Annotated in this window: 100 protein-coding genes and 2 tRNA genes (1 of these 102 cut by a window edge); 49 read left to right on the plus strand and 53 right to left on the minus strand. The window is 68.0% G+C overall.

Annotation, left to right across the window (positions count from 1 at the left end):
- Nucleotides 1–203, minus strand: the 5' portion of a protein-coding gene (locus D6860_RS19425; protein WP_076623024.1) for a hypothetical protein. The gene continues 1,207 nt to the left of window position 1, outside the view; the window shows 203 of its 1,410 coding nt (coding positions 1–203); the start codon lies at nt 201–203; its stop codon lies beyond the left edge, outside the window.
- Between the two features lie 240 nt (nt 204–443).
- On the opposite strand from D6860_RS19425, the gene D6860_RS19430 reads away from it, so the two are divergent.
- The 6 genes from D6860_RS19430 (at nt 444) to D6860_RS19455 (ending at nt 7,833) form a co-directional block, all read left to right on the plus strand.
- Entirely contained in the window at nt 444–1,628 is a 1,185-nt protein-coding gene (locus D6860_RS19430; RefSeq protein WP_076623025.1) for a glycosyltransferase family 4 protein, read from the plus strand.
- A gap of 112 nt (nt 1,629–1,740) precedes the next feature.
- On the plus strand, nt 1,741–4,539 hold the full coding sequence (locus tag D6860_RS19435; RefSeq protein WP_076623026.1) for a molybdopterin oxidoreductase family protein: 2,799 nt from the start codon (nt 1,741–1,743) through the stop codon (nt 4,537–4,539).
- A 102-nt stretch (nt 4,540–4,641) separates the two neighbouring features.
- Nucleotides 4,642–5,238 (plus strand): DUF6882 domain-containing protein, encoded by a 597-nt coding sequence (locus tag D6860_RS19440; RefSeq protein WP_017468944.1) that lies wholly within the window; start codon nt 4,642–4,644, stop codon nt 5,236–5,238.
- A 19-nt stretch (nt 5,239–5,257) separates the two neighbouring features.
- Nucleotides 5,258–6,007: a 4Fe-4S dicluster domain-containing protein gene (locus D6860_RS19445; protein ID WP_076623027.1), complete on the plus strand. Its 750-nt coding sequence runs from the start codon at nt 5,258–5,260 to the stop codon at nt 6,005–6,007.
- A gap of 2 nt (nt 6,008–6,009) precedes the next feature.
- A complete protein-coding gene (locus D6860_RS19450; RefSeq protein ID WP_017469340.1) occupies nt 6,010–6,879 on the plus strand; it encodes a dimethyl sulfoxide reductase anchor subunit family protein in 870 nt (289 codons plus the stop codon).
- Nucleotides 6,880–7,833, plus strand: coding sequence for a nuclear transport factor 2 family protein (locus D6860_RS19455; RefSeq protein ID WP_076623028.1), 954 nt, complete (start codon nt 6,880–6,882; stop codon nt 7,831–7,833).
- A gap of 3 nt (nt 7,834–7,836) precedes the next feature.
- On the opposite strand, the gene D6860_RS19460 is transcribed toward D6860_RS19455, so the two are convergent.
- Nucleotides 7,837–8,454 carry a DUF1523 family protein gene (locus tag D6860_RS19460; protein ID WP_076623029.1) on the minus strand — a complete coding sequence of 206 codons (618 nt, stop codon included), beginning with the start codon at nt 8,452–8,454 and terminating at the stop codon, nt 7,837–7,839.
- A gap of 9 nt (nt 8,455–8,463) precedes the next feature.
- The gene (locus D6860_RS19465) at nt 8,464–8,730 is read right to left on the minus strand and encodes a hypothetical protein (RefSeq protein ID WP_076623030.1); all 267 of its coding nucleotides are present in this window, start codon (nt 8,728–8,730) and stop codon (nt 8,464–8,466) included.
- A gap of 158 nt (nt 8,731–8,888) precedes the next feature.
- On the opposite strand from D6860_RS19465, the gene D6860_RS19470 reads away from it, so the two are divergent.
- Nucleotides 8,889–9,449: a hypothetical protein gene (locus tag D6860_RS19470; RefSeq protein ID WP_076623031.1), complete on the plus strand. Its 561-nt coding sequence runs from the start codon at nt 8,889–8,891 to the stop codon at nt 9,447–9,449.
- Between the two features lie 165 nt (nt 9,450–9,614).
- On the opposite strand, the gene D6860_RS19475 is transcribed toward D6860_RS19470, so the two are convergent.
- The 3 genes from D6860_RS19475 to D6860_RS19485 all read right to left on the minus strand — a co-directional run bounded on the left by D6860_RS19475 (nt 9,615) and on the right by D6860_RS19485 (nt 12,918).
- Nucleotides 9,615–10,817 (minus strand): aminopeptidase P family protein, encoded by a 1,203-nt coding sequence (locus tag D6860_RS19475; protein WP_076623032.1) that lies wholly within the window; start codon nt 10,815–10,817, stop codon nt 9,615–9,617.
- A 266-nt stretch (nt 10,818–11,083) separates the two neighbouring features.
- Complete coding sequence (locus tag D6860_RS19480) at nt 11,084–11,434, minus strand: hypothetical protein (RefSeq protein WP_076623033.1); 351 nt, start codon at nt 11,432–11,434, stop codon at nt 11,084–11,086.
- Nucleotides 11,435–11,436: 2 nt separating this feature from the next.
- On the minus strand, nt 11,437–12,918 hold the full coding sequence (locus D6860_RS19485) for an NAD-dependent succinate-semialdehyde dehydrogenase (protein ID WP_076623034.1): 1,482 nt from the start codon (nt 12,916–12,918) through the stop codon (nt 11,437–11,439).
- A gap of 83 nt (nt 12,919–13,001) precedes the next feature.
- Here D6860_RS19485 and D6860_RS19490 point away from each other — a divergent pair, with 83 nt between their 5' ends.
- Entirely contained in the window at nt 13,002–13,790 is a 789-nt protein-coding gene (locus D6860_RS19490) for an alpha/beta hydrolase (protein WP_076623035.1), read from the plus strand.
- A gap of 111 nt (nt 13,791–13,901) precedes the next feature.
- Nucleotides 13,902–16,061: an esterase-like activity of phytase family protein gene (locus tag D6860_RS19495; RefSeq protein WP_076623036.1), complete on the plus strand. Its 2,160-nt coding sequence runs from the start codon at nt 13,902–13,904 to the stop codon at nt 16,059–16,061.
- A 180-nt stretch (nt 16,062–16,241) separates the two neighbouring features.
- On the opposite strand, the gene D6860_RS19500 is transcribed toward D6860_RS19495, so the two are convergent.
- The 7 genes from D6860_RS19500 to D6860_RS19530 form a co-directional block, all read right to left on the minus strand.
- Nucleotides 16,242–16,718 (minus strand): Hsp20 family protein, encoded by a 477-nt coding sequence (locus D6860_RS19500; RefSeq protein ID WP_017470074.1) that lies wholly within the window; start codon nt 16,716–16,718, stop codon nt 16,242–16,244.
- 152 nt (nt 16,719–16,870) lie between these two features.
- Nucleotides 16,871–17,623 (minus strand): trypsin-like serine peptidase, encoded by a 753-nt coding sequence (locus D6860_RS19505; RefSeq protein WP_076623037.1) that lies wholly within the window; start codon nt 17,621–17,623, stop codon nt 16,871–16,873.
- Nucleotides 17,624–17,691: 68 nt separating this feature from the next.
- Nucleotides 17,692–18,471 carry a trypsin-like serine peptidase gene (locus tag D6860_RS19510; protein ID WP_017468576.1) on the minus strand — a complete coding sequence of 260 codons (780 nt, stop codon included), beginning with the start codon at nt 18,469–18,471 and terminating at the stop codon, nt 17,692–17,694.
- A gap of 83 nt (nt 18,472–18,554) precedes the next feature.
- A complete protein-coding gene (gene glcF / locus D6860_RS19515) occupies nt 18,555–19,916 on the minus strand; it encodes a glycolate oxidase subunit GlcF (RefSeq protein ID WP_076623039.1) in 1,362 nt (453 codons plus the stop codon).
- A 9-nt stretch (nt 19,917–19,925) separates the two neighbouring features.
- Nucleotides 19,926–20,270, minus strand: a complete 345-nt coding sequence (locus D6860_RS19520) for a hypothetical protein (RefSeq protein WP_076623040.1) — start codon at nt 20,268–20,270, stop codon at nt 19,926–19,928.
- Nucleotides 20,267–21,379: an FAD-binding protein gene (locus D6860_RS19525; RefSeq protein ID WP_076623041.1), complete on the minus strand. Its 1,113-nt coding sequence runs from the start codon at nt 21,377–21,379 to the stop codon at nt 20,267–20,269. The genes D6860_RS19520 and D6860_RS19525 overlap by 4 nt, the downstream gene beginning before the upstream one ends.
- Nucleotides 21,380–21,446: 67 nt before the next feature.
- Nucleotides 21,447–22,889, minus strand: a complete 1,443-nt coding sequence (locus D6860_RS19530) for an FAD-linked oxidase C-terminal domain-containing protein (protein WP_076623042.1) — start codon at nt 22,887–22,889, stop codon at nt 21,447–21,449.
- Between the two features lie 122 nt (nt 22,890–23,011).
- On the opposite strand from D6860_RS19530, the gene D6860_RS19535 reads away from it, so the two are divergent.
- The 3 genes from D6860_RS19535 (at nt 23,012) to speB (ending at nt 25,176) form a co-directional block, all read left to right on the plus strand.
- On the plus strand, nt 23,012–23,422 hold the full coding sequence (locus tag D6860_RS19535; protein ID WP_076623043.1) for a CopD family protein: 411 nt from the start codon (nt 23,012–23,014) through the stop codon (nt 23,420–23,422).
- Between the two features lie 5 nt (nt 23,423–23,427).
- Nucleotides 23,428–24,129, plus strand: a complete 702-nt coding sequence (locus tag D6860_RS19540; RefSeq protein ID WP_076623044.1) for a DUF599 domain-containing protein — start codon at nt 23,428–23,430, stop codon at nt 24,127–24,129.
- A gap of 75 nt (nt 24,130–24,204) precedes the next feature.
- Complete coding sequence (speB, locus tag D6860_RS19545; protein WP_076623045.1) at nt 24,205–25,176, plus strand: agmatinase; 972 nt, start codon at nt 24,205–24,207, stop codon at nt 25,174–25,176.
- A gap of 22 nt (nt 25,177–25,198) precedes the next feature.
- Here the strand turns inward: speB and D6860_RS19550 are convergent, their stop codons facing one another.
- Nucleotides 25,199–25,540, minus strand: a complete 342-nt coding sequence (locus D6860_RS19550; protein WP_076623046.1) for a DUF2794 domain-containing protein — start codon at nt 25,538–25,540, stop codon at nt 25,199–25,201.
- Nucleotides 25,541–25,992: 452 nt separating this feature from the next.
- Nucleotides 25,993–26,076, minus strand: a tRNA-Leu gene (locus D6860_RS19555).
- 196 nt (nt 26,077–26,272) lie between these two features.
- On the opposite strand from D6860_RS19555, the gene D6860_RS19560 reads away from it, so the two are divergent.
- On the plus strand, nt 26,273–26,719 hold the full coding sequence (locus D6860_RS19560; RefSeq protein ID WP_254681427.1) for a Hint domain-containing protein: 447 nt from the start codon (nt 26,273–26,275) through the stop codon (nt 26,717–26,719).
- Nucleotides 26,720–26,729: 10 nt separating this feature from the next.
- On the opposite strand, the gene D6860_RS19565 is transcribed toward D6860_RS19560, so the two are convergent.
- The 4 genes from D6860_RS19565 to D6860_RS19580 all read right to left on the minus strand — a co-directional run bounded on the left by D6860_RS19565 (nt 26,730) and on the right by D6860_RS19580 (nt 29,586).
- On the minus strand, nt 26,730–27,644 hold the full coding sequence (locus D6860_RS19565; RefSeq protein WP_017468725.1) for a DMT family transporter: 915 nt from the start codon (nt 27,642–27,644) through the stop codon (nt 26,730–26,732).
- A 102-nt stretch (nt 27,645–27,746) separates the two neighbouring features.
- Nucleotides 27,747–28,124, minus strand: a complete 378-nt coding sequence (locus D6860_RS19570) for a hypothetical protein (RefSeq protein WP_017468726.1) — start codon at nt 28,122–28,124, stop codon at nt 27,747–27,749.
- A 12-nt stretch (nt 28,125–28,136) separates the two neighbouring features.
- On the minus strand, nt 28,137–28,910 hold the full coding sequence (locus tag D6860_RS19575) for a DUF6478 family protein (protein ID WP_083697778.1): 774 nt from the start codon (nt 28,908–28,910) through the stop codon (nt 28,137–28,139).
- Between the two features lie 115 nt (nt 28,911–29,025).
- Complete coding sequence (locus D6860_RS19580) at nt 29,026–29,586, minus strand: dihydroxy-acid dehydratase (RefSeq protein ID WP_229743267.1); 561 nt, start codon at nt 29,584–29,586, stop codon at nt 29,026–29,028.
- A gap of 191 nt (nt 29,587–29,777) precedes the next feature.
- On the opposite strand from D6860_RS19580, the gene D6860_RS19585 reads away from it, so the two are divergent.
- The 3 genes from D6860_RS19585 to D6860_RS19595 all read left to right on the plus strand — a co-directional run bounded on the left by D6860_RS19585 (nt 29,778) and on the right by D6860_RS19595 (nt 32,951).
- Nucleotides 29,778–30,665, plus strand: coding sequence for a CPBP family intramembrane glutamic endopeptidase (locus D6860_RS19585; protein ID WP_076623048.1), 888 nt, complete (start codon nt 29,778–29,780; stop codon nt 30,663–30,665).
- A 94-nt stretch (nt 30,666–30,759) separates the two neighbouring features.
- A complete protein-coding gene (gene accD / locus D6860_RS19590) occupies nt 30,760–31,680 on the plus strand; it encodes an acetyl-CoA carboxylase, carboxyltransferase subunit beta (RefSeq protein ID WP_076623049.1) in 921 nt (306 codons plus the stop codon).
- Nucleotides 31,677–32,951, plus strand: coding sequence for a bifunctional folylpolyglutamate synthase/dihydrofolate synthase (locus D6860_RS19595; protein ID WP_076623050.1), 1,275 nt, complete (start codon nt 31,677–31,679; stop codon nt 32,949–32,951). Before accD ends, D6860_RS19595 begins: the two co-directional genes overlap by 4 nt.
- A 460-nt stretch (nt 32,952–33,411) precedes the next feature.
- On the opposite strand, the gene zapE is transcribed toward D6860_RS19595, so the two are convergent.
- Nucleotides 33,412–34,488, minus strand: a complete 1,077-nt coding sequence (zapE, locus tag D6860_RS19600) for a cell division protein ZapE (protein WP_017468750.1) — start codon at nt 34,486–34,488, stop codon at nt 33,412–33,414.
- Between the two features lie 134 nt (nt 34,489–34,622).
- Here zapE and D6860_RS19605 point away from each other — a divergent pair, with 134 nt between their 5' ends.
- Nucleotides 34,623–35,873, plus strand: a complete 1,251-nt coding sequence (locus D6860_RS19605; protein WP_076623051.1) for an MFS transporter — start codon at nt 34,623–34,625, stop codon at nt 35,871–35,873.
- Between the two features lie 42 nt (nt 35,874–35,915).
- On the opposite strand, the gene D6860_RS19610 is transcribed toward D6860_RS19605, so the two are convergent.
- From D6860_RS19610 to D6860_RS19625, 4 genes are read right to left on the minus strand one after another with little or no spacing between them, the layout of a single operon-like run.
- Complete coding sequence (locus tag D6860_RS19610) at nt 35,916–36,542, minus strand: HAD family hydrolase (RefSeq protein ID WP_076623052.1); 627 nt, start codon at nt 36,540–36,542, stop codon at nt 35,916–35,918.
- Entirely contained in the window at nt 36,532–36,999 is a 468-nt protein-coding gene (locus tag D6860_RS19615) for a YaiI/YqxD family protein (protein ID WP_017469461.1), read from the minus strand. The genes D6860_RS19610 and D6860_RS19615 overlap by 11 nt, the downstream gene beginning before the upstream one ends.
- The gene (locus D6860_RS19620) at nt 36,996–37,922 is read right to left on the minus strand and encodes an AEC family transporter (RefSeq protein ID WP_076623053.1); all 927 of its coding nucleotides are present in this window, start codon (nt 37,920–37,922) and stop codon (nt 36,996–36,998) included. The genes D6860_RS19615 and D6860_RS19620 overlap by 4 nt, the downstream gene beginning before the upstream one ends.
- A gap of 54 nt (nt 37,923–37,976) precedes the next feature.
- On the minus strand, nt 37,977–38,156 hold the full coding sequence (locus D6860_RS19625; RefSeq protein ID WP_076623054.1) for a zinc-finger domain-containing protein: 180 nt from the start codon (nt 38,154–38,156) through the stop codon (nt 37,977–37,979).
- A gap of 75 nt (nt 38,157–38,231) precedes the next feature.
- Here D6860_RS19625 and D6860_RS19630 point away from each other — a divergent pair, with 75 nt between their 5' ends.
- Nucleotides 38,232–39,158 carry an ABC transporter ATP-binding protein gene (locus D6860_RS19630; RefSeq protein WP_076623055.1) on the plus strand — a complete coding sequence of 309 codons (927 nt, stop codon included), beginning with the start codon at nt 38,232–38,234 and terminating at the stop codon, nt 39,156–39,158.
- Between the two features lie 261 nt (nt 39,159–39,419).
- Here the strand turns inward: D6860_RS19630 and D6860_RS19635 are convergent, their stop codons facing one another.
- Together D6860_RS19635 and D6860_RS19640 are read right to left on the minus strand one after the other, a co-directional pair.
- Entirely contained in the window at nt 39,420–39,788 is a 369-nt protein-coding gene (locus tag D6860_RS19635) for a histidine triad nucleotide-binding protein (protein WP_017468120.1), read from the minus strand.
- A gap of 7 nt (nt 39,789–39,795) precedes the next feature.
- Nucleotides 39,796–41,373, minus strand: a complete 1,578-nt coding sequence (locus D6860_RS19640) for a DUF5928 domain-containing protein (protein ID WP_017468121.1) — start codon at nt 41,371–41,373, stop codon at nt 39,796–39,798.
- 142 nt (nt 41,374–41,515) lie between these two features.
- Between D6860_RS19640 and D6860_RS19645 the strand changes: the two genes are divergently transcribed.
- Nucleotides 41,516–42,334: a sulfotransferase family protein gene (locus tag D6860_RS19645; protein ID WP_076623056.1), complete on the plus strand. Its 819-nt coding sequence runs from the start codon at nt 41,516–41,518 to the stop codon at nt 42,332–42,334.
- Nucleotides 42,335–42,341: 7 nt separating this feature from the next.
- Here D6860_RS19645 and D6860_RS19650 read toward each other — a convergent pair whose 3' ends face one another.
- Nucleotides 42,342–42,947 carry a hypothetical protein gene (locus tag D6860_RS19650; RefSeq protein WP_076623057.1) on the minus strand — a complete coding sequence of 202 codons (606 nt, stop codon included), beginning with the start codon at nt 42,945–42,947 and terminating at the stop codon, nt 42,342–42,344.
- A gap of 89 nt (nt 42,948–43,036) precedes the next feature.
- Entirely contained in the window at nt 43,037–43,624 is a 588-nt protein-coding gene (locus tag D6860_RS19655) for a DUF1285 domain-containing protein (RefSeq protein WP_083697779.1), read from the minus strand.
- A gap of 69 nt (nt 43,625–43,693) precedes the next feature.
- On the opposite strand from D6860_RS19655, the gene D6860_RS19660 reads away from it, so the two are divergent.
- Genes D6860_RS19660 through D6860_RS19675 form a run of 4 tightly spaced genes read left to right on the plus strand, consistent with a single transcriptional unit; the run spans nt 43,694 to nt 50,446 of the window.
- The gene (locus tag D6860_RS19660; protein WP_076623059.1) at nt 43,694–44,695 is read left to right on the plus strand and encodes an AAA family ATPase; all 1,002 of its coding nucleotides are present in this window, start codon (nt 43,694–43,696) and stop codon (nt 44,693–44,695) included.
- Entirely contained in the window at nt 44,692–45,570 is an 879-nt protein-coding gene (locus tag D6860_RS19665; RefSeq protein WP_076623060.1) for a DUF58 domain-containing protein, read from the plus strand. The genes D6860_RS19660 and D6860_RS19665 overlap by 4 nt, the downstream gene beginning before the upstream one ends.
- A complete protein-coding gene (locus tag D6860_RS19670; protein ID WP_076623061.1) occupies nt 45,567–48,410 on the plus strand; it encodes a DUF4159 domain-containing protein in 2,844 nt (947 codons plus the stop codon). Before D6860_RS19665 ends, D6860_RS19670 begins: the two co-directional genes overlap by 4 nt.
- The gene (locus D6860_RS19675) at nt 48,407–50,446 is read left to right on the plus strand and encodes a glutamine amidotransferase (RefSeq protein WP_076623062.1); all 2,040 of its coding nucleotides are present in this window, start codon (nt 48,407–48,409) and stop codon (nt 50,444–50,446) included. The genes D6860_RS19670 and D6860_RS19675 overlap by 4 nt, the downstream gene beginning before the upstream one ends.
- Before the next feature lie 16 nt (nt 50,447–50,462).
- Here the strand turns inward: D6860_RS19675 and D6860_RS19680 are convergent, their stop codons facing one another.
- The 3 genes from D6860_RS19680 to D6860_RS19690 form a co-directional block, all read right to left on the minus strand.
- A complete protein-coding gene (locus D6860_RS19680; protein ID WP_017469166.1) occupies nt 50,463–51,293 on the minus strand; it encodes a C40 family peptidase in 831 nt (276 codons plus the stop codon).
- Entirely contained in the window at nt 51,290–52,672 is a 1,383-nt protein-coding gene (locus tag D6860_RS19685; protein ID WP_076623063.1) for a leucyl aminopeptidase family protein, read from the minus strand. The genes D6860_RS19680 and D6860_RS19685 overlap by 4 nt, the downstream gene beginning before the upstream one ends.
- A gap of 79 nt (nt 52,673–52,751) precedes the next feature.
- Entirely contained in the window at nt 52,752–53,132 is a 381-nt protein-coding gene (locus D6860_RS19690; RefSeq protein ID WP_017469189.1) for a hypothetical protein, read from the minus strand.
- A 153-nt stretch (nt 53,133–53,285) separates the two neighbouring features.
- On the opposite strand from D6860_RS19690, the gene D6860_RS19695 reads away from it, so the two are divergent.
- The gene (locus D6860_RS19695) at nt 53,286–53,933 is read left to right on the plus strand and encodes a carbonic anhydrase (protein WP_076623065.1); all 648 of its coding nucleotides are present in this window, start codon (nt 53,286–53,288) and stop codon (nt 53,931–53,933) included.
- 3 nt (nt 53,934–53,936) lie between these two features.
- On the opposite strand, the gene D6860_RS19700 is transcribed toward D6860_RS19695, so the two are convergent.
- The 3 genes from D6860_RS19700 to D6860_RS19705 form a co-directional block, all read right to left on the minus strand.
- Nucleotides 53,937–54,275: a hypothetical protein gene (locus tag D6860_RS19700; protein ID WP_017470126.1), complete on the minus strand. Its 339-nt coding sequence runs from the start codon at nt 54,273–54,275 to the stop codon at nt 53,937–53,939.
- A 256-nt stretch (nt 54,276–54,531) separates the two neighbouring features.
- Nucleotides 54,532–54,672 carry a hypothetical protein gene (locus D6860_RS25365; protein ID WP_157895870.1) on the minus strand — a complete coding sequence of 47 codons (141 nt, stop codon included), beginning with the start codon at nt 54,670–54,672 and terminating at the stop codon, nt 54,532–54,534.
- A 257-nt stretch (nt 54,673–54,929) separates the two neighbouring features.
- Nucleotides 54,930–55,952: an aspartate-semialdehyde dehydrogenase gene (locus D6860_RS19705; protein ID WP_017467673.1), complete on the minus strand. Its 1,023-nt coding sequence runs from the start codon at nt 55,950–55,952 to the stop codon at nt 54,930–54,932.
- Nucleotides 55,953–56,377: 425 nt separating this feature from the next.
- Between D6860_RS19705 and D6860_RS19710 the strand changes: the two genes are divergently transcribed.
- Nucleotides 56,378–58,261, plus strand: coding sequence for a polysaccharide biosynthesis protein (locus D6860_RS19710; RefSeq protein ID WP_076623066.1), 1,884 nt, complete (start codon nt 56,378–56,380; stop codon nt 58,259–58,261).
- A 113-nt stretch (nt 58,262–58,374) separates the two neighbouring features.
- Here D6860_RS19710 and D6860_RS19715 read toward each other — a convergent pair whose 3' ends face one another.
- From D6860_RS19715 to cobU, 4 genes are all read right to left on the minus strand, one after another.
- Nucleotides 58,375–59,217 carry an LOG family protein gene (locus D6860_RS19715; protein ID WP_017469325.1) on the minus strand — a complete coding sequence of 281 codons (843 nt, stop codon included), beginning with the start codon at nt 59,215–59,217 and terminating at the stop codon, nt 58,375–58,377.
- A gap of 114 nt (nt 59,218–59,331) precedes the next feature.
- Nucleotides 59,332–60,087, minus strand: coding sequence for an adenosylcobinamide-GDP ribazoletransferase (cobS, locus tag D6860_RS19720; RefSeq protein WP_229743265.1), 756 nt, complete (start codon nt 60,085–60,087; stop codon nt 59,332–59,334).
- Nucleotides 60,084–61,094 carry a nicotinate-nucleotide--dimethylbenzimidazole phosphoribosyltransferase gene (cobT, locus tag D6860_RS19725; protein ID WP_076623067.1) on the minus strand — a complete coding sequence of 337 codons (1,011 nt, stop codon included), beginning with the start codon at nt 61,092–61,094 and terminating at the stop codon, nt 60,084–60,086. Before cobT ends, cobS begins: the two co-directional genes overlap by 4 nt.
- A gap of 1 nt (nt 61,095) precedes the next feature.
- Complete coding sequence (cobU, locus tag D6860_RS19730) at nt 61,096–61,605, minus strand: bifunctional adenosylcobinamide kinase/adenosylcobinamide-phosphate guanylyltransferase (RefSeq protein WP_076623068.1); 510 nt, start codon at nt 61,603–61,605, stop codon at nt 61,096–61,098.
- A 43-nt stretch (nt 61,606–61,648) separates the two neighbouring features.
- Here cobU and D6860_RS19735 point away from each other — a divergent pair, with 43 nt between their 5' ends.
- The 4 genes from D6860_RS19735 (at nt 61,649) to D6860_RS19750 (ending at nt 65,913) form a co-directional block, all read left to right on the plus strand.
- The gene (locus tag D6860_RS19735; protein WP_076623069.1) at nt 61,649–62,251 is read left to right on the plus strand and encodes a histidine phosphatase family protein; all 603 of its coding nucleotides are present in this window, start codon (nt 61,649–61,651) and stop codon (nt 62,249–62,251) included.
- Nucleotides 62,248–63,162, plus strand: a complete 915-nt coding sequence (gene cbiB, locus D6860_RS19740) for an adenosylcobinamide-phosphate synthase CbiB (RefSeq protein WP_083697929.1) — start codon at nt 62,248–62,250, stop codon at nt 63,160–63,162. The genes D6860_RS19735 and cbiB overlap by 4 nt, the downstream gene beginning before the upstream one ends.
- Before the next feature lie 120 nt (nt 63,163–63,282).
- Nucleotides 63,283–64,674, plus strand: coding sequence for a DUF1800 domain-containing protein (locus D6860_RS19745; RefSeq protein ID WP_076623071.1), 1,392 nt, complete (start codon nt 63,283–63,285; stop codon nt 64,672–64,674).
- Nucleotides 64,675–64,677: 3 nt separating this feature from the next.
- Nucleotides 64,678–65,913, plus strand: a complete 1,236-nt coding sequence (locus D6860_RS19750) for a DUF1501 domain-containing protein (protein ID WP_076623072.1) — start codon at nt 64,678–64,680, stop codon at nt 65,911–65,913.
- An 11-nt stretch (nt 65,914–65,924) separates the two neighbouring features.
- Here the strand turns inward: D6860_RS19750 and D6860_RS19755 are convergent, their stop codons facing one another.
- Complete coding sequence (locus tag D6860_RS19755) at nt 65,925–66,641, minus strand: response regulator (RefSeq protein WP_076623073.1); 717 nt, start codon at nt 66,639–66,641, stop codon at nt 65,925–65,927.
- Nucleotides 66,642–66,772: 131 nt separating this feature from the next.
- Between D6860_RS19755 and mce the strand changes: the two genes are divergently transcribed.
- Both mce and D6860_RS19765 read left to right on the plus strand, forming a co-directional pair.
- Nucleotides 66,773–67,177, plus strand: coding sequence for a methylmalonyl-CoA epimerase (mce, locus tag D6860_RS19760; RefSeq protein ID WP_076623074.1), 405 nt, complete (start codon nt 66,773–66,775; stop codon nt 67,175–67,177).
- Nucleotides 67,178–67,207: 30 nt separating this feature from the next.
- Nucleotides 67,208–67,495, plus strand: coding sequence for a DUF1467 family protein (locus D6860_RS19765; RefSeq protein WP_017468947.1), 288 nt, complete (start codon nt 67,208–67,210; stop codon nt 67,493–67,495).
- 94 nt (nt 67,496–67,589) lie between these two features.
- Here D6860_RS19765 and D6860_RS19770 read toward each other — a convergent pair whose 3' ends face one another.
- Together D6860_RS19770 and D6860_RS19775 are read right to left on the minus strand one after the other, a co-directional pair.
- A complete protein-coding gene (locus D6860_RS19770; protein WP_017468946.1) occupies nt 67,590–68,291 on the minus strand; it encodes an EI24 domain-containing protein in 702 nt (233 codons plus the stop codon).
- A complete protein-coding gene (locus tag D6860_RS19775) occupies nt 68,288–68,866 on the minus strand; it encodes a nitroreductase family protein (protein ID WP_076623075.1) in 579 nt (192 codons plus the stop codon). Before D6860_RS19775 ends, D6860_RS19770 begins: the two co-directional genes overlap by 4 nt.
- A gap of 118 nt (nt 68,867–68,984) precedes the next feature.
- On the opposite strand from D6860_RS19775, the gene D6860_RS19780 reads away from it, so the two are divergent.
- Complete coding sequence (locus tag D6860_RS19780) at nt 68,985–69,242, plus strand: DUF167 domain-containing protein (RefSeq protein ID WP_076623076.1); 258 nt, start codon at nt 68,985–68,987, stop codon at nt 69,240–69,242.
- 3 nt (nt 69,243–69,245) lie between these two features.
- On the opposite strand, the gene D6860_RS19785 is transcribed toward D6860_RS19780, so the two are convergent.
- Entirely contained in the window at nt 69,246–69,479 is a 234-nt protein-coding gene (locus D6860_RS19785) for a hypothetical protein (RefSeq protein WP_076623077.1), read from the minus strand.
- Between the two features lie 151 nt (nt 69,480–69,630).
- Between D6860_RS19785 and D6860_RS19790 the strand changes: the two genes are divergently transcribed.
- From D6860_RS19790 to D6860_RS19805, 4 genes are all read left to right on the plus strand, one after another.
- Complete coding sequence (locus tag D6860_RS19790; RefSeq protein ID WP_076623078.1) at nt 69,631–70,344, plus strand: M48 family metallopeptidase; 714 nt, start codon at nt 69,631–69,633, stop codon at nt 70,342–70,344.
- Nucleotides 70,345–70,443: 99 nt separating this feature from the next.
- Nucleotides 70,444–70,704: a DUF6455 family protein gene (locus tag D6860_RS19795; protein WP_076623079.1), complete on the plus strand. Its 261-nt coding sequence runs from the start codon at nt 70,444–70,446 to the stop codon at nt 70,702–70,704.
- Nucleotides 70,705–70,710: 6 nt separating this feature from the next.
- Nucleotides 70,711–71,013, plus strand: coding sequence for a DUF6455 family protein (locus D6860_RS19800; protein ID WP_229743264.1), 303 nt, complete (start codon nt 70,711–70,713; stop codon nt 71,011–71,013).
- A gap of 5 nt (nt 71,014–71,018) precedes the next feature.
- On the plus strand, nt 71,019–71,282 hold the full coding sequence (locus D6860_RS19805; RefSeq protein WP_076623081.1) for a DUF6455 family protein: 264 nt from the start codon (nt 71,019–71,021) through the stop codon (nt 71,280–71,282).
- A 101-nt stretch (nt 71,283–71,383) separates the two neighbouring features.
- On the opposite strand, the gene D6860_RS19810 is transcribed toward D6860_RS19805, so the two are convergent.
- Nucleotides 71,384–72,367, minus strand: a complete 984-nt coding sequence (locus D6860_RS19810; RefSeq protein WP_076623082.1) for a complex I NDUFA9 subunit family protein — start codon at nt 72,365–72,367, stop codon at nt 71,384–71,386.
- A gap of 150 nt (nt 72,368–72,517) precedes the next feature.
- Between D6860_RS19810 and D6860_RS19815 the strand changes: the two genes are divergently transcribed.
- Nucleotides 72,518–72,604, plus strand: a tRNA-Leu gene (locus tag D6860_RS19815).
- A gap of 118 nt (nt 72,605–72,722) precedes the next feature.
- Here D6860_RS19815 and D6860_RS19820 read toward each other — a convergent pair.
- The 5 genes from D6860_RS19820 to D6860_RS19840 form a co-directional block, all read right to left on the minus strand.
- On the minus strand, nt 72,723–74,042 hold the full coding sequence (locus tag D6860_RS19820; RefSeq protein ID WP_076623083.1) for an NAD(P)/FAD-dependent oxidoreductase: 1,320 nt from the start codon (nt 74,040–74,042) through the stop codon (nt 72,723–72,725).
- Nucleotides 74,039–74,857, minus strand: a complete 819-nt coding sequence (locus D6860_RS19825; protein WP_076623084.1) for an ABC transporter permease — start codon at nt 74,855–74,857, stop codon at nt 74,039–74,041. Before D6860_RS19825 ends, D6860_RS19820 begins: the two co-directional genes overlap by 4 nt.
- A 58-nt stretch (nt 74,858–74,915) precedes the next feature.
- Nucleotides 74,916–75,806 (minus strand): ABC transporter permease subunit, encoded by an 891-nt coding sequence (locus tag D6860_RS19830; protein ID WP_076623085.1) that lies wholly within the window; start codon nt 75,804–75,806, stop codon nt 74,916–74,918.
- Nucleotides 75,807–75,810: 4 nt separating this feature from the next.
- Entirely contained in the window at nt 75,811–77,232 is a 1,422-nt protein-coding gene (locus tag D6860_RS19835; RefSeq protein WP_076623086.1) for an ABC transporter ATP-binding protein, read from the minus strand.
- Nucleotides 77,233–77,299: 67 nt separating this feature from the next.
- Nucleotides 77,300–78,385 (minus strand): polyamine ABC transporter substrate-binding protein, encoded by a 1,086-nt coding sequence (locus D6860_RS19840; protein ID WP_076623087.1) that lies wholly within the window; start codon nt 78,383–78,385, stop codon nt 77,300–77,302.
- Between the two features lie 150 nt (nt 78,386–78,535).
- Between D6860_RS19840 and D6860_RS19845 the strand changes: the two genes are divergently transcribed.
- Nucleotides 78,536–79,192: a GntR family transcriptional regulator gene (locus D6860_RS19845; protein ID WP_076623088.1), complete on the plus strand. Its 657-nt coding sequence runs from the start codon at nt 78,536–78,538 to the stop codon at nt 79,190–79,192.
- 67 nt (nt 79,193–79,259) lie between these two features.
- Nucleotides 79,260–80,660, plus strand: coding sequence for an aspartate aminotransferase family protein (locus tag D6860_RS19850; RefSeq protein WP_076623089.1), 1,401 nt, complete (start codon nt 79,260–79,262; stop codon nt 80,658–80,660).
- Between the two features lie 181 nt (nt 80,661–80,841).
- On the opposite strand, the gene D6860_RS19855 is transcribed toward D6860_RS19850, so the two are convergent.
- On the minus strand, nt 80,842–81,216 hold the full coding sequence (locus D6860_RS19855) for a rhodanese-like domain-containing protein (RefSeq protein ID WP_076623090.1): 375 nt from the start codon (nt 81,214–81,216) through the stop codon (nt 80,842–80,844).
- Between the two features lie 269 nt (nt 81,217–81,485).
- Between D6860_RS19855 and D6860_RS19860 the strand changes: the two genes are divergently transcribed.
- The 3 genes from D6860_RS19860 to D6860_RS19870 all read left to right on the plus strand — a co-directional run bounded on the left by D6860_RS19860 (nt 81,486) and on the right by D6860_RS19870 (nt 85,369).
- A complete protein-coding gene (locus tag D6860_RS19860) occupies nt 81,486–82,712 on the plus strand; it encodes a urate hydroxylase PuuD (protein WP_076623091.1) in 1,227 nt (408 codons plus the stop codon).
- Between the two features lie 289 nt (nt 82,713–83,001).
- Nucleotides 83,002–84,888, plus strand: coding sequence for a DNA mismatch repair endonuclease MutL (mutL, locus tag D6860_RS19865; RefSeq protein ID WP_076623092.1), 1,887 nt, complete (start codon nt 83,002–83,004; stop codon nt 84,886–84,888).
- 151 nt (nt 84,889–85,039) lie between these two features.
- Nucleotides 85,040–85,369 (plus strand): DUF3775 domain-containing protein, encoded by a 330-nt coding sequence (locus D6860_RS19870; protein ID WP_076623093.1) that lies wholly within the window; start codon nt 85,040–85,042, stop codon nt 85,367–85,369.
- Between the two features lie 6 nt (nt 85,370–85,375).
- On the opposite strand, the gene D6860_RS19875 is transcribed toward D6860_RS19870, so the two are convergent.
- Nucleotides 85,376–86,629 carry a DNA polymerase IV gene (locus D6860_RS19875; RefSeq protein ID WP_076623094.1) on the minus strand — a complete coding sequence of 418 codons (1,254 nt, stop codon included), beginning with the start codon at nt 86,627–86,629 and terminating at the stop codon, nt 85,376–85,378.
- Between the two features lie 67 nt (nt 86,630–86,696).
- On the opposite strand from D6860_RS19875, the gene D6860_RS19880 reads away from it, so the two are divergent.
- Entirely contained in the window at nt 86,697–87,095 is a 399-nt protein-coding gene (locus D6860_RS19880) for an NUDIX hydrolase (protein ID WP_076623095.1), read from the plus strand.
- A gap of 2 nt (nt 87,096–87,097) precedes the next feature.
- Here the strand turns inward: D6860_RS19880 and D6860_RS19885 are convergent, their stop codons facing one another.
- Entirely contained in the window at nt 87,098–87,415 is a 318-nt protein-coding gene (locus D6860_RS19885; protein ID WP_017470147.1) for a hypothetical protein, read from the minus strand.
- 117 nt (nt 87,416–87,532) lie between these two features.
- On the opposite strand from D6860_RS19885, the gene D6860_RS19890 reads away from it, so the two are divergent.
- Together D6860_RS19890 and D6860_RS19895 are read left to right on the plus strand one after the other, a co-directional pair.
- Nucleotides 87,533–88,432 (plus strand): SPFH domain-containing protein, encoded by a 900-nt coding sequence (locus D6860_RS19890; protein WP_076623096.1) that lies wholly within the window; start codon nt 87,533–87,535, stop codon nt 88,430–88,432.
- Nucleotides 88,429–88,695 (plus strand): NfeD family protein, encoded by a 267-nt coding sequence (locus tag D6860_RS19895; protein WP_093411811.1) that lies wholly within the window; start codon nt 88,429–88,431, stop codon nt 88,693–88,695. The genes D6860_RS19890 and D6860_RS19895 overlap by 4 nt, the downstream gene beginning before the upstream one ends.
- Before the next feature lie 7 nt (nt 88,696–88,702).
- Here the strand turns inward: D6860_RS19895 and pyrF are convergent, their stop codons facing one another.
- On the minus strand, nt 88,703–89,422 hold the full coding sequence (gene pyrF / locus D6860_RS19900) for an orotidine-5'-phosphate decarboxylase (protein ID WP_371683204.1): 720 nt from the start codon (nt 89,420–89,422) through the stop codon (nt 88,703–88,705).
- 301 nt (nt 89,423–89,723) lie between these two features.
- On the opposite strand from pyrF, the gene clpB reads away from it, so the two are divergent.
- A complete protein-coding gene (gene clpB, locus D6860_RS19905) occupies nt 89,724–92,339 on the plus strand; it encodes an ATP-dependent chaperone ClpB (RefSeq protein WP_076623098.1) in 2,616 nt (871 codons plus the stop codon).
- 93 nt (nt 92,340–92,432) lie between these two features.
- Here the strand turns inward: clpB and D6860_RS19910 are convergent, their stop codons facing one another.
- The gene (locus D6860_RS19910) at nt 92,433–92,870 is read right to left on the minus strand and encodes a DUF302 domain-containing protein (protein WP_076623099.1); all 438 of its coding nucleotides are present in this window, start codon (nt 92,868–92,870) and stop codon (nt 92,433–92,435) included.
- Nucleotides 92,871–92,975: 105 nt separating this feature from the next.
- Here D6860_RS19910 and D6860_RS19915 point away from each other — a divergent pair, with 105 nt between their 5' ends.
- From D6860_RS19915 to msrQ, 3 genes are all read left to right on the plus strand, one after another.
- Nucleotides 92,976–94,469: an FMN-binding glutamate synthase family protein gene (locus D6860_RS19915; protein WP_076623100.1), complete on the plus strand. Its 1,494-nt coding sequence runs from the start codon at nt 92,976–92,978 to the stop codon at nt 94,467–94,469.
- Between the two features lie 68 nt (nt 94,470–94,537).
- A complete protein-coding gene (gene msrP / locus D6860_RS19920; RefSeq protein WP_076623101.1) occupies nt 94,538–95,452 on the plus strand; it encodes a protein-methionine-sulfoxide reductase catalytic subunit MsrP in 915 nt (304 codons plus the stop codon).
- Complete coding sequence (gene msrQ / locus D6860_RS19925) at nt 95,452–96,060, plus strand: protein-methionine-sulfoxide reductase heme-binding subunit MsrQ (protein ID WP_076623102.1); 609 nt, start codon at nt 95,452–95,454, stop codon at nt 96,058–96,060. The genes msrP and msrQ overlap by 1 nt, the downstream gene beginning before the upstream one ends.
- Nucleotides 96,061–96,425: the final 365 nt, after the last annotated feature.

Here is a 96,425-nt window from a genome sequence, read left to right on the forward strand (position 1 = left end):
GCGAAGGCCGTCAGTGCCGGGATGCTGTGCTTGTTCAGCGACGGCATCAGCGGCAGGTCGAAGGCGGTGGGCGGTTCCGGCAGGAAAAGGTAGCCCACGAGCAGCGACAGGATCAGCGCCCGCTCGACCGGCAGCCGGCGGAACAGGACGATGGTCACGATCGGCCACATGGCCAGGACAAGATAGGCGAGAGGGTTCGGCATCCTGGTGCTTCGCAAATGGGTTCGCGGCATCCCGCCGGCCCCCCACGAGCCCCGGCATGCCTGCAGACCTTAGCAGGCAGATCGCGGCCTGTCGCCCTCTAATGGTGCTGGCACCGCGCGAGATGGCAGATTTGGCACAGCGGCGGCGATCTTGACCTTGCGTAAGCGCTTCGGCCATCTTCTTGCCCGATTGGGCTGCAATGAACCGGTAAAGCGTAACGAAGGTCAGGGTAAATTCAGGTGACGGAGACGCGACTCAGGATCGCCTACCTGTGCGATTTCTCGCCGCTCGATCCCTACATGTATTCGGGTGGCAATGCGCGCATGTACCAGGCGTTGTGCGACCATGCCGGCGAGGTGAAAATCCTGCCGCAGTCCTGGGGCATGGCCGAGCCCGTGCGCCGGGCGATCCGCCGGATGCCGGACGCCGTGTCGCTGCGTCTTCGCTGGCGGGCGCATCTCGCGCTGTCTCCGCTGGCTGCACGGCGCATCAGGACGGAACTGGCGCGCGACCGATACGACGTCCTGTTCTGCGCCTATTCCTTTCAGTCGCTGTCGCGTCTCGAGGCACCCTATCCGCTGGTGCGCGCCTTCAGCTCCGATGCCACGCCGACGATCTACCGGACCTCCGAGATCGGGCAGGCCCATCCGCCTAAGTTTCCGGGGGGGCGGAAGCTCGACGGCTGGATCGAGTCCCGTGAACGCGAGGTCCTTCGCGGCACCGACGTTGCATTCTGGCCGTCGAACTGGCTCAAGCGCGAGGCCGATGCCCGCTATGGGCTCGACCCGGCGTCTTCGCTGATCGTGCCGTGGGGCGCGGGTCTGGCCGAACCGCCCCCTCCGCCCGGCGCGCGGCCGATCTCGCGCGACCGTCCGGTCGAGCTCTTGCTGATCGGGCGTGACTGGTTTGCCAAGGGTGGGCCGGTGGCCTTCGACACCATGACGCGGCTGCGCGCGCGGGGCATCGACGCGCGGCTGACGGTGATCGGCTGCGTGCCCCCCGATGCGCATCGCAACGGGCATGTCACCGTGCACCCGCAGATCGACAAGACCGTGCCCGAGCAGCTGGCACTGTTCGAGACGACGCTGGCGCAGGCGCATTTCCTCGTTCAGCCGTCGTTTGAAAGCTATGGGTTCGCCTTCTGCGAAGCCTCGGCCCACGGTTTGCCGTCGCTCTGTCTCGACGTGGGCGGGGTGCCGGTGCGCGATGGCGTCAACGGCCACGCCTTGCCGCCGGGCAGCGAGGTCGCGGATTTCGCCGACCGCATCATGGCCTATCTCGAGGCGCCCGACAGCTACGCCGCGCTTTCGCGCTCCGCCTACCGCGAGTTCGAGCAACGCCTCAGCTGGGATGCCTGGGGCCGCACGGTCGCCGCAGAGCTGCGATCCCGCGTCGGGCGCCTCGGTCTGGCCCGCGCGGCCTGAGCCATCCCGTCGCGCGGCGAACACGGCGACGTTGCGCCGGTCATGCGGATTGCGCGCGGAGGCACTGGTCAGACGCGCCGCGCCGGCCTAGCCTCTGAGGGACGGAGGCCCCATGACACCCGAGCCGCAGATCGAGCTATCCCCGAGGATCTCGGACGAGGTCCGCAAGACGACCTGCTACATGTGCGCCTGCCGCTGCGGCATCAACGTGCATCTGAAAGAGGGCCGCGTCACCTACATCGAGGGCAACCGCGACCACCCGGTCAACCGTGGCGTGCTCTGCGCCAAGGGTGCGGCGGGGCTGAAGCAGGTGACATCGCCCGCGCGTCTGCGGGCGCCGCTCAGGCGGGTCGGCCCGCGCGGATCCGGCGAGTTCGAGGAAATCGGCTGGGACGAGGCGCTCGAGACGGCGGTGTCGTGGCTGAAGCCCCTGCGCGAGACTGCACCCGAGAAGCTGGCCTTCTTCACCGGGCGGGACCAGTCGCAGAGCCTCACCGGGTGGTGGGCGGAGCAGTTCGGCACGCCCAATTTTGCCGCGCACGGCGGCTTCTGCTCGGTCAACATGGCCGCGGCGGGCATCTACACGCTGGGCGGCTCGTTCTGGGAGTTCGGATCGCCCGACTGGGAGCATGCGCGGGTCATGCTGCTGTTCGGCGTGGCCGAGGACCACGACAGCAACCCGATCAAGCTGGGGCTCGCGAAGCTGAAGGCGCGCGGCGCGAAGATCATCGGGGTGAACCCGGTGCGCTCGGGCTACAACGCCATCGCCGACGAATGGGTCGGGATCACGCCCGGAACCGACGGGCTGTTCATCCTTTCGCTGGTGCGCGAGCTGCTGCGGGCAGGGCGCATCGACCTCGATTACCTCGCACGGTTCACCAACGCGCCGGTGCTGCTGGATTGCGACCCGAAGTCCGCCGAACGGGGCTTGTTCCTGCGTGACGAGGAAGGGCGGCCGTTGGTCATCGACCGTCGCACCGGCAAGCCCGCGCCGTGGGACGGGGAGGGCGTCGAGCCCGACCTGCGCGGCCGCATCCGCCGCGCCGGCGTGACCCACCACGCGGTGATGTTCGAGCTTGCCGAGCGCTACCTCGACCCGGGCTATGCGCCGGAAAAGGTGGCAGAGCGCTGTGGCATTTCCCCCGACCAGATCCGCCACGTAGCGGCAGAGCTCGCCCGTGCGGCCTTTGACGACCCGCCCGCGCTGCCCCGGCGGTGGACGGATTTCCGCGGCAAGACGCATGAGACCATGCCGGGCCGAGCGGTGGCGGTGCATGCCATGCGGGGGATCTCGGCCCATGCCAACGGCTTCCAGACCGCCCGCGCGCTGCACCTGTTGCAGGCGCTGCTCGGCGCCGTCGAGACGCCCGGCAGCTTCCGTTTCAAGCCGCCCTATCCGAAGCCTGCGCGCGCCCATTCCAAACCGCATCACCGCAGCCGCCCCGGCAAGCCGCTCGACGGTCCGCCGCTGGGCTACCCGCAGGGGCCGGAAGACCTTGCGCTGAAGGACGATGGCAGCCCGGCGCGGATCGACAAGGCGTTCACCTGGGAAAACCCGCTGTCGGCGCATGGGCTGATGCAGATGGTGATCTCGAACGCCCATGCGGGCGACCCCTACCGGATCGACACGCTGTTCCTCTACATGGCGAACATGGCGTGGAATTCGTCGATGAACACGCGCGGCACCATCGAGATGCTGACCGACACCGACGAGACCGGCGCCTACCGCATTCCGCACATCATCTACTCCGACGCCTACAGCTCCGAGATGGTGGCCTATGCCGACCTGATCCTGCCCGACACGACCTATCTCGAACGGCATGACTGCATCTCTCTGCTCGACCGGCCGATCTCGGAGCCCGATGCCGCCGCCGACGCGATCCGCTGGCCGGTGATCGAACCCGATCGCGACGTGCGCGCCTTCCAGACGGTGCTGCTGGACCTTGGCGCGCGGCTTGGGCTTCCGGGCATGGTCGATGGGGCTGGGGCGCCGAAATATGCCGATTACGCCGACTACATCACCAACCACGAGCGCCAGCCCGGCATCGGGCCGCTTGCCGGATGGCGCACCGGGCCGCAGGGCATCGCGCATGGGCGCGGCGGGCCGAACGAGGCCCAGATCGAGAGCTACATCGGCAACGGCGGCTTCTTCACCGCCGAGATTCCGGCAGATGCCGCCTATTACAAGCCGTGGAACCGCGCCTACTGGGACTGGGCGGTGTCGCTCGGGCTTGTCGATGGGCCCAGGCCCGACCTGATCCAGCTCTGGTGCGAGCCGCTGCGCCGCTTCCAGCTTGCCGCCGAGGGCCATGGTCCCCGCCAGCCGCCCGACCATCTGCGCGGGCGCATCCGCACGACCCACGAGCCGCTGCCGGTCTGGCATGCGCCGTTGTCCGATGCCTTCGAGGATCCGGCGGCCTACCCGGTGCACGCGATCACCCAGCGGCCGATGGCGATGTATCACTCATGGGGCAGCCAGAACGCGTGGCTGCGGCAGATTCACGGGGTGAACCCGCTCTACCTGCCGACCCACTGGTGGGAAAAGCTCGGGCTGGCCGAGGGCGACTGGGTGCGCGTCACGTCGAGCCACGGCGAGATCACCGTGCCAGCAGCGCATATGGCGGCGCTCAACCGCGACACGGTGTGGACATGGAACGCCATCGGCAAGCGCAAGGGCACCTGGGCGCTCGACCCGAAGGCACCCGAGGCGACGAAGGGGTTCCTGCTCAACCACCTCATCCACGAGCTGCTGCCCGAGCGCGGCGACGGCCACCGCTGGGCCAATGCCGACGCGGTGACCGGGCAGGCGGCATGGTTCGACCTGCGGGTGCGACTCGAGAAATCCGCCGCGCCCGAGGAAAGCCAGCCGGTGTTCGAGGAAATCCGCTCGACGGTAGGAGACGCGAGGTGACGCCGGTGCCTGACCGAACGGGCCTGAGCCGCCGTGCGCATGCCTCACTCCTGCCCGAATGCTCCGGCATGGTGGTTTCGTTTCGGCAGGGAAGCGGTGGCCATGGCAGAGTTCGAGAAGATCCGGGTGACGCCCGGCTGGGCGGCGGCGCAGCGGTCCGGCGGGTATCGGGGCGAGGGGCTCTGGGTATACGCGCGGCAGACCCGCGTGGCCTTCGAGCAGCCGCTCTGCGCACACTTCCGCGCGGCGCGCCGCCATGCCTGCGCCGAGAACGATGCGATGTTGCCGGGGCTCTACCGCGACAGCGGGCTCTCCGAGAGTGGTGGCTGCTGGCAGCTCTTTCCCGAAGAGGGGCTCTTCAAGGTCACGACCGCGCAGGGCCGCAGCTGGTTCGCGCGCTACGGGCTGGTGGCCTCGTGGAACCACGACAGTCACAGCTGGCTCTGGGGCTGGGCGATCCCGCCGGACCGAGGCATGCCCGCACCACCGCTTGCGCCCGTCGCGCGGCTGCGCGAGCAGGGTGCGCTTCACGGCTGGCAGGCGCTGACCGAGCCCGCGCTGATGGTCAACGGCCGCGAGGGCTGGCGGTTGGCGCAGATGGCGGCGCGCAGCTGCCACATGCCGCTGGTCTACCGGGCCCGCGTCAACGAGGCCAACACGCATTACTTCGTCATCGACCAGCCCTGCTGGACGATGTGACCGCCGCGAGGGGGGGCGCATGACAGCGCTTCCCGACCGCACGGATCGCAAGCTCGGACTGGTGATCGACCTCGACACCTGCGTCGGCTGTCACGCCTGCGTCGTCGCCTGCAAGGGCTGGAACGATCAGGGCTACGGCGCGCCGCTGTCGGATCAGGAGCCCTACGGCGCCGACCCCTCGGGCACCTTTCTCAACCGCGTCCACAGCTACGAGATCAAGCCCGCGACCGGCGGGGCGCAGCACGTGCATTTCCCCAAGTCCTGCCTTCATTGCGAGGATGCCCCCTGCGTTCCGGTCTGCCCGACCGGGGCCAGCTACAAGCGGGCCGAGGATGGCATCGTGCTGGTCAACGAGGATGCCTGCATCGGCTGCGGGCTGTGCGCCTGGGCCTGTCCCTACGGCGCGCGCGAGCTCGACCTCGCCGCAGGGGTGATGAAGAAATGCACCCTCTGCGTCGACCGGATCTACAACGAGGCGCTGCCCGAAGAGGACCGCGAGCCCGCCTGCGTGCGCACCTGCCCGGCCAACGCGCGGCATTTCGGCGATCTCGGGGATCCTGACAGTGCGGTCTCGCAACTCGTGGCCGAACGTGGCGGCATCGACCTCATGCCCGAGCAGGGCGCGAAGCCGGTCAACAAGTACCTGCCGCCGCGCCCGCGCGATGCGTGGGAGGGCGAGGCCGACGTGCTCGCCCCCTACCTCGCGCTGGTGGCCGAAGAGCCGCAGGGGTTCCTCGGCTGGCTCGATCGCACGCTGGGGAAGATCTGACGATGCAGCCGGCGCGCTCGCTGATCCTCTTCACGACGCTCTCGGGGCTCGGCTTCGGCCTGCTCGTCTGGCTGGGAGTCGACCCGACACCGCCGACCGGCTGGGTCGCGCTGGTGTTCTTCGCGCTGGCCTTTCTGCTGGCGCTGGGCGGGCTCGCCGCCTCGAGCCGCCACCTTCATCGACCCGAGCGCGCGCTCAGGGCGTTCACGCAATGGCGCACGAGCTGGCTCTCGCGCGAGGCATGGGCCGCCGCGCTGGCGCTGGCGGTGATGGGGCTGCATGGCCTGCTGCTGGTCCTCGACATCGTGCTGCTGCCACTCGGATGGCTCGGCGCGCTGCTGTCGCTCGCCACGGTCACCACCACGGCGATGATCTACGCCAGTCTCAGGACGGTGCCACGCTGGCATCACTGGTCGACGCCGGCGCTGTTCCTTGGGTTGGCGCTCACCGGCGGCGCGCTGCTTTCGGGCCGGGTGCCGGTGGCAAGCGGGCTGCTGCTGGTGATCGGCGCGCTGCAACTCTGGGTCTGGTGGGACGGCGACCGCCGCTTTGCCCGCAGCGGCACCACGCTGGCCACCGCCACCGGCCTTGGCGAGGCCGGCACGCCGCGCGCGCTGTTTCCGCCACACACCGGCGACAACTACCTGCTGCACGAGATGGTCCACGTGGTCGGCCGCCGCCACGCCATGAAACTGCGGGTCATCGCGCTGCTGCTCATGGTGCTGGTCCCGCTGGGGATGCTGCAACTCCCCATGCCGCATGTTTTCGGCCTGCTGGCCCTTGTCTCGCATGTGGCCGGCGTGCTTGTCTCGCGATGGTTGTTCTTTGCCGAGGCCGAACATGTCGTGGGCCTCTACTACGGGAGACGTTGAGTGCCCTTTCTCGCCGGCTTCGATGCCCGCTGGCAGGATGCCACCGACTATCTCGAGACCCTGCGTCGCGACCTCTGCGAGGGCCGGCGGCTGGACCTCGTCCCGGACTATCTCGCCGAGGACATCATCCTTCACGATGGTGCGACCGCGCGCATCGGTCCCGAGGCCGTGGGCACCGCCATCGCGGCACGGCTCGCGGCGCTTCCCGGGCTCACCTGCGTCCGCGAAGACCTGCTCTGGGCTGCCTCCGACCGGAACGCCTTCGTGGCGGCGCAGCGCTTCCAGACCGCCGCGCGCCACGACGGGCCCGGGCTCTACGGCGCGCCGACCGGACGGGCGCTGCGCTACCTCGCGATGAGCAAGCAATGGTGCGTCTCGGGAAGGCTGCGCGCCGCATGGGAGCTGCGTGACGAGACCGCGATCCTGTCGCAGATCGGCGTCTCGCTCGAAGAGGGTGCGCGCTGGCGGCTGGCGCAGATGCCCGAGGCCCCTGACCCGGTGCCCTCGCCAGACCCGGGGCGCGGCAACGATGACGCCTGGGGTCATACCCTCGGCGATCTCGTGCACCGGATCATGGGCGGAGAGCTTTCGGTCATCGCGCGGCACTACGATCCCGCCGCCGAGCTCTTCCACCCGGGCGCGGTGGTCGGCAGCGGCCCGCGCGAGGCCGAGGCGTTCTGGCTGAGCCTGCGCTCGGCCTTCCCCTCGGCCCGCTTCGAGGTCTGCCACCTGCTCGGCGCCGAGGAGCCGCTGTCGCCGCCGCGCGCCGCGATCCGCTGGCAGCTTGTCGGCAGGCACGACGGCCATGGTGCGTTCGGGGCGCCCACCGGGGCCGAGGTCACCGTGCAGGGGCTCACCCAGGCCGAGTTCGGCCCAGACGGGTTGCGCCGGGAATGGACGCTCTACGACGCGCCGGGCGTGCTGGCGCAGATCCTGCGCCGGACCGGCGGCTGAGCCTCAGCGCTTGCGACGGAAGAAGCCGCGGATGCGCCCGCCGGCCTCGTCGAAATTGTCGCCCATCTCGTCCAGCATCGGGTCGATCCGGGCCTGCCGGAAACGCCGCCAGCGCACCCAGACCGCCCAGACGATGGCGACCAGAAGCGTCAGCAGGATGATGTTGGTCCACGGGATGATGCGCACGTCCGGACCCGCGACCGGCCGGATGCTGATCGCGTTGGGATAGATCGACAGGAACTCGTTGCGCCAGCCGTAGTGCTTGATCGCCACCCACTGCGGGTCGGCCGAGGTCGAGCGCAGGTCGGCGGCCTCGGCCTGCAGGTTCGAGGTGTCGAACTTGAAGTAGGGCGGCCAGCCCCAGCCGGTGTCCTCGTTGCGGTAGACCATGACGTCATCGTCGTTCAGCCGGGTCTGGATGAAGAACACGTCGCGGTTGCTCACCACGGTGCTCTCACCCGAGGCCGCGTTGGACCAGAACCAGCGATTCTCGCCGGGGTCGATGCGTTTCTCGTAGGTGTCGGTGATCCGCGCGATGTCATGCTGCGGCAGGGTGTAATGCAGGAAGGCCGCGACCAGCGCCCAGAAGGCGAGGATGACGAACCACTTCACGTAAGCCATGGCGGATCCCTAGTGGAAATTGGTCAGGTATACGATGAGCCCTATAAGACAAAGCGGCAGGAGATACACGCCCAGGATCAGCTTTCGGCGCAGCGAGTGATCGTAGGTCCTCAGACCCTCGGCGACAAAGGTGTCTCGGTCGCCCGGCCCCCGTGCCTCGTCCCAGTCGCGCTCCAGCCTGCGCCGCCGCACCCCGCGGGACCAGAGCGACAGTGCGACGTAGACGACGGTCAGCGCGACGAAGCAGATCGCGAGCAGTCGGAGCAGAGCCAGCATTCCTTTGCCCTCCCGGCGATGGGCCCAAGCCGACCCGGGCAGATCCTGCCGCGCCTGGCCGGTCGGGATCAAGCCGTGGTCGGGTTTCCCGCACCTTGCCCGATGAGCGCGCGTGCGGGCATCCTCGGCAGGATCATTTCAGACGCAGGAGCTTTCCCATGCCGCGCCATTTCCTTGTCTCGCTGCCGCTCGCCGCGATGTTGGCCCTTCCCGCCGCCGCCGACGAGATCACCGACACGCTGCAATCGGCCCTCGACGCATACGAGACCGGCGACGTGCAATACGCGCTCGAGGAACTCGACTACGCGCGCTCGAAGCTGCTCGAGATGAAGACCCGATCGCTGGCCGGTTTCCTGCCCGACGCGCCCGAGGGCTGGAGCCGCGAAGTGAGCACCGACGCAGGTGCCGGGATGGCGATGATGGGCGGTGGCGTCTCGGCCGAGGCCGACTACCATGCCCCAGACGGCGAAAGCTACAGCGTCCAGATGTTCGCCGACAACCCGATGGTCGCCAGCATGTCGGCGATGATCGCAAACGCCGGGGCCATGGGGCTGAAGACCGACCGCATCGGCCGCCAGAAATTCGCCGTGCAGGACGACCAGACGATGGGGCTGATCGCCAACCGCATCCTCGTGCAGGTCGACGGTCCCGACGCCGGGACCCGCAAGTCCCTGCTCGAGGCGATGGACTTCGACAGCATGGCGGACTTCGGCGGCTGAGCCGCTGTCCCAGAGGAGCGCCCGGCCGCGCGGTCCGGCCTGCCTCCGGCGGGGATATTTGCAGCCAGAAGAAACCCGGGCGCGACGCCCGTCCTTCTTCTCTTTGCAAATACCCTCGGGGGTGAATGCGGCGCAGCCGCAGAGGGGGCAGAGCCCCCTGCCGCGTCAGCCGACCACGTTGAACGCCGGGCCGTAGGGATAGCCGGTGATGTTCTCGGGGCCATCCTCGGTGATCACGAGGATGTCGTGCTCACGGTAGCCGCCCGCGCCGGGGGTCCCTTCGGGGATCGTCAGCATCGGCTCCATCGAGATCACCATCCCCGGCTCGAGCACCGTGTCGATATCCTCGCGCAACTCGAGGCCGGCCTCGCGGCCGTAGTAGTGCGACAGCACGCCGAACGAGTGGCCGTAGCCGAAGGTGCGGTATTGCAGCAGACCGCGTTCGGCGAGGAAGGCGTTGATCTTGCCGGTGAGCTCGGAACAGCGCGCCCCCGGTTGCAGCAGCGACATTCCATATTCATGCGCCGCGACGTTCGCCTCCCAGACCGCGCGGGAGGCATCGTCGACCTCGCCCACGAAGAGCGTGCGCTCGAGCGCCGTGTAGTAGCCCGAGATCATCGGGAAGGTGTTGAGCGACAGGATGTCGCCGCGTTCCAGTCGGCGCGCGGTGACAGGGTTGTGGGCGCCGTCGGTGTTGATCCCGGACTGGAACCAGACCCAGGTGTCGCGATACTCGGCGTCGGGGAAGCGTTTTGCGATCTCCAGCTCCATGGCATCGCGCCCGGCCATGGCGACGTCGATCTCGCGCGCGCCCTCGCGGATGGCGTCGCGGATGGCATAGCCGCCGACGTCGGCAACCTGCGCGCCCTGTCGGATCAGCGCGATCTCGGACGGCGACTTGTGCATCCGCTGGCGCATGGTGGCCGGAGCGATGTCGATGGTCACGACCGGCTCGAGCCAGTCCTCGAGCAGTTCGCGCTGCACCACCGTCATGTGGTCGGCCTCGTAGCCGACGACGCTGCCCTGTCCGGTGACCGACAGGATGGCGCGCCAGAAGTTGTCCCGCGCCCAGTCCGTGTAGGTGATGTTGTCGCCGTGACAGCGCCGCCACGGCTGTGCCGCGTCGATGCCGGCGCTGATCGTCACGCTGTCGGCCTCGGTGACGACCAGCGCGTAGGGCCGGCCGAAGCTGCAGTAGAGAAAGCCCGAGTAGTAGGCGACATTGTGCATCGAGGTCAGCACGCAGGCAGCCACGCCAGCCTCGTCCATCGCCGCGCGCAGGCCGCGCAGGCGCGTATCGTATTCCTCTGACGGGAACGGCAGGACGCGGTTGCCCTGGTGAAAACGGTAGAATGCGGGACGGTCCATCTTGAGCCCTCCTTTGGGATCGCGGAGGGCCTGACCCGACCCCGCCGCAACGGCAAAGCAAGGTCCCGGCGTACAGGACGGTTGAGACGGGCATGCCTTTGCGGCACTGGCGACGCCATCGCCTGCCCATTGCGGAGGATGCGCCGAAACGACGTCGCTGGCAAGAGCCGGCGGGGAAGCCGCCTCCGACCCGCAGGGATATTGCGCGGGTACCGCGGGCGCGGCGGGTTCAGATCGGCCGGAGGATATGTCGGGTGGCCCGCGGCTCAGGCGGCCGCGAGCCAGAGCTTGTATTGTAGTCGGGCCCCGGCGACGCGGGCCCAGCGAAGCTTGCGTTCGAAGAGAGCGAAGGCGCGGCGCGGGTCGCGGTGATCCTCCCAGTTCTCGCCCGGGGCATCGGCCCCGAGGATTTCCCAGTCGGTGTCGCGCGGCGGTTCGTGCAGGGTGAGGGCCGAGGCTTCCATCAGCCGCACACCCCGCCCCAGCATGAGCGCGTGACGCGCCAGCGTTTCGGCCTCGGCAGTCGAAAGCCAAGGGGTGCCCGCGCCCGTCGTCGCCGCGCGCACCCACGCATCGAGCGTGGCGCGCGGCGGGTCGTCGGGCGCGAGCAGGGTCATCGTCACACGCTGAGGCAGACGTATTTCATCTCGAGGTAGTCCTCGATGCCGTGGTGCGAGCCCTCGCGACCGAGGCCGGATTGCTTGACGCCGCCGAAGGGGGCCATCTCGGTCGAGATGATGCCGGTGTTCACGCCGACGATGCCGTATTCCAGCGCCTCGGCGACCTTGTACACGCGGCTCAGGTCCTTGGCGTAGAAGTAGGAGGCCAGCCCGAAGATCGTGTCATTGGCGAGCTCGATGACGTCTTCCTCGGTCTCGAACTTGAACAGCGGCGCGAGCGGGCCGAAGGTCTCGTCGGTCGAGAACTTCATCTCCTTGGTCGCGCCGGTGACGATGGTCGGCGCCATGAAATTGCCGGGGCCCTGCAGCGTCTCGCCGTCACCGAGGATGAGCTGCGCGCCCTTCGACTTCGCGTCGGCGATGTGGTCCTGAACCTTCTCGATGGCCTTGGTGGTGATCAGCGGGCCGAGGTCCGTGCCGTCTTCAAGGCCGTCGCCGACCTTCATGTTGCTGACCGCTTCCTTCAGCTTGGCGGCGAATTCGTCGTAGACGCCGGCCTGCACGTAGATCCGGTTGGCGCAGACGCAGGTCTGGCCGTTGTTGCGGAACTTGCACATGATCGCGCCCTGCACGGCGGCGTCGAGGTCCGCGTCGTCGAACACGATGAACGGCGCGTTGCCGCCCAGCTCCATCGAGCACTTCATCACCTGGTCGGCGGCCTGGCCCAGCAGGATGCGGCCGACCTGCGTCGAGCCGGTGAAGGTCAGCTTGCGCACCTTGGGGTTCTCGCAGAACTCCTTGCCGGCTTCCGAGGCGCTGTCCGAGGGCAGCATGTTGAACACGCCCGCGGGGATGCCGGCGCGCTCGGCGAGCACCGCCAGCGCGATGGCCGAAAGCGGCGTCTCCGACGCGGGACGGGCGACGAAGCTGCAGCCCGCGGCGAGCGCCGGGGCGGCCTTGCGGGTGATCATCGCGTTGGGGAAGTTCCACGGCGTGATCGAGGCCGCGACACCGATCGGCTGCTTGATGACCATGATGCGCTTGTCGCGTTGGTGGCCGGGAATGGTCTCGCCGTAGACGCGCTTGGCCTCTTCGCCGAAGAACTCGATGAAGCTCGCGCCGTAGGCGATCTCGCCGGCGGCCTCGGCCAGCGGCTTGCCCATCTCGGCGGTCAGGATCTTCGCGAGATCCTGCTGGTTGGCCATGATCAGGTCGAACCACTTGCGGAGCACCTGCGCGCGCTCCTTGCCGGTCCAGCTCGCCCATTCCTTCTGCGCGATGTAGGCGCCGTCGATGGCCCCGGCGATCTGCTCGCGCGACAGGTTGGCCACCTCGGCGATGACGTCGCCACGCGCGGGGTTGGTGACCTCGAAAGTGCCGTCGGCGCCGTCGATCCACTCGCCGTTCACGTAGGCCTGGGTCTGCAGGAGGCTGGGATCGTCGAGAAGCGAGGGAAGGTTTGTTTCGGTCTGATCCAGCATGAGGTCCTCCAGGGTTTTTCGATTGCTGCCTACGGCAGAGCATCAGATACGTTTGAAGTCTAGACCAAGCGGGGAGAAAAGCCATGGATCTGAGCGACGCCTACGCCAACGGGCCCCATATTGCGCAGGCCGGGACCTACCCGCCCCGCTGGGCCGAGGCCGCCGCCTGCTACCGCAAGGCATTGTCGCTGAAGGGGCGCCTGCGCAGCGGTCTTCCCTACGGCCGAGGTCCGCGCGAGCGGTTCGACCTGTTCCTGCCCGACGGCCCGCCCGAGGGGCTCGTCGTCTTCGTGCACGGCGGCTACTGGATGGCCTTCGGCCGCGAGGACTGGTCGCATCTCGCCGGCGGAGCGGTGGCCCGGGGCTGGGCGGTGGCGCTGCCGTCCTACGATCTCTGCCCCGACATCGGGCTCTCGGGCATCACCCGCCAGATCGCCGCCGCGGTGACGGCGGCCGCGGCCGAGGTCGCGGGGCCGATCCGGCTCGCCGGGCATTCCGCCGGCGGGCACCTCGTGGCGAGGATGCTCGCGCCGGGGATGCTCCCCGACCCGGTGGCGGCGCGGATTGCGCATGTCATGCCGATCTCGCCGCTCTCCGACCTGCGCCCGCTGATGCAGACCGGCATGAACGAAAAGCTGCGGCTCGACGCGGTCGAGGCCTGGGCAGAAAGCCCGGTCGCCATGGCCCCGCCGGAGTGTCCTGTCACGGTCTGGGTCGGCGCCGACGAGCGGCCGGCCTTCCTCGACCAGGCGCGTTGGCTGAGCGAGGCCTGGCATTGCGACGCGGTCATCGATCCCGGCCGGCACCACTTCGACGTAATCGACGGGCTCGCGGACCCCGATAGCGCCATGACGCGGCACCTGCTGGCCTGAGCCGCGCCGGCCGGCACGGTCCCCGGTGTTTCGCAAATCCGTAACGCGACTGTCACGCGGCCGTTACCGATGCGGCGCAAGGCCATGCGCGGAACCATCAGGGGACAGGACATGACATTCCGCACGCTCTGCCTCACCTCGGTGATCGCACTGTCGGCCCACGCCGCCAGCGCCGAGATGAGCTTCAACCGCATCGCCTCCTTCGCCACGCCGGACAACATGGCCGATGGCGAGGACCGGTCGCGCGTCACCTCGGCCGAGATCATCCATGCCACCGAGGACGGCAACACGCTGGTCTACACCGACAGCCCGCTGGGCGTGATCGGCCGCATCGACATCACCGACCCGGCGCAGCCGAAGCCGATGGGCAACATCGCGATGGACGGCGAGCCGACCGCGGTCGCCATCTCCGGCACCACCGCCTTCGTCGGCGTGAACACCTCGGAAAGCTACACCGACCCGTCGGGCAAGCTGGTGGTGCTCGACGCCATGTCGGGCGAGATCGCGGGCGAGTGCGACCTCGGCGGCCAGCCCGACTCGGTGGCGCTCGCGCCGGACGGCAGCTTCGTGACGATCGCCATCGAGAACGAGCGTGACGAGGACGCCGGCGACGGCCGCGTGCCGCAGATGCCGGCGGGCTACGTCGCCATCCTCGACGTGACCGACGGCATGGCGCAGTGCGACAGCCTCGTGAAGGCCGACGTGACCGGCCTCGCCGAGATCGCCCCCGAGGACCCGGAGCCCGAGTTCGTCGACGTGAACGGCGCCGGCGAGATCGTCGTGACCCTTCAGGAGAACAACCACCTCGTCGTGCTCGACCGCTCGGGCGAGGTGCTGTCGCATTTCTCCGCCGGTGCGGTCGACCTCGAGGGCATCGACGCCACCGACGAGCGCGGCGCGCTGATCTTCAACGAGAGCCAGCAGGGTCGCAAGCGCGAGCCCGATTCGGTGCAATGGATCGACGACGAGCATTTCGCCATCGCCAACGAAGGCGACATGGACGGCGGCTCGCGCGGCTTCACCGTGTTCTCGAAGGACGGCACCACCGTCTACGAAAGCGGCACCGACTTCGAAAAGGCGGTGATCCAGGTCGGCCACTATCCCGACAAGCGCTCCGACGCCAAGGGCGCCGAACCCGAGGGGCTCGAGTTCGCCAGTTTCGACGGCACGCCCTACCTCTTCGTGATGTCCGAGCGCGGCTCGGTGGTCGGCGTCTACGACATGACCGATCCGGCGGCGCCGGTGCTCACCCAGATGCTGCCCTCGGGCATCGCCCCCGAAGGCATCATCGCCATCCCGTCGCGGAACCTGCTCGCCACCGCGAACGAGGAAGACCTCGTCGAGGACGGCGGCGTCCGCGCCCACGTCATGGTCTACGACTACGCCGAGGGTGCGCCGCAGTATCCGACCCTGACCTCCGAAGGCGCCGACGAGCTGATCGGTTGGGGTGCGATCTCGGGCATGGTCGCCGGCGATGACGGCATGATCCACGCGGTCAACGACAGCTTCTACGGCTTCCAGCCGCGCATCTTCACCATCGACCCGTCGCAGACCCCGGCGCGCATCACCGCTGCGACCGACATCACCCGCAAGGGCCGTCCGGCGCAGAAGCTCGACCTCGAGGGCATCACCACCGACGGCGAGGGCGGCTTCTGGCTCGCCTCCGAGGGCCGCACCGACCGCGTCATCCCGCACGCGCTCTACCACGTCGACGCCGATGGCGAGATCCGGGACGAGATCGGCCTGCCCGCAGCACTGCTGGAGAACGAGAAGCGCTTCGGCTTCGAGGGCATCACCATGGTCGACGGCACGCTCTGGATGGCCGTGCAGCGCGAATGGGCCGACGATCCCAGGGATCACGTCAAGCTGGTGAACTACGATCCGGAGACCGGCGAATGGGGCGCCGTGCTCTATCCCAAGGCCGCACCGGAAAAGGGCTGGGTCGGCCTGTCGGAAATCACCGCCCATGGCGACCACGTCTACGTCATCGAGCGGGACAACCAGATCGGCGCCGACGTGGTGACCAAGAAGATCTACCGCATCCCGCTCGCCGAGATGCAGGCGGCGCCGCTCGGAGGCGACCTGCCGGTGGTCTCCAAGGAAGAGGTCCGCGACCTCGTCCCCGACCTGCAGGCCTGGAACGGCTACGTGGTCGACAAGATCGAGGGGCTTGCCATCACCGAAGCGGGCACCGCCTACGTCTCGACCGACAACGACGGCGTCGACGACAGCTCCGGCGAGACGTTCTTCTGGTCCTTCGACCTCGACTAGGGCGCCACGCCCGGTCTTCTTCTCTTTCCAAATACCCTCGGGGGTGAATGCGGCGCAGCCGCAGAGGGGGCAGAGCCCCCTCGCCTCCGGCCAGACCGGGCATTGGGCCCCGGCCAGACCGGGCACACAAAAAAGCCCCGGCAGTCATGCCGGGGCTTCGTCACATGCGCGACCGGTGGATCAGTTCACCGTCTTGTCGCGGGTCACGTCCGTCCCGATCGCCGGGCGCTCGGTGCCGCGGGCGATCTCGATGCGGCGCGGTTTCAGCGCCTCGGGGATCTCGCGCCGAAGGTCGATGTGCAGCATGCCGTTCTCATGCGTGGCGCCCTCGACGCGGACATGGTCGGCCAGCGTGAAGCGGCGCTCGAAGGCGCGGGTGGCGATGCCGCGATGCAGGTAGGTGCGGCCCTCGTCCTCCTCGGCCTTCCGGGCCGCGACGATCAGCTGGTGCTCCTTCAGCTCGACCGAGAGGTCGGCGTCCGAGAAGCCGGCAACGGCGATCGAGATGCGCCAGGCGTCATCCGCGGTCTTCTCGATGTTGTAAGGGGGATAGCTGGGCTGGGCCACGTCGCTGGACAGCGCCCGGTCCATCAGGTCGGCGATCTGGTCGAAACCGACGGTTGCGCGGTAAAGCGGTGCGAAATCGAAGTGTCGCATGGGTCATCCTCCATTGAGCGATACCATATGTGCTGCGCCTTCCCGGCACGGGACAGGCGGCTTGGAACCCCGGGGCCCGACAGTGGCACCCCGGATGTTGTAGATCTGGGAAAGTGAAAACGCCGTTTCAAGAGCCTTGCCGGGCCGAGGTGTCAGGGCCGCACGAAGCGCGCCCCGATCCCCTCGCGGGTGTTGCCGCCGACGGTGATCCGCCGCGCTCCGGCGGTGACCTTCGGTCGCGCCTCCTCCTGCATCAGCCGCCCCCGCAGGGTGGCGACCAGCTCCGGCAGGCTCGGGCCGTAGGCCACGCCGCGCCCGGTGCCCGACGAGATCACCGACAGGATGCGCAACCGCCCATTCTCGCGCAGGAAGACCGGCGCGCCGGACGAGCCGAAGGTCACGTCGCAGTCGAAGCCGAGCACGTCGCCCCGGAAGCGGCCGGTAACGTGGCAACCGGGCTCGCGCGACAGCACCTCCGCGCGGCCCTCTCCGTAGGAGGCGACGCTGACCACCGCGCCCTCGGCCGGCATCTCGTGCACCCGGAACGGGTCGGCCTCGGCCGCCGACACGGGGCTTTCAAGCTGCAGCAGCGCCACGTCCGAGGCAACGGCCGCCCCGGTCATGCGCATCTCGCCCCGCGTCATGAGCGCGGCGTAGGCGGTGGGCACCACCCAGCGCCGCACCCGCCGGGCGGTGATCTCGGTGCCCCGGTGATACCCGGCGCGAAAGGTGATGCGCTCGGCGGCCACCGGTTGACCGCTCGCCCGGTCGTGGACGCAATGGGCCGCGGTGAGGACAATGTCGCGCGCGATCAGCGCCCCGGTGCAGAAACCGCCCGGCAGGTCGAGCCGTCCGACCGCCTCCCAGCCAAGCAGCTTGCCCCGGTTGTCCATGACGTCGAACACCGTGCCCTGCTGGGCGGCGGCAGGTGCGACCGGTGCGGTCAGGGCCAGCGCGAGCGCGGCGACATATCTCAGGGGCGTATGAATTTCGCCCCCGTCTCCCGCCGTGTTCCGGCGTCCAGCGTGTTGCGCACCGCGTTCGTCTCGAGCTCGGCGCGCAGCAGCGTGAGCGTCTCGTCGAGCTCGGTCCCGAGCGAGACTTCCCGGCCCTCGGCCTCGGCCTTGGCCGAGATCACCGACACGATGCGCGGCTCACCCCCGGCAAACGAGAAGACCGGCGACCCGGAGCTGCCGAAATCCACCCGGCACGACAGCACCAGCATCCGCGTCTGCCGGTCGAGCACGCTGCACATGCCCTGCAGCGAGGGCGCCTCGGACCGGTCGTAGGCGTAGGAGACCACGCTGACCTCGGCGCCGCGCGGCGGGTGCGGGCCCGTGGCGAAGGGGGTGATCGTCGTGTTGCGGATCGGCAGCTGCAGCTTGATGAGCGCGATGTCGTTGCGCACCCGGTCCGCCCTGGCCGGGTCGTCGAAGGCGTAGTCGGGATGCGTCTTCGCACGGCGCACCCGGCGATAAGCGGCGGCGCGGCCGTTGCGCCAGCCGGCGAGGAACTGGATGTCCTCGACCGGGATCTCGGCGCCGGTGGTCGGGTCGTAGAGGCAATGGGCCGCCGTGAGCACCAGGTCGGGCGCGATCAGCGCCCCGGTGCAGAACGCCTTGCCGGCCAGCTCGAGACGGCCGACCGCCTCCCAGTTGCGGCCGTCCTCGCGGCTCTGCATGGAAAACAGCCCGCCGTCGGCGGCGGCACCCGTCGCGAAACCGAGCGTGATCAGGAAAAGCAAAATGCGCAAGGCGGACCCTTTCTCCGTAGCCGATCCCATACCTGACGCTTTTGTCAGAAATTGGGCGGGTCGGGGAGAGGGCAGGGCGGCGTTCAGCCCGCTTCCACGATGGCGCGGGGCTTCGGCCCGCCGGTCGCCCAGTCGAGAAGCTCGACCGTGTGCACCACGGGCCGCCGCGTGCCCGAGCCGATCTGCATCATGCAGCCGATGTTGCCGGCGGCGATGACGTCGGGGGTCTTCGCCTCGAGCGTGCGCAGCTTGCGGTCCTTGAGCTGCTTCGAGATCTCGGGCTGCAGCAGGTTGTAGGTGCCCGCGCTGCCGCAGCAAAGGTGGCTGTCGGCGGGTTCGACCACCTCGAACCCGGCGGCCTTGAGCAGCGCCTTGGGGTGGGTCTTGATCTTCTGCCCGTGCTGCAGCGAGCAGGCGGCGTGATAGGCCACCCGGATCGGTCCCGTGCCCTCGGTCCCGGTCGTGTCGGGCATGTCGGTCCCGGCGATCTCGCTGCGGGCAAGGTTGCGGCTCTCGACCTCCGCCTCTGGCATCAGGTCGGACAGCACCTCGGACACGTCCCTGGCGATGCCCGAGATACGCGCCGCATCCTCTGCCAGCGGGTCGTTGCGGAACATGTGGCCGTAGTCCTTCACCGTGGTGCCACAGCCGCTGGTGTTGATGACGATGGCGTCGAGCCCGTCGCCGTCCATTTCGGCGACCCAGGCGCGGATGTTGGCCGCCGCCGAGGCGTGGCTGTCTCCCTCGCGCCCCATGTGGTGCGTGAGCGCCCCGCAGCAGCCGGCGCCCTTTGCCACCACCACCTCGCAGCCGAGCCGGGTGAGTAGCCGGATCGTCGCGTCGTTGATGTCTGTGTTGAGCGCCTTCTGCGCGCAGCCGGTCATCAGTGCCACCCGCTTGCGCCGCGGCGCGGCCGGCGCGAAGCTCTGCGGATCGTCGTTGCGCGACACCGCCGGGATGCGCTTCGGCGCCATGTCCAGCATCGCCCGCAGCCGGGCGTCGGGCAGCAGCCGGGCGAAGGGCCGTCCGATCTTCGCCCCCAGCAGGGCCAGCCGGAACCGCCCGGGATAGGGAATGATCCGCGCCAGCAGCCAGCGCAGGGCGCGCTCGCTTCGGGGGCGCTCGTAATGCGTCTCGATGTAGGCCCGGGCGTGGTCGACGAGATGCATGTAATGCACGCCCGAGGGGCAGGTGGTCATGCAGGCAAGGCAGCTCAGGCAACGGTCGATGTGCTTGACGGTCTTGTCGTCGGGCACCCGCTCGTTCTCGAGCATGTCCTTGATCAGGTAGATGCGGCCGCGCGGGCTGTCGAGTTCGTCGCCGAGCACCTGGTAGGTCGGGCAGGTGGCGGTGCAGAACCCGCAGTGCACGCAGGCACGCAGGATCTCGTTGGCGCGCGCGATGCCCGGGTCCTCGAGTTGCTGTTCGGTGAAATTGGTCTGCATGGGAGGCTCTCAGGACATCATCATCCGGGCGGTGGCGAGCCCGAACCAGGGAAGGGGGGTGGCAAGAAGGCCGGCGATCGTCACCCCGCGGCGCGGGGCGGCGTGGCCGGCATGGCGGTGCAGCGTCAGTGCGACCATCGCGACGGCAAGCACCCAGGACAGCCACATCAGCCCGAGCGAGACAAGCGCCGCGCCGGTGTTCTGCAGCGCCAGCGCCAGCAGGGCGGTCGCCATGACGCCGGGCGCCAGCGACAGCAGCAGCGCGCGCGACGGGCCGACGCGCAGGAGCAACGCGAAGAGCAGTGGACCGGCGAGGAAGCAGGCCCCGAAGACGGCAAGCGCCTCGCGGCTCATGCCATCAGCCCGGGGTTGAGGATGCCGCGCGGGTCGAACCGCGCGCGCAGTCCGGCCGCAAGCGCGGCGACGGGCGCCGGCTCGGGCTGGAAGGCCGGGGCCTCGCCGCCGCCCCGCACGGCAGTGGCATGACCCTTGAAGGCGCCGAGCCGGGCGTGGGCGTCGGTTCCCGACGGCAGCAGCGCCCAGATCAGCCCGCCGCCCCAGTCGAACAGCAGGGCCTCGGCCTCGAGACGGGCGGCAAGCTCAGGCCCGTCCGACGGCTTGCAGGAGATGCGCCAGACGTCACCCTCCCGCCCGTGGAAGGGTGCCACATCGCGCACGCCGCGCCACAGCGCCGCGTTGCGCCCCGCGTCGGCCTCGATCCGCCCCGCCTGCGTCTTGAACAGCGACTGCAACTGGCCGGCGCGGTAACTCACCGAGTCCGCGAAGCCCTCGACCCGCAGCAAGGTCGCCGGCCCGCCGTCCGGACCCCCGGGCATATGCGCTGCGCCCGACACGTCGTAGGGGGCGCCCAGCGCCCGCGACATCGCCGCGACCGCCGCCTCCGCGGACAGCCCCTCGAGGATCAGCGTCGCCACCGCCTCGGGCTTCGGCAGAACCTTCAGCGCCACCTCGGTCAGCACGCCGAGCGTGCCGCGGCTACCCGCCATCAGTTTCACCAGGTCGTAGCCAGTGACGTTCTTCATCACCCGGCCGCCGTTGCGCAGCACCGTTCCGGTGCCGTCGACGACGCGCACGCCCAGCATGTGATCGCGGCAGGCCCCGGCCTGGATCCGGCGCGGCCCCGAGACGTTGCCCGCCGCCAGCCCGCCCAGCGTTGGCGCCCCCTGGGTACCCAGGAGTCCGCGATGGTCCATCGGCTCGAATGGCAGCCGCTGTCCCTCGGCGTCGAGCGCCGCCTCGATTTCGGCCACCGGGGTGCCGGCCCGCGCGACCAGCGTCAGCGCGCCCGGCTCGTAGAGGCTGATCCCCGTGATCGCGCCGGTCTCCAGCACCTCGCCCGGACCCGCGCGCCCGATCGGCCGCGTGCCGCCGCCGCGAATGATCAACGGCCCGCCCGCATCGCGGATCATCCCGGCCAGCTCTGCCTCTGTCTCTGGTCTCATGCGCTTCTCTGGTTCAAAAATACCCTCGGGGGAGTCGCGCGTCCCGCGCGACGGGGGCAGAGCCCCCTCATTCCGCCGCCACCGCGCGCCGCGTCTCCGACACGTCGAGCGGAAACACCTTGGCGGGGTTCAGCAGCCACTTCGGGTCGAAGACGTCCTTCACCGCCATCTGCGCCTCGAGGTCGGCGGGATCGTATTGCACGCTCATCAGGTCGCGCTTCTCGATGCCCACCCCGTGCTCGCCGGTGAGGCAGCCGCCTACCTCGACGCAGAGCTTCAGGATCTCGGCCCCGAAGCGTTCGCATTTCTCCAGCTCTCCGGGCTGGTTGGCGTTGAACAGGATCAGCGGGTGCATGTTGCCGTCGCCGGCGTGGAAGACATTGGCCACCTCGAGCCCGAAGTCCTTCGACAACTCCCCGATGCGGCGCAGCACGCGCGGCAGTTCGGTCACCGGGATCGTGCCGTCGAGGCACATGTAGTCGTTGATCTGCCCCATGGCCCCAAATGCGCTTTTGCGGCCCAGCCAGATACGGCCGGCCTCGTCGGCATCCTTCGCCTCGCGAAGCTCCACCGGATCGTGGCGGCGGGCGATCTGCAGGATCAGCCCGAGCTGCTCGTCGATCTCGGCGTCCGAGCCCTCGACCTCGACGATCAGCAGCGCCTCGCAGTCGGGATAGCCGGCGTGGGCAAAGGCCTCGCAGGCGACGATGCAGGGGCGGTCCATGAACTCGATCGCCACCGGCAGCACGCCGGCCTTGATGATGTCCGAGACGCATTCGCCCGCGACCTCGTTCGACGAGAAGCCCATCAGCACGGGCCGTGCGCCCTCGGGCTTGCGCAGGATGCGCAGCGTCGCCTCGGTCACCACGCCAAGCTGGCCCTCCGAGCCGCAGACCACGCCCAGCAGGTCGAGGCCGCCGGCATCGAGATGCGCGCCACCCAGTTCGATCACCGTGCCGTCCATCAGCACCATGGTCACGCCCAGCAGGTTGTTCGTCGTCACGCCGTATTTCAGGCAATGCGCCCCGCCCGAGTTCATCGCGATGTTGCCTGCGATGGCGCAGGCGAGCTGCGACGACGGGTCGGGCGCGTAGAAGAAATCCTCTTCCTCGACGGCGCCGGTCACGCTGAGGTTGGTGCGCCCGGTCTGCACCCGGATGAAACGGTTGTCGTAGTCGGTCTCGAGCACTTCGTTCATGCGCGCCACGCCGAGGATCACCGAGTCCGCCGTGGGCAGCGCCCCGCCGGCAAGCGAGGTGCCCGAACCGCGCGGCACCACCGGCACACCTTCCTCGTGGCAGATCGCGAGCACTGCCGAGACCTCTTCGGTCGAGGCGGGCAGCACGGCGCAGAGCGGGGGGCAGCGATAGGCGGTGAGCGCGTCGCATTCGTAGGCGCGGGTCTCGGCCTCGTCCTCGATCACCGCGTCGGTGGGCAGCACCTCGCGCAGGCGGGTCACGATCCGGGCCTTGCGCGAGATCACGCCCGCATCCGGCTTTGGCATCTGCATGTGACCGATCCTCCCTGAATTGGTAAACTCATATAACCAATTTGCGGCGATGACGCCAGAGCTTTCGACGCCCGGCGCGCGGCATCTTGCGTTCGCGGGCGGAAAGATATCACTAAGGGCGCATGGACTGGGTCAAGATCATTCACATTCTCTGCGTCATGGGCTGGATGACCTCCATCTTTGCCGTGCCGCGCGCGCTCATCTACTGGAAGCGCGAGTATGCGGCGCTCGACGCCTTCGGCCCGCTTGGCGATCTCACGATCCGGCTCTACCGGTTCTCGGCGGGGCTCGCGGTGATCGCGGTGGCGACCGGGCTCTGGCTCGGCAACTTCTGGCAGTGGGCGCCCTGGGTGCACCTGAAGATCGCGCTCGTGGCGTTGCTGGCGGTGCATTACGTCTGGACCGGCCGGCTGGTGATGCGCGCGAAGCGCGGCACCTTCCGCGAAAGCGACCTGTTCCTGCGCATCTTCAACGAGATCAGCGTCGTCGGCGTCATCGCGGTCCTGTGGGTCGTGGTGGTCAAGCCGTTCTGACCGGGATGGACTGGTTCGACCGCCTGTCGCATTTCGGCGCGCTCGACGGGGCGGCGGTGGCGATCCTCGTGCTGACCTGGTTCGCAAGCTCGCTCATCATCGAGCACCCGCCGGCCAGCCGCCCCTCGGTCACGCGGCTGATGCAGCAATACCGGCGCGAATGGATGCAGCATTTCGTCACCCGGGAGCCGCGCATCTTCGACAGCCAGATCGTCGGCTCGCTGCGGCAGAGCACCGCCTTCTTCGCCTCGGCCACGATGATCGCCATCGGCGGAATCTTCGCGCTGCTGGGAAACACCGAGCAGCTGCGCGGGGTGGCAGGCGACCTCACCGACGGGGTGCCGCCGCTGGTGGTCTGGGAGATGAAGCTGCTGCTGCCGCTCCTGTTCGCCGCCAACGCCTTTCTCAAGTTCGTCTGGTCGAACCGGCTGTTCGGCTACTGTTCGGTGATGATGGGCGCGGTGCCGAACGATAACAGCGCCCTTGCCTACGGACGCGCGGCGAAGGCGGCCGAGATCAACATATTCGCCGCCCGCAGCTACAACCGCGGCCTGCGCTCGGTCTATTTCGGCATCGCCTCGGCGGCCTGGCTGCTGGGGGATGCATCGCTGATCGTCGCGGCGCTGGTGGCGCTGACGGTCATCCTGCGCCGTGAATTTGCCTCGCAGTCCCGCGCAATCCTGCTCGAGGTGGAACCGAAGGGCTGACGGGGCGGCAATTCGCTTGCAAACCGGCGGCAAAAGCTTTGGTCTCGGGCCGACCCCGACCTGCGAGGATGTCCCATGACGACCGACCCCTTCTTCCATCCCGTTTCCGGTTTCGACCTGCCGCGCTATGCCGGCCTGCCGACCTTCATGCGCCTGCCGCTGGTCGAGCCCGGGCACGACCGCTTCGCCGAGGTCGACATCGGGCTTGTCGGTGTGCCGTGGGACAGCGGCACGACCAACCGTCCCGGCCCGCGCCACGGGCCCCGGCAGCTTCGCGACGCCTCGACGATGATCCGAGCCGAACACGGGGTGACCGGCCTGCGCCCCTTCGAGACCGCCGCCTGCGCCGATCTCGGCGACGTCGGGCCGAACCCGGCCGACATCCTCGACAGCATGGAGCGCATCACCGAGTTCTACGGCCGCATGAAGCGCAACGGCATCCGCCCGCTGACCGCCGGCGGCGACCACCTGACCTCGCTTCCGGTGCTGCGCGCCGTGGCCCGCGAGACGGCGCTCGGCATGGTGCATTTCGACAGCCACACCGACCTGTTCCACTCGTATTTCGGCGGCTCGATGTATACCCATGGCACGCCGTTCCGCCGCGCCGTGGAAGAGGGGCTGCTCGATCCGAAACGGGTGGTGCAGATCGGCATTCGCGGCAGCATGTACGACCGTGAAGACCGCGATTTCGCCGCTGCCAACGGCATCCGCATCATCCCGGTCGAGGAATTCCACGCCCGTGGTGTCGCAGACGTCATGGCCGAGGCCCGCGACATCGTCGGCTCCGAGCCCTGCTACGTGAGCTACGACATCGACTTCGTCGATCCGACCTTCGCGCCCGGCACCGGCACCCCCGAGGTGGGCGGCCCCAACAGCTACCAGGCGTTGCAGGTGGTGCGCGAACTCGAGGGGCTCCAGATCGCCGGGGCGGACCTCGTCGAGGTCTCGCCGCCCTTCGATGCGAGCGGCGGCACGGCGTTCCTTGGCGTGACGATCATGTTCGAGCTGCTCTGCGCGATGATCGGCGCACAGAAGGCCGCCGGCTGAGCGGGAGCTGTCCGGCGGTGGCTCAGTCCACCGCCCGGATCAGCTTGCGCTCGAGTACCCGCAGCACGGTGCGCAGGTCATGGCCGCGTTTCAGGACCTGCCCCTCCATCGTGATGACGGCATACTGGCCCTGCCTGTTGCGCAGCTTGGGGCGTTTCTCGATGCGGTAGAGCGGATGTTCGGCGGTGCGGCGAAACACCGAGAAGACCGCGACGTCGCGCAGGCTGGAGATTCCGTAATCGCGCCATTCCCCGGCCGCGACCATGCGGCCGTAGAGCGAGAGGATGACGTTCAGCTCCGTCCGGTGAAACGAGACCACGTCCTGAGCGTGGCCGGGTCCCGGAAAAGGCGTAAGGCTGTTCATGCTGTCCAAGCTGCGCCCGATGCCTGCGCAAATCAAGTCCGACGCGTCTCGAAAGCCGGATTTCGCGCGCGTTCCCTGCGCGCCTGCCGCGGCGGGGATCGGAAATGCCGTGACGGTTTCCCTTCCGAACCTCGCATTCGATCGCCTGCCCCCTCGCTGGACGTGGTTCAATCTCCGCCGGTCCTTGGCGCAAAGGCGGCGATGCAGGCTAGTGGTCGCGATGCTGGAGGCGGGCGCTCTTGGCGTGGATGCGCGACATCCGGTTCATGACCGGGCACAAGACACCTGCGACGCTTTCATGGGACCAGTGCCCGGGCCAAACGGAAAGCAGCCTCCAAGGCCGCGCCGGCCGCCATTGAGCAGAGCGGGGAAGCACTGACAACGAGGCTATCACGCGCTGAACACACGCCCGTGTCACCGCAATGGTCTGAAATGGTCTCTCAAAGTCGAAATGGTGCGGGTGAAGGGACTCGAACCCCCACGCCAAAGGCGCCAGAACCTAAATCTGGTGCGTCTACCAATTCCGCCACACCCGCATATCGCCGCGTTCTCCTAGCAAAGCTCCGCCATCATGGCGAGAGGGAAAATCGGGGGCGGAACGCGCCATATCCTTTACCGAATCTTTGACGAAACCCCGGATACACCCCGGAGGCTCGACAGATCGGGAGAGCGCTCATGGAGTTGAAAACGGGCCGTTGCGACGGCGCCCCCCGCATTTTCCCGGCGCGGCGCTTGAGGTCGTCGGAGCCCTGCAACGCGCTTGTTGCGGGCACGGTCGTGCTCACGCTCGACGGGGCGCTTCCGGTGGAGCACCTCGCGCCCGGCGACCGGGTGATCACCCGCGACAGCGGCACGGCGGTGCTGGCGCGGGTGGTGTGCGATAACCGGCGTACGGATCTCGTCGCCATCCGCGCCGGTACGCTGGGCACGCGCCGCCCCGACAGGAACATGGTGCTGCCCGCCGGGCAGGATGTGCTGCTGCGTGACTGGCGGGCGAGGCTTCTCTTCGGGGCGGCCCGCGCCCTTGTGCCGGCGGACCGGCTTGCGGACGGTCTCTTCGTCCGCAAGATCGGCAGGCATGATGTCGCGCTGGTCGAGCTGCGGTTCGACGCCCCGCATATCCTCTATGGCGACGGGCTCGAACTGGCCGCGGCGCATCCGGTCGCGGGGCCGGGCTGACCCGTGCGGCTCAGCCCTGCGGGGTCATGCTCGGCCGGGCGCGGTGACGCTTCAGCCCGAGGTAACGTTCGCGCAGGATGATCGCGATGCCCGAGAAGATGACCACCGACGAGCCGAGCAGCATCATCACGGTCGGCACCTCGTCGAAGAAGATGTAGCCGATCAGGATCGCGAAGAGGATCGAGGCATAATCGAAGGGCGCAAGCAGCGCCGCCTCGGCACCGCGGTAGGCCGAGGTGATGCAGATCTGCGCGACCCCGCCGATCAGCCCGGCCGCCACCAGCATCGCCGCCGTGCCGCCGGTCGGGATGACCCAGCCGAAGGGCAGGGTGAGCAGCGCCAGAACCGTCGAGGTGAGCGAGAAGTAGAAGACGATCGCCGAGGTCTGCTCGGTCGCGACCATGCGGCGGATGTGAATCTGCGACAGCGCGCGCAAGACGGCCGAGGTCATCACGAAGCCGATCCCGGTCAGCACCATGCCGTTGACCTCGGACACCGTGAGCAGCGGCCACATGACCAGCCCGACGCCGAACAGGCCCACGAACACGGCCGAAAGCCGGAAGATCCGGACCCTTTCACCCAGCATCAGCGCGGCGAAGATCACCGTCAGCAGCGGCGCCGCGTAGCCAAGCGCGGTGACCTCGGGCAGGGGGAGCAGGCCGAGGGCGGCGAAGTTGCAGCCCATGGCCGAGACCCCGATGATGCCGCGCAGGAAGTGCAGCATGGGGTCCCGGACGCGCAGGCCGGTGGACAGGTCACCACGCCAGATCAGCCAGACAAGGATCACCGGAAGGGCGAAGAAGGAGCGGAAGAAAACCGCCTGTCCGGTGGGAACTTCGGCCGAGCCGGCCTTGATGAGCGCGGCCATCCCGACGAAGAGGACGACGGAGGCGAGTTTCAGCGCAATGCCGCGCAAGGGTGTCATAACAGCTCCGATGGTATACCAACCGGCGCACTTTGACCCCTCACGCCGGTGTGTGCAACGGCGAGGAGTGCAAATCTGTCATGCAGGTTTTCGCATCCGGGGTCAGGTCGTCTCGAGGCAGTGGCGGCGAAACGCCCGCTTCAGCATGTCGAGCTCGGCCCGCAGCAGCGCCATTTCGGCGCGGATGTCCTCGCCCAGGGGCTCGCCGGCGATCATCGTGAAGCTGTCGAGCGTGACCTCGGCGGCGGTGTCGGTGATGAGAAAGGTCTGAACCCCGTCGCCCACCGCCTCGACCGGCACCGGGATCTCGACCGCCCAGCGGCCTTCCTCGGCGGCCTTGATGACGGTCACCCCGCGCACCGGCCGGTCGTTCAGCGTGACGCCGATCTCCGGCGGCGCGGTGGCCCCCGTCTCGGCCACCAGCAGCCCCTCCCAGAGCCCTTCGCGAAAGCGTGTCTTGGTGAGTGAATAGGCGCTCATGTCATGCCTCCGTCAAAGCTCGGCCCGGGGGCGGCGGCTGAAGGTCAGATCCCGCAGGATCACCTGGTTCATCTCCGGCCCCTCGAAGATCAGGTCGACCCACATGTGTTCGATCCGCTTCTCGTTGAGCCGCGTGTAGGCAAGGTCGAACTCGACCCGGCTCTCTTCCGCCTTCAGCGGCAGCTCGCGGACGATCTGCTCGGTGTTGGGGCCGTGACGGATGTTGAGGCGGGCGAAGATCTCGAGCGGCCTCTCCATCTCGACGATGGCGTCGAGGCGGATCAGGTGCTTGCGCCTGAGCCCCTGGCTCGCCTCATCGGGCAGGTCGAGCGCGAGCGAAAGATACGCGCCGTCGAACCTGAAGACCTCGAGCCGCAGTCCGAAGGGTGCGAGGTCGGCCTCGCGCGTGTTGCGGAGCTGGCGCAGGGTGATCTCGGAATGGGGGCAGTCATGGAACAGGGTGGCGCGCTCGCCCAGCATGGATTTCGGCTGCACCGACGAGAGGCCGGGCGTCGCCAGCGGGCCGGACCAAAGGTCGGGGCGCCAGGCCCAGTCGGCATCATGGGGCCGGGGAAAGGCCTGGTTGCCGATCACCGGAAGCGCGAGCCGCCCGTCGGCGACATGGATGAGCCTGTCGAGCCGCTGCTTCAGGCGGCGGGCGGCCGAGCGCTGACGGCGCAGCAGGGGCAGGTCGGCGGTCTCTGCCTTGTCCGCGGCCTCGCTCCAGCGGTGCAGCGTCGCCGCCGCGAGCGCGCGGCCCATCCATCCCTCGCCGATGCCTGCCATCTGCCGTGCCCGTTGCCCCAACTTGTCCGGCCGCCACGCGATGACGGCCCCTGCCAATGTTATGGCAAATCCCTTGCAACGAATAAACGACCAAACGCTGCGGGCGGCAAGCGGATCAGCTTGGGCTCAGGTCGCGGATCCTGTCGCGCACGGCGCGCAGCATGTCGGCCCCCTGTCTGCCGGTCAGCGCGCTGCCGTCGGGGGCGTAGAGCGCCAGCCCCACGAGGTGGCCGTTCTGCACGAAGGCGCCGCGCCAGTAGCGCGGGTCGCCACCGTCGAGCACCGCCTCTCCGCCATCGGAGAGCCGCGCGATCACCAGCCCGTCGCGGGTGGTCCCGTCGAGCAGTTGCTCGCCGGCCTCGCGGGCCAGCGCCTCGGGGCCGGGAAGCGGGGTGGCGCCGACCGAGGTGCCGACGGTGACCGTCAGCATCATCGGCGGGACATAGCGGCCAGCCTCGCCCCCCGAGAGGATGTTGCACGAGGCGATCACGGCGAAATGGCGGTTGGTGCCACGGTTGAGTGTGACGGGATCGACGCAGTATCCGTCGGTGCCCGCGACCACCACGTCGCCGCCGACGAGGCTCGCCTTGGCCAGCGGCGCCGAGCCGGCGAGGCCGCCGGCGCATCCGGTCATCGTCACCAGGGCCGCGAGCCCCGCCATCCATAGTCGTCGCATCTTCCGCAAAGGTCCGTCGTCTCTGTCGTCCCGATGAGGCATGGGAATAGCGAAGCCCCTGCGGCGGAACAAGAAAGGAATGGCCCAAGCGGCGGGGCAATGCCGGGCGCCGCTTGCCGCCGGCGCGGCGTCGGGCTAGGTCGGACGCGGCAGGCATGGCGCCGCGACCGAGCTTCATCCCCGGGGGTGCAATGTCCTACCGTCCCTTCAGCCGCATGACCGAGACCGCCCGCCGGACCGAGCTCTGGCGGCTGGTGCTCGGGATCGTGATGGTCGGGCTCGTGAGTTTCGGGCTGCAGCAGGCGCTGATCGGACTTGCCGCGCTGGCCCTGAGCGATGCCGCCTACTGGGCACTGATCTCGCAGCTTCGCGTTGCAGATGCGCCGCTCGGGATGCTCCTGCTGCTGGTCAGCCTCGGCGGGCTCGGGGTGGGCACCGTGGTGACCGCGCGGGTGCTGCACAAGCGCAGCGGGGCCAGCCTGTTCGGCCCGCTTCCGCTGGCCCTGTCGCAGGCCCTGCGCTGCACGGTCGCGGTGGCGGGGCTCTATCTCGTCATCGCGCTTCTGCCGCCGTGGCCGCTGGCCGGGCAACTGGTTCCGGCGCTCGGCTTCGGGCGCTGGCTCCTGCTGTTGCCGCTCACGCTTCTCGCGCTGGTAATCCAGGTCGGCAGCGAAGAGCTGTTCTTTCGCGGCTACCTCCAGTCGCAGATCGGCGCACGGCTGCGGCATCCGGCGGCCTGGCTGATCCTGCCCTCTGCGCTGTTCGCGCTGGGGCACTGGTCGCCAGCCATGCATGGCGACAACGCGCTGCTGGTGACGGTCTGGGCCTTTGCCTTCGGGCTCGCGGCGGCGGACCTGACGGCGCGGTCCGGAACGCTCGGGCCGGCGTTTGCGCTGCATCTCGTGAACAACGTGGTCGCGGTGGCGCTGGTCTCGCCGCAGGGCGACATGTCGGGGCTGGCGCTCTACCACCTGCCGTTCGGCACCGGCGACGAGGCCGAGATGCGGGCGCTGATGCCGCTCGACCTGATGGGCATACTGGTGGGCTGGCTGGTGGCACGACTGGCGCTGCGGGTCTGACCGCGCACAGGGCGCTCACGGGCCCGCGCCGATTGCATTTCAACGCGGCGGGGCATAAGTGAGCCGCGACAGGAAGCCGCGAAGGGCGCAAGCCATGAACTGGATCACCAACTACGTCCGTCCCCGGATCAACTCGATCTTCTCGCGCCGCGAGATGCCCGACAACCTCTGGACGAAATGCGACGAGTGCGGAAGCATGCTGTTCCACCGCGAGGTGGCGGACAACCTCGGCGTCTGCAGCAACTGCGGCCACCACATGAACATCACCCCCCGGGCGCGCTTTACCGCGCTGTTCGACGGCGGCCTCTTCTCCGAGGTCGAGGTGCCGGAGCCGGTGCACGATCCGCTCCAGTTCCGCGACCAGAAGAAATACCCCGACCGGATGCGCGCGGCGCAGAAGGGCACAGGCGAGAAAGAGGCCATGCTCGTCGCCTCCGGCGAGATCGGCCGCACACCCGTGGTCTGCGCGGCGCAGGATTTCTCGTTCATGGCAGGGTCCATGGGCATGTATGTCGGCAACGCGATCATCAAGGCCGCGCAGGAGGCCAAGCGTCTCAAGCGCCCGCTGATCCTGTTCTCGGCCGCCGGTGGCGCGCGCATGCAGGAAGGCATCCTGTCGCTGATGCAGATGCCGCGCACCACCGTCGCGGTGCAGATGCTCAAGGAAGCGGGTCTGCCCTACATCGTCGTGCTGACCCACCCGACCACCGGCGGGGTGACGGCGTCCTACGCGATGCTGGGGGACGTGCAGATCGCCGAGCCCAACGCGCTGATCTGCTTCGCCGGCCCCCGGGTCATCGAGCAGACCATCCGCGAGAAGCTGCCCGAGGGCTTCCAGCGCGCCGAGTACCTGCTCGAGCACGGGATGCTCGACCGGGTGACCGACCGCCGCCAGATGCGCGAGGAGCTGATCACCATCACGCGGATGCTGACCAAGCAGCCGCCCGCGGTGCATGGCGACCTGCCGCCGCCGGCGAGCCTCGACACCACGCCAGAGCCCGACGCGACCGAATGAGCGCCGAGGGCTCCGACCTCATCCTGCAACGGATGATGTCTCTTCATCCCAAGATCATCGACCTGACGCTCGACCGGGTGTGGCGGCTGCTCGAGGCGCTCGACCACCCCGAGCGGCGGGTGCCGCCGGTGATCCACGCGGCGGGCACCAACGGCAAGGGCTCGACGCTGGCCATGCTGCGGGCCGGCTACGAGGGCGCGGGCAAATCGGTTCACGCCTACACCTCGCCGCATCTCGCGCGTTTCCATGAGCGGATCCGTGTGGCCGGAGAGCTGATCTCGGAAGACGCGCTGACGCAGGTGCTCGACGAATGCTGGGCCGCGAATGGCGGCGAGAGCATCACCTATTTCGAGATCACCACCTGCGCCGCCTTCCTCGCCTTTGCGCGGACGCCTGCGGACGTGACGCTGATGGAGACCGGCCTTGGCGGGCGGCTCGACGCGACCAACGTCTTCGACAGCCCTGCGATGACGATCCTCACGCCGATCTCGCTCGACCACCAGCAGTTCCTTGGCGAGACGCTGGCCGAGATCGCCGGAGAAAAGGCCGGCATCCTCAAGCGTGGTGTGCCCTGCGTCGTCGGCCCGCAGCCCGAAGCGGCGATGGAGGTCATCGAGGCCCGCGCGGAGCGGCTCGGCGTGCCGCTCATCGCCCACGGGCAGCAGTGGCACGTCTGGGAAGAGCGCGGCCGCCTGGTGTTCCAGGACGAGACCGGGCTGCTCGACCTGCCGCTGCCGAACCTGCCCGGCGCGCACCAGCTCGAGAACGCCGGCGCCGCGCTTGCGGCGCTGCGCTACCTCGGTTTCGGCGAACCGGCCTGCGAAGCGGCGGTGTCCCGGGCAAGCTGGCCCGCGCGGATGCAGCGGCTGCGCGAGGGGCCGCTGGTAGCTTCGGCACCGGACGTCGAGCTCTGGCTCGACGGTGGCCACAACCCGGCGGCGGGCGAGGCGCTGGCGCGCCATCTCGGCGGTTTGCCGGAACGCCCGACACATCTGATCTGCGGGATGCTGAACACCAAGGACATCGCCGGCTACCTGCGCCCGCTCGCCGCGCATGCGCAGACCCTCACCGCGGTCTCGATCCCCGGCGAGGCGAACACCCTCCTGGCGGAGGAAACGGCTCGGATCGCCGGGACCGTCGGGCTGCGGGCTGAAACCGCCGACAGCGTGGCCGATGCGCTGGGGCGGATTGCCGACCGCGAACCGGGTGCGCGCGTGCTGATCTGCGGGTCGCTCTACCTTGCCGGGAACGTGTTGCGGTCCAACGGCTGAGGAGCCTTTCCGCAGCGAACACGCCCCAAGGTGTAGGGGGTCGGAAAATCTTTCCCCATATGGATGGCGCGACTCACAAAATGTTGACGGGTGAGTCGGCTTTGTCCTATCGTCCTTGGAACGGCGACAGTGACGAAGCAATCGACACGTCAGCCCGGGGGACAGAGACATGGGACGACAGGCGGTTTCCGCGCGGCTGCATCACGTGGCCATTGCAGGAGCAGGGGCATGACCCGCAGGGCCGACAATGCTCCGGCCTGCCGGCCAGATGCCGCCGCGCGGGGCCGGATCTTCCATCATACCAGAGGCGTCGCCGATGCGCCTGCCGACCTCGGGGTCGCGCAGCGTCGGGATCGGTGTCGACGCCCGCAGTAATTTCAAAACAAGGCAAAACAATCGTCGAGCAGCGAACCTTGAGGGTCCTTCGGGACCCTCATTTTTCTTGTGCCCCGGAAACGGCTCAGCGCGGCGGATGGCCCCAGTCGGCGCTCTGCATCTCGCGCAGGCGGCTGGCGGTGCGCTCGAACTCGAAGGCACCCGGGCCCTCGATATAGAGGCTTTCCGGTTCGTCCCGGGCCGAGACGATGAGCCTGACCCGCGCCTCGTAGAGCGCGTCGATCAGCGTTACGAAGCGCTTCGCCTCGTTGAAGTTGCTCCGCCCGAGCCGCGGCACGTTCTCGAGCACCAGAAGCCGCAGCGCGTCGGCAATGGCGAGATAGTCGCCCGGCCCCATCATCTGCCCGCAGAGCTCGTAGAAGGTCGCTCGGGCCACGCCGTTGTGGAACCGGGGCAGCTCGACCTTGCGTCCCTTCACGTGCAGGATCAGCGGTTCCTCGTTGCCATGCGTCAGCTCGTGCCAGACCCGGTCGATCTCGGCCCGCGCCTCGTTGTCGACCGGAGTGAAATAGACCCGTGCGCCGGTCAGCCGATCCTGCCGGTGGTCCTTTTCCGAGGCCAGCTCGCGCACCACGAGCCGCTGCTTGATGAGCTCGATGAACGGCAGGAAGAGCTGTCGGTTGAGCCCGTCCTTGTAGAGATCGTCGGGCACCCGGTTCGAGGTCGTCACCACCACGGTGCCGGCGTCGAAGAGCTGCTCGAACAGCCGACCCACGAGCATCGCGTCGGCGATGTCGGTGATCTGCATCTCGTCGAAGGCCAGCACCTTGACCGCGTCGCTCACCGCGCGGGCCATCGGCTTGACCGGGTCCTCGACCCCTTCGCCGCGCAGGCGGTGCAGTTCGGACTGCATCTCCTGCATGAAGGCGTGGAAATGCACCCGGCGCACCGGCACCGAAAGGCTTTCCACGAAGAGATCCATGAGCATCGACTTGCCGCGCCCGACGCCGCCCCAGAGGTAGAGACCCTTGGGCGGCTCGACCGGCTTGCTCTTGCGGAACAGGCCCTTCTTCTCGGTCTGCGGCTTTGTCAGCTCGGCGCGGATCCGCTCGAGCTCGGGCAGGGCCTCTTCCTGCGCGGGATCGCGCAGCAGCAGGCCTTCGGCGACGCGTTCGTCGTAGAGATCGGTGAGCGTGGTCATGCAAGCCGCATATAGCGCGCGTTCGCGATTGTGTAGGCCCTCCGACGGGCGGGCGCCGGGATTGTATCGGGACATTTCCGCCGTTGACGGTGCCGGGGCAGGGGGTAAGCCTGCACCGCGAACAGGAGACACGCATGAACAGCAAGGCCAGCATCTTCACCCCCGTGCTGATCGTCGGGTGCGTCATCATTCTGGTGTCGTTCGCGATACGGGCGAGCTTCGGCGTGTTCCAGATTCCCATCGCCGAGGAATTCGGCTGGCCGCGCGCGGATTTCTCGCTGGCCATCGCGATCCAGAACCTTGCCTGGGGCATCGGCCAGCCGCTGTTCGGCGCGATGGCCGAGAAGATCGGCGATCGCAAGGCGATCATCCTCGGGGCTCTGGTCTACGCGGGGGGGCTGGTCCTGTCGAGCGTCGCGGTGACCCCCGGCGCGATGCAGCTCTACGAGGTGCTCGTGGGCTTCGGCATCGCCGGCACCGGCTTCGGCGTGATCCTCGCGGTGGTGGGCCGCGCCGCGAGCGCCGAGAACCGGTCGATGTCGCTGGCCATCACCACCGCCGCCGGCAGCGCCGGGCAGGTGGTGGGGGCGCCGCTGGCGGAATGGCTGCTCGGGCTCTTCGCATGGCAGGGGGTCTTCCTGATCTTCGCGGGCGGCATCCTAGCGGTGCTGCTCGCGCTGCCGCTGATGCGGTCGCCCGCGCCGCCCGCCGACAGGGCCGAGCTCGAGGAGAGCATGGGCGCCATCCTTCTGCGCGCCGGCCGCGACCCCTCGTTCGCGCTGATCTTCCTCGGGTTCTTCTCCTGCGGCTACCAGCTGGCCTTCATCACTGCGCATTTCCCTGCCTTCGTGACCGAGATGTGCGGCCCCATCGCCGCCGGAGGCGTGCTGCACGGGCTGGGCATCACCACCACCTCGGCGCTCGGGGCGGTGTCGATCGGCCTGATCGGGCTGGCCAACATCGCGGGCACGCTCACCGCCGGCTGGGCGGGCAAGTATTGGCCGCGGAAATACCTGCTGGCGGGCATCTACACCGGCCGCACCATTGCCGCCGCGCTGTTCGTCATGCTGCCGATCACGCCGGCCTCGGTGCTGATCTTCTCGGGCGCGATGGGGGCGCTGTGGCTTGCCACGGTGCCACTGACCTCGGGGCTCGTCGCGCATCTCTACGGTCTGCGCTACATGGGCACGCTCTACGGCATCGTCTTCTTCTCGCACCAGCTGGGCGGGTTCCTCGGCGTCTGGCTGGGCGGGCGGATGTACGACCTGCACGGCGATTACACGCTGGTGTGGTGGATCGGCGTCGGTGTCGGCGCGCTGTCGGCGCTCGTGCACCTGGGGGTCAAGGAAGACCGCCAGCCCGAGGCTCGTCCGGCAGCGGCGTGAGGGCGCCCGGGGCGTGGTGGGTTGCCAACCCACCCTCCGGCATCAGGCGCGGGTAATCACCGGCTCAGCCAAGAGTCCGTGCGACAGCAGGCAATCCTGCCAGCCTTCGGGGGTCTCGAAGAGATGGGTCTGCCAGCCGCGCCCGGCGGCGGTGGCGATGTTGTCGGCCCGGTCGTCGGCGAAGAGCAGCGCCTCGGGCGCGAGCCCGCAGTCGGCCTCCACCATGGCGTAGATTTCCGGGTAGGGCTTCACCGCCTTCATCGCACCCGAGATGTAGGCGCGGTCGTATTCGGCGAGGAACGGGTGGATCTCCTGCCCCTGCGCCAGTGGCCCCTCACCAATGTTGCTGAGGAAGAAGACCGGCACGCCGCGCGTCCGAAGCGCCCGGAGCAACGCCACCGAGCCCTCGATGGCCGGCGAGGCGAGATGCACCCAGTTGTCGTGCCAGTGCCGGATTTCCCCGGCCCAGTCGGGGTGGGCCTCGGCGCAGCCGTAGACCGTCTCGCGGAAGTCGTCGCCCGCGTCGATCCGCTCGTTCATCGCGTGCAGGTCGACCTCCGAGAACATCTGCCGGCGGCGCGCCTCGCCGATCAGCGCGTCGTAGTAGAGCTCGGGCTGCCAGCGGATCAGCACGTTGCCGATGTCGAAGACCACTGCCTCAATTGCCATTGCCGCGTCCTTTCGCCTGTCTCAGCTCGGTCTCGAGCGCGTTGAGGAAACGCGACCGGTCCGCCTTGGTGAATCCCTTGCCGCCGCCGCCCTGGTTCAGCGGGTTGGCGGCGCGCAGGTCGGCCATCAGATCGCGCATGGCGAGCTGCTGACCGATGTTGGCCTGCGTGAAGCGCTCGCCGGTGTGGCGCAGCACGGCAGCGCCGGCCTCTATGCATTTCGCTGCCAGCGGGATGTCCCCGGTCACCACGACATCGCCCGGACCGCAGCGCTCGGCGATCCACATGTCGGCGACATCCGGGCCCTCGGGCACGATCACCGTCTCGACCAGCGGATTCGCCGAAGGGCGCAGCCCGCCGTTCGAGACGACGTACATGGTCACCTTGTGGCGGGTGGCGACGCGCTCGGCCTCGGCCTTGACCGGGCAGGCGTCGGCGTCGACATACAGCGCGGTCATGGCGCCACCAGCCCGATCACCGCGCTGACGGTGAGGATGCTCGCCGCCGTCGAGATCAGGATCGCCGCCGAGACCCGCTGCGGCGCGATACCGTAGTGCTGTGCCAGCATGAAGACGTTGCCGGCCACCGGCATCGCCGCGGTCGACACCGCCACCGTCGCCTGGAACGGCTCGACCGGGAAGAACAGGAAGACTCCGCCGGCCACGAACAGCGGATGCAGCACCAGCTTGGCGAAGCTCAGCCAGCCCGACACCGCGATCCGCTCGGCCGATTTCGAGGCGAGCGAGGCGCCGATGGCGAAGAGCGCGCAGGGCGTGGCGGCATTGCCGAGCATGGTGACGAACTCGGTCACCACCCCGGGAAGCGGCAGCTTCAGCGCCGACACGGTCAGCCCCGCGACGATCGAGACGATCATCGGGTTCTTCACGAGGCCAAGCCCGACGCTCTGGAAGATATGCGGCGTGATCCGGCCTTCGCGCGCGGCCGAGACGAGGATCACCAGAAGCGCCGCGAAGACGATGAGGTCGATCGACAGCATCAGGATGATCGGGCCGACGGCCTCGTCGCCAAGCATGAGCGCCAGCATCGGCAGGCCGAGAAAGCCGGTATTGCCGATGCTCGCGGTCTGCGCCTCGATGGCGGCGGTCTGCACGTCCTGCCGGCGCAGGAAGGCGACGGCGGTGGCCACGCCATAGACCGCGGCGGTGCCCCAGAGGTAGCCGGCGGCAAGCCGCGCGTCGAAGATCTCGGAAAAGGACAGCGAGGCGGAGAAGCGGAACAGCATCGCCGACAGCGCGAAGTAGAAGACGAACTTCGTCAGGGCCGCAGTGGCGGCCTCGGAGAAGAACCGGGTCCGTCCGGCACCGTATCCAAGCCCGATGAGGGCAAAGAACGGGATGGTCTTCAGGAAGATGGCGAGCATGTCACCCTGTCATTCCGGCCGGGCGCATGGGCCCGGCCCGTGGTGGGAGCGTGCTCAGACCTTGCCTTCGAAATCGCGGTGGATGAACTTCGCGTCGCAGTAGGGGCACTCGACGAAGCCCTCCTCCTGCGGGATGTGCAGCCAGACGCGGGGATGGCCGAGCGCACCCTCGCCGCCGTCGCAGGCGATGCGGTGGCTGTCGACGATCTTGATCTCCGGAGCTTCCGTGGCCATTGGGTCGGTTTCCTTTTCGTCACACCTGCACTAACTGCGTTATGGGCGAAGACAAGCACAGGAGCAAGGCTCGGCATGACGGCAGATGCGATCCGGATCGAGGGGCTGCGCAAGACATACGCAGGCGGCAAGGAAGCGCTTCAGGGTGTCGACCTGACCGTGCCCGAAGGGTCGATCTTCGGCCTGCTCGGCCCCAACGGTGCCGGCAAGTCGACGCTGATCAACATCCTGGCCGGGCTGGTGATCAAGACCGCCGGCAAGGTCGAGATCCAGGGCTGGGACCAGGACCGCAACCCGCGCCAGTCGCGTGCCGCGATCGGGGTGATGCCGCAGGAGCTGAACCTCGATCCGTTCTTCACCCCGCGCGAGGCGCTCGAGGTGCAGGCCGGTCTCTACGGCGTGCCGAAGCGCGACCGCCGCAGCGAGGAGATCCTGCGCATGGTCGGGCTCGAGGACAAGGCCGAGGCCTACGCCCGCACGCTGTCCGGCGGCATGCGCCGCCGCCTGCTGCTGGGCAAGGCGCTGGTGCACCACCCGCATATCCTCGTGCTCGATGAGCCCACCGCCGGGGTCGACATCGAGCTGCGGCAGATGCTCTGGGCCAACGTCCGCAAGCTCAACCGCGAGCGCGGCATGACCATCATCCTCACCACCCATTACCTCGAGGAGGCCGAAGAGATGTGCGACGAGATCGCCATCATCAACCAGGGCGCGGTCGTGGCCCGCGACAGCACCCGCAACCTGCTGGGCCAGCTCGACGCCAAGACCATGGTGATCGAACCCGAAACGATGCCCGACACGCTGCCCGAAGCTCCCGGCATCAGCGCCGAGCGCCGCGAGGGCGGGCTCATCGCGCTCAGCTACCGTGCCTCGGAAACGGCGGCGGAAGACGTGCTGGAACTGGTGCGCAATGCAGGCATCCGGATCAGCGACGTGCGGACCGAACAGGCCGATCTCGAGGACGTCTTTCTCGAGCTGACCCGGTCGCGCCCGGCGGCCTGACCCGGCTTTAGGGGGCTCTGCCCCCTCTGCGGCTGCGCCGCATTCACCCCCGAGGGTATTTGGAAAGAGAAGAAGGGCCGGGCGTGCGCGCGGGCCTCTTCTGGCGGGCATATATCCCCGCCGGAGGCTGTCGGGATGATGCCGTCTTCGGGGCTCGAGGCGGGAGGCGTCAGGTCACCGCTCGCGGCGAGCCACCGCCCAGGGGCGGTGGCGAGATGTCGTGAGCGGCCGATAGGCCGCGCCGACGGATCTGTTCGAGGATCAGGCGGGGGCGAGCATGCGGCCGAGGTCGCGGCCGCCGAGGATGTGGACATGCAGGTGCGGTACTTCCTGCACGCCGTGCCGGCCCGCGTTCGAGATCATCCGGAAGCCGTCGGCCGCGACGCCCTTCATCTTGCAGACCTTCGCGATGGTGCGGGTATAGTCGAGGATCTCGGCGTCCGAGGCGTTGGCGGCGAAATCGTCGTAGTTGACGTATTTGCCCCGCGGGATCACCAGCACATGGATCGGCGCCTGCGGGCGGATGTCGTTGAAGGCGAGACTGTGGTCGGTCTCGAGCACGGTGTCGTTGGGGATCTCTCCGCGCAGGATCTTTGCGAAGATGTTCTCGTCGTCGTAGGTATAGGCCATCGGGTCCTCAATCGGCGAACAGGTGGTCGGTCTCGGCGAGCGTTTCCGCCGTGTCCCCGGGCACCCCGAGGAAGGCGGCGATTGCGCGCGCGTTGGTTTCGGGCGGGTCGATCTCGCGCAGGCGCAGGTGGTTGTCGAACTGCGCGTCGCGGATGCGGTCGCTCTCGTGCACCATGTCGTTGCGGATCGTCGGCAGCAAGCGGTTCAGCGTCTCGCGCGGGGTCCGGTCGCCGGCGAGCCCCACCCGCATGGCGTGGCCGACGAGGAACACGTCGGAGACCTGGCACTCGACTTCGAGCAGGCGCGTCACTGCGCGGTCACGACAGAAGTCCTCGATCAGGTCGAGGTTCGAGGGATCGAGGCAGACGAGAAGCCGGTCGCTCTCGTAGTAATCGAACAGCATTCGCACCAGCGCGCGGCGGTGGCGGTGGCGCTTCTCGACGCTCGACTGGATGCCGCCGAGGTCGGGCAGGGCGCAGCTTTCCTCGTTGAAGAGATAGTCGATGCAGGGGATGTCGGTCATCTGCCTGACACGCTGCACCAGCCGCTTGGCCACGTGCCATTTCTTGCAGACCACGATCAGCAGCTCGCGCTCGCGGCCGAGCGAGCTTTCGGTTTCCCAGAAGCGCGGCGCGAAGCGGCGGCCGATGCGGCCCTTCTCGGCGAGGAAACGGTGCAGCGAGCGGCCTTCGTTCGAGATCCGGAACCGCGCGCCCTCGGCGGCGTAGAGCACGCCGAGCCGGCGCTTGAGTTCGCGCGCCTCCGGGCTGATCTTGCGGGCGAAGAGGAAATCCTGGCTGAGCAGGAGGTCGTAGTGGTCGTTGTAGAAGGCCACCGGCATGCCGTAATCGGTGAACATCAGGAAGGTGAGGGTGCGGCTCTCGATTTCCTGTTCGGGCACAAGATGGCGCACGAGGGTCTGGAAGAACGTCTCGTCGGGGATCCAGGTGGTGCGGAAGAAGCGCATCACGTCGGGTCGCTGGCGGCAGAAGTCGAGGATCCATTCGATGGTGCGGCGGCGCAGGCACCACCATTGCGAGCCGATCATCACCTCGAGGTCGGCGGGTATCTCGCGGGTGAGGCCGAGCCGCTTCTGCAGTTCGAACGTCGCGTAGAACCGTCGTTTCTGGGTGCGTTCGTTGAACCAGTGGCGATAGACCAGTCGCTCTTTCTTCCAGCCGGTCTTGATCCAGTCGGACTGGAAGTAGTCGAAGCTCTCGATGTAGTCGACGTCGCGCCGGTCGAGGAATTCATGCGCGTATTCCGCCGACTTGATCGCCATGCAATCGCCCGAGAGCATGTAGAAATGGGTCGCACGGGGAAAGGCCTCGGCCGCGGCCTCGACGGCGTGGAGCGTGGCCTGCACGAGGGACCATTCGCCCCAGCCGCAGCGGATGCGTTTTTTCGCGAAGGTCACGTTTGGGTTGTCCGCAAGCGCCGCGCGGATCCGGTCGAAGGCTGCCCGGGGCGCGCTGGCGTCGAAGTGGATCGCCATGTAGTCGCCGACGGCGGTCAGGCTCTGCGCCTGCTTGATGATGGCGTCAGGGTCCTTGTGACACAGAAGGATGAAGGCAATCTTCGCCATTCAGGAAACGGTCTGCCCTAGTTTCGCCCGATAGATCGTATTGATAGCCCTCAACGGACGTTGAAGAAACCGGGGTCTTCTGCTTTTTTCGGCGCCACTGTCCCGCGGGCAAGACGGGGCTTCTGACCGGAGGCGAGCGCGCATGGGGTTTCCCGGAACCTGGATGACCGAGAGCGAAAGCATGGTGTATCGGGTCGTGCCGAAATGCGCCTGCTCGACCATCGGCCAGATCATGTATTACTCCGATCACGGGCGTTTTTTCGACGGTGACATCCACGATGCCGGCCAGGGCCTGCACAAGTGGGCGCGCGAGGACAGTCAGCCGCTGATCCGGGCCAACGTGAAGACCGGCAGCGCCTACACCTTCACCTGCGTGCGCAATCCCTACGCCCGCGTGCTGTCGAGCTTCTTCGACAAGATCTGCGGCATCCAGCGCAACGGGCGGCGCTACCGGGGCAACCTCGTGCCGCTGCTGATCCAGAAATACGGCATCGAGGTCGGCGGCGAGGACGGCAGGGAAGAGTTCGACCAGATCCGCAGCTTCCGCCGGTTCCTGCTGTTCGTGCGCGACACCATCCGCTGGCGCAGGCCGATGGAGCCGGACATCCACTGGTCGGCGGTGTCGGGGCATGTCTCGACCTTCATCGTCAACGGCGGACGCTACGACCACATCTTCTGGACCGAGAAATTCAACGAGGGCATGCAGGTGGTGCTCGACAATACGCGCACCCCGCATGAGGTCGACCTTTCGGCCATTCCGCGTTTCAATGAGTCCGAGGGGCATGGTCCGAAGCGGGCGCATCCGGTCGAGGATTACTTCGACGACCTGTCGATGCATCTGGTCTACGAGATCTACAAGCGCGACTTCGAGCTCTTCCGCTACGATTTCGAGAACCCCGCGAACAAGCTACCGGTCGGCGAGATCGACCTCGACGAGGTGCACGCCAAGCTCGGCGACTGAGCCCGGTCTATCCGTCGGCGCGAAGCGCGCGGCAGGCGATGACGAGGTAGCGCAGCGCGGGCAGTGCCACGACGAGCGCCACGACCGATGCGGCCGCCCAGGCGGGCAGGGTGACGCCACCGGTCCGCAACCCGTGGTTCAGCGCCACGAGGGCGGTGAGCCAAAGGCTCGCGACGGCGGAAAACCGCATGGAGAGCGCGGTCACGCGGTGATCCGGGTCGCCGCCCTGCGGTCGACGGGCGGCCAGCAGCAGCGGAAGCAGCGCGAGCAGGTAGAAGGCGGCGATCTCGGCCACGGCCATGGTCGCGGCGGCAACCTCGGGGCTGCGCAGGTCGAAGGGACCGACTCCCGGAATGTCGACCGGCGTTCCGGTGCGCAGGCGCGGGCGGCTGAGCAGGAGGTTTTCCAGCGTCCCGACCAGCAGCGCCACGGGCATCAGGACGATGTTCGGGGCGAAGCCCGTGCCGGGCGTGCGCGGGGTCAGACCGGCGGCGACCAAGGCGCCCGGTCGCGCGAGCCATGCGAGCATTGCCAGCGGCACGCTCAGCGGAAGGTTGCGAAGGCCCGTGGTGGCGCCGGTCGCGCCGTTGGGAGAGGGGCTGGTGGCGGGCATGGCGGGCCTCGTCGGTTCGAACGATCTGGCCCTATGATTTACCCATGGTCAGGCGCACGCCAAGTCCGGGATACCCGACCCCGCGCCGATCAGGGCAGCGCCTCGGCGGGGAGGATCGGGAAGAACTGCCCCGAGGACCAGACCCCGAACCACGCCTTGCCGTCGACCGTGGTTCGGGTGCCTAGATCGACCAGCCGATAGAAGCTCTTGCGGTCGATCAGCGCCTCGAGCCCGGCGCGCACCATGATATAGGGCGCGGGTTCCTCGGTCTCGGGGTCGTGGGTGACACGCAGGGGATGGTCGGGCCCGGCGACGGCGGTATCGCCGACATGGGTGTGAAAGGTCAGAACCTGGTCTTCGCCCGTCCCGGAGACATCGAAGTCGGTCGCCACGAAGGGCGCGTCCTCGACCGAGATCCGCCACTTCTCGACCGGCGTCACGAGAAAGAACGCGTCGCCCTCGCGCTTCAGGATCGACGAGAACAGCTTCACCATTCCGGGCCGGGTGATCGGTGAGCCGAGATAGAACCACGTGCCGTCACGGGCGATCCGCATGTCGAGATCGCCGCTCAGTGGCGGGTTCCACTTTTCCACCGGCGGCAATCCGCGCTCCTGAACGGCGCTTACCGAGGCAGCCAGCCCCTCTGCAGTCGGTGTAACGGAATTTTGTGCGCTCATTGCTTTTGCCATTTTTCCACCCCGCGATAGAGTTGATGCGTAAGGAACGGATTGCAAGGGAGTCAGACCATGGCCGAAGACCTGGTCGCCGAGATCGAGGCGCTGGAAGACAAGCTCGCCGACGCCAAGCGGGCCATCAACAGCCGCTTCATCGGGCAGGAACGGGTGGTCGAGCTCACGCTTGCGTCGCTCCTTTGCGGCGGTCATGCGCTGCTCATCGGTCTGCCGGGGCTCGGCAAGACGCGGCTGGTCGAGACGCTCTCGACGGTGATGGGCCTCGACGGCAACCGCATCCAGTTCACGCCGGACCTGATGCCGGCGGACATTCTCGGCTCCGAGGTGCTCGAGACCGGCGCCGACGGCAGCCGGGCGTTCAAGTTCATCCAGGGCCCGATCTTCTGCCAGCTGCTGATGGCCGACGAGATCAACCGCGCCTCGCCGCGCACGCAATCCGCGCTGCTGCAGGCGATGCAGGAAAAGGCGGTGACGGTCGCGGGCGAGACCCGGTCGCTCGCGCAGCCGTTCCACGTGCTGGCGACGCAGAACCCGATCGAGCAGGAGGGCACCTACCCACTGCCCGAGGCGCAGCTCGACCGTTTCCTCGTGCAGATCGACGTGGCCTATCCCGACCGCAAGACCGAGAAGGACATCCTGCTCGCCACCACCGGCACCGAGGACGCGCAGGCGCACCAGGTGTTCGACCCCGAGACGCTGATGGCGGCGCAGACGCTGCTGCGGCGGATGCCGGTGGGCGATGCCGTGGTCGAGATGATCCTCGACCTGGTGCGCGCCTTCCGCCCGGCCGAGCCCTCGGCGCCCGAGCGGGTGCGCGAGACCGTGGCATGGGGACCGGGCCCGCGCGCGGCGCAGGCGCTGATGCTGACGGTGCGCGCCCGGGCGCTGCTCGAGGGGCGGCTGGCGCCGTCTCCGGCGGACGTGCTGAACATGGCGCGCCCGGTGCTGGTGCACCGCATGGCGCTGACCTTCTCGGCCCGCGCCCGCGGCGAGGATCTCGGCGCCATCATCGACGAGGTGGCAGCCGGGCTGACGCCCAGCGAGGCCGCCGCTTGAGCGAACGCGTCACCCTCCTTCGCCGCGACGCGCAGGAAGAAGCCGCCCGTTTCCCGGCGCTGCTGGCCCGGGCGGAGCACCTGGCCGGCACCGTTCTGCTGGGCGAACACGGCAGACGGCGCGCCGGAATGGGCGACGACTTCTGGCAATACCGGCCCCTGCGGGCAGGCGACAGCGTGCGCAGCATCGACTGGCGCCGCTCGGCGCGGGGCGACGAGCAGTTCGTGCGCGAGCGCGAGTGGCAGATCGCGCAGAGCGTGCAGCTCTGGGTCGATGGCGGCGCCTCGATGCGCTTCAGTTCGGACAAGGACCTGCCGAGCAAGGGCGACCGCGCCCGGCTGATCGGGCTGGCGACGGCGATTCTGCTGATCCGGGGCGGTGAACGTGTCGGCTTCACCGGCTGGTCGCTGCCGCCGCGCAACGGCGACGTGCAGATCCTGCGGCTGTCCGAGGCGCTGTCCGAGGACGCGACCGAGGAATACTCCGAACCCGAGGCGCGCGGCATCATTCCGCACGCGCGGGCGCTGTTCGTGTCGGATTTCCTCGGCGATATCGATCCGGTCGAGGCGGCGCTGACCAAGGCCGCCGACCGGGGCGTGCGCGGCGTTCTGCTGCAGGTGCTCGATCCCACCGAGGAGAGCTTTCCGTTCAAGGGCCGCACGATCTTTCAGAGCATGGGCGGCGGCATCGCCCACGAGACGCTCAAGGCGGGCGAGCTGCGCGACCGCTACCTCGACCGGCTGAACGAGCGGAAGGACCGCCTTGACTGTTTGTCGCGGTTAACGGGCTGGCAATACATGTGCCATCATACCAGTGACAGCGCGCAATCGGCCCTGCTTTGGGTCTACCGCGCGATGGACGGAGGCCCCGGATGACCATGCTCGGCCCCCTCGGTTTCACTGCACCCTGGCTGCTGCTCGGGTTGCTGGCGCTGCCCGTTCTCTGGGTGATCCTGCGTGCCGTGCCGCCGGCGCCGATCCGGCGGATGTTCCCCGGCGTGGTGCTGCTGCTCGGCCTCAAAGACGAGGAACAGGTCACCGATCGCACCCCGTGGTGGCTGCTGCTGCTGCGGATGCTCGCGGTTGCGGCGGTGATCGTCGGGCTGGCCGGCCCCGTCCTCAACCCGCAGGAGGATCGCGCGGCCGAGGCCGGTGGCGGCCCGCTGCTGGTCGTGATGGACGCAAGCTGGTCCAGCGCGACCGACTGGCGCCAGCGCCGCGAGGCGCTCGAGTCGCTGCTCGCACGCGCCGAACGCCAGGACCGGACCGTCGCGCTCATGCGCCTGACCGCGCCGGAAGCGCCGCGGTTCCAGGTGGCGGGCGTTCTGCAAAGCCGCCTGGGCGGTATCCTTCCCGAACCGTGGGAGCCCGACGCGGCCCGCGTCGAGCAGGCGATCTCGCTGCTTCCCGAAGAGAATTTCGACACTTTCTGGATGTCCGACGGGCTCGACCGCGAGAGCCGCGAGACGATGCTCGCCGCCCTCGAGGCGCGTGGCACGGTCACCGTCTTCGAGAGCCCGCGGGCGCATTACGCGCTCACCCCACCGCGCTTCGAGGACGGGCACGTGCTGCTGACGCTGCGCCGCCTGCGCCCCGGTCCCGAGGCCGAGGTGTCGGTCGCAGGCCACGGGCTCGACCCGGCGGGCAACCCGGCGGTGCTGGTGCGCAACCGGGTGATCTTCGAGCAGTCCGCGACCGAGACAGAGCTCGAGCTGAACCTGCCCGCCGAGCTGCGCGCGCGCATCACCCGTTTCGAGATCGAGGGGGCCGGCAGTGCAGGTGCTGTCGCGCTGCCCGACGACAGCCTGCGTCGCCGCGAGGTCGCGCTGATCGCCGGCAACGAGAACCGCGAAGGGCTCGAACTGCTCTCGCCGCTGCACTTCCTGAACAAGGCGCTGGCGCCGACCGCCGACATCCTCGACGGCACGCTCGAGGACGTTCTGCCCGCCAATCCCGACGTGATCGTGCTGGCCGACGTGGCGACCCTCGCCCCCGGCGAGGAAGACGAGATTTCCGAATGGCTCGACAAGGGCGGCACACTGTTGCGCTTCGCGGGCCCGCGTCTCGCGGCAAGCGACGTGAGCCGCTCCGAGGAAGACCCGCTGATGCCGGTTCGTCTGCGCGCAGGTGGACGCAGCGTCGGCGGCGCGATGAGCTGGGGTGAACCGAAGGCATTGGCGCCCTTCACCGAGGACAGCCCCTTCTACGGGCTCGAGATTCCCGAAGACGTGACCGTGACCTCGCAGGTGATGGCGCAGCCCGACCCGACCCTCGCCAGCCGCGTGATCGCCCAGCTCACCGACGGCACGCCGCTCGTCACCCGCAAGCGGGTGGGGCAGGGGCAGGTGGTGCTGTTTCACGTGACCGCCAACGCCGAGTGGTCGTCGTTGCCGCTGTCGGGGCTCTTCGTGCAGATGCTCGAACGGCTCGCCGTGTCGTCGATGCCCGCCTCGCCAGCGCCCGAGGATCTGGCTGGCACGGTCTGGCAGCCGATCCGGGTGCTCGACGGGTTCGGCCGCGTGGTCGACGCCGGCAACCTGCCGGGCGTCGCCGGCGAGGATCTGCTCGCCGAGCCGCTCGGTCCCGAGCTTCAGCCCGGCCTTTACCAGGGCGAGGACCGCAGCCTTGCGCGCAACGTCGTGACCGCCGACACGGTGCTCGAACCGGCCGTCTGGCCCGAGCGCATCACCGTCGAGGGGCTGTCGCGGCCGCAGGAAACGCCGCTTGCGGGCTGGCTGCTGGCGCTCGCCGTGGCGCTTCTGCTGGCGGACGTGATCGCCTCGCTGGCGCTCTCGGGCCGGCTGGGTGGTGCGCGGGCCAAGGGGGGCGCCACCGCCGCCGTGCTGATCGCCGCGCTGGCGCTCGGTGCCGTGCCGACGGACGTGCGGGCGCAGGGCGCGCAGGGGGATCAGGCCGCCCCCGAGGCCGAAGAGGGTCAGGGCGAAGAGGTGCGGGGCGACGATGCCGCCGCCATCCTTGCCGCGTCCGAGGTGACGCTGGCGCATGTGCTGACCGGCGACCGCGAGCTCGACGACCTTGCCGAGGCGGGTCTGCGCGGGCTGTCGGAAACGCTGTTCTTCCGCACCTCGGTCGAGCCCGCCGACGCGGTGGGCGTGGACCTCGAGACCGACGAACTGGCGTTTTTCCCGATGCTCTACTGGCCGGTGACCCCGAGCCAGCCGATGCCGTCGGACGCGGCCTATGCCAAGCTCAACGAGTATCTCCGCTCGGGCGGCATGATCCTGTTCGACACGCGCGACGCCGACGTGGCGGGCTATGGCACGGCCTCGCCCGAGGGGCGCAAGCTGCGCGATCTCGCGGCGCCGTTGGATATTCCGCCCCTCGAGCCGGTGCCGCAGGACCATGTCCTGACCCGCACCTTCTACCTGCTGCAGGACTTCCCGGGCCGCTACACCAGCCGCGACGTCTGGGTCGAGGCCGCGCCGCCGGATGCCGAGCAGGTCGAGGGAATGCCGTTCCGCAATCTCAACGACAACGTGACCCCCGTGGTGATCGGCGGCAACGACTGGGCCGCCGCCTGGGCGATGGACGAGCGGGGCAACCCGCTGGTGCGCATCGGCTCGGGCTTTGCCGGTGAGCGCCAGCGCGAGATCGCCTACCGCTTCGGGGTCAACCTGGTGATGCACGTGCTGACAGGGAACTACAAATCCGACCAGGTCCATGTGCCTGCGTTGCTCGACAGGCTGGGCCAATGACCGGACAGATCGTCTTCGACCCGCTGCTGCCCTGGCCCGCGATCATCGCGCTGGGTGTGCTGGCCCTTCTGGGGGCGGCGCTGGCGCTCTGGCGCGGGCTCACCGGCTGGCCGCTGCGCTTCCTTGCGGGCGTCGTGCTGGTGGCGGCCCTCGCCCAGCCGTCGTTCCAGGAGGAAGACCGCGCGCCGCTGTCCGACATCGTCCTGATGGTGGTCGACAAGAGCGCCTCGCAGCGGCTTGCCGACCGCCTGCAGGTCACCGAGGATGCCGCCGAGACGCTCGAGGCGCGGCTTGAGGCGCGCCCCAACACCGAGATCCGCCGGATCGAGGTCGGCGATGGTGAGGGTGACAGCGGCACGCAGCTGATGACGGCGCTGTCCTCGGCCATGGCCGAAGAACCGCGCGGCCGCATCGCGGGGGTGTTCCTGCTGTCCGATGGTCGGCTGCACGATCTCGACCGGGCGCCGAGCCTGCCCGCGCCGATGCACCTGCTGATGACCGGGCAGGAAGACGACTGGGACCGCCGCCTCGTTGTGAAGAACGCCCCGGCCTTCGCCATCCTCGGCGAGCCGGTCACGCTGACCCTGCGGGTCGAGGATGACGGCGCCGCTCCCGGCACGCGCAATGCGCCGCTGCAGATCTCGGTCGACGGCGGCGAGCCGCAGGATTTCACCATCCCCGTGGGCGAGGACGTGGACCTGCCGATCGAATTGCCGCACGGCGGGCTCAACGTGATCCGTTTCTCGACACCCGAGGCCGAGGGCGAGCTGACCGACCGCAACAACGCGGCGCTGGTGCAGATCAACGGCGTGCGCGACCGGCTGCGGGTGCTGCTGGTGTCGGGCGAGCCGCACGCGGGCGGGCGGACGTGGCGCAATTTGCTGAAGTCCGACAGCTCGGTCGATCTCGTGCATTTCACCATCCTGCGGCCGCCCGAGAAGCAGGACGGCGTTCCGGTGACCGAGCTGTCGCTCATCGCCTTCCCGACGCGCGAGCTGTTCCTGGAGAAGATCGAGGATTTCGACCTCATCATCTTCGACCGCTACAAGCGGCGCGGCATCCTGCCGGCAATCTATCTCGACAACGTGCGCAATTACGTCGAGCAGGGCGGCGCGGTTCTGGTCGCGGCAGGGCCCGACTTTGCCAGCGCGGATTCCATCTACCGCTCTCCGCTGTCCGAGATCCTGCCTGCCGAGCCCACCGCGCGGGTGATCGACCAGGGCTACCGCCCGCAGGTCACCGACCTCGGCGACCGGCATCCCGTCACCGCCGGTCTCACCGGCGAGGAAAGCTGGGGTCGCTGGCTGCGCCAGATCGAGGTGGATCCGCTCGAGGGCGACGTGGTCATGTCCGGCGTCGACGACAAGCCGCTGCTCATCCTCGACCGCGTGGGCGAGGGGCGCGTGGCGCTGCTGGCCTCGGACCAGGCGTGGCTGTGGTCGCGCGGCTACGAGGGCGGCGGCCCGCAGCTCGACCTGCTGCGACGGCTGGCGCACTGGATGATGAAGGAGCCCGAGCTCGAGGAAGAGGCGCTCTGGGCCGAGGCGACCGGCCAGACCATGCGGATCATCCGCCGCTCGCTCGACGAGAGTGTCGGCGCGGTCACGGTCACGCGGCCCGACGGCGAGACCGAGGAGGTCCCGCTTGAAGAGGTCTCGCCCGGTCGGTTCGAGGCACTCTACGAGGGCCCCGAGATCGGCCTTTACCGCCTGTACGAGGGCGAACAGGACGCGGTCATCGGGCTGGGTCCGGCGGCGCCGAAGGAGTTCGAGCGGACCATCGCCAGCGGCGACGCGCTCGAGCCGGTGATCGACACGATGCGGGGCGGGGTCATGCCGCTGCGCGACGGCGTGCCCAGCATCCGAGCGGTAAGCGCGGGTCGGCCGGCCGCAGGCCGCGGCTGGGTCGGTATCACGCCGCGTGATGCGTTCGAGACGATGGACGTGCGGCAGATCCCGCTTCTGCCGGCATGGCTGACGCTGCTGCTGGCGGCGGGCTTCATCGTGGGGGCATGGCTGCGCGAGGGGCGGCGCTGAGCCGCCCGCCCCGTGCCTACCGCAGCCGCGCGTGACGGGTGACCGGCCCGTCGCCCTGCGCCACGATCCGCGCGATGGCGGCCTCAAGCGGCTCGTAGGCGACCGCCATGTGATGCGCGTTCGCGTGCAGAATCGTCTCGGGGTCCGACACCCAGGCCACGTGCCCTTTCCAGAACAGCAGGTCGCCCCGTTCGGGCGGGGTGCCATCGGGCAGGGTCTCGCCCAGCTCGGCCTCCTGCTGGTCGCTGTCTCCGGGACAGAAGGTTCCGCAGGCGGCGAGCCCGGCCTGCACGAGCCCCGAACAGTCGATCCCGAAGCCGGAATTGCCGCCCCAGAGGTAGGGCGTGCCAAGGTAGAGCGCCGCCACGGTGACCGGGTCGCCGGCCTGCGCGTCCGAGAGATGCGCGGTCGGAACCCAGCCGATTTCGGTCTCGGTGAACCGGTCCTCCTGCCGGCCGGCGTGAACCCCGGACAGGTGGCTCAGCGCCATGATCTCGGGCGTCTTGAGGTTCGGTTCGGCGTAGACATGCGTCTGCCGCACCGCCACCCGGTGGCGGGGCGCCGGGCGCGCGTCGGCAGAGCGCAGGGCATCCTCGGGCAGCCAGCCGGCGTAATCGGCAGCGGGCGCGATACCGAAGGCAAAGCCGTTGCGCCGCTCGAGCAGCTCGAAGGCGTCCCCGTAGCGCAGCTGGCGGTCACGCCTGCCGCCGGGGGCCGCCATGAGGTCGGCGACCGGCCGCGCCACGTAGCAGGGCAGCGGATCGACGGGCGTCAGCGAGGGAAAGTCACCGGCGCGGGCGCGGGTGACCACGCGGTCGCTGGCGGGTGTGCGGCGACGGTCGGTCACAGCTTCAGCGCCTCGGGCAACGCGGCGAGGATTGCGCGTGGGCCCTGGGCGATGCCGCCTTTGGTGCGGGCCGGCAGGGGCGCCGGGTTCCATGCGTAGATGTCGAAATGGGCGTAGCGCGGGCTGTCGGTCACGAAGCGGCGCAGGAAGAGCGCGGCGGTGATCGAGCCCGCCATGCCTCCCGCCGGCGCGTTGTCGAGATCGGCGATGCCCGGCTCGATCTTCGCCTCGTAGGGCTCCCAGAAGGGCATCCGCCACAGCGGGTCCGCCTGCGCGGTGCCCGCAGAGGAGAGCGCTGCCGCCAGCGGCTCGTCGTCGGTGTAGAACGGCGCGAGATCCGGCCCCACGGCCACCCGCGCCGCGCCGGTCAGCGTCGCCATCGAGACGATGAGGTCCGGCGTCTCCTCGTCGGCCAGCGCCAGCGCGTCGGCAAGGACAAGGCGGCCCTCGGCGTCGGTGTTGTTGATCTCGACTGTCAGCCCCTTGCGCGAGTGCAGGATGTCCTGCGGGCGGAAGCTGTCGCCTGCCACCGAGTTCTCGACCGCCGGGATCAGCACCCGCAGCCGGACGGGCAGCTTCAGCGCCATGATCGCGTGGGCGAGCCCCAGCACGTTCGCGGCACCGCCCATGTCCTTTTTCATCAGCCCCATCGAGCTGCCCGGCTTGAGGTTGAGCCCGCCGGTGTCGAAGCAGACGCCCTTGCCGACCAGCGTCAGGGCCGGGCCGCTGTCGCCCCAGCGCATGTCGATGAGCCGAGGCGCGCGCGGGCTGGCGCGGCCGACGGCGTGGATCATCGGAAAGCCGCTCTCGAGCTCGGCGCCCGAGGTGACGCTGATGCTGGCCGAGAACGTCTGTGCGAGGTCGCGCGCCGCGCCCTCCAGCTCTTCCGGGCCCATGTCCGAGGCGGGCGCGTTCACGAGGTCGCGGGTCAGCGCCTCGGCCTCGGCGAGGATCTCGATGCGGGCGGCATCGACGCCCTCGGGGGCCACGAGCTGTGCGATCTGCGGCGCTGTCCCGGCGTAGCGGGTGAAGGCATAGCCCGAAAGCAGCCAGCCGAGCGCTTCCTCGGCGGCGGCCTCATCGGGCAGGCCGGAGGCGATGCGGTAGGTGGCGGTGCCCAGCTTGCCGACGCCAGCCGCCAGTGCGAAGCGCCCTCGCTTGCGGGCCGCCGGGGTGCCGTAGCCGATCAGTGCCGCCTCTGGGGTGCCGTCGTCGCCGGGCAGCAGCAGCGCCTCGCCGATCGCGCCCTGGAAGCCGGTCGCGGCGACCCAGGCGCGGGTGCGCTCCGACTGGTCGCCAAGCCAGCCACCCAGCGCATCGGCGGCGATCACGTGCAGCGGCACCGCCTCGGCGGAAGAATCGGCAAAACGGTACGGCATGGGGGACCCTCTGGCTTGTGAGACTTCGGCCGGAGCCTAGCGTAGCAGGCGGCGCCTGCAAGGGCCCGGCCGCTGCCACTCAGACCGAGAGGTCCTGCATGTCCCATATGGCATAGAGCGAGCGTTCGCCCATGCGTGCCATTCGCGCGAGCGTGGCAGCGAGTGCGACCGGGTCGCCGTCGTCGATGCATTGCACCACGTCCCCGGCGATCCGGCTGAGCCCGCTCATGCCGATCTGCTCGGCGATGGCGCCAAGCGCGCGGGTGCATTTTCGCATCTCGGCGTATTCGCCGCTTTCATGATGGCTGTCGGCGCGCCCGAGCCGGTAGGCGAGTTCCTCCATCGCCCGGCACACCATGTTTTCCCCGGCCCGAGTGCCGACCCGGGCAAAGAGCCCTTCGAGGCGCTCGGGGTCGAGCCCCGCCTTTTCGACGGGGGAAAGCACTGAGACCTGTTCCACCGCTGCGTCCAATCCTTGCTCACGACCCCACGAGGCGGCTGGATACGGCGCGGGAGTTTCCAAAAGGTGAGACAGGTCACATTTATTCTCTCGAATTCCCGGCGAATACGGCGTATTGCCCGTGCGACATCGTGTTGCGAAGAGGAGAACGTGATGGAGGCCGCCAAACCGCTTCCGAGCTACCTTGTCCAGCGTTTCCATGGCTGGAAGGCGACGAGCTATGCCGAAAACCATGCCTGGTTCAGGCGCCTTTCGACCGAGGGCCAGCATCCGCGGGCGATGGTGATTTCCTGCTGCGACAGCCGGGTGCACGTGACCTCGATCTTCGGTGCGGACACCGGGGAATTCTTCATTCACCGCAACATCGCGAACCTCGTTCCGCCCTACGAGCCCGATGGCGATCACCACGGCACCTCGGCGGCGGTCGAATTCGCCGTGACCTCGCTGAAAGTCGCCCATGTCATCGTGATGGGCCACTCGAGCTGCGGTGGCGTGAAGGGCTGTCTCGAGATGTGTTCGGGGCGCGCACCGGCGCTCGAGGAGAAGACCAGCTTCGTCGGCCGCTGGATGGACATCCTGCGCCCCGGCTACGAGAAGGTGAAGGATCTCCCCGAGGACCGGATCTCGAAGGCGCTCGAGCACCAGGCCGTGCTGACCTCGCTCGAGAACCTGATGACCTTCCCCTTCGTGCGCGAGGCGGTCGAGAACGACGAGCTCACGCTGCACGGTCTCTGGCACGAGATCGGCAAGGGCGGGCTCGAAGCCTATGACCCCAAGGCCGGCGGTTTCGTCGAGCTCTGAGCCTTACTCGCGATGGGCCAGCTCTGCCGAGCGCCCGTCGCGGTGAAGCTTCAGCGCGGGGCGCCCGAGGCGCTGCGCCAGCGTGCGCAGCGGGGTGCCCCCATCCCGGCCGGTGCAGAGCGCCGAGCCGGTCGTATTATCCAGGATCACCATGCGTCCCTGGCGGAAGCCGACGCTGTAGCCCTTGCGGCTCAGCGCGCGCGACAGGCTCTGCCAATCGGGCGCGGTATCGAAGATCGGAAGCAGGACCTGCCGGATCAGCGCTGCGGTTTCGCAATCGAGCGGCGGGGGCAGGGTCGTGGCACCGTCACCTGCGGTGCCCGTCTGTATCTGGAAATGCATCTTCGCTCTCCTTGCCTGTTCGATGACGATGCATTTCGAATTGGGCGCGAATTTGGCGAAGGATTCATTACATTCGCGAGCGCGGCTTTCCGGTCACAACACGCTGCGCTGCCAAGGGCAGCGCCGAGGCGGCCGGTCTCCGTGAGCGGTGCATCCCCGGGAGAGAGATTGAGAGAGACGGGGATGCAAGGTCGGAGACCGGCGCCACGCCGGTGATCCGCAAGCGGATCGCCGAGAGAGAGAGCTTTGATGTGGCTCAGAGGCCGAGATAGCGAAGAACGCGGTCGACGGTGCTGATCTGGGGGCGCTCCTGGCGCCTGCAAAGCAGCAGGCTGTGGGCGGTGAGAGCTTCGAGACGGCGGCCGCGGGCGCGTTCGATGAGGACAGCAGTGGTCATGTCGGGGCTCCTTGTCAGGTGTCGTGCCCTTCTGGCCGTGTCGCGGTGCCTTCTGCCGCCGCCGATGGATCCTTTCTAACCGATGCCCCGACCCCGCGCGAGCGACCTGAGGGATAGCCGGCCGGTGTCAGAGGGGCAGGGGCCCCTATCCCTTGGAATAGGGTGGCTTCGGTGCCGACCCTGCCGGAAACGGAAAACGGGGCCCGTGCGGGCCCCGTTGTGGATGACTGGCAATGTCGTCTTCTGCCGCGAAAGGCTCAGCCCTTCTTGAGCACCTTCTGGCCGAGCGCCTCGGCGATCTGCACGGCGTTGAGCGCGGCGCCCTTGCGCAGGTTGTCCGACACGCACCAGAAGTTCAGGCCGTTGTCGATCGTCGAATCCTGACGGATGCGGCTGATGAAGGTGGCGAAATCGCCGACGCATTCGACCGGCGTGATGTAGCCACCGTCCTCGCGCTTGTCGACGACCATGATGCCGGGGGCCTCGCGCAGGATGTCGCGGGCCTCGTCTTCATCGAGGAAGTCCTCGGTCTCGATGTTGATCGCCTCGGCGTGGCCGACGAAGACCGGCACGCGCACGCAGGTGGCGGTGAGCTTGATCGACGGGTCGATGATCTTCTTCGTCTCCGCGACCATCTTCCACTCTTCCTTGGTGGAGCCGTCTTCCATGAAGACGTCGATATGCGGGATCACGTTGAAGGCGATCTGCTTGGGATACTTCTTCGGCGGCACCTCGTCGGTGGGGTTGTAGACCGACTTGGTCTGGTCCCACAGCTCGTCCATGCCTTCCTTGCCCGAGCCCGAGACCGACTGGTAGGTCGAGACCACGACGCGCTTGATCTTGGCGCGGTCGTGCAGCGGCTTCAGCGCGACGACCATCTGCGCGGTCGAGCAGTTCGGGTTGGCGATGATGTTCTTCTTGGAATAGCCCAGAACCGCGTCGGCATTCACTTCCGGCACGACCAGCGGAACGTCCGGATCGTAGCGGTAGAGCGACGAGTTGTCGATCACCACGCAGCCGGCGGCGGCCGCCTTGGGAGCGAACTCCTTCGTGGCGTCCGAGCCGATCGCGAACAGAGCGATGTCCCAGCCGCTGAAGTCGAACGTGGCGAGATCCTGGGTCTTGAGCGTCTTGTCGCCAAAGCTCACTTCCGTGCCGAGCGAGCGGCGCGATGCCAGCGCCGCGATTTCGTCGACAGGAAACTCGCGTTCGGCGAGGATGTTCAGCATTTCACGGCCCACGTTTCCCGTGGCGCCGGCGACAACGACCTTGTAGCCCATTCGGGTCTCCTTCGTTTGCGATGCGCGCACGGCGTTCCGCGGCGCGCCAGATTAGCGCGGGTCTTACCGTATGGTCCGCCTCAGTGAAAGGGGCTTGCCGGGAGGATACGCACCGTAGCGACGAATCGTTCCCGCAGAGCGCGAGTTCGCCGGCTGGTGTTTCCGCTACGCGAGGTAAGCACATCGTGAAATGGCGAAAACGGCATCACGTATCGCGCGTGATCGGTGAAAACCTGCCCATTCTCGCAGATGCAGAAATTCCATACTTGTCTAGGTATTGGGCATTCGCCTAGATGGAACGTGAATTTGATCACCCGTTAGGCAGTTGAGACACGTCATGTGCCGGTGACGTCAAGCGATCTTCTCTGGCATCAGACGCCATTTTAGCACGAAGAAGCGGACTGCGTTCGTGGAGGACGGAATACATGCTCTACAAGATCGTCACGTCTTTGACGCGGACGCAGAAACAGTTCCTCTTCATGCTGACAGACGCGGGAATGATCGCGGTCGCGATGATCTCGGCGCTGACCTTGAACGCAGCGACCCACGCGACCCATCCCGACACGATTCGCCTCACGCTCCTCGTGCTCTCTCTCGTGGTCATGGGAGGCGTCGCCTCGTGGCAGCTGGGACTGCCGAAATTCACGCTTAACGCCTATGATGCCCGCGGCATCACCCGCACCGCCGCCTTCGCGGCAATTTGCGGCCTGGGCGGCGTGGCGTTGAACGGGATGGTGGTTCCACCCCTCTCGCACGCGATCTACTTCAACTTCTCGCTGCTGCTTCTGGTGCTCTGCGTCTCATGGCGCTTCCTGCTGCGCTACGCCACGCTCGAGATCTACCGTCGTGGCATGAACCGGATGCGGGTGCTGATCTACGGCGCCGGCCAGACCGGGCAGCAGCTTGCCGTGGCCCTGAGGCACGACAACGCCATCGAGCCGGTGGCTTTCATCGACGACAACCCGACGCTGCAGAGCCAGGTCGTCGCCGGCCTGCGGGTCCATGCCCCCTCGGCGGTCAAGGAGTTGATTGCGCGCAAGGGCATCGAACGCGTGGTGCTGGCCATGCCGTCGATCAGCCAGCCGCAACTGGCCCGCATCGCGCATCGCCTGCGCCAGATCGGCTGCGAGGTGCACGCGCTGCCGTCCTTCGCCGAACTGGTGGGAGAGGGCGAACTGAAAAAGCGCGTCTCGCCGGTGTCGCTCGATGACCTTCTCGGCCGCAACCGGCTGGAGTCCGAACTCCCGGGCGTGAGCCACGCCTATACCGGCCGCCGCATCGTCATCACCGGTGCAGGCGGTTCGATCGGCTCGGAGCTTTGCCGCCAGCTCATCGCCTGCAAGCCCGAGTGCGTCGTTCTGGTCGATCACTCCGAGCTCGGCCTCTACAACATCGACAAGGAACTGCGCGACCTGACCCGGGGCAGCGGCATGACCATCGTGCCGGTGCTTGGCTCGGTGCTCGACGAGACGCTGATGGCCCGCATCATGGCGGAGCATCGCATCGAGGTGGTGCTGCACGCGGCCGCCTACAAGCACCTGCCGCTGGTCGAATGCAACGTGCTGTCGGGCCTGAACAACAACGTCATCGGCACCAAGATCCTCGCCGAGGTCGCCCGCGAGGCCGGGGTCGAGCGCTTCATCCTCGTGTCCTCGGACAAGGCCGTGCGCCCGACCAACGTCATGGGCGCCTCGAAACGGCTGGCCGAACTGGTGGTGCAGGATCTCGCGACCCGCAGCACCGGCACCCGCTTCTCGATGGTCCGCTTCGGGAATGTCCTTGGCTCGTCCGGCTCGGTCATCCCGCTCTTCGAGGAGCAGATCGCGCGCGGCGGGCCCGTCACGCTGACCGATCCCAAGGTCACGCGCTATTTCATGACCATCTCGGAAGCTGCACGGCTGGTGCTGCTCGCCGGATCCTTTGCCCGGGGCGGCGACGTCTTCGTGCTCGACATGGGCGAGCCGGTGCCGATCCGCAAGCTGGCCCGCCAGATGATCGAGGGGGCCGGCTACACGGTCAAGGACGGCGACCACCCCGACGGCGACATCGAGATCAAGATCACCGGCCTGCGCAAGGGCGAGAAGCTGCACGAAGAGCTTCTGATCTCCTCCGACATGCTGACCACGCCGCACCACAAGATCCTGCGCGCGCAGGAGAGCTACCTGTCGGAGTTCGAGATCGCCACCGCCATGAAGGACCTGCGCAACGCCATCGCCGCCACCGACGAGGACATGGCGCATGGCATCATTGCCCGCTGGGTCGAGCACGGCGAGAAGGATGCCGAGGCGACCGAAGCGAAACGGCTCTGAACCCCGGCTTCGGGGGCTTCGCCCCTCACGAATGACCGGACGAAAAAAGGGCAGCCTCGGGCCGCCCTTTTTGCATTTTGATGGATCGTCTCCTGCGACTGGCCGAGGGAGCCTCAGCGCCCGGGGATGTCGTCACGCGCCGGTGCCGGACCCCATTCCTCGATGATCGCCGCCGCCTCGTCGGCGCTTTCCACGAAGCGGAACAGGTCGAGGTCCTCGGGGCTGATGGTGCCCGCGTCCTCCAGCGCCTTCCAGTTGATGATGGTCTCCCAGAAGCTGCGGCCGAAGAGCAAAAAGGGCACCCGCTCCATCCGTCCGGTCTGGATCAGGGTAAGCGCCTCGAACATCTCGTCGAGCGTGCCGAAGCCGCCCGGGAAGACGCAGATCGCGCGGGCGCGCATCAGGAAGTGCATCTTGCGGATCGCGAAGTAATGAAAGTTGAAGCACAGGTCCGGCGTGACATGCTCGTTCGGCGCCTGCTCGTGCGGCAGAACGATGTTGAGCCCGATCGACACCCCGCCGGCCTGTTCGGCGCCGAGGTTTCCTGCTTCCATCACGCCTGGCCCGCCGCCGGTGGCGATGACGAACTCGCGGTTGCCCGTCTCGATCGACTTCTCGGTCATCTTCTGCGCGAAGATCCGGGCCTCTTCGTAGAAGTGCGACAGCTCCGCGAGCGTCTGCGTCCGCGCACCGGCCTTCTCGGCGGGGGAGGGGATGCGGGCGCCGCCGAACAGCACGACGGTCGAGTCGATCTGCCGCTCATCGAGGATGAGCTGCGGTTTCAGCAGTTCGAGCTGCAGCCGCACCGGGCGCAGCTCCTCGCGGCAGAGAAAGGACTCGTCGGCAAAGGCGAGCCGGTAGGACGGCGCCCGCGTCTGCGGCGTGTCGGGGATCTGTTCCGCGGTCTCGCGGTCGCGGCCTGCATCGCGGAAGATCGAATGGCGTGGATCGTTCATTGTCTTGGTTTCCTTGTCCTGCCTTGTCCTGAACTATAGCGTCGGGCAGTCGCGCGTCACCATTGGAAGCATGCGACGACACGGAAACGGGAGCGCGTGGCGGCCCTCCGCAGGCTAGGCAAGCGCCGCCCCAAGGGTGATCCAGCCCGCGATCTCGGCGCAAAGCTGCACGGCGCCCAGCACGTCGCCGGTCTGACCGCCAAGGCGCGCGCGGGCGCGTCCTGCCACGATCAGCGCCGAAAGGGCCATGACCGCCAGCGCCAGCAACCCCGCCAGCCCGAGCGGCAGGCAAAGCAGGGTGGCGAGGAGCGTGCCCGGCAGCCATGCACCGGGGCCGGATGCCCGGCCGGATGCACTGCGGCCCAGACCATCCGCGCGGGCCGGGGGCAGGCGGTCGAGCACCACCAGCATGGCCAGCCGGCTGCCCACGGCGGCCAGCGCCAGCGCGGCACCGCCATGGGCCGAGACCGGCAGTCCGGCGAGTGCCGCCGCGCCGAGGCCCGCCGCGAGGATCAGCGCGAGCGCGCCGTAGCTGCCGACGCGGCTGTCGCGCATGATCTCGAGCCGCTGTGCGCGGTCGCGTCCGCCCATGCCGTCGACGAAATCCGCAAGCCCGTCGAAATGCAGCCCGCCGGTCGCGAGCACCATGGCCGCAAGCGCAAGCAGCCCCGCGACCAATTCCGACATCCCGAGCGCCGCGCTGCCTGCCAGCACCGCCCAGCCGATCAGCGCAACCGGCAACCCCGCCAGCGGCAGCGCCCAGCGGGCCTCGGACATCGCGGGCGGATCGCCGTCGAAGCGACCGGCGGGCAGCCGCGTGAGCATCATCAGCGCCAGCCGCGCCTCGCGGATGCGGCGCGCGGCGCTCACCCGCCCGAGACCCCGGCCTCGGCGAAGGTTGCCATGCCGTTGTGGCAGGCCAGCGCGCCGCGCAGCACGCCAAGCGCCAGCGCCGCGCCCGAGCCCTCGCCGAGCGCCATGCCGAGATCGAGGATCGGACGCTTGTCCATGGCCTCGGTCATGCCGCGATGGCCCGGCTCGGCGCTCGCGTGGCCGATCAGGCAGTGGTCGAGCAGGGCCGGGTCGGCGGCCCAGAGCGGCGCCACCGAGGCGGTGCAGATGAAACCGTCGAGCAATACCGGGATGCGCCGCAGCCGCGCCGCAAGCACCGCGCCGCAGATCGCCGCCTGTTCGCGCCCGCCGACGGCGGAGAGCCAGCCAAGACCGCTGGAGCCCGCGTGACGGGCGACACCGTGCGCGACCACCTCGGCCTTGTGCGCGATGGCGGGGGTGTCCGAGCCGGTGCCGCGCCCGACCCAGCCGCGCGCCTCGCCGCCGAAGACCGCGTGCGCCAGCGCCGCCGCCACCGTGGAGTTGCCGATGCCCATCTCGCCGAGGATCAGCACGTCGGCCTCCGGGGCGACCGCCGCCGCACCGGCCTGCATCGCGGCAAGGGTCTCGGCCTCGTCCATCGCAGGGCCGTCGGTGAAATCCCGCGTCGGTCGGTCGAGCTCCAGCGGAACGACCGAAAGCGCCGCGCCGTTCAGCGCGCAGAGTTGGTTGATGGCGGCGCCGCCCGCCTCGAAGTTGGCAACCATCTGCGCGGTCACCGCCTGCGGGAAGGGGTTCACGCCCTGTGCACAGATGCCGTGGTTTCCGGCGAAGACCAGCGCCTGCGCATGGTCGATCGCGGGCCGCACGCGGCCCTGCCAGCCGGCCAGGAACACCGCCAGATCCTCGAGTCGACCCAGCGACCCCGGGGGCTTGGTCAGGTCGAGCTGCCGCGCGCGGGCGGCTTCAGCGGCGGTGTCGTCGAAACAGGGCAGCGAAAGGGCGGTCACGGAGTCGAGCGAGGCAAGCGGCAGCGTATCGGTCATGTCATTTCACCTTGAGGGGATGGCCCGCGACGCAGAGCCAGAGTTCGTCGCTCGCGGTGGCGACCTTCTGGTTCACCAGGCCCGCCGCGTCGCGAAAGGCGCGGGCCAGGGCGTTCTCGGGGACGATCCCGGCGCCGACCTCGTTGGTCACGAAGACCACCGGCGCGCGCAGGTCGGGGAGGGCGGCGGCAAGCGCGTCGGACGCGGCCTCCCAGTCCTGCCCCGAGAGCATCAGGTTGCTGAGCCAGAGCGTCAGGCAGTCGACCAGCCGGGGCGCGCCGTCGCTGTCGGTGTCGCGAAGCGCGCCGAGCAGGTCGAGAGGGGCGCCGATGGTGCGCCATTCCGGCCCGCGCCGCGCCTGGTGGCGGGCGATGCGGTCGGCCATTTCGGCGTCATGCGCCTCGGCGGTGGCGATGTAGATCGCCGGTTGTCCAAGCACGAGCGTGCGCTCTTCGGCGTGGCGGCTCTTGCCGGACCGGACACCGCCGGTGATGAGGATCGACTTTCCCATGGCGTCGTGACAAAGCAGGTTCCGCCTGATTTGGGAAGACCGGATGACCCCGCCCGACACCGACGAACTCGTGCTGATCCGCCACGCCCCGGCCGACCACGGCGGGCGGCTGTGCGGTCGTACCGACGTGCCCGCGCGCCTGCCCGATGCGGCCGCGCTCGCGCCCCTGCGGGCATGGCTGGCCGGGTGCACGGATGTGGTTGCGAGCCCCGCTTCGCGCTGCGTCGAAACCGCCCGCGTGCTGTTTCCGGGCTGCGAGGCGCGCCTCGACGCGACCCTGTGGGAGCAGGATTTCGGCGAGGAAGACGGTCTGCCGTTCGCGGCGCTTCCCGACCTCGGCCCCTTGCCGCGTGATGCGCTTGCGCGGAGATGCCCGCCCGGCGGCGAGAGCTTTCTCGACATGGTGGCCCGTGTGGGGCCCACGCTGGAGGCGCTTGCGGCGCAGGTGCGCACCGGCGGACCGGTCGTGGTCGTGGCCCACGCCGGAACCGTGCGCACGGCGCTGGGGATGGCGCTTGGCGAGCCGTCGGCGGGCCTCGGCTTCGAGGTTGCGCCGCTGTCGGTGACCCGTCTGCGCTGTTTCGAGGGCGGATTTTCGGTGATCGGATGCAACTGGCCCGGCCCCGGGAGGGCAGCGCAGGCATGATCCTTGTCGCCTTCCTGATCGACAGCCTTTTCGGCTGGCCGCGCGCGTTGTTCGAGCGCATCTCGCATCCCGTCGTGTGGATCGGAGCGCTGATCTCGGGCCTCGAGGCGCGGCTGAACGATGGCGACCCGCAGCGCCGGCGCAGCATGGGAGCGGTCACCGTGGTGCTCGTGCTGCTGGCGTCTGTGGTGCCCGCGATGATACTGCAAAACGCGCTGCCGGATGGGCTGGCCGGGGCGCTGCTTGGCGGTCTGCTGGCATGGCCATTCCTCGCGGTGCGCTCGATGCGTGACCACGTGGCAGACGTTGCCCGCCCGCTGGCCGAGGGTGACATCGGCGCGGCCCGCCGGGCGGTGGCGAAGATCGTCGGGCGCGACCCGGTGCGGCTCGACCGGTCGGGGATCGCGCGGGCGGCGCTCGAGAGCCTTGCCGAGAACACTTCGGACGGCATCGTCGCGCCGCTGTTCTGGGGCGTGATCGGGGGTCTGCCGGGGCTCGTGGCCTACAAGGCGATCAACACCATGGATTCGATGATCGGCCATCGCAACGCGCGCTACGAGGATTTCGGAAAGGCCGCCGCGCGGCTCGACGATCTCGTGAACCTCGTGCCGGCGCGGCTGACAGGGCTGCTCTTCGCTCTGGCCTCGGGGCGGCCCCGCGCCGCGCTGCGGGTGATGCGCCGCGACGCGGCCCACCACCGGTCGCCAAACGCCGGCTGGCCCGAGGCGGCGCTGGCGGGCGCGCTGTCGGTGCGGCTGTCCGGCCCCCGGGTCTATGGCGACGTGGTCGCCGACGAGCCCTGGGTGAATGCCGCGGGCGAGGATGCGGGACCTGACGCGCTCAGCCGCGGGCTGCGGCTCTACCGCCGAACCATGGTGCTCTGCGGCGTGCTGTTGCTCGTTCTGCTCTGAGGCCGACTGAGCGTTCCTCTGCCGATGCTCTCGCGCAGCGATCACGACTGCGCGCCCGGCCCTGTGCGGGCACGTCAATTCGCGTATCATGCAGGTGTCGACCCCGGAGAAGAGATCGCCATGCCCGCCTTCGACCCCGTTCTTGCCGACATTCGCTTCGGCTGCGGCCTGTCGCCCTATATCCCTCCGCCCGCGGATGCCGAGGCGCTGATCGGCAGCCTGACCGCGCCGGACGGGGCGGCCGAGCGGCACGAGGTCGAGGATTTCGAGACCTTCATGGCGCGTATGATCGACTACAACGAGCAGCTGCGCATTCGCCGCAAGACCCGTGGCACACCCGAGGCGGAGGCGGCGACCAAACAGATCCGGGTGCTCAACAAGCACGCGCGCATCGCGCAGATGACCTGGATGGCGCAGCAGATGGCGCGGCGCACGACCACCGCCACCCCCTTCCGCGAGCGGCTGGCCGGGTTCTGGGCCGATCATTTCACCGTGGTCGGCAAGGCGGGGCTGACGCGCCGGGGGGCGTCTCCCTATGTCGAAAGCGCGATCCGTCCGCATCTGGCGGGGAAGTTCGAGACGCTGCTCATCGCCGCCGTGACGCATCCGATGATGGTGATCTACCTCGACCAGCGTAATTCGATGGGGCCGAACTCGCCCCGCGCGCTGAAGCGTGACGCTGCCTCCGGCCTGAACGAGAACCTGGCGCGCGAGATCCTCGAACTGCACACCATGGGGCCGGACGGTCCCTACACGCAGACGGACGTGCGCGAGCTGGCGGAGCTGCTGACCGGGCTTACCATGCAGGTGCCCGCGGGGCGCAAGTTCCGCAGGGACTACGCCGAGCCGGGCGCCGAGACGGTGCTGGGCAAGACCTACGGTGGCGATCCGGCGAAATTCACCGACATCTGGCACGCGCTGGAGGACATCGCGCGGCACCCGGCGACAGCGCGGCATCTCGCGCGGAAGCTGGCGCGGCATTTCGTGTCGGACACGCCGGATCCGGCGCTGGTCACGGCGATCGAGACAGCGCTGCTCGACAGCGAGATGGACCTGACGCAGGCCTATCGCGCGATGGTGACGCACCCCGCCGCCTGGAGCACCGAGCGGCCGAACGTGAAGCGGCCCTTCGAATTCGTCAGCTCGGCGCTGCGCGCGCTTGCCATGCCGCCGAAGCTGTTGCTGGGGCTCGACGAACGGCGCTTCAAGCAGCGGATCCAGCGGCCGATGGTGCTCATGGGGCATGCCTGGGAACGACCCGACGGCCCCGATGGCCTCGAGGAGGCCGACGACGCCTGGATTACGCCGCAGGGGCTGGCCGCGCGGCTGCAATGGGCGGTGTCGATGCCGCAGGTGCTGATGCCGGGCAAGCTGCCCGACCCGCGGATCTTCGTGAAACAGGCGCTGGCAGACCGCGCCACGCCGGCGGTGCATTTCGCCGCGAAGGCCGCCGAGAGCCGCGCCGACGGGGTGGGGCTGGTGCTGGCCTCTCCCGCTTTCCAGAGGATGTGAGCCATGGCCCGAGACCTGTCACGACGCGCCTTCCTGACCCGTTCCGCCGCCATCGGCTGCTCGCTCGCCGCGAGCCCGCTGGTCACGCCCGTGACTTTCGCCGCCGCGCCGGGAGAAAGCCGGCTGGTGGTCATCATCCTGCGCGGAGCAATGGACGGGCTTGCCGCGGTGCAACCCTATGGCGACCCGGCCTGGGCGGCTCTGCGCGGTCGGCCCGATCTGGGCGCCGAGGACGGCCCGGCGGACCTCGATGGTTTCTACGCGATGCATCCGGCACTGCGGCCGTTGCTGCCGCTCTGGAGGCAGGGAGAGCTGGGGTTCATTCACGCGGTCTCGACCCCCTATCGCGACAAGCGCAGCCATTTCGACGGGCAGGACCTGCTCGAGGCCGGTATCACGGATCTGAGCGGGGGGCTCAGCCGCGACGGCTGGCTCAACCGCCTGTTGCAGCATTACCCGGGGGTCGGCACCGAGACCGCCTATGCGGTGGGGCGCGACGCGCTGCCGATCCTGAACGGTGAAGCGCCGGTGTCGCGCTGGACGCCGGAGGCGGATCTGAGTCTCAGCCCGCAGGCGGTTCGGCTGGCCGAGCTGGTGATGCAGGACGACCCTGCCTTTGCGGCAGCGCTTGGTCAGGCCCTGCGGATTGCGGGGGCGGACGGCGACGCGGTCGAAAGCGGCATGGGGCCGGAAGAGGTCGATAGCATGATGGGCGAGGCGCTGACCGCGACGCGCGGCCAGTCGGCAGAGGTGCGGGTGGCAGGCTTCGTGGGCGCGCAGTTGCGCCGCGAGTCGCGCATCGCGTCGTTCTCGATCAACGGGTGGGACACGCACGATCACCAGGAGCGGCATCTCAAGGGGGCGCTCGGGGGGCTGTCCGACGTGATCCTGACCCTGCGCGAGAGCATGGGCGGCGACGTCTGGAAGAAAACGGCCGTCGTGGCGATGACGGAGTTCGGCCGCACCGCCAGCATTAACGGCACCTCCGGCACCGACCACGGCACCGGCGGGGCGATGGTCCTTGCGGGCGGCGCCATTCGCGGCGGCCGTGTGGTGGCCGAATGGCCGGGGCTCGACGAGGCGTCGCTTTACGCGCGCCGCGACCTGATGCCGACGCGCGACCTGCGCGCCCATGCGGGCTGGCTGATCAACGGGCTGTTCGGCCTCGATCGCGGGGTGATCGAGCGGGATGTCTTTCCGGGCGTCGAACTGGGCGCCGATCCGCGTCTTCTGCTCTGAGGCAGGCTGCGTCAGATCGCCACGCGGTCGGCGAGACGGTCCTGCACGAGACCGGCGACGCGGGCGATCTCGGCCTTGGTGGGCCGCCCTTCGGCGCGGGCTTCGGCAAGCCCCTCGGCGGCGGTCCTGAGCGCGAGATCCCCGGCGCTATGGGCGACCCCGAACAGGAACTGCGCAATGTAGTCGAGCATCCGTTCGTCGCCGTCATCGCCAAGCACGTCGGCGGCATGGGCCATGTCATCGCGATAGGCCAGCGGATCGGGGCGCACCGGTTCTTCCGAGACCAGCCGCAGGCCGCGCGGTTGCCGCTCGGGCGGCAGGCACGAGATGATGGTGTTCTGGAAGGTGGCGAGATTTTCCACTGGCTTCGGAAAAAATCCATCGGCACCAGCGGCATAGGCGACATCCTCGGCGAAGCTGTCACCGCTGGTGCCAAGCACGACGGCAACGCGCGGCAGAGAGGTCGACACCTCGGCAATCAGCTCGGCCCCCGAGCCGTCGGGCAGGCCGAGGTCGATGATCGTGACCGTCGGACGGTAGAGCGCAAGATGGCGGCGCGCCGATTGCAGGCAGTCTGCCCGGCGGATCCGCGCGCCGCTGCGCAGGCACAGCAGGCGCATGGCATCGCAGGCGAAGCGGCTGTCTTCGACCACCAGAACCGTCATCCCCAGCAGGGGGCGGGTCGCGGTGGGGCGCGGGATCTGGGTCAGTCCATCCGAGTCGGTCATTCTGTCCTCCGTTGGGCTCTGACCGATTCATTGCCCGTTGAGCCTAACGGCCGGTTAACGCTCGCAGCATCTTGCGAAAATACCCGGGCCCGGGCGATAAGCGGGACGACATTGCAGACAGGAGGAATGCCATGATCGGCCGTCTGAATCACGTCGCCATCGCCGTCCCCGATCTCGGGGCCGCGATCGCGCAGTATCGCGATGCGCTGGGAGCCAACGTCGGCGATCCGCAGGACGAACCCGACCACGGCGTCACCGTTGTCTTCATCGAGCTGCCCAACACCAAGATCGAACTGCTGTATCCGCTGGGTGAAGGCTCGCCCATCGCCGCGTTCCTCGAGAAGAACCCCTCGGGCGGGATGCACCATGTCTGCTACGAGGTCGATGACATCATCGCCGCTCGCGACCGGCTCAAGGACAGCGGTGCGCGCGTGCTGGGCGACGGCGAGCCCAAGATCGGCGCCCACGGCAAGCCGGTGCTGTTTTTGCATCCGAAGGACTTTCAGGGCACTCTCGTGGAACTGGAGCAGGTCTGAGCGAAGGCGCGGACCCGAAGGGAGGCTAGCATGGGAATCACATCCGGAATCGTGCTTTTCGCGGTGATCTGGTTCATGACCTACCTGGTCGTGATCCCGTTCCGGCTGGAAACGCAGGGCGACCGCGGCGAGATCGTCGAGGGCACCCATGCGAGCAGCCCCGAGGTGCACAATCTCAAGAAGAAGGCGCTGATCACCACCGGCATCTCGGTCGTGCTATGGGCGATCATCGCGTCGATCATCCTGTCGGGCGTGATCTCGATCCGCGACATCGACAGCTGGACGTTCAACCGGATGGGGCCGCTGACGGGCGAGTGAGGCTCGCAACGGCTCGGGTCGAACGGAAAAACGGCGCGCAGGGGAGACCCGCGCGCCGTTCGTCGTACCTGCTTTCGGGACCGTGTGCCGGGGCTCAGGCCGGCCGGCGGCGGTTTTCGAGCCGGTGGAACAGGTGCGTGAAGGTCGCCGCCCCGAGGATCGGCACCAGCAGGTTCACCAGCGGGATGGTCAGCGGCACCACCATCAGCACGCCCGCGATCCAGACGGTCACGAAATGCCGCTTCCTGAGCCGTGCGGCGCCCTCGCGGCCGACCCTTCGGATCGCGGCGAGGGTGAAGTATTCGCGGCCAAGAAGGTAGCCGTTCAGCCCCCAGAAGATGAACGGCGCGAGTGGCGCGAAGATCAGGTAGAGCACCAGAGCGACGATATTGGCGCCGATGAGCACCCCGAGAAATCCGAGCGAGTCCCGGATGTTGTCCATAAGCGTCGGATCCGAGGCAGGCCCGAGCGCCGGGTAGTGCCGGTCCTCGACCGCCTGTGCCACCTCGTCGAGGAAGATGCCGGTGATCGCCGAGGCGACGGGCACCATCAGGAACACCGACAGCAACAGCATGAGCGGCACCGCGCCCCAGCTGATCGCATCGTCGACCCAGCTTACCGTGCCGATCCAGGGCAGCGTGACGCTATCGCCGAGGAACCAGCCGACAATCCAGACGAAGGCGAGGTAGAAGGCGATGAAGAGCACCACGGTGAGGCCGACGCCCTTGGCCAGCACCGACTGGAACCGTCGGTCGCCGAGCTGGCCGATGGCGGCGAGAAACGAGGCCGGAATCATTCCGAGACCCAGCTCACGATCGCATCCAGATCGGGGCGGGGGCGCTCCGGCGGCGCGCTGGTCTCGGTGCCGATGTGGACGAAGCCGACAACCCGCTCGTGCGGGAGCAGGCCCAGCTCGCCCTCGACGAAGGCGCGGTCCTCGGACAGCCAGCCGGTCAGCCAGTTGGCGCCCCAGCCGCTCGCCAGCGCCGCGTTCAGCAGCGCGAGGCAGGCGGCCCCGGCGGAATAGGTCTGCTCGAGCACCGGCACCTTCGGGCTTTCCTTCGGCGACTCGATGACCGCCACGCAGAGCGGGCTGTCGGCGAACTGGCTTCTGGCCTTGCGGATGGCGTCCGCATCGCGCCCCTGCGCGCTTCCGAAGGTCTCGGCTGCATCGGCGATGCGGGTCAGCGCCGGGCCTTCGAGAACGATGAAGCGCCACGGCTCGAGCTTGCCGTGATCCGGGGTGCGGGCGGCGGCGGTGAGAATCGGCTGCAGCGCGTCGCGGTCGGGTGCGGGGCCGGTCAGGGTCTTGGCCGGGCGCGACCGCCGGGTCAGCAGGAACTCCAGCGCCGCATGATTCGGGGTGGGCATGCGCGTCTCCTTGATTGTCGGCTCCTATGTCTGACTTTGGCGCACCGGATTCAACCGCTTGCTTTCCTCGCCGTGATCCGGCCTCTTGTACCCGGCATATGCGGGACAGGAGACGACCATGTCGAAGGCGGAGCTTGGCCATATCGCGGCACCGGGCGCCCTGCTCGAGCTGCGGGTGACACCCAAGGCCTCGCGCAACGCGGTGACCCTCGAGGACGGCGCGCTGAGGGTCTATGTCACCACCGTGCCCGAGGGCGGCAAGGCCAATGCCGCCGTGCAGAAACTGTTGTCGAAGGCGCTTGGGGTGCCGAAATCCCGGCTCACGCTGCTGCGCGGCGCGGCCTCGCGGGACAAGGTCTTTCGGATCGAGCCCTGAGCGTCAGTCGCCCTTGCGGGTGTAGACCCCCTCGGGCAGAGAGATCGCCGCGGCGAGATCGCGCATCTGGGTCATCGACAGGGTGATCTTGTTCACGCTGTCGGTGCGCGGGTCGTATTGCTCGACGGTGACGCAATCCTCGAAGGTCGAGACGATCACGTCTTCCTGCAGGTAGGGCTTGCCCTCGTCGACGAGTGTGACGACCGTGGCGTCGAATTCGTGCTCGATGCTGAACATGAGATCAGCCTAGCCCAGCCTTTTGGCGCTGCCTATCCCGAAAACAATCTGCAACAGGCTGACCGCGTCCGCAGAGCGGCTCTGGCGTGGCGCCGGCGTGCCGCCTATGCTGGCAGGACGAATGTTTCCCTGTCGTGAAAGCCCGACTCTCATGCGCCGCCTTCTGCCCGCCCTTCTTCTTCTGCTCGCGGCCTGCGAGGCCGTGCCGGTGGCCGCGCCGCCGCCCGGCGAGCCCGGGCGCACGGAATCGGTGCAGAGCCGGGCCGAGCGCGCGACCCGGCAGTTCGTCGAGGTGGCCAGCGCCGTCGAGCCGGTGGCCGAGCGCGAGTGCCGGCGTGTGACCGAGGAGCTGAACTGCGACTACCTCATCGTCGTCGACGACCGCCCGGGGCAGGAGGCCAACGCCTTCCAGACGCTCGACGATCAGGGCCGCCCGATCATCGCCTTCAACCTTGCGCTCATCGCCTCGGTCGAGAACGCCGACGAGCTTGCCTTCGTGATGGGGCACGAGTCGGCGCACCACATCCTGGGGCATCTCGCCAAGGTCGAGGAGGACGCCGCCATCGGTGCGATCATCTTCTCGGGGCTGGCCCAGATCTCGGGGGCCGATGCGGCCAGTGTGCGCTCGGCCGAGGAATTCGGTGCCAGCGTCGGGGCGCGGTCCTTCTCCAAGGAATACGAGCTCGAAGCCGATCAGCTCGGGACGCTTCTGACCCTCGAGGCAGGATATGATCCGCTGCGCGGGGCCGAGTTCTTCCTGCGAATCCCCGATCCCGGCGACCGTTTCCTTGGCTCTCACCCGCCGAATGCCGCCCGGCTGGCGGTGGTCCGGCGCACGGTCTCGGCCTATCGCTCTGTAAACTAAGCACGTTTTTCAACGTTGACTTGCATCAAGGGCAGCGCTGGGCGGCGCTGCTATCGTCGCGGCTGTCTGACAGAGCAACACCCGCAGGGGGGATTGAAGATGGCAAGCGATACCGATTTCAACCGGCACGCCACTCTGGTCGATCACATGGCCAGCACGCTGGGCGTCGATCTCGAGGAAAAGATCATGCGCGGGCGCCTGACCTACGGGCAGCTCGACGATGCCGTTCTGGCCTGCACCGGCTGCACCCAGCCCTGCGCCTGCGAAGCGTGGCTGGCCGATAAGGCGGGAAACAGCGCGCCGACACCTCCGTCCTACTGCCGCAACAGCGCGCTCTTCGACGCGCTGCGCGACGGCTGACGGCCCATGCAGGAGGACAAGGCAATGCTCGACACCCGGCCGAACCAGCCCCTCGGGGATGAAAAGGAACACTATTGGCTCGTCCAGCGCATGGCGCAGGCGAATGGCACCGATCTTGTCGCGGCAGTCGACGCAGGGCTTCTGACCCAGGCCGACTGGGCGGGCATGGTGCAACGCTGCAGGGGGTGCCAATGGGCCGAGGGCTGCCAGCGCTGGCTCGACCGCCCGGTTGACGCGCTTCGGGAGACTCCCGAGGCCTGCGTGAACCATGCGTGGTTCGCCGAACTGCAGGACTGGCTGAGAGAGTAGATCGGATGCGACAGGCGCTAGGAGATCCCGCCCGGCATTTCTGGATGACCCGCAGCGTGGCCCGGGTGATGGGGGTGAACCTCTCCGAAGAAATGCAGTCGGGCCGGCTGCGGGCCGATCAGTATGCGCAGATGGTCACCTGCTGTCGCGGCTGCGCGCTGGTCGAGGCCTGCGAAAAGTGGCTCGGTGCGCAGACCGGCGTTGCGGCCTGCCCGCCGCCGGGGTGCTGCAACGGTCACATGCTGAGCGACCTGAAGAAGGCACGTTGAGCGGTTAGCGGCCCTGCGGCGTCTAGCGTAAGGACGCCTCGATGAACGACGAAGAGCCGACGCGGTGCGCCGGCTCTTTGCATGTCTCGCTCGATCTTCTCTCACTCGGTCTTGAGGTGATCGGCCGATTCCTTGATCGCGTCGTACTGGCCCGTGGGCCGGAACCGCCACAGGTATTCGGGCAGCACGGCTTCGAGCGACGCGGGCGTGATGCCGAGATCGGCAAAGCCCTTGGCGCCGTCCGAGACGACGTTGTCCTGCTTCAGCGATTCGACCTGGTCCCGCGTGATCTGCGCCGGGATGAGGCCGCCGGTCAGGCGTTTCAGCGTGTCGAAGACGCTCCCCATGCCAGAGGCGACACCAAAGGGAATGTTCACGAGGAAACGGCGGCGCCGGATGATGTCGAGCATCTGCTTGATCAGCTCGCGGAAGGTGTCCACGTCGGGGCCGCCCAGCTCGTAGATGCCGGGGGCGGCCTCGCCGGTGACGCCCATCACCGCGGCGCGGGCCACGTCGTCGACGTAGACCGGCTGGAATTTCGTCTCGGCGCCCACGAGCGGCAGCACCGGGCCCATGCGCGACATGCCGGCGAAGCGGTTGAAGAACTGGTCCTCGGGGCCGAAGATCACCGAAGGCCGCAGGATCATGGCGTTCGGCATATGCTTCAGAACGGCCTCTTCGCCTTGCGCCTTGGTCTGGGCATAGACGCTGGTGCTGTTCAGGTCAGCGCCGATGGCCGAGATATGAACCATCCGCGCGACGCCTTCCTCGGCGGCGATTCGGGCGACACGCTCGGCGCCCTCGTTCTGCACGGCACCGAAGTTGTTCTTGCCCTTGGCGTCGAAGGTGCCGACGCAGTTCACGACGGCATCGGCCCCTTGCATGACCTTGCGCACCGACTCGTCGTTGCGGATGTTGCACAGCACCGGCTCGACCTGGCCGACAACGCCGTAGGGCCTGACGAAGATGGCTTCGTTCGGACGCCGCACCGCCACGCGCACCCGCCAGCCGAGCTTGGCCATGCGACGCGCGATGTAGCGGCCAACGAAGCCGGATCCCCCGTAGATGGTGACGAGTTTGCTCATTGGGCTTGCTCCTGCTGCCAGGGTTTGGGCCATGAATACCGGTCGCCGGGGGGCGCGGCAAGGTGCCGAAGGCATGGATGGAAAACAAAGCGAAAAAAGGTCGTTGACACGCCTTGGAGGTCCGCGTAAATGCCCGCCTACACCACCTGTGCCCAGGTGGCGGAATTGGTAGACGCGCTGGTTTCAGGTACCAGTGGCCGAAAGGCCGTGGAGGTTCGAGTCCTCTCCTGGGCACCATGGAAAGCCCTCGGAAGCTTCGGTTTCCGAGGGCTTTCTTGTTTTCCGGATCATGGAACGTAATGGATTGCGGGGCAGGGCTGTGCCTCTGGCATCGAAGCCGGGCGAGGCGTGCGGCTCAGAGGTCGAGAAGTCCCGCCACGGCGTAGGCCGGCGCGAGAAGCGCGCGGCGGTGGGCGCCGAGCGGGAAGCGTCCGGGTGGGTGGCGCATGGCGTCGGGCAGCTCGGCCCGGGGCGGCTTGTCCTGCACCAGGTCGGCGAGGATCATGCCGGTGTGGCTCGCCATGGCAACGCCGTTGCCGTGGTAGCCGAGCCCCGCGAACAGCCCGGGGTGGTCCGGAACCGGCCCGGCAAAGGGCACAAGTCGCGACATCAGGCACACCAATCCCGCCCATTCGTGGCTGACCGGCACCTCGCGCCATGCCGGGAACATCGCCGCGAACTGCTCGCGGATCATGCGGGAGATCCTGCGCTGTGCCCCCGCCGAGGCGCGGAGCCCGCCGCGCATCCCGAAGAGGAAGCGATTGTCGGGCAGCAGCCGGAAGTAGTGCAGCAGGAATCGCGTGTCATAGGCCATCTGGCGTGTCGTCCAGCCCTGCGCTTCGCGAAGTTCCTCGGAGATGGGCTCGGTGACGATCACGCTCGACTGGGCCGGCATGTAGCGGGCGCGCAGCCAGTCCGGCAGGTCCTCGGAGGAATAGCCGTTGGTGGCCAGCAGCACCCGGTCGGCGGTTACCGTGCCGTGGGGCGTTTCCAGTCGCCAGGTGCCATTGTGCGCGAGGCGCGTCACCGGGCTGTGCTGGAAGAGCGCGGCCCCGGCGTCTCGGGCCGCGCGGGCGAGCCCGGCGTGATACTTGCGCGGGTTCAGCGCAAAGCCCAGCGGCGTGGTCAGCGCCCCGAAGAAGGGGCCGCCCATGCCGAGCTCGCGCATCCGTTCCATCTGGATCAGGTCCGGGCGCACCCCGTAGTCGCGCTCGATGGCGTCGACCTCGTCGCGCAGCTTGGCGAAGGCGCGCGCCGAATGGGCGATGAGCGTCTCGCCCTCGGAATGCGTGTCGGCGTCGATGCCGTTGGTCTCGATCAGGCCGGCGGCGGTCTCGATGGCGGCGGCCTCCGTGCGGCGCCACGCGGCCAGCCCCCGTGGCCCGTAGTGCCGGCGCAGCTGGCCGGCCGAGGCCTTGGCCCCCCCGAGACAGCAGAAGCCTCCGTTGCGCCCCGAGGCACCGTAGCCCGCGTGTTCGGCCTCGAGCACCGTCACGTCGACGCCATCCTGCGCGAGGTGAAGCGCTGCCGATACGCCGGTGAAGCCGCCGCCGATGATGGCCACCTCGGTATGGCGCGGGCTGGGCAGGGTCGGCCAGTCGGTGCCGCTGACGGTGTCCGCCCAGAAGCAGGCCCCCTGAGGGCCGTAGGCGGGCTTTTCGTAGATGCGTTTCATTCGGCGCGCGCGGCTTCCTGCTCGTCGCGGGCCTGTGCCACGGCGGCACGCTTGGTGACGATCGACGCGGTGATGACCCCGAGCGTGACGATTGCGATCAGCAGCGTCGACAGCGCGTTGATCTGCGGACTGACCCCGAGGCGGACCGCCGAGAAGATCTTGATCGGCAGCGTTGTGGCCGAGGGACCGGTGGTGAAGCTCGCGATCACGAGGTCGTCGAGCGACAGCGTGAAGGCCAGCAGCCAGCCCGAGATCACCGCGGGCGCGATGATCGGCAGGGTGACCAGCCGGAACGCCTCGAAGGGCGAGCAGCCGAGATCGAGCGCCGCTTCTTCGAGCGACCGGTCGAAGCTTGTCAGCCGCGAGGAGACAACCACCGAGACGTAGCACATGCTGAAGGTGGTGTGCGCCAGCACGATGGTGAACACGCCGCGGTCGAGGCCGATGCCGATGAACAGCAGCAGCAGCGACAGGCCGGTGATCACCTCGGGCATCACCAGCGGGGCGTAGATCATCCCCGAGAACAGCGTGCGCCCCGGAAAGCGCCCGGCGCGGACGATCACGTAGGCCGCCATGGTCCCGAGGACGGTTGCCAGCGTCGACGAAAAGATGCCGACCTTCAGTGTCACCCACGCCGCGTCAAGGAATTCCTGGTCGCGGAACAGCTCGCCATACCACTTGGTCGAGAAACCGGCCCAGACGGTCACCAGGCGGCTTTCGTTGAAGCTGTAGACCACCAGCAGGATCATCGGCAGGTAAAGGAAGGCGAAGCCCAGCGTCAGCGAGGTCGCGTTGAACCACGAGAAGCGTCTCATGCGCGTGCTCCCTCTGTAGCGGAGGACCGGGCGACGGCGAAAAGGCAGGTGTGTCGCATCAGCCTTCGGCCTCCCGGGCCTTCTGCTCGTTGCGCTGGAAGAGGATGATCGGGACGATCAGGATCGCCAGCAGGATCACAGCCACCGCCGAGGCGACGGGCCAGTCGCGGTTGTTGAAGAACTCTTCCCAGAGCACCTTGCCGATCATCAGCGTGTCGGAGCCACCGAGCAGCGAGGGAATGACGAATTCCCCGAGGGCGGGAATGAAGACCAGGAAGCAGCCCGCGATGATGCCGTTGCGCGACAGCGGCCAGGTCACCAGCCAGAAGGCCGAGAGCTTCGAGCAGCCCAGATCCTCGGCGGCCTCGTTGAGGCTCTCGTCCATCTTCTCGAGCGCCGAGTAGATTGGCAGCACCATGAACGGCAGGTAGGTGTAGACGATGCCGATGTAGACCGCCGTGGCGGTGTTCATGATCTGCAGCGGCTCGTCGATGACGCCGAGCCAGAGCAGCACGGTGTTCAGCGTGCCCTCGTTCGACAGGATCCCCATCCACGAGTAGACGCGGATCAGGAACGAGGTCCAGAACGGCAGGATCACCAGCATCAGCAGCGTCGGGCGCCATTCGTCGGCGGCACGCGCCATGCCGTAGGCGATGGGATAGCCGACGGCGAGCGTGATGAGGGTCGACAGGAAGGCGATCTTCACCGAGCTGAGGTAGGATTTCCAGTAGAGGTCATCGGTCGTCAGGAACGTGAAGTTCTCGAAGTCGAGCCCGGCAAAGAAGGTCTTGATGCCCTCCCAGCCGGCCGAGAGGTCGAGCTGCGGCGTGTAGGGCGGGCGTGCCAGCGCGATGTCCGAGAGCGAGATCTTCAGCACGATCACGAACGGCACGAGGAACAGGGCCAGGAGCCACAGGTAGGGAATGGCGATCAGAACGGCGCGGCGCATGGGCTCATTCCTCCAGCACGACGCCGGCGGTCTCGGTGAAGCCGACCCAGACCTCGTCTTCCCAGGTGATGTGCCGGTTCGACAGCCGTCGGGCGTTCACCATTTGCGCCTTGACCATCTGACCGCCCGCCAGTTCGACGTGGTAGGTCGAGATGTTGCCGAGATAGGCGATGTCGATGACCTTGCCCTTGTAGACGTTCGGGCGGTCGGGCTTCTCGGTGTCGATGGTCAGCTTCTCGGGGCGGATCGAATAGTGCACCTCGCGCCCGTCGAGCGCCGGGTCGCCGTTGGCGGCGATGATCGGCGGCTGGCCTTCGGCCCAGTCGATGAAGATGCCGCCCGGCTTGATCGCCGGTGCTTCGGGGGCGGCGGTGGCGGGCGCTGGGGCGGCCGCTTTCGCCCGCGCGGCGGCAAGCTCCTCCGCGCTCGGCGGCGGCAGGCGGCGTGGCGCGGTCTCGCGGTCGCCGAAGAACCGGCGGAAGAGCTTGTTGTAGATCCAGTCGCCCTTGGCGTCGGGCGCGGGCAGACGGCTCTTGCCCGAGGGCGCAGCCGCTTCCGGGGTGTCGGCGGCGGGGCTCGTCTCCTCGACGGTCTCGGCCACGGCGGGCTCCGGGGGGGATGTGGGCTCGGGCGCGTCGTCGGGGCGCAGACGCGCCTTGCCGCTGACGAGGTTCACGTTGCCGATGAAATCGGCCACGTAGACCGACTTGGGTGCCTCGTAGATCACGTCGGGGGTGTCGACCTGCACCAGCTTGCCCTCGTCCATCACGGCGATGCGCGAGGCGACGGTCATCGCCTCTTCCTGGTCGTGGGTCACGATCACGAAGGTGGTTCCGGTCTTCTCCTGGATGTCCATCAGCTCGAACTGCGTCTCTTCGCGCAGCTTCTTGTCGAGCGCGCCGAGCGGCTCGTCGAGCAGCAGGAGTTTCGGTGCCTTGGCGAGCGAGCGGGCCAGCGCCACGCGCTGCCGCTGGCCGCCGGAAATCTGGTGCGGCTTACGCTTGGCGAACTTGGTCAGGCGGGTAAGTCGCAGCATCTCGTCGACGCGCTCGGCGATCACCGCCTTGTCCTTGCCCTCGCGCTTGAGGCCGAAGGCGATGTTCTCCCAGATCGACAGGTGCGGGAACAGCGCGTAGCTCTGGAACATCATGTTCACCGGGCGCTTGTTCGGCGGGATGTCGATGATGTCGCGACCGCCGAGGAAGATGTGCCCCTCGGTCACGCTCTCGAACCCGGCAAGCATGCGCATCATGGTGGTCTTGCCGCAGCCCGACGGCCCCAGGAGCGCGAAGAACTCGCGCTCGTAGATGCCGAGCGAGAGGTCGTCGATGGCGGTGAAGTCGCCGAACCGCTTGGTGACGTTGCGGAACTCGATCAGCGGACGCTGTTCGGGGTCCTCCCAGGGGGCGAAGACGGTCTGGGCCATGCGCGAAATTGTCCTGTCAGGGTAGGGGGCCCGCGCCGAGGGGCGGCGCGGGCAGGTCGGTCTCGGCTCAGGTGCCGGACTTGATCTTGGTCCACAGGCGCGTGACGACGCGCTGGACCTTCGGCTCGTAGGGCGTGGTTGTGAAGGTGTTGTCCATCGCCTCGGGCGTCGGGTAAATCGCCGGGTCGCCGATCACGTCCTCGTTGAGGAACTCCTGCGACGCCTTGTTGCCGTTGGCGTAGTAGACGTAGTTCGACGCCGTCGCCATGTTCTCGGGGTCCATGATGAAGTTCAGGAACGTGTGGGCCGCGTCCGGGTTCGGCGCATCGACCGGGATGGCCATCTGGTCGAACCACATCTGCGCGCCTTCGTCGGGCGCGTAATAGGCGATCTCGACGCCGTTGTCGGCCTCGGCTGCGCGGTCGCGCGCCTGCAGCACGTCACCCGACCAGCCCACGGCCACGCAGATGTCGCCGTTGGCCAGCGCGTTGATGTATTCCGAGCTGTGGAACTTCTGGATGTAGGGCCGGATCGGCATGAAGACGTCTTCGGCCTTGGCGATCACGTCGGGATCGTGGCTGTCGGGCTCTTCGCCGATGTAGTTCAGCGCCGCGGGGATCATCTCGGCCGGGGCATCGAGGAACATGACACCGCAGTCCTGCAGCTTCTCCATGTTCTCGGGCTTGAACACGAGATCCCACGAGGTGACCGGCGCGTCCTCGCCGAGAACCTCCTTCACCTTCGCCTCGTTCACGCCGAGGCCGGTGGTGCCCCACATGTAGTTGATCGAGTATTCATTGTCGGGGTCGTATTTCGCGGTGCGGTCGCGGATCACATCCCACATGTTGTCGATGTTCGGCAGCTTCGACATGTCGAGCTTCTGGAAAGCGCCGGCCATGATCTGACGCTGCAGGAAGGTGCCGGTGGGGACGACCACGTCGTAGCCCGAACCGCCGGCGAGCATCTTGGTCTCGAGAACCTCGTTGCTGTCGAAGACGTCGTAGATCAGCTCGATGCCGGTCTCTTCCTCGAACTTCGAGAGAAGGGATTCGTCGATGTAATCGGACCAGTTGTAGACGCGGACCTCTTCGGCATGGGCCATGGCGGCCGTCAGCGCGCACGCCGCGGTGAAGGTCAGAAGGGGTGTTTTCATCATGTGCTCCCGTTGGTCATGGGGTCTTGGCGCCCCGTGGCCTTTGGATTTGATCAAATGTGGCCACCTATGGCAACATGTGAGATGTTTTCACGGCCCGCAAGGGCGTGCAAGATGACTCGTCGGGCGGTGTGACCAATCAGGAGGCAGATGGTGAATTTGAGGGCGGAGAACGCGGGGCTTCCAACCCACGAAGTCGTGTACCGGACGCTGCGCGACATGATCCTCTTCGGCGAGCTCGAGCCGGGGCAGCCGGTCACGATCCAGGGTCTTGTCGACCGGCTGGACGCCGGCATGACCCCCGTGCGCGAGGCGCTTCGGCGGCTGATCGCGGAGGGCGCGCTGATGTTCCAGGGCAACCGGCGGATCATCGTGCCGGTGCTCGATCTCGACGCGGTCGAAGAGCTGGGCATCGCCCGTATCGCGCTGGAGCCGCAGCTTGCAAGACGCGCGGCGCAGCGGTGCGACGCGGCGGCGGTGACGCGGCTGCGGGCGACCGACGCGCGGCTCGACGCCGCCATCCGCAAGGGCGACGTGCGCGGCTACCTTGTCGAGAACCACCAGTTTCACGCCGAGCTCAACGAGATCGCCTGCGCGCCGATCCTCACCGACCTTGTCGAAGGGCTCTGGCTGCGCTTCGGACCGTCGCTCCGCGTGGTCTGCGGCCAGTTCGGCACGCGCAACCTGCCGGATCAGCACAAGGCCATCCTCGATGCGCTCGAGGCCGCGGACCCGGAGGCCGCCGCCGAGGCGATGCGCGCCGATGTCGAGCAGGGAATGACCCAGATCAGCGCCGGCCTGTCCTGATTCGATTGACAGGAAATAATTTGATCATATTCTGCGCGACAAACCCCGAAATCCAGGAGTCGCGGCCATGACACTCATTTCTCCCAATGCGCCCACCGCCGAGCTTCAGGCGCTGGACGCCGCTCACCACATGCATCCGTTCACCCATAGCGCCGACCTTGCTAAGAAGGGCGCGCGGGTCATCACCCGCGCCGAGGGCGTCTGGCTCAACGACAGCGAGGGCGAGCGCATCCTCGACGGGATGGCCGGCCTGTGGTGCGTGAACATCGGCTACGGTCGCAAGGAACTGGCCGCGGCCGCGGCGCGCCAGATGGAAGAACTGCCGTATTACAATACCTTCTTCCAGACGACCCACGTGCCGGCGATCCAGCTGTCGGCGCGACTGGCCGAGCTCGCGCCGGGCAACCTGAACCACGTGTTCTACGCGTCGTCCGGGTCCGAGGCGAACGATACCAACATCCGTCTCGCCCGCACCTACTGGGCCGAGAAGGGGGCGCCCGAGCGCAAGGTGATCATCTCGCGCTGGAACGCCTACCACGGCTCGTCGGTGGGTTCGGGCAGCCTTGGCGGCATGAAGGGCATGCACGCGCAGGGCGGCATGCCGATCCCGGACATCCACCACATCGACCAGCCTGACTGGTGGTCGGAGGGCGGCGACATGACGCCCGAGGAATTCGGCCTCGAGCGGGCGCGCCAGCTCGAGCAGGCGATCGAGGAGATCGGCCCCGAGAAGGTCGCGGCCTTCATCGCAGAGCCGGTGCAGGGCGCCGGCGGCGTGATCGTGCCGCCCGAGACCTACTGGCCCGAGATCCAGCGCATCGTGAAGAAATACGGCATCCTGCTGATCGCCGACGAGGTCATCTGCGGCTTCGGGCGCACCGGCAACTGGTTCGGCTCGCAGACCATGGGCATCACGCCCGATATCATGACCATCGCCAAGGGTCTGTCGTCGGGCTACCAGCCCATCGGCGGCTCGATCCTGTCGGACGAGGTCGCCGAGGTGATCGCGGGCACAGAGTTCAACCACGGCTACACCTATTCCGGCCACCCGGTGGCCTGCGCGGTGGCGCTGGAGAACCTGCGCATCCTCGACGAGGAGGGCGTGGTCAAGCAGGTGGCCGAGGAGACCGGCCCCTACCTGAAGGAGAAGTTCGAGGGGCTCGCGGCGCATCCGCTGGTCGGCGAGGCGAAGATCGTCGGCTTCATGGGATCGCTCGCGCTCACGCCGGACAAGGCATCGCGCGCGCCCTTCGCCGCCGATGCGGGCACGGTCGGCTACATCTGCCGCGAGCGCTGCTTCGCCAACAACCTCGTCATGCGCCACGTCGGTGACCGCATGATCATCTCGCCGCCGCTGGTGATGTCGAAGGAAGAGATCGACACGCTGATCGACCGGGCGTGGACCTCGCTCGACGAGTGCCATGCGCGGCTGAAGGCCGAGGGCCTGATGGTCGCCGGCACGCGCTGAGGCCGAGGGCAGGGGCGGGCTTTCGGGCGCTCCCGCCCGCCCACCCCGCACCGGAAAGCCCGCGTCCCGGCATGGCGACGCGGAGCAGGCCGCAGCGGGGCATCCGCATGAAGACGCCCGGGGCCGTCAGGCGCCCGGGCGTTTGTCTTTTTCGTTCCGGTGTGACGAGAGAGGCGCGGCCTCAGCTCACGAGATGCGGTGCGCCGGTCGCCATGTTGGTGCCGATATAGGGCTTCTTGGCCCCTTTCCACGCGCCGAAGCCGCCTTCCATGTGGGCGATGCGCGCGATGCCCGCATCGATCGCCGCCCGCGCGACCTTTTCCGACCGCGCGCCCGAGCCGCAGTGAAACACGATGCGCTTCTCGGTCTGGCCCGGCAACTTGCCGGCCTTGAAGAAGGCCAGCGGCATCAGCAGGGCGCCCTCGATGTGCTCGAACATGTATTCCTGCGGAGTGCGCACGTCGATCAGCACGATCTCGTTCTTGTCGAAGGCCTCGGCGACCTCGTCGACGGTCCAGGTTTCAAGGGTGCTGTCGCCGACCTGTTCGGATTTCATGGGTGTCTCCTTTCGCCGCATTGCAGAGAGTTGCATTCCATGGTTCGGATGTATGCCGCTACGGCGCAAGGAAAAGGGCGCGCAGACAGCGTCTTTCCGCATCGGGGCCGCATCGGGAAAGTGGTCACACCACGGGCAGAGTGGGCGGCCTGACCGGGCGTCGTGCGCGGAGGGCCCATTTTCGGGATGCACTGGACGGGGATTTCGGCTTTCTAGGGGAAAAGCCGTGCGGGCCGTCCGTGCGGAACAAGAAAAGACGGAGACGGGACATGATCAACTTTCTGGCGATCGAATCTTGGATAGAATTCGCGGTGCGATGGCTGCACGTCATCACCGGCATCGCCTGGATCGGCTCGTCCTTCTATTTCATCGCGCTCGATCTTGGCCTGCACCGGGACCGCAACCTTCCGTCCGGTGCGGATGGCGAGGAATGGCAGGTGCACGGCGGCGGCTTCTACCACATCCAGAAGTACCTCGTGGCACCCGAGCAGATGCCGGGCGACCTCGTGTGGTTCAAGTGGGAGAGCTACATGACGTGGCTGTCGGGCTTCGCCATGCTGATCCTCGTCTACTACCTCGGCGCCGAGTTCTACCTGGTCGATCCGCAGGTCATGGACCTGCCGATCTGGGGTGCCATCGTGATCTCGCTGCTGTCGCTCTCGATCGGCTGGCTGGCCTACGACTTCCTCTGCAAGTCGAAGTTCGGCGAGGACAACACGCGGCTGATGATCTTCCTGTTCGGCGTGCTCGTGGTGATGGCCTGGGGCTACACGCAGGTCTTCTCGGGGCGGGCGGCGCTGCTGCATCTCGGGGCGTTCACCGCGACGATCATGACCGCCAACGTGTTCTTCATCATCATTCCGAACCAGAAGATCGTCGTCGACGACCTGATCAACGGTCGCACCCCTGACCCGAAATACGGCAAGATCGCCAAGCAGCGCTCGACGCACAACAACTACCTGACGCTTCCGGTGCTGTTCCTGATGCTGTCGAACCACTACCCGCTGGCCTTCGCGAGCGAGTACAACTGGATCATCGCCAGCCTCGTGTTCCTGATGGGGGTGACCATCCGGCATTTCTTCAACACCGTGCACGCGCGCAAGGGCACGCCGCACTGGACGTGGCTGGTGACGGCACTGCTGTTCATCGCGATCATGTGGCTGTCGACGGCCAACCTCCCGGGCGAGGCGGACTGGGAGGCCGAGGCGCAGGGTGCGACGCTGCGCTATGCCGAGGCCGAGGGCTTTGCCGAGGTGCAGGACATCGTGCTGGGCCGCTGCTCCATGTGCCACAGCGCCGAGCCGGGCTGGGACGGCCTGGCGTGGGCGCCGAAGGGCGTGCATCTCGACAGCGCGCAGGGCATCGCGGAAAACGCCAAGGCGATCTACCTGCAGGCTGGCTTGAGCCGGGCCATGCCGCCCGCCAACCTGTCCTACATGGAGGACGATGAGCGCGCCGCGATCCGTCGCTGGTTCGAAGCAGCCAGCGAGGGATGATCGCGGTCAGTCGGTGTCCTTGAAGACGGCCGAGACCGGGCGGAACCAGGTCCGGGCGAAGCTCTGTCCGTAGACGGCGGCGATGGTCTCATAGGTGATGCGGTTGACGGGCATCTCTGCTCTCCTTGGCTTGCTCGACCGGGCGCGACATATATGTGCGCCCGGCCCCGGCTAAACTTTGCGGATATTGTTCAACGGGTCGATCTAGACTTTGGTTCCACGTGCAACATCGACACAGGGCTCCAGATCCCCGTTTCAGAATCGCCCCTCTCCTGCTAGGTCTTGTGGAATGAATACCCACGCCCCCAATATGCGCCCGATTATTCGCCAGCTCGACGATTCCGCCATCAACCGCATCGCCGCCGGCGAGGTGGTTGAGCGGCCCGCGTCGGCGGTGAAGGAGCTCGTCGAGAACGCCATCGACGCCGGGGCGCGCCGCATCACCGTCGAGATCGCCGACGGCGGCAAGACCCTGATCCGGGTCATAGACGACGGCTGCGGCATGACCGGGGCCGAACTGCCGCTGGCGTTGTCGCGGCACGCCACGTCGAAGATCGACGGCAGCGACCTGCTCGACATCCACAGCTTCGGTTTTCGGGGCGAAGCGCTGCCGTCGCTCGGAGCTGTCGGGCGGCTGACGATCCAGAGCCGTGCCGCGGGCGAGGAAGGGGCCGAGGTCTCGGTCTCGGGCGGCGAGATGACGGCGGTGAAACCCTGCGCGCTGAACGGCGGCACGGTGGTGATGCTGCGCGACCTCTTCTACGCGACGCCGGCGCGGCTCAAGTTCATGCGAACCGACCGCGCCGAGATGCAGGCGATCTCCGAGGTCATAAAGCGGCTGGCGATGGCCGAGCCCTCGGTGGGCTTCACACTGCGCGACGTGAGCGAGGGCCGCGACCGCGTGACATTCCGCGCCGATCCCTGCTCGGGCGACCTGTTCGACGCGCTGCGCGGTCGCCTCTCGCAGGTGATGGGTGCCGAATTCACCGAGAACGCGCTGTCCATCGACGCCGAGCGCGAGGGCTTCCGCCTGACCGGGCTGGCGGCGCTGCCGACCTATTCGCGCGGATCGTCGGTGGCGCAGCATCTCTTCGTCAACGGCCGCCCGGTGCAGGACCGGATGCTGCACGGGGCGCTGCGCGGCGCCTATGCCGACTTCCTCAGTCGCGAGCGGCACCCGGCGGTGGCGCTCTTCGTCGACTGCGATCCGCACAAGGTCGACATGAACGTGCATCCGGCGAAATCCGAGGTGCGCTTCCGCGAGCCGGGCGTCGTGCGCGGGCTGATCGTCTCGGCGCTGCGCCACGCGCTGGCCGAGGCCGGGCATCGCGCGTCCTCGACAGTGGCCGGGGCGACGCTGGGCGCGATGCGGCCCGAGCCCTCGGGCCCGCCCCGGGTCTACCAGATGGACCGGCCGTCGCAGGGGGCGCTGGCCTCGTCGTGGCGGGCGCAGGCGCCGCAGCCGATGCCGGAGCGGCCCTTGGGTGAGCGCCCGGCGCCAGAACCGGCCGGGTTTGCCGAGTTCTCGCAGGACTACTCGGGCCGCGTGGATGTCGTCGAAACGCCCGAAACCGATGCCGCGCAGCCGGTCGAGGCGCTTCCGCTGGGCGCCGCGCGGGGGCAGGTGCACGAGAACTACATCATCGCGCAGACCGGCGACGGCGTGGTGATCGTCGACCAGCATGCCGCCCACGAGCGTCTTGTCTACGAGAAGCTCAAGCGCCAGATGGCCGAGCGCGGTGTCGCGGCGCAGGCCTTGCTGATCCCCGAGATCGTCGAGTTCTCGGCCGACGACCTGTCGCGCCTTCTGGGCATCGCGGACGAGCTTTCGCGCATGGGGCTGACCATCGAGGCTTTCGGAGGCACGGCCGTGGCGGTGCGCGAAACACCGGCGATCCTTGGCGAGGTCAACGCGAAGGCCCTGCTGACCGACATCCTCGACGAGCTGTCGGACTACGGGTCGAGCCAGCTCGTGCAGGAAAAGATCGAGGCGATCCTGAGCCGCGTCGCCTGCCATGGCTCGATCCGCTCGGGGCGCCGGATGCGTGCCGAGGAAATGAACGCGCTCCTGCGAGAGATGGAGGCGACCCCGCATTCCGGGCAGTGCAACCATGGCCGTCCCACCTATGTCGAGCTGAAGCTCGCGGATATCGAGCGGCTGTTCGGGCGGACCTGAGCGCCCGCCGAGCCCGTTTGCAGCACAAGGGCGACATTCTTCTTTCAAGATGTTTTGCCAGCCGCCGCGTCCTGCCGTATTCTTGAGGCGGATCAAGGACGGCGCCCGTGAGCCGGGCCAAGGTAGCTGGCCAATGAAAGGAGACGGGGAAATGGAAGAGATCAGTGTCAGGAAGGTCGCCCATGTGATCCTGCTGGCCCGCGAGATGGATCGCGGCGAAGCGGAGATGCGCGGCGTGATCGAACGGATGACCGAAGAGGAACAGGCGGCGCTTGTCGCCGTGATGTGGATCGGGCGGGATGCCTTCGATGCCGACGAATGGAACGAGGCCTATGCGACGGCCCTGTCCGAGGCCTCGACGCCGACCGCCGACTACCTGATCGGCACGCCGCATGTGGCCGATCACCTCGAAGCGGGGCTCGAGGCCCTGGGATACGATTCCTCCGACGAGGAGGACGAGCTCTTGCGCCGGGGCGCCTGACGGCCCCTAGCGCAGCGCGCGCCCCTTCACGATGATGCCATCGCCGAAGCGCGCACGGATCGCATCCGTTGCGCGCTCGGCCGCCGCGCGCTTGCCGGCGTCCGGGTCCAGCAGGTCGCCCAGCCGGTCGGCCTGATCCGCGGGAACCAGATCAGAGATGCCCGCGCCGAGCAGCCTGTAGGGGCCGCGTTCGCCGAGCTGGTCGAAGAGGTGCCGCGCCTCGCGGTAGATCCGGTCGGCGGTCTGGGTGGCGTCGCGCAGCGCATGGCGGCGGGTGATGATCTGGAAATCGGCGCGCCGCAACTTCAGCACCACGACCCGACCTGCGAGGCCCTTGGCCTTGGCGCGGTCGGCGACTTTCTCGCTCATCCGCCAGAGATGCCCGTCAAGTACGTCCGGATCGCCGGTGTCCTCGTGAAAGGTCGTCTCGTTCGAGATCGACTTTACCGGGGCGTCGCGGGTGACACGCCGCTTGTCCTCGCCCCGGGCAAGATGCCACAGCCGGTCTCCCATGCCGCCGAAACGCGCGATCAGGTCCTGATGGTCCCAGCGCAGAAGGTCCTCGAAGGTGCGGATGCCCGAGCGGTCGAGCGCCTCCTGCGTGGCCTGCCCCACGCCCCAGATCATCCGAACCGGCTTGGGGCGCAGGAAAGCCTGCGTCTCGGCCTCGCCGATCACCGAGAAGCCGTGCGGCTTGTCGAGATCCGAGGCGATCTTGGCGAGGAACTTGTTGTGGGACAGTCCGATGGATCCAGTGAGCCCCAGCTCGTCGCGCATCCGCTTCACCAGCCGCGCCAGCATCACGGCGGGCGGGGCGCCGTGCAGTCGGGCGGTGCCGGTGAGGTCGAGAAAGGCCTCGTCCAGAGAGAGCGGTTCGATGGCGGGCGTCAGATCTTCCATGAAGCCGCGGATCTGGCGCGACACCTCGGCATAGAGCTGCATCCGCGGTTTCAGCACCACCGCGTCGGGACAGAGTTGCAGCGCCTTGAACATCGGCATGGCAGAGCGCACGCCCCGGATGCGCGCCACGTAGCAGGCGGTAGAGACCACGCCGCGCCGCCCGCCGCCGATGATGACCGGCTTGTCGGCAAGCTCGGGATTGTTGCGTTTCTCGACGCTGGCGTAGAAGGCATCGCAGTCCATGTGCGCGATCGACAACGACCAGAGTTCGTCATGCCGCACGATCCTCGGGCGCCCGCAGGAGGGACAGCGCGTTCCGTCATCGAATTCGGTCAGGCAGTCGCGGCAGAGCGCGGGCATGGGTGGCAATTCCGTGCTGAATGTCTACCTGCACAATATAGGCACAGACAGGGGCCGGGGCCATCACATGACATTTGCCGGAGCGAAACTCATGCTCTTTCTGGGCGAGGACCTGCTGGTGATCCGGCGCGATCACACGCCGGGCATTCCGTGGCCGGGATATCTCGACTTTCCGGGCGGCGGTCGGGAAGAAAACGAGAGCCCGGAAGCCTGTGCGCTGCGCGAAACGCGCGAGGAAGTCGGGTTGGAGGTGTCAGAGCCCCAATTGGTCTGGCGTCGGCAACACGGAGCGTCGTGGTTCTTCGTCGCGCATCTGCCGGCGGCGCGGGCCGGAGACATTTCGTTCGGTGATGAAGGCGAGGGCTGGCAACTCATGCCGCCGCGCGAATACACGGAGCGCGACGACGCCATCCCCCATTTCAGGGCCTTGCTCAGCACCTACCTGTCGGAGCGTGGCGAGGCCTGACCTCAGGCCGCGCGACCGTTGAGGCGACGCAGCCATTCCAAAGCTCCGCCAAGCGGGGTCTTCGGGAAGAACCGCACGTTGTCGGGCTCGCTTGCGCTGGGTTTCAGCCGGGACTGAAGCCGGCCCGGTGCATCGCGGGGGCCCATGGCATCGGCCATGATGCCGCGTTCCACCTCCTGCGGGTCCGCATCGAGGGGGGCTTCATAGGAACTCGCTACGCGGAGACGACCGCCGTCGGTGTGAAACGTAACCAGCGCTTCGAAGCGCGCTTCGGCGGCATTGTAGGCGAGATTTTCGATCTGCGAGGATGTTTCCATCATCTTCTCTGCTCCTGCCTGTGACATCAAAGTAACGCCGACCTGGTCATGGAGTTCCCGAAAGCGCTTTCGCGTTGCAATCCGGCGGGGCATACTACGCGGGCATTTCAGGAGCACGTGATGGATTTCGAAGCGCTTCTTCTCGAATTTCTGAGCGGCGGGAACGTGGTCGTCCTGCTGCTCGCGGTCTTTCTCGTCGTGGCCGTGCTGCTTGGCGTTCGGATCGTGCCGCAGTCGGAAAAGCATGTCGTTGAACGGTTTGGCCGACTTCGCGCGGTGCTGGGGCCGGGGATCAACCTGATCGTTCCGTTCCTCGACAGGGTCCGGCACAAGGTGTCGATCCTCGAGCGGCAGCTGCCCAACGCCAGTCAGGACGCGATCACGGCGGATAACGTACTTGTGCAGGTCGAGACCTCGGTTTTCTACCGCATTCTCGAGCCGGAAAAGACGGTCTACCGCATCCGCGATGTCGACGGGGCCATCTCGACCACCGTCGCGGGGATCGTGCGGGCGGAGATCGGCAAGATGGAGCTCGACGAGGTGCAGTCGAACCGCTCGGCGCTGATCTCGACGATCAAGGCCAACGTCGAGGACCAGGTCGACAACTGGGGGATCGAGGTCACGCGGGCCGAGATCCTCGACGTGAACCTCGACCAGGCGACCCGTGACGCGATGCTGCAGCAGCTCAACGCGGAACGTGCCCGCCGGGCGCAGGTCACCGAGGCCGAGGGCAAGAAGCGCGCCGTCGAGCTTCAGGCCGACGCCGAGCTTTATGCCGCCGAGCAGGTGGCCAAGGCGCGGCGCATCGCGGCGGATGCCGAAGCCTATGCGACGCAGGTGGTCGCGCAGGCCATCGCCGACCACGGGCTTTCGGCGGCACAATACCAGGTCGCGCTGAAGCAGGTCGAGGCGCTCACCGCGCTGGGGCAGGGGGCGGGCAAGCAGACCATCGTCGTCCCGGCGGACGCGCTCGACGCCTTCCGCAACGCGTTTTCCATGCTCAGGGGGCGCCCGGAATGATTTACGCGTGGTGGATCTGGCTTGCCGCGGCGCTGGTGCTTCTGCTGCTCGAGATGCTGGCGCCGGGGTTCATCTTCCTCGGCTTCGCCATCGGCGCGGCGGCGGTGGGCCTGTGGCTGCTCGCCGGCTACGCGGTCGGCTGGCCATGGCTGCTGCTGATCTGCGCGGGCGTGGCGCTTGCCGCGTGGGTCGCGCTCCGGCAGATCGTCGGTGTCCGCAAGGGGCAGACCAGGATCTGGGACCGCGACATCAACGAGGACTGAGCGGCGCTCAGCCCCGGTTGGGGTGTCGCGCCTGCGGTGACCGAAGCTCGTGCTGGATCGCCTGGGCTGCCTTGCGCGGGCTTTCCGCGCGCCACACCGGGCGACCGACGACGATGTGGTCGGCCCCCGCGGCAACCGCGTTCGCCGGCGTCGCGATGCGCTTCTGGTCGTCATCGGCGGTGCCGGCGGGGCGCACGCCGGGGGTGACGATCAGCCGGCCCTGGGCTTCGGGCAGGGCGCGGATGCGGGCGGCCTCGTTGGGCGAGGCGATGACCCCGTCGGCCCCGGCCTCGAAGGCGCGCGCGGCACGCTCGACCACGAGATCGGCGATCTCGCCGTTGCGGATCATGCTGTCGTCGAGGTCGCCGCGGTCGAGCGAGGTCAGGATGGTGACGGCGAGAATCTTCATGTCCTTGCCCGAGGCGCCCTCCTTGGCGGCGCGCACCACGTGCGGGTCGCCGTGCACCGTGAGGAAGTCGAGATCGAACTGCGCCAGCCCGCGCACCGCGTTCTCGACCGTCTGGCCGATGTCGAAGAGCTTCATGTCGAGGAAGATGCGCTTGCCGTGTTCCTGCTTCAGCTCGTTGGCAAGCGCGAGCCCCCCGCCGGTCAGCATGCCCAGCCCGATCTTGTAGAACGAGGCCGCGTCGCCGATGGCCTGTGTCAGGTGCAACGCCTCGATGGCGTTCGGCACGTCTAGGGCCACGATCAGGCGGTCGTCGGACATGTCGGACATGGGGCGGGCTCCTTTTCCGTCGGGTTCGGGGTCTCTTGCGGCGCGGGCTGCTTCTCGTCAAGCCTCGGGGCCGGCCAGGGGCCGCATCGGTCCGGAAAACCCTGCCCGCGAGGGCGCGAAAGGCCGCGTGGAGCGGCAGGGCGGCAGGGTGTCGCGGGGCCCGAATTTGTGATCACGGATCTTGAAGCCCCCTCGCGACGCGACCATCTTTACCCCGAGGCCCGACATCCTCACGTGCTGCAAGGTCAGGCGTGGTATCATTCCGACGGGCGCTTATGGAAGGAGAGACACGATGAACTTGGAGAAGTTCACGGAGCGGTCGCGTGGATTCATTCAGGCCGCGCAAACCATCGCGATGCGGGAAGGCCACCAGCGGCTGTCCCCCGAGCACATCCTGAAAGCCCTGATGGACGACGAGCAGGGGCTCGCGTCCAATCTCATCACCCGCGCCGGCGGCGAGCCGAAGCGCGTGGTGACCGCGCTCGAGCAGAAGCTCGGCAAGATCCCGAAGGTCAGTGGCGATGCGGGGCAGGTCTATCTCGACACGGCCACCGCCAAGGTGCTGGACGAGGCCGAGAAGATCGCCTCCAAGGCCGGTGACAGCTTCGTTCCGGTCGAGCGCATCCTGACGGCGCTCGCCATCGAGAAATCCGGTGCCAAGGAGGCGCTGGAGGCCGGTGGCGTGAAGCCGCAGGCGCTCAACGAGGCGATCAACGACCTGCGCAAGGGCCGCACCGCCGACAGTGCCAACGCCGAAGAGGGGTATGACGCGCTCAAGAAGTATGCCCGCGACCTGACCGAGGCCGCGCGCGAGGGCAAGATCGACCCGATCATCGGCCGCGACGACGAGATTCGCCGCTCGATGCAGGTGCTATCGCGCCGCACCAAGAACAACCCGGTGCTGATCGGTGAGCCCGGCGTCGGCAAGACCGCCATCGCCGAGGGTCTCGCGCTGCGCATCGTCAACGGCGATGTGCCGGAAAGCCTGCGCAACAAGCAGCTTCTGGCCCTCGACATGGGCGCGCTGATCGCCGGGGCGAAGTATCGCGGCGAGTTCGAGGAGCGTCTGAAGTCGATCCTCAAGGAGATCGAGTCGGCCGCCGGAGAGATCATCCTCTTCATCGACGAGATGCACACGCTGGTCGGCGCGGGCAAGGCGGACGGCGCGATGGACGCGTCGAACCTGCTGAAGCCGGCACTTGCCCGTGGCGAGCTGCACTGCGTCGGGGCTACCACGCTCGACGAGTATCGCAAGCACGTCGAGAAGGACGCGGCGCTGGCCCGGCGCTTCCAGCCGGTGATGGTGTCCGAGCCGACGGTCGAGGACACGATCTCGATCCTGCGCGGCATCAAGGAGAAGTACGAGCTGCACCACGGCGTGCGGATCTCGGACTCGGCGCTGGTGACGGCGGCGACCCTGTCGCACCGCTACATCACCGACCGTTTCCTGCCGGACAAGGCCATCGACCTGATGGACGAGGCCGCCAGCCGGCTGCGCATGGAAGTGGACAGCAAGCCCGAGGAACTCGACCAGCTCGACCGGAACATCCTGCAGATGCAGATCGAGGTCGAGGCGCTGCGTCTCGAAGACGATGCCGCGTCGAAGGACCGGCTGGCCACGCTCGAGCGCGAGCTTGCCGAACTGGAGGAGCGGTCCGCCGAGATGACCGCCCAGTGGCAGGCCGAACGCGACAAGCTGGCCTCGGCCCGCGAGCTCAAGGAGCAGCTCGACCGGATGCGTGCCGACCTGGAGATCGCCAAGCGCGAGGGCAACTTCGCCAAGGCCGGTGAGCTTCAGTATGGCAAGATCCCCGAGATCGAGAAGCAGCTCGAGGCCGCGGAAGAGGCAGAAGGCGACGTCATGGTCGAAGAGGCCGTGCGTCCCGAGCAGATCGCCGAGGTCGTCGAGCGCTGGACGGGCATCCCGACCAGCAAGATGCTCGAGGGCGAACGCGAGAAGCTGCTGCGCATGGAGGACGGGCTGCACAAGCGAGTCGTCGGCCAGAACCAGGCGGTCACCGCGGTGGCGAACGCCGTGCGCCGGTCGCGTGCGGGGCTCAACGACGAGAACCGGCCGCTTGGCTCGTTCCTGTTCCTCGGCCCCACCGGCGTCGGCAAGACCGAGCTGACCAAGGCCGTGGCCGAGTTCCTGTTCGACGACGACAGTGCGATGGTGCGCATCGACATGTCCGAGTTCATGGAGAAGCACTCGGTCGCCCGCCTGATCGGCGCGCCTCCGGGCTACGTCGGCTACGACGAGGGCGGTGTGCTGACCGAGGCCGTGCGGCGACGCCCCTACCAGGTGGTGCTGTTCGACGAGGTCGAGAAGGCGCATCCGGACGTGTTCAACGTGCTGCTGCAGGTGCTCGATGACGGCGTGCTGACCGATGGTCAGGGCCGGACCGTGGACTTCAAGCAGACGCTGATCATCCTGACGTCGAACCTCGGCAGCCAGGCGCTGAGCCAACTGCCGGACGGCGCCGACAGCGCGCAGGCCAAGCGCGACGTGATGGACGCGGTGCGGGCCCACTTCCGCCCCGAGTTCCTGAACCGTCTCGACGAGATGATCGTCTTCGACCGTCTCAAGCGCGAGGACATGGGCGGGATCGTCGAGATCCAGCTTCAGCGGTTGCTCAAGCGGCTCGCCGCGCGCAAGGTCACGCTTCAACTCGACGACGAGGCCAAGGCCTGGCTCGCCGAGGAAGGCTACGACCCGGTGTTCGGGGCGCGTCCGCTCAAGCGGGTCATCCAGCGCGCGCTGCAGGATCCGCTGGCCGAGATGCTGCTTGGCGGCGACATCAAGGACGGTGACACCGTGCCGGTGTCCGCCGGCTCCGAGGGGCTCATCATCGGGGAGCGCGTGGGCGCGTCGAACCGACCGCGTCCCGACGATGCCGTCGTGCACTGAGCCCGGCCGACGTGACAATCATGAAGGCCCGCCGATCCGGCGGGCCTTTTTCACATGTGGGTGCAGGCGGGCAATACTGCCCACCCAACAGGCTCATTCCATGCCGATCGCGGAACGCGCCAGCCCGTCGAGCAGGTCGTGGATCTTCTGCATCTCGCCTTCGGGATAGGCGCGGAAGCCGATGGTGGTGGTGTCGGGCGCGTCGTGCCGGACCATCACGAAGATGTCGTAGGGGCAGAAGCCGATGTTCATCGGATCGGCCTCCATCGCCTCGCGCGAGAGCTGCGCCGAGCAGAAGCTGTAGACGTCCGCCTCGTCGAAGAGCACCACGTCCGAGCCCACCGCCTCGCGCGTGCGCTCGAGCATGGCGCCGGGGTGACTGACGTGGTCGATGACGAGCCCCGCATCGAGGATCGCGTTCTCGAGCCCGAAGGTCACGTCGCCGAAACTCTGGTCGGTGTCGTAGCTCACGATGTCCTGCGCGAGCGCAGGGCTCGCGCACAGGGCCAGTGCTGCAAAGAGTTTTTTCATATTCTCCTCCCCAGTGGTTGCCGAACGGATCGGTGCTTGTCACTGTGCCGGAGATGCGCGCGAAGCGAAAGCCATGCAGATCAATGAATACGTGAGGATGTGACGATGGGCGCTGCGATGTATGCCTTGCAGGTTCTGGCGCTGATCTTTGTCGCGGTCATCGGTGCCGCGCTGCTGCTGGTCATCGTTCTCTTCTTCATCGACCGGGCGCAGGCAGGCGACGCGATCCGCCGCAACTACCCGGTGATCGGCCGCTTCCGCAGTCTGTTTACCAAGCTGGGAGAGTTCTTCCGGCAGTATTTCTTCGCCATGGTCCGCGAGGAAATGCCCTTCAACCGGGCGCAGCGTGACTGGGTCTACCACGCGACCAAGGGCAAGGATAACACGGTCGCCTTCGGCTCGACCCGCAACCTCAACATCCCCGGCACGCCGATCTTCGTGAACGCGGTGTTTCCGCCGCTCGACGATCAGTTCGCCTCGACCGATCCGATGGTCATCGGGCCGCACGCGCGGGTGCCCTACGTGGCGCGGTCGATCTTCAACATTTCTGGCATGAGCTACGGCGCCATCTCGCGCCCTGCGGTCGAGGCGCTGAGCCGGGGCGCGGCACAGGCCGGTATCTGGCTGAACACGGGCGAGGGCGGCCTGTCGCCCTATCACAAGCTGGCAGGTTGCGACCTCGTCTTCCAGATCGGCACAGCGAAGTTCGGCCTGCGCGACGAGCACGGCGGCCTCTCCGACGAGAAGCTGCGCGCCGTCGCCGCCGACCCGCAGGTGAAGATGTTCGAACTGAAACTTGCGCAGGGCGCCAAGCCGGGCAAGGGCGGCATCCTTCCGGGCGAGAAGGTCAACGAAGAGGTCGCGGCGATCCGTGGTCTCAGGGTCGGGCAGGCGGGGATCTCGCCGAACCGGCACCGCGAGATCGACGACTTCGGCGACCTGCTCGACATGATCGGCCACATCCGTGACGTCTCGGGCAAGCCCTGCGGTTTCAAGACGGTCATCGGCTCGTCGGATGCGTGGGAAGAGCTGTTCAAGCTGATCGTCGCGCGCGGCCCGGAAAGCGCGCCCGACTTCATCTGCATCGACGGCGGCGAGGGGGGCACCGGCGCCGCGCCGATGCCGCTCATCGACCTCGTCGGGATGCCGATCCGCGAGGCGCTGCCCCGCATCGTCGACCTGCGCGACCGCTACGGGCTCAAGGACCGCATCCGCATCATTGCGAGCGGCAAGCTGGTGAATCCCGCCGATGTCGCCTGGGCCATCTGCCTCGGCGCCGATTTCGTCGCCTCGGCGCGCGGCTTCATGTTCTCGCTCGGCTGCATCCAGGCGCTGAAGTGCAACCGCAACACCTGTCCGACCGGGATCACGACCCACGATCCGCGCCTGCAGAAGGGGCTCGTGGTCGAGGACAAGTACATGAAGGTCGCCAACTACGCGAAGGGCATCATAAAGGAGGTCGAGACCATCGCCCATTCGGTCGGTGTGTCCGAGCCGCGGCAGATGCGGCGCCGTCATGTCCGCATCGTGCAGGCCGACGGCAGCTCGATCCCCTTCAACAAGATCCGCCCAAGTTACAGCGCAGACACCGCAACGTGAGTCTCTGTTTGTTTGAGCGAAGCTCCGCCGACGTTACCTTGCACATCAACCAGTGAAAGGAGGACGCCATGGCGCATCGTTGGACAGGACAGCTGACACGGCAGGACGTCACACCCGAAGCCGCCTGGCTGAACCGCCGCCAGATCATCGGCGCCGGCCTTGGAGGTCTGGCGCTGGCCGGGCTCGGGCAGGGCGCCCGCGCGGCCGAGGGCGGCGATGCGCTCGAGCCCAACAGCTGGGACGAGATCACCAGCTACAACAACTACTACGAGTTCGGCACCGGCAAGGAAGACCCCAAGCGCAACGCCGACCAGCTCACCATCGAGCCGTGGTCGGTGAAGATCGACGGCCTCGTCGACCGCCCCGGTGACTATGCCTTTGACGAGATCCTCTCGAACATGACCCTCGAGGAGCGCATCTACCGGTTCCGCTGCGTCGAGGCCTGGTCGATGGTCGTGCCCTGGACAGGTTTCGAACTGGCCGACCTGCTCGAGCTCGCCGGCGTTCAGTCCTCGGCGAAATACGTGGCCTTCGAGACGGTGCTACGCCCCGACGAGATGCCGGGCACCCGCTACAACGTGCTCGACTGGCCCTACGTCGAAGGTCTGCGCCTCGACGAGGCGATGCACCCGCTCACCATCATGGCGACGGGTATCTACGACCGAGACATTCCGAAGCAGAACGGCGCGCCGCTGCGGCTGGTGGTGCCATGGAAGTATGGCTTCAAGTCGATCAAGTCGATCGTCCGCATCTCCCTGACAGACAGCGAGCCGCCGACCGCCTGGAACAAGGCCAACCCGCGCGAGTACGGCTTCTATTCCAACGTGAACCCCGAGGTGGACCACCCGCGCTGGAGCCAGGCCACCGAACGCGAGATCGGCGGAGGCCTGTTCTCGAAGCGCAAGCCCACCCTCATGTTCAACGGCTACGGCGAGGAGGTGGCGAGCCTCTACGCCGGTATGGACCTCCAGAAGAACTTCTGATGCTGGCGAAGCGGATCAACGGCGCGCTCCGGCATGTGCCGGCCTGGCCTCTCTATATCGTCGCCGTGGTGCCGCCGGTCTGGCTGCTCTGGCAGGGGCTGACCGGCGGGCTCGGGGTGGAGCCGATCAAGGCGCTCGAGCACGAGCTGGGTGAACTGGCGCTGCAGCTGCTGATCGCCGGGCTCTGCATCACGCCCCTGCGCCGCTTCGCCGGGGTGAACCTTCTGCGGTATCGCCGGGCGGTCGGGCTGATCGCGTTCTTCTACGTGGTCCTGCACCTGCTGGTCTGGCTGGTGCTCGACGTGCAGATCCTCTCGCAGATCTGGGCCGACATCATCAAGCGGCCCTACATCACGGTCGGCATGGCCGCGTTTGTCCTGCTGATCCCGCTGGCCGCCACGTCGAACAACGCGTCGATCCGTAAGCTCGGCGGCAAGCGTTGGCGGCAGCTGCACAAGCTCGTCTACGCGGCGGCGCTGCTTGGCGGCGTCCACTTCCTGATGCTGGTGAAGGGCTTCCAGATCGAGCCGCTGATCTATCTCGCCATCATCGTCGGTCTGCTCGCGCTGCGGCTGCCGCTTGCCACGGGCGCCCGGCAGCGCGCCTGAAGCCTCGGACCCAGCCGCGCGGCTCCGCTACCCTCCGGTCGGGGCCGCGTTCGCCGATCAGACTCGTGACTCGCGGTCTTCGAGAACACCGCGAGTCACGTGTCCGGCCTGACTCGCCACGATTCAGAGGCGAAAATATGCATAACTCTGAGGGGAACCGTCCACTCAGGCCCGCCCGCTCCGGTCGGAGCCGACTACAGGCACCGAGCAACATGGGCGAAGCTGGCGCTGCCGCGATTTCAGCGTTCTTCAAACGCCCGTTTTCCCTGCATCTTTCGGGCCGGATGAAGAAAAAATGACGAAACCGGAAAAAAAGGGTTGCGGGGTTTTGGTGATAACCGTAAAAGCCCCTTCACCGGCGGCGC

It is taken from the genome of Salipiger sp. D13 (assembly GCF_003703915.1).
GTDB lineage: Bacteria > Pseudomonadota > Alphaproteobacteria > Rhodobacterales > Rhodobacteraceae > Salipiger > Salipiger profundus.

What these genes read in the sequence shown, in the direction of transcription:
- D6860_RS19805 (WP_076623081.1), top strand. Translation starts at nt 71,019, where the DNA reads ATGCGACAGGCGCTAGGAGATCCCGCCCGGCATTTCTGGATGACCCGC.
- D6860_RS19845 (WP_076623088.1), top strand. Translation starts at nt 78,536, where the DNA reads ATGGTGAATTTGAGGGCGGAGAACGCGGGGCTTCCAACCCACGAAGTC.
- D6860_RS19710 (WP_076623066.1), top strand. Translation starts at nt 56,378, where the DNA reads ATGCTCTACAAGATCGTCACGTCTTTGACGCGGACGCAGAAACAGTTC.
- zapE (WP_017468750.1), bottom strand. Translation starts at nt 34,488, where the DNA reads ATGACCACGCTCACCGATCTCTACGACGAACGCGTCGCCGAAGGCCTG.
- D6860_RS19565 (WP_017468725.1), bottom strand. Translation starts at nt 27,644, where the DNA reads ATGACACCCTTGCGCGGCATTGCGCTGAAACTCGCCTCCGTCGTCCTC.
- D6860_RS19755 (WP_076623073.1), bottom strand. Translation starts at nt 66,641, where the DNA reads ATGACCGACTCGGATGGACTGACCCAGATCCCGCGCCCCACCGCGACC.
- D6860_RS19535 (WP_076623043.1), top strand. Translation starts at nt 23,012, where the DNA reads ATGGACTGGGTCAAGATCATTCACATTCTCTGCGTCATGGGCTGGATG.
- D6860_RS19885 (WP_017470147.1), bottom strand. Translation starts at nt 87,415, where the DNA reads ATGATGGAAACATCCTCGCAGATCGAAAATCTCGCCTACAATGCCGCC.
- msrQ (WP_076623102.1), top strand. Translation starts at nt 95,452, where the DNA reads ATGCTGGCGAAGCGGATCAACGGCGCGCTCCGGCATGTGCCGGCCTGG.
- D6860_RS19575 (WP_083697778.1), bottom strand. Translation starts at nt 28,910, where the DNA reads ATGGCAGGCATCGGCGAGGGATGGATGGGCCGCGCGCTCGCGGCGGCG.
- D6860_RS19485 (WP_076623034.1), bottom strand. Translation starts at nt 12,918, where the DNA reads ATGCTGGATCAGACCGAAACAAACCTTCCCTCGCTTCTCGACGATCCC.
- D6860_RS19895 (WP_093411811.1), top strand. Translation starts at nt 88,429, where the DNA reads ATGATTTACGCGTGGTGGATCTGGCTTGCCGCGGCGCTGGTGCTTCTG.
- D6860_RS19435 (WP_076623026.1), top strand. Translation starts at nt 1,741, where the DNA reads ATGACACCCGAGCCGCAGATCGAGCTATCCCCGAGGATCTCGGACGAG.
- D6860_RS19475 (WP_076623032.1), bottom strand. Translation starts at nt 10,817, where the DNA reads ATGGACCGTCCCGCATTCTACCGTTTTCACCAGGGCAACCGCGTCCTG.
- D6860_RS19850 (WP_076623089.1), top strand. Translation starts at nt 79,260, where the DNA reads ATGACACTCATTTCTCCCAATGCGCCCACCGCCGAGCTTCAGGCGCTG.
- D6860_RS19610 (WP_076623052.1), bottom strand. Translation starts at nt 36,542, where the DNA reads ATGGCAATTGAGGCAGTGGTCTTCGACATCGGCAACGTGCTGATCCGC.
- D6860_RS19525 (WP_076623041.1), bottom strand. Translation starts at nt 21,379, where the DNA reads ATGAGACCAGAGACAGAGGCAGAGCTGGCCGGGATGATCCGCGATGCG.
- D6860_RS19910 (WP_076623099.1), bottom strand. Translation starts at nt 92,870, where the DNA reads ATGAAAAAACTCTTTGCAGCACTGGCCCTGTGCGCGAGCCCTGCGCTC.
- D6860_RS19785 (WP_076623077.1), bottom strand. Translation starts at nt 69,479, where the DNA reads ATGTTCAGCATCGAGCACGAATTCGACGCCACGGTCGTCACACTCGTC.
- D6860_RS19620 (WP_076623053.1), bottom strand. Translation starts at nt 37,922, where the DNA reads ATGCTCGCCATCTTCCTGAAGACCATCCCGTTCTTTGCCCTCATCGGG.
- D6860_RS19580 (WP_229743267.1), bottom strand. Translation starts at nt 29,586, where the DNA reads ATGCGACGACTATGGATGGCGGGGCTCGCGGCCCTGGTGACGATGACC.
- D6860_RS19770 (WP_017468946.1), bottom strand. Translation starts at nt 68,291, where the DNA reads ATGATTCCGGCCTCGTTTCTCGCCGCCATCGGCCAGCTCGGCGACCGA.
- cbiB (WP_083697929.1), top strand. Translation starts at nt 62,248, where the DNA reads ATGATCCTTGTCGCCTTCCTGATCGACAGCCTTTTCGGCTGGCCGCGC.
- D6860_RS19630 (WP_076623055.1), top strand. Translation starts at nt 38,232, where the DNA reads ATGACGGCAGATGCGATCCGGATCGAGGGGCTGCGCAAGACATACGCA.
- D6860_RS19440 (WP_017468944.1), top strand. Translation starts at nt 4,642, where the DNA reads ATGGCAGAGTTCGAGAAGATCCGGGTGACGCCCGGCTGGGCGGCGGCG.
- speB (WP_076623045.1), top strand. Translation starts at nt 24,205, where the DNA reads ATGACGACCGACCCCTTCTTCCATCCCGTTTCCGGTTTCGACCTGCCG.
- D6860_RS19450 (WP_017469340.1), top strand. Translation starts at nt 6,010, where the DNA reads ATGCAGCCGGCGCGCTCGCTGATCCTCTTCACGACGCTCTCGGGGCTC.
- D6860_RS19890 (WP_076623096.1), top strand. Translation starts at nt 87,533, where the DNA reads ATGGATTTCGAAGCGCTTCTTCTCGAATTTCTGAGCGGCGGGAACGTG.
- mce (WP_076623074.1), top strand. Translation starts at nt 66,773, where the DNA reads ATGATCGGCCGTCTGAATCACGTCGCCATCGCCGTCCCCGATCTCGGG.
- D6860_RS19800 (WP_229743264.1), top strand. Translation starts at nt 70,711, where the DNA reads ATGCAGGAGGACAAGGCAATGCTCGACACCCGGCCGAACCAGCCCCTC.
- D6860_RS19820 (WP_076623083.1), bottom strand. Translation starts at nt 74,042, where the DNA reads ATGAAACGCATCTACGAAAAGCCCGCCTACGGCCCTCAGGGGGCCTGC.
- D6860_RS19830 (WP_076623085.1), bottom strand. Translation starts at nt 75,806, where the DNA reads ATGCGCCGCGCCGTTCTGATCGCCATTCCCTACCTGTGGCTCCTGGCC.
- D6860_RS19615 (WP_017469461.1), bottom strand. Translation starts at nt 36,999, where the DNA reads ATGACCGCGCTGTATGTCGACGCCGACGCCTGCCCGGTCAAGGCCGAG.
- glcF (WP_076623039.1), bottom strand. Translation starts at nt 19,916, where the DNA reads ATGCAGACCAATTTCACCGAACAGCAACTCGAGGACCCGGGCATCGCG.
- D6860_RS19550 (WP_076623046.1), bottom strand. Translation starts at nt 25,540, where the DNA reads ATGAACAGCCTTACGCCTTTTCCGGGACCCGGCCACGCTCAGGACGTG.
- D6860_RS19445 (WP_076623027.1), top strand. Translation starts at nt 5,258, where the DNA reads ATGACAGCGCTTCCCGACCGCACGGATCGCAAGCTCGGACTGGTGATC.
- D6860_RS19790 (WP_076623078.1), top strand. Translation starts at nt 69,631, where the DNA reads ATGCGCCGCCTTCTGCCCGCCCTTCTTCTTCTGCTCGCGGCCTGCGAG.
- D6860_RS19470 (WP_076623031.1), top strand. Translation starts at nt 8,889, where the DNA reads ATGCCGCGCCATTTCCTTGTCTCGCTGCCGCTCGCCGCGATGTTGGCC.
- D6860_RS19880 (WP_076623095.1), top strand. Translation starts at nt 86,697, where the DNA reads ATGACATTTGCCGGAGCGAAACTCATGCTCTTTCTGGGCGAGGACCTG.
- D6860_RS19735 (WP_076623069.1), top strand. Translation starts at nt 61,649, where the DNA reads ATGACCCCGCCCGACACCGACGAACTCGTGCTGATCCGCCACGCCCCG.
- D6860_RS19640 (WP_017468121.1), bottom strand. Translation starts at nt 41,373, where the DNA reads ATGGCGAAGATTGCCTTCATCCTTCTGTGTCACAAGGACCCTGACGCC.
- D6860_RS19875 (WP_076623094.1), bottom strand. Translation starts at nt 86,629, where the DNA reads ATGCCCGCGCTCTGCCGCGACTGCCTGACCGAATTCGATGACGGAACG.
- D6860_RS19660 (WP_076623059.1), top strand. Translation starts at nt 43,694, where the DNA reads ATGGCCGAAGACCTGGTCGCCGAGATCGAGGCGCTGGAAGACAAGCTC.
- D6860_RS19855 (WP_076623090.1), bottom strand. Translation starts at nt 81,216, where the DNA reads ATGAAATCCGAACAGGTCGGCGACAGCACCCTTGAAACCTGGACCGTC.
- D6860_RS19570 (WP_017468726.1), bottom strand. Translation starts at nt 28,124, where the DNA reads ATGAGCGCCTATTCACTCACCAAGACACGCTTTCGCGAAGGGCTCTGG.
- msrP (WP_076623101.1), top strand. Translation starts at nt 94,538, where the DNA reads ATGGCGCATCGTTGGACAGGACAGCTGACACGGCAGGACGTCACACCC.
- D6860_RS19860 (WP_076623091.1), top strand. Translation starts at nt 81,486, where the DNA reads ATGATCAACTTTCTGGCGATCGAATCTTGGATAGAATTCGCGGTGCGA.
- pyrF (WP_371683204.1), bottom strand. Translation starts at nt 89,422, where the DNA reads ATGTCCGACGACCGCCTGATCGTGGCCCTAGACGTGCCGAACGCCATC.
- D6860_RS19540 (WP_076623044.1), top strand. Translation starts at nt 23,428, where the DNA reads ATGGACTGGTTCGACCGCCTGTCGCATTTCGGCGCGCTCGACGGGGCG.
- D6860_RS19765 (WP_017468947.1), top strand. Translation starts at nt 67,208, where the DNA reads ATGGGAATCACATCCGGAATCGTGCTTTTCGCGGTGATCTGGTTCATG.
- cobT (WP_076623067.1), bottom strand. Translation starts at nt 61,094, where the DNA reads ATGACCGATACGCTGCCGCTTGCCTCGCTCGACTCCGTGACCGCCCTT.
- D6860_RS19775 (WP_076623075.1), bottom strand. Translation starts at nt 68,866, where the DNA reads ATGCCCACCCCGAATCATGCGGCGCTGGAGTTCCTGCTGACCCGGCGG.
- D6860_RS19705 (WP_017467673.1), bottom strand. Translation starts at nt 55,952, where the DNA reads ATGGGCTACAAGGTCGTTGTCGCCGGCGCCACGGGAAACGTGGGCCGT.
- D6860_RS19595 (WP_076623050.1), top strand. Translation starts at nt 31,677, where the DNA reads ATGAGCGCCGAGGGCTCCGACCTCATCCTGCAACGGATGATGTCTCTT.
- D6860_RS19915 (WP_076623100.1), top strand. Translation starts at nt 92,976, where the DNA reads ATGGGCGCTGCGATGTATGCCTTGCAGGTTCTGGCGCTGATCTTTGTC.
- cobU (WP_076623068.1), bottom strand. Translation starts at nt 61,605, where the DNA reads ATGGGAAAGTCGATCCTCATCACCGGCGGTGTCCGGTCCGGCAAGAGC.
- D6860_RS19810 (WP_076623082.1), bottom strand. Translation starts at nt 72,367, where the DNA reads ATGAGCAAACTCGTCACCATCTACGGGGGATCCGGCTTCGTTGGCCGC.
- D6860_RS25365 (WP_157895870.1), bottom strand. Translation starts at nt 54,672, where the DNA reads ATGACCACTGCTGTCCTCATCGAACGCGCCCGCGGCCGCCGTCTCGAA.
- D6860_RS19490 (WP_076623035.1), top strand. Translation starts at nt 13,002, where the DNA reads ATGGATCTGAGCGACGCCTACGCCAACGGGCCCCATATTGCGCAGGCC.
- D6860_RS19460 (WP_076623029.1), bottom strand. Translation starts at nt 8,454, where the DNA reads ATGGCTTACGTGAAGTGGTTCGTCATCCTCGCCTTCTGGGCGCTGGTC.
- D6860_RS19685 (WP_076623063.1), bottom strand. Translation starts at nt 52,672, where the DNA reads ATGCCGTACCGTTTTGCCGATTCTTCCGCCGAGGCGGTGCCGCTGCAC.
- D6860_RS19480 (WP_076623033.1), bottom strand. Translation starts at nt 11,434, where the DNA reads ATGACCCTGCTCGCGCCCGACGACCCGCCGCGCGCCACGCTCGATGCG.
- D6860_RS19670 (WP_076623061.1), top strand. Translation starts at nt 45,567, where the DNA reads ATGACCATGCTCGGCCCCCTCGGTTTCACTGCACCCTGGCTGCTGCTC.
- D6860_RS19650 (WP_076623057.1), bottom strand. Translation starts at nt 42,947, where the DNA reads ATGCCCGCCACCAGCCCCTCTCCCAACGGCGCGACCGGCGCCACCACG.
- D6860_RS19750 (WP_076623072.1), top strand. Translation starts at nt 64,678, where the DNA reads ATGGCCCGAGACCTGTCACGACGCGCCTTCCTGACCCGTTCCGCCGCC.
- D6860_RS19795 (WP_076623079.1), top strand. Translation starts at nt 70,444, where the DNA reads ATGGCAAGCGATACCGATTTCAACCGGCACGCCACTCTGGTCGATCAC.
- mutL (WP_076623092.1), top strand. Translation starts at nt 83,002, where the DNA reads ATGAATACCCACGCCCCCAATATGCGCCCGATTATTCGCCAGCTCGAC.
- accD (WP_076623049.1), top strand. Translation starts at nt 30,760, where the DNA reads ATGAACTGGATCACCAACTACGTCCGTCCCCGGATCAACTCGATCTTC.
- D6860_RS19645 (WP_076623056.1), top strand. Translation starts at nt 41,516, where the DNA reads ATGGGGTTTCCCGGAACCTGGATGACCGAGAGCGAAAGCATGGTGTAT.
- D6860_RS19465 (WP_076623030.1), bottom strand. Translation starts at nt 8,730, where the DNA reads ATGCTGGCTCTGCTCCGACTGCTCGCGATCTGCTTCGTCGCGCTGACC.
- D6860_RS19520 (WP_076623040.1), bottom strand. Translation starts at nt 20,270, where the DNA reads ATGAGCCGCGAGGCGCTTGCCGTCTTCGGGGCCTGCTTCCTCGCCGGT.
- D6860_RS19695 (WP_076623065.1), top strand. Translation starts at nt 53,286, where the DNA reads ATGGAGGCCGCCAAACCGCTTCCGAGCTACCTTGTCCAGCGTTTCCAT.
- D6860_RS19700 (WP_017470126.1), bottom strand. Translation starts at nt 54,275, where the DNA reads ATGCATTTCCAGATACAGACGGGCACCGCAGGTGACGGTGCCACGACC.
- D6860_RS19835 (WP_076623086.1), bottom strand. Translation starts at nt 77,232, where the DNA reads ATGGCCCAGACCGTCTTCGCCCCCTGGGAGGACCCCGAACAGCGTCCG.
- D6860_RS19500 (WP_017470074.1), bottom strand. Translation starts at nt 16,718, where the DNA reads ATGCGACACTTCGATTTCGCACCGCTTTACCGCGCAACCGTCGGTTTC.
- D6860_RS19605 (WP_076623051.1), top strand. Translation starts at nt 34,623, where the DNA reads ATGAACAGCAAGGCCAGCATCTTCACCCCCGTGCTGATCGTCGGGTGC.
- D6860_RS19635 (WP_017468120.1), bottom strand. Translation starts at nt 39,788, where the DNA reads ATGGCCTATACCTACGACGACGAGAACATCTTCGCAAAGATCCTGCGC.
- D6860_RS19745 (WP_076623071.1), top strand. Translation starts at nt 63,283, where the DNA reads ATGCCCGCCTTCGACCCCGTTCTTGCCGACATTCGCTTCGGCTGCGGC.
- D6860_RS19870 (WP_076623093.1), top strand. Translation starts at nt 85,040, where the DNA reads ATGGAAGAGATCAGTGTCAGGAAGGTCGCCCATGTGATCCTGCTGGCC.
- D6860_RS19655 (WP_083697779.1), bottom strand. Translation starts at nt 43,624, where the DNA reads ATGAGCGCACAAAATTCCGTTACACCGACTGCAGAGGGGCTGGCTGCC.
- D6860_RS19625 (WP_076623054.1), bottom strand. Translation starts at nt 38,156, where the DNA reads ATGGCCACGGAAGCTCCGGAGATCAAGATCGTCGACAGCCACCGCATC.
- D6860_RS19780 (WP_076623076.1), top strand. Translation starts at nt 68,985, where the DNA reads ATGTCGAAGGCGGAGCTTGGCCATATCGCGGCACCGGGCGCCCTGCTC.
- D6860_RS19585 (WP_076623048.1), top strand. Translation starts at nt 29,778, where the DNA reads ATGTCCTACCGTCCCTTCAGCCGCATGACCGAGACCGCCCGCCGGACC.
- D6860_RS19530 (WP_076623042.1), bottom strand. Translation starts at nt 22,889, where the DNA reads ATGCAGATGCCAAAGCCGGATGCGGGCGTGATCTCGCGCAAGGCCCGG.
- D6860_RS19825 (WP_076623084.1), bottom strand. Translation starts at nt 74,857, where the DNA reads ATGAGACGCTTCTCGTGGTTCAACGCGACCTCGCTGACGCTGGGCTTC.
- clpB (WP_076623098.1), top strand. Translation starts at nt 89,724, where the DNA reads ATGAACTTGGAGAAGTTCACGGAGCGGTCGCGTGGATTCATTCAGGCC.
- D6860_RS19840 (WP_076623087.1), bottom strand. Translation starts at nt 78,385, where the DNA reads ATGAAAACACCCCTTCTGACCTTCACCGCGGCGTGCGCGCTGACGGCC.
- D6860_RS19675 (WP_076623062.1), top strand. Translation starts at nt 48,407, where the DNA reads ATGACCGGACAGATCGTCTTCGACCCGCTGCTGCCCTGGCCCGCGATC.
- D6860_RS19715 (WP_017469325.1), bottom strand. Translation starts at nt 59,217, where the DNA reads ATGAACGATCCACGCCATTCGATCTTCCGCGATGCAGGCCGCGACCGC.
- D6860_RS19495 (WP_076623036.1), top strand. Translation starts at nt 13,902, where the DNA reads ATGACATTCCGCACGCTCTGCCTCACCTCGGTGATCGCACTGTCGGCC.